This is a genomic window from Pseudomonas schmalbachii, assembly GCF_017589465.1.
GTDB lineage: Bacteria > Pseudomonadota > Gammaproteobacteria > Pseudomonadales > Pseudomonadaceae > Pseudomonas > Pseudomonas schmalbachii.
Map to the genome: position 1 here is coordinate 111,509 of NZ_JAELYA010000010.1, position 111,250 is coordinate 222,758.

Sequence of the window (111,250 nt, forward strand, 5' to 3'; positions counted from 1 at the left end):
TGTAGTCGTTGATCGCGAAGTAGCTGACGTTGCTGAAGTCCTGGCCGTAGATCGGGTTGACGATGTTGCTGGTCGGCGCGGCGCCGAACAGCCAGTTGAAGTTGGTGTTGGCGCGCTGGTGGTCGAGGCCGAGCAGCAGGGTGTGCTTGACCGCGCCGGTGGCGAAGTCGGCCTGGAAGTTGTTGTCCACGGCGAACTGGCTGATGTCCTCGTTGACCACGTTGGCGCCGCGGTCGAGGGTGCCGTCGTCGGCCACCGCGAAGGCGTTGCCGCCGGCGGTGATGCCCTGGAACGACAGGTCGCTCTTGGTGTAGCGCAGGTTCTGGCGGAACTGCCAGACATCGTTGATGCGATGCTCGAAGGCGTAACCCAGGGCGTAGTAGGTCTTGTCGTAGAACTCCCAGTCCGGGTCGCCCAGGTTCTCGTGGAATTTCACTTCGCCGGCCGGGGTCGGCAGCTTGGTGCCCTGCAGCGGCAGGAACTGGCTGGTGATGCCGGTGTCGTCGCGGTTGTACTGCGAGAGGAAGGTCAGGCGGGTGTCTTCGTCGAAGTTCCAGGTGACGCTCGGCGCGATGTTGTAGCGCTTGTTGTCGATGTGGTCGATCTGGGTGTTGCTGTCGCGCACCAGGCCGCTGACGCGATAGAGCATCTTGCCGTTGTCGTCGATCTTGCCGGTGCTGTCGAAGGCGATCTGCTTGTGCTCGTAGCTGCCGACCTGGCCCAGCACTTCATGGCTGCTCTCTTCCTGCGGACGGCGGCTGACCATGTCCAGCATGCCGCCGGGCGGGGTCTGGCCGTAGATCGAGGAAGCCGGGCCGCGCAGCAGGGCGACTCGCTCCAGGTCCCAGGTTTCCAGCTTGGGCATGGTGTAGGCGCCCTTCGGCAGCGGCAGGCCGTCGAGGAACTGGGTCGGCTCGAAGCCGCGCACCTTCAGCCACTCGGCGCGGGTGTCGCTGCCGTAGCTGCTGGCGATCACGCCGGGCATGTAGCGCACGGCGTCGTCGAGGTTCTGCACGTTGCGGTCCTGCATCTGCTCGCGGGTGGCGATGGAGACCGAGCGCGGGGTTTCCAGCAACGGGGTGTCGGTCTTGGTGCCGACCATGGTGCGGTTGGCGAGATAGCCCTGCACCGGGCCTTGCGGGTCTTCCTGGGCGCCGCTGACGGTGGTGGCCGACATCGACAGGGTGTCCTGCGGAACGGGGCGCAGGCTGAAGCTGCCCGAGTCGCTCTGTACCAGTTCCAGGCCGCTGCCCTGCAGCGCCTGTTGCAGCGCGCCGACGGCATCGTAGCGGCCTTCCACGGCGCGCGCGCTGCGGCCGGCGGCGAGGGCCGGGTCGAGGCTCAGGCTCAGGCCACCTTCGGCGGCGATGCGGTTCAGCGTGCTGGCCAGCGGGCCGGCGGGTACGTGGTATTCGCGGATGCTGTCATCGGCGAAGGCGCCGCTCAGCGGCGTGGCGAGGAGGATGGCGGCGGCCAGCAGATGCGGACGGAAGGCCAGGGCAGGGCGGGGCATTGGTAACTACTCCTGAATGGAAACGAATCTCAATGCCTCCTTGCCGGATGAGATTGGAAAAGTGATAGGGGGGAGTGAAAAAAAGTTTTCGCGACTCCCGAGTAGGTTGGCGCTGAGCCTGCGAAGCCCAACATCGCCATCGTTGGGCTTCACTGCGTTCAGCGCCAACCTACGGATGTCAACCGCGCGGCACCACCTCGACCCACCAGTCGTTATGGCGCTCGATGCGCACCGGCAGCGTCGGCTCCAGCGACTTCAGCGCGAGGTCGATATTGCGCAGCGGGAAGCTACCGGTGATGCGCAGGTCGGCCACCGCCGGGGCGACGCCCAGGTAGCCGGGTTGGTATTCGCCGAGCCGCTCGATCAGCTCGCCCAGGCGCACGTTCTCCACCACCAGCATGCCGTGGGTCCAGGCGTCGGCGGTGGCGCTGTTGGCTTCCAGCGGGCCCAGCCCGTCGCGGCGCACCAGCACGTGCTGGCCCTGCTTGATCACCTGCTCGTCGGGTCGCAGTTCCGGGCGCGCGGCGACGGCCGACTGCAACACGCTGAGCAGCGTGCCGTGGTCCTCGCGCTCCACCAGGAAGCGCGTGCCGAGGGCGCGCAGGTGGCCGTCGCGGGTTTCGACGATGAATGGGCGGGCGTCGCCGTGGGCGGTCTGCACCATGATCTCGCCGCTGAGCAGGACGACCCGCCGCTGCCCGGCGTCGAAGCGGATGTCCACGGCGGTGCGGCTGTTCAACTGCAGCAGGGTGTTGTCCGGCAGGCGCATTTCGCGCAGCTCGCCGGTATGCGTGACGACATCGGCCAGCGCATAGCGCACCGGCAGATAGCGGTTGCCGAGGGTCAGCGCCAGCGCGCCGGCGACCAGCAGCGACAGCCCGGTGCCGGCCAGCCGGCGCAGCTTGCGCCGCGATTCGCCGGGCGAGCGCAGCAGGGCACTGCGCGCCGCCGGTGTGCTGGCGGCCGACAGGTTGCGGTCGAGCATGCCGAGCTGGCTCCAGGCGCGCGCGTGTTCGCTGTGCGCGGCGTGCCAGCGGGCGAAGGCGGCCTCGTCTTCGGCCTGCGCCTCGCCCGAGCCCAGGCGCAGTTGCCAGGCGATGGCCTCGTCGAGGACGCGCAGCGGGACCGGGCCGTTCATGTCGGCTCTCCGTACAGCGCGCAGTAGCACTGGCGCAGGCCCTGGGCGATGTACTGGCGCACGCGCGGCACCGAGACGCCGAGGCGTTCGGCGATTTCCGCATGGCCGAGGCCGTCCAGGCGGTTGAGCAGGAAGGCGCTGCGCGCGCGGACGGAAAGCTTGCCGAGCAGACGGTCGATCTCGCGCAGGTCGGCGAGGATCAGGTATTGCTCTTCCGCCGACGGCTGGGCGTGTTCGGGGAGTTGTTGCAGTTCTTCCAGATAGGCCTGTTCCAGGGCGGTGCGACGCCAGTGGTCGACCAGCAGGCCCTTGGCGATGGTGAGGAGGAAGGCGCGCGGCTCCTTCAGCGACGGCAGTTCGCGACGGCCGAGGACGCGGACGAAGGTGTCCTGGCCGAGGTCTTCGGCGCGTTGCCGACAGCCGGTGCTGCGATTGAGCCAGCCGACCAGCCATTCGCGGTGGTCGCGGTACAGAGCGCCGACGAGTTCGCCATTGCCAGTCTGGACTGCCAACGCCTCTTGCTCCCCCATCCCAAACGGGACGAATCAACAAACGATAATGATTCGCAAATGATCGCAAAGTGCGATTGCGACTGCAATCGGCGCCTGTCGGTTTTTTGTACGGTTGTCCCGCTTGCTCGGGGGCCGCTTCCTGATTTATTGAAAATGCCCCTGTGCCGTGATCGATGATGGTGCGCTTTTGTATACAGCCCTGCAGGTGGTTTGTTGCACACCTCCGTAGGTTGGCGCTGAACGCAGTGAAGCCCAACGTCTGGCACCTGTCGGGCTTCGCAAGCTCAGCGCCAACCTACGTGCATAAAAAAACCGCCCCGAAGGGCGGTTTTTCGTGTCGCAGGTGCGAATCAGAGGCCGTTCTTCGCCTTGAACTCGCGGCGGCGACGGTGCAGGACCGGTTCGGTGTAGCCGTTCGGCTGCCTGGTGCCTTCGACTACCAGTTCCAGCGCGGCCTGGAATGCCACGTTGTCGTCGAAGTTCGGCGCCAGCGGGCGGTACAGCGGGTCGCTGGCGTTCTGGCGGTCAACCACCACAGCCATGCGCTTCAGGCTTTCGACTACCTGCTCCTGGGTGACCACGCCGTGGCGCAGCCAGTTGGCCAGCAGTTGGCTGGAGATGCGCAGGGTGGCGCGGTCTTCCATCAGGCCGACGTCGTTGATGTCCGGCACCTTGGAGCAGCCGACGCCCTGGTCGATCCAGCGCACGACGTAGCCGAGGATGCCCTGGCTGTTGTTGTCCAGCTCGTTGGCGATCTCTTCCGCGGTCCAGTTGGTGTTCGGCGCCAGCGGAATGGTCAGGATGTCGTCCACCGACGCCGGGGCGCGCTTGGCCAGTTCGGCCTGGCGGGCGAATACGTCGACCTTGTGGTAGTGCATGGCGTGCAGGGTGGCGGCGGTCGGCGACGGAACCCAGGCGGTGTTGGCGCCGGCCAGCGGGTGGGCGATCTTCTGCTCGACCATTGCGGCCATCAGGTCCGGCATCGCCCACATGCCCTTGCCGATCTGCGCGCGGCCCTGCAGGCCGGTCGCCAGGCCGATGTCGACGTTGCTGTTCTCGTAGGCGCCGATCCACTTCTCGGTCTTCATGGCGCCCTTGCGTACCATGGCGCCGGCTTCCATGGAGGTGTGGATCTCGTCACCGGTGCGGTCGAGGAAGCCGGTATTGATGAACACCACGCGCTCGGCGGCGGCCTTGATGCAGGCCTTGAGGTTGACGGTGGTGCGGCGTTCCTCGTCCATGATGCCGACCTTCAGGGTGTTGCGCGGCAGGCCGAGGACGTCCTCGACGCGGCCGAACAGTTCGCAGGCGAAGGCGACTTCTTCCGGGCCGTGCATCTTCGGCTTGACGATGTACATGCTGCCGGTGCGGCTGTTCTTGCGGCTGCTGCTGCCGTTCAGGTTGTGGATGGCGATCAGGCCGGTGAACAGGCCGTCCTGGATGCCTTCCGGTACTTCGTTGCCGGCGGCGTCGAGGATCGCCGGGTTGGTCATCAGGTGGCCGACGTTGCGCACGAACAGCAGGGAGCGGCCGTGCAGGGTCAGCGCGGAGCCGTCGGCTTTGGTGTACTCGCGGTCCGGGTTCATGGTGCGGGTGAAGGTGCTGCCGCCCTTACTCACTTCCTCGGCGAGGTCGCCTTTCATCAGGCCCAGCCAGTTGCGGTAGACCACGACCTTGTCGTCGGCATCGACGGCGGCGACCGAGTCTTCGCAGTCCATGATGGTGGTCAGCGCGGACTCCATCAGCACGTCCTTCACGCCGGCGGCGTCGGTCTTGCCGATGTTGTGGTTCGGGTCGATCTGGATTTCGAAGTGCAGGCCGTTGTTCTTCAGCAGCACGGCGCTCGGCTTGGCCGCGTCACCCTGGAAGGCGACGAACTGGGCGGTGTTCTTCAGGCCGGTCTCGGAACCGTTGGCCAGGCGCACTACAAGATTTCCGCCAGCCACTACATAACCGGTGGCATCGGCGTGGGAGCCGCTTTCCAGCGGGGCGGCCTGGTCGAGGAAGGCGCGCGCGTAGGCGATGACCTTGTCGCCGCGGACCTTGTTGTAGCCCTTGCCCTTCTCGGCGCCCCCTTCTTCGCTGATCACGTCGGTGCCGTAGAGCGCGTCGTACAGCGAGCCCCAGCGGGCGTTGGAGGCGTTCAGGGCGAAGCGGGCGTTCATCACCGGCACCACCAACTGCGGGCCGGCCACGCGGGCGATCTCGTCGTCGACGTTCTCGGTGACGGCCTGGAAGTCGGCGGCTTCCGGCAGCAGGTAGCCGATTTCCTGGAGGAATGCCTTGTAGGCCACGGCATCGTGGGCCTGGCCGGCGCGGGCCTGGTGCCAGGCATCGATTTTCGCCTGGAGCTCATCGCGCTTGGCGAGCAGGGTTTTGTTCTTCGGCGCCAGGTCGTTGATCACGGCTTCCACACCGGCCCAGAACGTGTCGGCGGCAACGCCGGTCCCGGGGATGGCTTCGTTGTTCACGAAGTCGAACAGCACTTTGGCGACCTGCAGGCCACCGACTTGAACGCGCTCAGTCATTGCTTGCCTCACTCTGCTCAGAACCAGCTTTGGACTGCGGCAAAATCGCCTTGTAGTCCGAGTTGCGGGATACTACATGAAGCGACGGGAAAAACCAGTGGGCTAAGGTCGAGGACCGACCGGGAAGCGCGCGACAGTCATGCAGTGGCAGTAATGTTCGCAAAAAATAGATAGATTGTTCCAGATAAATCTTTAAACAGTACACGATTGGTTTGTCGGAGTACCTGTGGCGGCCCGTCGCAGCCGGGGGCGGAAGTCGCACCTATACTTTTGGCTTCAGCCCGGGATTCCCGCCACCCCGCTGTCCGGGCCAGCTTCGTCGCCCAGGAGTCTGCCTTATGGATCATCTCGTTCTAACGGTCATCGCCCCCGACCAGCCGGGGCTGGTGGAGCGGATCGCCCAGTGCATCGCCGCCCACGGCGGCAACTGGCTGGAGAGCCGCATGTCGCGGATGGCCGGGCAGTTCGCCGGCATCCTGCGCGTCGCGGTTCCGGCGGAGGGTTACGACGAACTGGTAGAGGGCCTGCAGGGGCTGGCGGACCACGGCATCCGTGTGCTGCTGGCGGAAAGCGGCATCGAGCCCTCGTGCGACTGGAAACCCATCCATCTCGATCTGGTGGGCAACGACCGGCCGGGGATCGTCCGCGATATCACGCGGTTGCTGGCCGAGCAGGGGGTGAACCTGGAGCGCCTGACCACCGAAGTGCGCCCGGCGCCGATGAGCAGCGAGCCGCTGTTCCATGCCGAGGCGTTGCTGGCCGTGCCGTTGACCCTTTCCCTGGACGATCTGAAGCAGCACCTGGAACAACTGGCCGACGATCTGATGGTGGAGCTGAGTTTCAACAGCGAAGAATGACTGAGGGGGGTTATCCACGCATTCTGTGGATAACCCTGTGGGCAGACTGTTCCCAGATTCCTCCATGGCGCGCCGGCTGCGGGCTTCATTCCCTTCTCCGGCGCGCCCTCGGCTTTGCACAGCTGACGTGGAAGGCCTTGTGCGCCGCCTGTTGATAAGTTCTTGCAGGCCACGCCTGGCAATGGTTTCGAAAGACTGATCGAAATCTGTACAGGTTCGCTCCAATGGTTTGGGGCGGAGAGGGAGAAATCTGTGTCTGGGGATAATTGCCGGCCATTCGCGGCGTTATCCACGGCGGGGCTGGATGAGTCTGTGGACAAGGTGCGGGCATTCCTCTGCAGGCCTTGGCAGCTCTGGCCTGCAGAGGATCGATCAATTTCTGCTCAGGCGCGGGACAGCCTGTACCAGGCGTCCGCGCTGTATACGATCAGCCCCGCCCAGATGAAGGCGAAGGACAGCAGGCGCGTGCTGTCGAGGTGCTCGCCGAACAGCAGGGTGGCCTGCAGCAGCACCAGGGTCGGCGCCAGGTACTGCAGGAAGCCCAGGGTGGCGTAGGGCAGGTGGCGCGCGGCGGCGTTGAAGCACACCAGCGGCACCAGGGTGATCGGGCCGGCGGCGGCGAGCCAGAGCGCTTCGCGGGTACTCCAGAAGTCGGCATGGGCGCTCGGACCGTCGCTGAATGCCAGCAGCCAGACCAGCGCCAGCGGCAGCAGCATCCAGGTTTCCACCACCAGCCCCGGCAGCGCGGCCACCGGCGCCTGCTTGCGGATCAGCCCGTAGAAACCGAAGGTCAGCGCCAGCGTCAGCGATACCCAGGGCAGGCTGCCCAGCTGCCAGACCTGCTGCGCCACGCCGATCGCCGCCAGGCCGACGGCTATCCATTGCAACGGCAGCAGGCGCTCGCGCAGCACCAGCATGCCGAGCAGCACGTTGATCAGCGGGTTGATGTAGTAGCCGAGGCTGGCTTCCAGCATGTGCCCGTTGTTCACCGCCCACACGTATATCATCCAGTTGCTGGCGATCAGCATCCCGCTGGCGCCGAGCACGGCGAAGCGCTTCGGGTTTTCCCGCAGTTCGCGCCACCAGCCGGGATGCTTCCAGACCCGCAGCAGGAGCGCGCCGAAGATCGCCGACCAGATGGCCCGGTGGGTGATGATCTCCAGCGCCGGAATGCGTTCGAGCAGTTTGAAGTAGAGCGGAAAGAGTCCCCAGATCACGTAGGCAGTGAGACCGAGGGCATAACCCCGGCGGGGATTGGCGGTGGCCATGGAACATCCTTGATTAGGCGGCTAATGATTGTCCGGCCATTCTAGGATGCCGTTCGAGGCTTGTCTGTGCGCTCAGGTTTTTAGTGGGCGGTAGCCGCAACGTTGCCCGTAACGGAGGGTTTACAGGCGCGTGACGGGGGCCTTGCAGGAGCGCCCCATGGGCGCGAATCGCGGGCATGGCTCTACGGTTCGCTCATGCAGAACGTAGGGTGGAAAACGGCGAAGCCTTTTCCACCATCAGGCGCGGTGCGACGGGGCGGTGGACAAGTTTTTTGAGTTGCCGGCATTCGCGAGCAGAGCTCGCTCCGGGGGTTACGCAGCCCAACGTCCGGAGTGGTGATGTTGGGCTTCACTGCGTTCAGCGCCAACCTACGAGAACAGTCGCAGCGGCTCTTCGTCCAGCGCGGCAAGCTGTTCGCGCAGTATCAGCACTTGCTCGCCCCAGTAACGCTCGCTGCCGAACCAGGGGAAGCTCGGCGGGAACGCGGGGTCGTCCCAGCGTCGTGCCAGCCAGGCGCTGTAGTGCATCAGGCGCAGCGAGCGCAGGCCTTCGATCAGCGGCAGTTCGCGCGGATCGAAGTCGTGGAATTCCTGGTAGCCGTCCATCAGCTCGGACAGTTGCGACATCCGTTCGTGACGCTCGCCGGCGAGCATCATCCACAGGTCCTGCACCGCCGGGCCCATGCGGCAGTCGTCGAGGTCGACGACGTGGAAGGTGTCGTCGCGGCACAGCAGGTTGCCCGGATGGCAGTCGCCGTGCATGCGGATCGGGTTGTAGGTGACGCGCTCGAACAGGTTGTCGAGCCGCTTGAGCAGGTCGCGCGCCACCGACTCGTAGGCGGGCAGCAGGCTGGCCGGGATGAAGTTGCTTTCCAGCAGGGTCGCCAGCGATTCGTGGCCGAAGTTGTTCACCGCGAGGGTTTCGCGGTGCACGAACGGCCGGTTGGCGCCGACCGCGTGCAGGCGGCCGAGCAGCTGGCCGAGGCGGTAGAGCTGGTCGAGGTTGCCCGGCTCCGGCGCGCGGCCGCCACGGCGGGGGAAGAGGGTGAAGCGGAAGCCGGCGTACTCGAACAGGGTCTCGCCGTCATGCACCAGCGGCGCCACCACCGGTACCTCGCATTCCGCCAGTTCGGCGGAGAAGGTATGTTCCTCGCGGATCGCCGCGTCGCTCCAGCGTCCGGGGCGGTAGAACTTGGCGATCAGCGGTTCGCTTTCGTCGATGCCCACCTGGTAGACGCGGTTCTCGTAGCTGTTCAGCGCAAGAACGCGCGCATCGCTGCGGAAGCCGATGCTTTCCACCGCGTCGAGGACCAGGTCTGGCGTGAGGGCGGAAAAGGGATGGGTCATGGCGGCGGACCGAGGCAGGAGGAATCCGCCTAGTTTACGCATGCCGCCATGGGAATGGTTGCCGCCGTCGCGATCACTCGCCGGGCAGGCGGTAGCCGGCCTTGCGCAGCAGCTCGCGGTGGGCGTCGAAGTACGTGATGAAACGCTCGGCCAGCTCATGTCGCGGACCTTCCACCAGCACCACGTATTGCTGCTCGTGCTTGCCGTGGGCATAGGTCTTCGGCGCTTCACCACGGCCGAGGGCGTGCAGTTTCCGCGGGCCGACGCTGTCGTCGGCGAAGTACATGTCGTACGGCGCGCCCTTTTCGATCTCCGCCGCCATTTCGTCGCTGGGGCCGTCGATCAGCAGCACCTTGTTGCCGGTTTCCATCTGGTACTGGTCGACCAGCGGTTCGAGGGTTTTCATGAACTGGCTGCCGCAGGCGACGCGCAGGACATCCGGGGTGGCCTGGCCGATAGCGGGGAACAGGGGCAGGCAGGCGAGCAGCAAAAGGGCAAGCAGACGGCGCATGGAAATGGCTCCGAGAGGGGCTGGAGATTTCCGCAATTGGAGCGCGATTTAGCCGAAACCCGTTTGATATATGGCAGCCGATCCTCAGAGCCTGTTCATGATCTCGCGAGCTAGAGCAGAACAAGGCGAAAACGGGGGAGGGAGCGGAGTTTACACGCAGTAAATGAGCATGACTCGCTTCGCTCTCCCCTTCGGGGCCGCACTGAAGTGCGTTAGCTACAAGTAGCTTCCGAGCCCGTTTTCAACGCAGTTATGCCGACGCGCAGCAGATCATGGGCAGGCTCTCAGAGGGGCGTGCCGAGAATCACTTGTGCCGGGGAAAACTGCGCGCGCACATAGTCGCCAACCCGCAGGCGCAGCATCCCGACGCGCTCCGGGTCGGTCAGTGCGCAGAGGGTCTGGCCGCTGGGCAGCTGGATGCGCACCTCGCAGGGCCCGTCGCCGGCCTCGCGAATTTCCTCGATGTTGCCCTCCAGCGCGTTGAGGCCTTCCGGGCAGGGGATCTGCGGCAGGTCGACGTAGAGCCAGCCGGCCTTCATCAGCGCGATCACCGGCTGGCCGACGCCCAGTTCGAGTTTTTCCGTGCTTTCGCGGGTGATCCGCGCCTGGATGCGCGCGCCGCCCGGCAGTTCTATGTGCACCAGGTCGTTGAGTCCGACCGTCTGGATCTCGCCGATCCGTCCGTGCAGTTGGTTGCGCGCGCTGGTGCGCATCATCAGGCGGCCGATCAGTTCGAGGTCGGACTGCTGCTCGACGTGTTCGACGATGTGCTCGCGCAACGCCTCCAGCCGCTGGTAGAGCGCCAGCAGGCGCTCGCCCTCGGGCGTCAGGCGCGCGCCGCCGCCGCCCTTGCCGCCGACGCTGCGTTCCACCAGCGGACGTTCCGCCAGGTTGTTGAGTTCGTCGATGGCGTCCCAGGCGGTCTTGTAGCTCATCCCCGCGGCCTTGGCGGCCTGGGTGATGGAGCCGAGCTGGGCGATCTGCGCCAGCAGGGCGATGCGCTGCGGGCGGCGGGTGACGTGCTGGGTAAGGAGGCTGAGGGTGGTCATGGCGTTCGCTGTGGAAATTCGTCTACGGCGAGACTCGATCAAACCGGAGGCGAAGGCAAGCCGTGGCGTTCAATCCGGCTTCGGCGTGCGCGCCAGGCAGTAGACATCCACCCGCGCCGCGCCGGCCTTGCGCAGCAGTTGGGCGATGCGCGCGGCGGTGGCGCCGGTGGTCAGCACGTCGTCCACCAGCGCCAGGTGCAGGCCGCGCAGATCGGTACCGACATCCAGGGCGAAGGCATCGCGCAGATTGCGCTTGCGGGTGGCGGCGTCGAGGCCCTGTTGCGTCGGGGTTTCGCGGATGCGCTGGACGATGCGCCCAGCAACCTGCAACTGCAGGCTGCTGCCCAGCCAGTCGGCCAGCATCGCCGCCTGGTTGAAGCCGCGCTGCCGTTGCCGGCGCGGCGCCAGCGGCACCGGCAGGAGCAGGTCGGGACGTGGCAGTCCGTCATGAAAGGCATGCTGCAGATGGCGCGCCAGCAGCAGGCCGAGCAGCCGTCCCAGCGGCCACTGTCCATGATGCTTGAAGCGGGTGACCAGGCTGTCCATCGGGAAGGCATAGCGCCACGGCGTTTCCACCCGGCTGAACGGCGGTGGTTTCTTCAGGCATTCACCGCAGGCCAGGCCCTGGCTCGGCAGGGGCAGGGCGCAGATCGCGCATTGGCCGCCGAGCCAGGGCAGGTCGGCATCGCAGCCGGGGCACAGCGGCAATTCGGCGTTATCCGCCGGCGCGCCGCAGAGCAGGCAGTGCGGACGATTCTCCAGCCAGACGGGGCGTAACCGCCGCAGCAACGGAACGAGTGATGGCATGGCCCCTCCATGGGCGATGCGGCGCTGCTCAGCGGATCAGCCAGCTCATCACGATCAGGCCGAACAGGGTCCAGAGCAGGCCGCCGAAGATCGAGCGGCGCGCGAAGGCGCGGACGCCACTGTAGATCAGCAGCAGGCCGAGGAAGAGCAGGACGAAGCTGAAGAACGAGACGTCCATTCCGATGGCGCGCGCCAGGCCGTGGAGGAAGTCGTCCATGGCGCCCCAGATGCCGCCGAGCACGCCGGAGAGCAGGTCGACGAGGAAGCGGATGGCCTTGCCGAGCGTTTCGCCGAGCCAGTCGAAGAAGCTTTCTGTGCCCATGAGTCCCATGGTTCCTTGGGGTCTGTTGGATTGGAGCGAAGATTAGCCGTTCGGTTCAGCGGCGCGAGCTGCTCAACTGCGGGGCGAGGAAGGACTGATGGAAGTATTCGCGGAACGCCTTCATCGCCGGGGTGAATTCGCGGTCGCGCAGCCAGGCCAGGCCGACGCTCATCGACGGCACCGGATCGATCAACGAAAGCGTCTCGATGCGTTTGCCTTCCAGCGACCACGGTCGGTAGACGAGGTCGGAGAGGATAGCCACGCCGGAGCCGTTGGCCACCATGCTGCGCACCGCCTCCACCGAACTGGTATTCAGGATCACCTTCGGCTGCTGCCCGCTGGCCGCCCAGTAGCGCATCGAGCTTTGCCCGGCCTCGTCGACCGTGAGCATGATGTACGGCTCGCTGGCGACATCCGCCAGCCCCACGGCGGTGCGCTCGCTGAGCGGATGGCGCACCGGCAGCCAGAGGCGGCGAGTGGAGCTGAACAGGGTTTCCGCGGCGATCTGCGGTTCGGTGAGATTGCCGGTCAGCACCACGGCCATGTCGTAGCGACCGTCGAGCAGGCCCAGTTCGATATCCACCCGCTCCTGTTCGTGCAGATGCACCTGCAGATCCGGATAGGCCTGCGCCAGGCGCTGCAGATGGTGGGGCAGGAAGTAACCCATCACGGTGTAGCTGGCGGCGACGTTCATGCTGCCGCTGATGTGGGTGTCCGGCAGAGGGCTGTTCAGCGCGTCCTCCACGCTGCGCAGGATCGAATAGGCGTGGTTGAGAAAGTGCCGGCCATTGTCTGTGAGGATCATGCCCTGTGCAGTACGTGTGAACAGCGTCGCGCCGAGCAGGCTCTCCAGTTCCTGGATGGCACTGGTCACCGCCGACTGGGAAATGTGCAGGTTGATCGCCGCCTGGGAGATCTGCCCGATCTCGGCGGTGGCGACGAAGTAGCGGACCTGGCGCAGGGTGAAAGCCATGGAAGTGCTCCCGCAGGTATCGATTTTTCAGAAACTGATCTATCGGATAATAAATCTACCCAATACCGACATGCGGATTTAACGTCTTCCCAACGACCTCTACAACAAGCACAAGCGAGGCCTGCGGGCGATGAAAGCAGTCGATCTCAATTCCGACATGGGCGAAGGTTTCGGCCCATGGACCATCGGTGACGGTGTGGACGAGGCGATCATGCCGCTGATCAGCAGCGCCAACATCGCCACCGGCTTCCATGCCGGCGATCCCAACATCATGCGCCGCACCGTCGAGCTGGCTATCCAGCACGGCGTCGGCATTGGCGCCCATCCTGGTTTCCGCGACCTGGTCGGCTTCGGCCGCCGCCACATCAATGCACCGGCCACCGAACAGATCAACGACATGCTCTACCAGCTCGGCGCGTTGCGTGAATTCGCCCGCCTGAACGGTGTGTGTCTGCAGCACATCAAGCCCCACGGCGCGCTGTACATGCATCTGGCGCGCGACGAGCAGGCCGCCCACGAATTCGTCGAAACCCTGCACCGTCTCGATCCCGAACTGCTGCTGTTCTGCATGGACGGCTCCGCCACCTGGCGCGCTGCCCAGGAACTGGGCCATCCGGTGGTGCGCGAGTTCTATGCCGATCGCGACTACGACAACAGTGGCTCCATCGTCTTCATCCGCCGCGTAAAAGCCCTCGACTCGCAGGAAGTGGCGGCCAAGGTGCTGCGTGCCTGCCGCGAGGGCAAGGTACGCACGGTGGAAGGCGACGATATCGATATCGCCTTCGATTCGATCTGCATCCATAGCGACACGCCCGGCGCACTGGCGCTGGTCGAGGCTACCCGCGCCGCTCTGGACGCCGCCGGTATTGCCATCCGGGCGCCACGCTGAGCGCCTGCCCGCCGCCGTGCGGACCTTTCCCACTGCCAACCTGCCATCCATAGACAATTCGAACAATGAGGACCAGTCATGGCCAAACATAATGTGCAGTCGCCCCTGCCGGGCACTTTCTATCGCAAACCGAGCCCGGACACTCCGGCCTACGCCGAGGTCGGCCAGCGGGTCGAAGCCGATAGCGTGATCGGTCTGGTGGAAGTGATGAAACAGTTCTCCGAGGTACGCGCGGAATGCGCCGGAACGCTGCAGGCGTTCCTGGTCGAGGACGGCGACCCGATCGAACCGGGACAGGATCTGGCGACCATCGCCACCGAAGCGTGAGGGCTGGGTCATGCTGAAGAAATTGCTGATCGCCAACCGTGGCGAGATCGCCGTGCGCATCATCCGGGCGGCGCGCAGCCTGGGCATTCCGACCGTGGCGGCATGCAGCGAGGCGGACGCCGACTCGCTGGCCGCGCGCCAGGCAGACGAGGTGTATATCATCGGGCCGGCGCGAGCCGACCGCAGTTACCTGAACGCCGAAGCGCTGCTGCAGGCGGCGCGTGACAGCGGGGCGGACTCGATCCACCCCGGCTATGGCTTCCTTTCCGAGAACGCCGCATTCGCCGAAGCGGTGGCAGATGCAGGGCTGATCTTCGTCGGTCCGGATGCACAGACCATCCGCCGCATGGGCGACAAGGCCGAAGCACGGCGCACGGCGATGGCCGCTGGCGTGCCGGTGGTACCGGGTTCGCCGGGAGAGTTGGAGAATCTGGATGCGGCGCTGCGTTGTGCCGAAGACGTAGGTTATCCGCTGCTGATCAAAGCCTCGGCCGGTGGCGGCGGGCGCGGTATCCGCATCGCCCACGATGCCGACGAACTTCGCCGGGAGTTTCCCATCGCCCAGCGCGAAGCGCAGGCAGCGTTCGGTTCGGATGCGGTCTATCTGGAGCGCTTCATCCGTCAGGCTCGGCATATCGAAGTGCAGATTCTGGGGGACGGCGAACGCGCGGTGCACCTGTTCGAGCGCGAATGCTCGCTGCAGCGGCGCCGGCAGAAGGTCTTCGAGGAAGCGCCTTCTGCCGCGCTGAATGGCGCTCAACGCGAAGCGCTCTGCACCAGCGCCGTACGCCTGGCTGAGAGCCTTGGCTATCGCGGCGCCGGTACGCTGGAATATCTGTTCGATTCGCACAGCGGCGAGTTCTTCTTCATCGAGATGAACACCCGCATCCAGGTCGAGCACCCGGTCAGCGAGATGGTCACCGGCATCGATCTGGTGCAGTCCATGCTGCGCATTGCTGCCGGCGAGAAACTCGAATGGAGCCAGGAGGACATCCGCCTGGAAGGCGCCGCGCTGGAAATGCGCATCAACGCCGAAGACCCCGAGCGCAACTTCTTCCCCAGCCCCGGCGTGGTGGAAAGCCTCGGCTGGCCGCAGGGCGAGGGCGTGCGCGTGGACAGTCACCTGTATCCGGGCTATCGCGTGCCTGCCTACTACGACTCCCTGCTGGCGAAGATCATCGTCCACGGCAAGGACCGCGCCGAGGCGTTCGCCCGCGCACAACAGGCTCTGGAAGACACCACGCTGACTGGCATGGCGACCACGCTGCCGCTGCACAGCTGGTTGCTGGCCGACCCCCGAGTGCAGTCGGCGCAGTTCGATACCGGAACCCTGGAAACCTGGCTGGCCGAACGCGCGGCCGTCGCGGAGGTGTGAGATGCACGAAGAGATCCGCTACAGCTTCGGCGGCGACGAGCACCTGTTCGCCGAAGTCGCCGAATCCATGTCGCTGGAAGCCTTCTTCCGCGGCATGGCCGTCACCCGTGCGATCGAGCAACAGGCGATCCCCGGCGTGCTGGACATCTGCCTGGCCAATGCATCGTTCCAGGTGCGTTTCAATCCCGACCTGATCGAGCCGCAGGCGCTGCTCGAACGCGTCCGCCAACTGGAGTCGCGGGCTACTACCGCGCGGCAAATCCAGACGCGGATCATCGAGATCCCGGTGCTCTACAACGACCCCTGGACCCACGAGACGCTGATGCGTTTCCGTGATCGTCACCAGGACCCGGAGTCCACCGACCTGGAGTACGCAGCGCGGATCAACGGCTATCAGAACGTGCAGGCGTTCATCGAGGCGCACAGCGGTACGCCGTGGTTCGTCTCGATGGTCGGCTTCGTCGCCGGCCTGCCGTTCATGTACCAGATGGTCGAGCACGAGCGGCAGTTGCAGGTGCCCAAGTACCTGCGCCCGCGCACCGATACGCCGAAACTGACCCTCGGCCACGGCGGCTGTTTCGGCTGCATCTACTCGGTACGCGGCGCCGGCGGCTACCAGATGTTCGGCGTCACCCCGGCGCCGATCTACGACTCGCAGCAGCGCCTCGGTTACCTGAAGGACTCCATGGTGTTCTTCCGCGCCGGTGACATCGTCCAGTTCAAGCCCATCGACCGCGAGGAATACGACCGGGCTGTGGAGGCGGTGGATGCCGGAACCTTCGAGCTGCGCATCCGTCCGGTCGATTTCGACCTCGACGCTTTCCTCAACGATCCGCAAGGCTGCAAGCAGCGCCTGCAGGAGGTGCTCCATGTCGATTAAGGTGCTCAAGCCCGGCCTCGCCACCTCGGTGCAGGATTCCGGTCGCGAAGGCTATTACCACCTCGGAATCCCGCCGTCCGGGGCGCTCGACCAGTACTCCCTGCGCGCGGCCAACCTGCTGGTCGGCAACTCGGCTACAGCGGCGGTGCTGGAGTGCACCCTGCTCGGGCCGCAGCTGGAGTTCCAGCGTGACGCTTTGGTGGCCGTCTGCGGTGCTGCCATGACTCCTCGCGTCGATGGCGCCGAAATGCCGCTGGATACCGCATTCCGCGTGCGTGCCGGGCAGGTGCTCGGCTTCGATTTCATCAAGGGCGGTGCCCGCGGTTATGTCGCCATCGAGGGTGGCATAGACGTGCCCGAAGTGCTGGGCAGCCGTTCCACCTATGGCCTGGGGGCTATCGGCGGATACAACGGTCGACGCCTGGAAGCCGGCGACGTGCTGCCGCTGGGCCAGCCGAGTGGGCGTGGTCAGGAAGGGCTGGCGCTGCCGCGTTCGCTGCATGTCGAGGTGGGGGGCGAGATCAGCCTGCGAGTGGTTCCAGGCCTGTATTACCACCGCCTGACGGCGCAGGCTGCCGAGCAGTTCTTCGCCGACACCTGGACGGTCGGTTCGGAGGCGGACCGTACCGGCTATCGCTTCAAGGGCGGCACGCCGCTGCAGTTCGAGCCGCGCGAGCAGCCGTTCGGCGCGGGTTCCGACCCGTCGAATATCGTCGACGCCTGCTATCCGATCGGCTCGATCCAGGTTCCCGGCGGGCTGGAGCCCATCGTCCTGCATCGCGACGCGGTATCCGGTGGCGGCTACGCGATGATCGGTACGGTGATCAGCCCGGACCTCAATCGAATCGCTCAGTTGCAGCCGAACCAGAAGGTCCGTTTCGTCCCGATCTCCCTTGAGGAAGGGCTGGAGGCGCGGCGCAAGTACAACCAGCAACTGGAAAACCTCAACCGTTTCTTTCTTGCCTGAACCGTTCGTAGAAAACCGATAACAAAAAACGCCGCGGCGGCGTTCCCGGTGGTCCCCGATCCTGAGGGACCGCCGCGGCGTCCTGCTGCCGCGAATCGAGCACTCACGTTCTCCGCGCCGCTGACTTTCGTGATCTCTGCCGGTGTCTACGCCGCGTTTCGACGTCGTCTGTCGGTGCAGTTGGCTAGCGAGATGAATTGATCAATAAGTGATCAGATGTCAACCTGTGTCTTTTCACGGGTTGACAGCATCCAACGGGTTCTTGAATCATTCAGCAAGCCTGATTACCCGGTGGCGCGCCGCCGGGCACCCCTGACAAGAGGCGCCCCGAAGCGTCGAAGGAAGCCGATCCATGAGTGCCACCGCAACCCAGACCACCCGCCACGACTGGACTCTCGCCGAGGTCCGTGCCCTGTTCGAACAGCCTTTCAACGACCTGCTGTTCCAGGCCCAGACCATGCACCGCGCGCATTTCGACCCGAACCGCGTGCAGGTTTCCACCCTGCTGTCGATCAAGACTGGCGCCTGCCCGGAAGACTGCAAGTATTGCCCGCAGTCCGGCCACTACAACACCGGCCTGGACAAGGAAAAACTGATGGAAGTGCAGAAGGTGCTGGAAGCCGCGGCGGAAGCCAAGGCCATCGGCTCCACCCGCTTCTGCATGGGCGCGGCGTGGAAGCACCCGTCGGCCAAGGACATGCCCTACGTGCTGGAGATGGTCAAGGGCGTGAAAAAGCTCGGCCTGGAAACCTGCATGACCCTCGGCCGCCTGACCCAGGAGCAGACCCAGTCGCTGGCCGAAGCGGGCCTGGACTACTACAACCACAACCTCGATACCTCGCCGGAGTTCTACGGCAACATCATCACCACCCGCACCTACAGCGAGCGCCTGCAGACCCTGGCCTACGTGCGCGAAGCGGGGATGAAGATCTGCTCCGGCGGCATCCTCGGCATGGGTGAGTCGGTGGACGACCGCGCCGGCCTGCTGATCCAGCTGGCGAATCTGCCGGAACACCCGGAATCCGTGCCGATCAACATGCTGGTGAAGGTGAAGGGCACCCCGCTGGCCGAGGAGAAGGACGTCGATCCGTTCGACTTCATCCGCACCCTGGCCGTTGCCCGCATCATGATGCCGAAGTCCCACGTGCGCCTGTCCGCCGGCCGCGAGCAGATGAACGAGCAGATGCAGGCCCTGGCCTTCATGGCCGGCGCCAACTCGATCTTCTACGGCGAGAAGCTGCTGACCACCACCAACCCGCAGGCGGAGAAGGACATGCAGCTGTTCGCCCGCCTCGGCATCAAGCCGGAAGAGCGCGAAGAGCACGCCGACGAGGTGCACCAGGCCGCCATCGAGCAGGCACTGGTCGAACAGCGCGATTCGCAGCTGTTCTACAACGCCGCCTCGGCCTGACCATACTGTGGTGGATGAAAAAACGTCATCCACCCTACGCAGGCGCTGACTTCAGCGTAGGGTGGATAACCCGCTTGCGGTTATCCACCATCACGAGCGACTTGCCATGTCCTTCGATCTCCCCGCCCGCCTTGCCGAACGCAGGGCGCAAGACCTCTACCGTCAGCGTCCGCTGCTGGAAAGCCCGCAGGGGCCGGAAGTGGTTATCGACGGCCAGCCCCTGCTGGCCTTCTGTTCCAACGACTATCTCGGCCTCGCCAACCATCCCGAAGTGATCGCTGCTATGCGTGCCGGTGCCGAGCGCTGGGGCGTGGGCGGCGGCTCCTCGCATCTGGTCAACGGCCATTGCGGCCCGCACCACGAGCTGGAACTGGCCCTCGCCGAGTTCACCGGCCGTCCGCGCGCGCTGCTGTTCTCCACCGGCTACATGGCCAATATCGGCGCGGTCACCGCGCTGGTCGGCAAGGGCGACACGGTGCTGGAAGACCGCCTCAACCACGCCTCTCTGCTGGATGCCGGGCTGCTTTCCGGCGCGCGTTTCTCGCGCTACCTGCACAACGACGCGGCCAGCCTCGCCTCGCGCCTCGATAAAGCCGAAGGCAACACGCTGGTCGTGACCGACGGCGTGTTCAGCATGGACGGCGATCTCGCCGACCTGCCGGCCATCTGCGCCGCCGCGAAGAAGAAGGGCGCCTGGGTGATGGTCGACGACGCCCACGGCTTTGGTCCGCTGGGCGCCAATGGCGGCGGCATCGTCGAGCATTTCGGCCTGGGCATGGATGACGTGCCGGTGCTGGTCGGCACCCTTGGCAAGGCCTTCGGCACCGCCGGGGCCTTCGTCGCCGGCAGCGAAGAACTGATCGAGACGCTGATCCAGTTCGCCCGCCCGTACATCTATACCACCAGCCAGCCGCCGGCCGTCGCCTGCGCGACGCTGAAGAGCCTGGAACTGCTGCGTCGGGAAAGCTGGCGCCGCGAGCATCTGGCCGCGCTGATCGCTCGCTTCCGCAAGGGCGCCGAAGCCATCGGCCTGACCCTGATGGACAGCCCGACGCCGATCCAGCCGATCCTCATCGGCGGCAGCCGCCAGGCCGTGGAACTCTCCGCCGAGCTGCGCCAGCACGGCATCATGGTCGGCGCGATCCGTCCGCCGACCGTGCCGGCCGGCAGCGCGCGCCTGCGTGTGACACTTTCCGCCGCCCACAGCGAGGCCCAGGTCGACCGTCTGCTCGACGCCCTGGCCGACAGCTGGCAGCGGGTGTCATCTACCCTTCTCGCGGAGATCGAAGGCGAGGAGGGCGACGATGCGTGACCAACTGATCCTGCTGCCGGGCTGGGGCCTGGGCAGCGCACCGCTGGAGCCGCTGCGCGAGGCGCTGCTGGAGCAGGCGCCACACCTGAACGTGCAGATCGAACCGCTGCCCGGCGATGCGGATGCCGCGACCTGGCTGGATGAGCTGGACGACAACATTCCCCACGATGCCTGGCTTGCCGGCTGGTCGCTGGGCGGCATGCTCGCCGCCGAACTGGCCGCGCGCCGGGGCGAAGCCTGCCGCGGGCTGATCACCATTGCCGCCAATGCCTGCTTCCGCCAGCGCGAGGACTGGTCAGCGGCGATGGCGAACGAGGTGTTCGAGGACTTCTTCGAAGCCTTCCTGCTCGACCCGGTGATGACCCGCAAACGCTTCACCCTGCTGGTCAGCCAGGGCGCCCGTGATGCCCGCACTCTGGCGCGTCAGCTGCAGGTGGCGTTGCCGCAACTGGACAGCGAAGCGCTGTCCGCCGGCCTGCAGTTGCTCGGTCAGTTGGATACCCGCGAGGCGCTGCACAACTATCCCGGTCCGCAGTTGCACGTGTTCGCCGGCAGCGATGCGCTGGTTCCGGCGAGTGCCGCCGACGCGCTGCTGGAGTGGCTGCCGGATATCGAGGTGAGCGTGTTCGCCGACGCCAGCCACGGCCTGCCGCTGGAGCGCCCGGATGAGGTAGCCAAAGCGGTGCTGCGTTTCATGCAAGAGGGCGAAGATGCCTGAGTTTTGTGTAGAGGGCGTGCTGCCGGACAAGCGCCAGGTCGCCGCCTCGTTTTCCCGTGCGGCGGAAACCTACGACGCCGTCGCCGAATTGCAGCGCGCGGTGGGCGAAGGCCTGCTGGCGCGCCTGTCGGATGATTTCGTCCCGCAGCGCTGGGTCGATCTCGGCTGCGGTACCGGCTATTTCAGCCGCGCGCTCGGTCGGCGTTTTCCTGATAGCGAAGGGATCGCCGTGGATATCGCCGAGGGCATGCTGCGGCATGCTGGCGCCCTTGGCGGCGCCCGGCATTTCGTTGGTGGCGACGCCGAATGCCTGCCGCTGCGCGATGCCAGTTGCGACCTGATCTTCTCCAGCCTGGCGATCCAGTGGTGCGCGAATCTGCCGGCGGTACTCGCCGAAGCATCGCGGGTGCTGCGTCCGGGCGGCGTGCTGGCCTTCAGCAGCCTGTGCATCGGCACCCTCGGCGAACTGCGCGAGAGCTGGCAGGCGGTGGATGGCTTCGTCCACGTCAATCGCTTCCGCCCGTTCGACGAATACCAGCACCGTTGCGACGAAAGCGGGCTGGAGGTGCTGGAGCTATCCACCGAGGACCGCGTCCTGCACTTCCCCGACCTGCGCAGCCTGACCCATGAACTCAAGGCCCTCGGCGCGCACAACCTCAATCCCGGCCGCCCCGGCGGGCTCACCGGCCGCGAGCGGGTGCGCGCGCTGATCGCTGCCTACGAGCGCTTCCGTCAGCCGGAAGGACTGCCGGCGACCTACCGGGTGGTCAACGCGATCCTGCGCAAGTCGTCGTAGGGCGGGTGAAACCCGCCGGAACGGCACCAGATGTCATGGCGGGTTTCACCCGCCCTACGCTTTGAGAACTGCAATGATCCACGCCTACTTCATCGCCGGCACCGACACCGAAATCGGCAAGACCACCATCGCTTGCGGCCTGCTGCATGCTGCGCGACTGGCCGGGATGTCCACCGCGGCGGCGAAGCCGGTGGCCTCGGGTTGCGAGAAGACCGCCGCCGGCCTGCGCAATTCCGATGCGCTTGGCCTGCTCGGCGAATGTACGTTGTCGCTGCGCTATGAGCAGGTGAACCCCTTCGCCTTCGCGCCCGCCATCGCCCCGCACCTGGCCGCCCGCGAGGTCGGCATCAAGCTGGACGTGGCGAGCCTGGTCCCGCCGGTACGCGAGGTGCTGGCGCTGGGTGCCGACTTCACCGTGGTGGAAGGCGCCGGCGGCTGGCGTGTGCCTCTGGCGGGGGAGGAGAGTCTTTCCGACCTGGCCATCGAACTCGGGCTGCCGGTGATCCTGGTGGTCGGCGTGCGGCTGGGCTGCATCAACCACGCCGTGCTGAGCGCCGAAGCCATCCTGCACGACGGCCTGCCGCTGGCCGGCTGGGTGGCGAATATCGTCGACCCTGCAACATCGCGTATCGAAGAAAACCTCGCCACCCTCGCCGAGCGCCTGCCGGCCCCCTGCATCGGCCGCGTGCCGCGCCTGCCGAACGCCACTCCCGCCGCTGTCGCCAGTCATCTCGATCTCGGCATCCTCGATCTACCGGCCTGATACCCCACTATTTTCGCCAGCCCGCCCTGCGGGCTTCCGGCGCTGCGCTTTACTTGATCTAGACGCTTCCGTTCATTCCGGGCGGACCGGCTCGCCGGCGGCTGACCGGCCGGTCGGTCTTCGTGCTTGACAAGGTATTGTGGTGATACGTATGTTTCAAACGACTGTTTGACTGTCGGGGTGCCTGCGTGCGCCGACAGGGCGGCCGGACGACCTGGCCGACCGTTCCCAGAACCCTTCGTAGAGGTTTACTGCTATGCCCGAATACAAGGCCCCATTGCGTGACATCCGTTTCGTTCGTGACGAGCTGCTGGGCTACGAAGCGCACTACCAGAACCTGCCGGGCGCCCAGGATGCGACCCCGGACATGGTCAACGCCATCCTCGAAGAGGGTGCGAAGTTCTGTGAACAGGTGATCGGGCCGCTGAACCGCGTCGGTGACCTGGAAGGCTGCACCTGGTCTGCCGAAGGCGTGAAAACCCCGACCGGCTTCAAGGAAGCCTACCAGCAGTTCGTCGAAGGCGGCTGGCCGAGCCTGGCGCATGACGTCGAGCACGGCGGCCAGGGCCTGCCGGAATCCCTCGGCATGGCGATCAGCGAAATGATCGGCGGCGCCAACTGGTCCTGGGGCATGTACCCGGGCCTGTCCCACGGCGCGATGAACACCCTGAGCGCCCACGGCACTCCGGAACAGCAGCACACCTACCTGACCAAGCTGGTTTCCGGCGAGTGGACCGGCACCATGTGCCTGACCGAGCCGCACTGCGGCACCGACCTCGGCATGCTGCGCACCAAGGCCGAACCGCAGGCCGACGGCAGCTACAAGGTCACCGGCACCAAGATCTTCATTTCCGCTGGCGAGCACGACATGGCCGATAACATCGTGCACATCGTGCTGGCCCGCCTGCCCGACGCCCCGCAAGGCACCAAGGGCATCTCCCTGTTCATCGTGCCGAAGTTCCTGCCGAATGCCGAAGGCGGCGTGGGCGAGCGCAATGGCGTTTCCTGCGGCTCCATCGAACACAAGATGGGCATCCACGGCAACGCCACCTGCGTGATGAACTTCGACGGCGCCACCGGCTTCCTGATCGGCCCGGCGAACAAGGGCCTGAACTGCATGTTCACCTTCATGAACACCGCTCGCCTGGGGACCGCGCTGCAAGGCCTGGCCCACGCCGAAGTCGGCTTCCAGGGCGGCATCGCCTACGCTCGCGAGCGTCTGCAGATGCGTTCCCTGACCGGCCCGAAAGCTCCGGACAAGGCTGCCGACCCGATCATCGTGCATCCGGACGTGCGCCGCATGCTGCTGACCATGAAGGCCTTCGCCGAAGGCAACCGCGCGATGCTGTACTACGCCGCCAAGCAGGTCGACATCGTCCAGCGCAGCCAGGATGAAGAACAGAAGAAAGCCGCCGACGCGATGCTGGCCTTCCTCACTCCGATCGCCAAGGCGTTCATGACCGAAGTTGGCTTCGAAGCCGCCAACCACGGCGTACAGATCTACGGTGGCCACGGCTTCATCGCCGAGCACGGCATGGAGCAGAACGTCCGCGACAGCCGCATCTCCTGCCTGTACGAAGGCACCACCGGCGTCCAGGCCCTCGACCTGCTCGGCCGCAAGATCCTCATGACCCAGGGCGAAGCGCTGAAGGGCTTTACCAGGATCGTCCACAAGTTCTGCCAGGCCAACGAAGCCAACGACGCGGTGAAGGAATTCGTCGCTCCGCTGGCACAGCTGAACAAGGAATGGGGCGAACTGACCATGAAGGTCGGCATGGCTGCCATGAAGGATCGCGAGGAAGTCGGCGCCGCTTCGGTGGACTACCTGATGTACTCCGGCTACGCGGTACTGGCCTACTTCTGGGCCGACATGGCCCGCCTGGCCGCCGAAAAACTGGCTGCCGGAACCAACGAGGAAGCCTTCTACAAGGCCAAGCTGCAGACCGCGCGCTTCTACTTCCAGCGCATCCTGCCGCGTACCCGCGCTCATGTGGGCTCCATGCTGTCGGGCGCCAGCAACCTGATGGATATGGCCGAGGAAGATTTCGCCCTCGGTTACTGATTTGCTCCGTACTTGGAGAAAGGGCCCGCCATCTGGCGGGCTTTTTTTTCGCGCGTAGGGCGGGTGCAACCCGCCAGTTTTTTTGCTTCGAAAATGGCGGGTTGCACCCGCCCTACGACCACGACTGATCTATGAATGATCGGTCATGCAGTGACGCTACGTTTCACAATGGTTGTGGATGTAAGCTCCGCAACATCGCTCGTTCGCGTCCTATCCTGATTGCCATCCGTCGTTGTCTGTTCGAGGAATTCCCATGGCCGACTACAAAGCCCCCCTGCGTGACATGCAATTCGTCCTCAATGAAGTGTTCGAGGTCGCCAAGCTCTGGGCGGAGCTGCCGGCCCTGGCCGAAACCGTCGATGCGGACACCGCCGCGGCGATCCTCGAAGAGGCCGGCAAGGTCACCGCGGGCAGCATCGCGCCGCTGAACCGCTCCGGCGACGAAGAGGGTTGCCAGTGGACGGACGGCGCGGTCAGCACGCCGGCCGGCTTCCCCGAGGCCTACCGCACCTATGCCGAAGGCGGCTGGGTTGGCGTCGGCGGCGATCCGGAATTCGGCGGCATGGGCATGCCCAAGGCGATCTCGGCGCAGGTCGAGGAAATGGTGCACTCGGCCAACATGTCCTTCGGCCTCTACCCCATGCTGACCGCCGGCGCCTGCCTGTCGCTCAACGCCCACGCCAGCGAGGAGCTGAAGCAGAAGTACCTGCCGAACATGTACGCCGGAGTCTGGGCCGGCTCCATGTGCCTGACCGAGCCGCACGCCGGCACCGACCTCGGCATCATCCGCACCAAGGCCGAGCCGCAAGCGGATGGCAGCTACAGGATCAGCGGCACCAAGATTTTCATCACCGGCGGCGAGCACGACCTCACCGAGAACATCATTCACCTGGTGCTGGCCAAGCTGCCGGATGCGCCGGCCGGTCCGAAAGGCATCTCACTGTTCGTCGTGCCGAAGGTGCTGGTCAACGCCGACGGCTCGCTGGGCGAAAGGAACGCCGTGTCCTGCGGCTCCATCGAGCACAAGATGGGCATCAAGGGCTCGGCTACCTGTGTGATGAACTTCGATGGCGCCACCGGCTGGATCGTCGACGCGCCGAACAAGGGCCTGGCGGCGATGTTCACCATGATGAACTACGAGCGCCTGGGCGTCGGCATCCAGGGGCTGGCGGCTGGCGAGCGCTCCTACCAGAGTGCCGTGGAGTATGCCCGCGAGCGTATCCAGAGCCGCGCGCCGACCGGTCCGGTAGCGAAAGACAAGGCTGCCGACCCGATCATCGTGCACCCCGATGTGCGCCGCATGCTGCTCACCATGAAGGCCCTCAACGAGGGTGGCCGTGCCTTCTCCAGCTACGTCGCCATGCAGCTGGACACCGCCAAGTTCAGCGAGGACGCCACTACCCGCAAGCGCGCCGAGGAACTGGTGGCGCTGCTGACCCCGGTGGCCAAGGCCTTCCTCACCGATGTCGGCCTGGAAGCCTGCGTCCACGGCCAGCAGATCTTCGGCGGCCATGGTTACATCCGCGAATGGGGCCAGGAACAACTGGTGCGCGACGTGCGCATCGCGCAGATCTACGAAGGCACCAACGGCATCCAGGCCCTCGACCTGGCCGGGCGCAAGATCGTCGCCAGCGGCGGCGCGTTCTACAAGCACTTCGCCGACGAGGTGAAAGCCTTCGCCAACGGTGCCGGTGCGGAACTGGCCGAGTTCGTCGAGCCGCTGAAGGCCGCCATCGCCAACCTCGACGAGCTGACCGCCTGGCTGCTCGAACAGGGCAAGGCCAACCCGAACGAAATCGGCGCCGCCTCGGTGGAGTACCTGCACGTGTTCGGCTACACCGCCTACGCCTACATGTGGGCGTTGATGGCACGGGCCGCGCAGGGCAAGGAAGGGCAGGACGAGTTCTACGCCAGCAAGCTGGGCATCGCGCGCTTCTTCTTCGCCCGCCTGCTGCCGCGCATCCACTCGCTGACCGCGTCGGTGAAGGCGGGTAGCGAGTCGCTGTATCTGCTGGATGCGGCGCAGTTCTGATCGGCGGCCTGTCTAGCCCGGAAGCCCGGCATGTGCTGGGTTGTTGGGCTTCGCTGCGCTCAGCGCCAACCTACGCAATCGGTGAAAGCCCGCTCTATCCGAGCGGGCTTTTTCTATTCAATGCGATGTGCCTTCGACAAAGCCGATCTTGTTGCCGACGTTGTATTTGCCGGACGGCTTGTTCATCGGTATGCGCTTCACTTCTCGCAGGCTGTGCGCATCGTAGATCACCAACGCACCGTCCTTGTCCCAGACGCTGAGCAGCGCATAGCGGCCATCGCGGGTGAACTCGACATGGCCCGCGGTTTTTCCCGGCATGGGTTGCAGGCGGTGGGCGATTTCCAGGCTCTGCTTGTCGATCAGCAGGATCTCGTCGTTCTTCTTGCCGAGGAAGGTATCCGTCCAGGCATAGGGCGAGTCGGCGTGGCTGCGCATGAAGAAACCGGGGCCGTCGGTGGTTATTTCCTTGATCGGCTTCCAGTCCTGAAGATCGACGACCGAGATCACGCCGCGCCTGATATTGGGCGTGGCAAATACCCAGCGGCCATCGCGCCGCCAGTAGATGCCCGAGCCCAGGTGGGGCATGCCCGACATTGGAATCTCGGCGATCTTCCTGCCGTTGTCGAGATCGATGACCTCACCGCCGCTGGACTGCCGTGAACTGCCCAGCAGATACCGGTAGTCCGGGGTGAAGGAGAAGTCGTCGAGGTAGTCCTGAACCTGCAGGCGCCGAGGCGTGACCGGTTGCTGCCCGGCGTATGGCAATTCCCATAGCTCGTGAACATCCTTCAGGGCGACCACGAAGCTGTGACGAGGCGGTGCGGTGTACACCGCGCTGACCCGCGATGGCTTTCCGGCCAGGTCCTGCGCGGGGATCACCTGTACCAGCGAGAGATCCCGCGCATCCAGCAGCACGAGATTGCCCGGCAGGTAATTGCCTGCCAGAGCCCAGCGGCCGTCATCGCTGACCGCGAGGTTGCGGGTATTCAGCCCGACACGGATCTCGGCGATGGTCTTCAGGTTGTGGAGGTCGTAGAGCGTGATCCAGCCATCGCGGGAGGCGAAGTAGACGAAGCGGCCATCGGGCGAGAACTTCGGCCCGCCGTGCAGCGCGTAGCGGGAAGCGAAGCGGGTGAGCGGTTCGAAGCGCTCGCCATCGAGGATGGTGACATGGTGATCGCCGGACTCGACCACCACAAACAGGTTCAGCGGATCGCTCTTGTGTTGCGGCTGTGCGGGGAGGCTGTCCGGCCGGTTGACGATGATATGGCTGGCACGTATGTCGGCAGCTTCCCAGACCGGTCGCACGGCAGGTGGCTGGAAAAGGTAGTCGACCAGCCGCTCGATCTGGCTGTCGTCGAGTTGACTGGCGAAACCGGCCATCTGCGTTGCTGGACGGCCGTTGCGAATTACCGCGCACGCCTGCTCCGGCTTCAGTCGGTCGAGGCTTTCCGGCAGCAGTGCCGGACCGCTGCCTCCGAGCCGTGAGCTGCCGTGGCAGGATTGGCAATGCTGGCGATAGAGCTGCTCGGCGTCATCGCCAGCGGCCAGGGCGGCAGTGCTGATCAGCAGGGTGGCGAACAGGGCTATCAGGCGCATAACTCGGCCTTGGCGATTGTCTGAAGCGCGATCGGCTGGCTGAAATTGGCAAGCATCGCTTCGTCGAACAGAGTCACCACCTTGCCGATCACGATCAGCGTGGGGGGATCGAAGCGTTGTTGCGTGGCTAGTTGCGCAAGCGTGCACAGCTCGCCGCGAAGCACCTGCTGGCTTTGCTGTGTGCCGTGGCTGATCAATGCGGCCGGTGTGCTGGCGCACAGACCGTTTTCCATCAACCTTCGGGTGATTTCGCCGAGATTGCCCAGGCCCATGTAGAACACCAGGGTGTGCCGGTCACTGGCCAGGGCTGCCCAGTCCAGGTCGAGGCGGCCGTCGTTCTGCAGGTGGCCGGTGACGAATACGCAGGCCTGGGCCAGGTCCCGGTGAGTAAGAGGAATGCCGGCGTAGGTCGTGCAGCCGGACGCGGCGGTGATGCCCGGGACTACCTGGCAGGGGATGCCATGGCGCAGCAGCAGATCCAGCTCTTCCGCGCCGCGTCCGAAGATGAATGGATCTCCGCCCTTGAGTCGAACCACACGCCGTCCCCGATGCGCCAGGCCAAGCAACAGCAGGTTGATCTGATCCTGGGGCAGGCTGTGATGGCCACTGCGCTTGCCGACATAGTGCCGCTCGCAATCCGGCGGCAGCATTCCGATTATTTCGTCGGCCACCAGGCGGTCGTAGACAACTGCGTCGGCCTGTTGCAACAGGCTCCATCCGCGCAGGGTGAGCAGGCCGGGATCGCCGGGGCCGGCGCCGACCAGCGCCACGCTGCCAGGCTGCAGTGCGGTGCCGAATAGCTGGGTGGGTAATGCGGGAATGTCCATATCGACGGTCTCACACTGCTTCAAGAGGTATTCGTTGTGGCTCGCTCATCCCGATCTCCGCATCGGTCAGGTGGCATCCGGGGTCCTCGCCCCAGAGATCGCCACCGGCCCAGGCGCGGGTTCGCGTGTTGCCATTGCAGATGTCCAGCCAGCGGCAGGTAGAACAGCGTCCGCCGACAGGGCGTGGATGCTGGCGCAGTTGCAGGAGCAGTGGGTCGGGCTGTTCGAACCAGAGTTCGGCGAAGCGCCGATGGCGCACGTTGCCGACGCTGTGGTGCCACCAGTAAGTGTCCGGATGCACCTCGCCGGTGTTGTCGATGTTGGCGATGCCCGCGCCGGAAGCGTTGCCGCCCCATTGCCGCAGCATTCGCTCCAGACCGGCCCGCTGCCAGGGACGGTGGCGCTCCACCCAGCCAAGCAGCAGAACGGCATCCGCGTCGTTGTTGCCCGTGACGAAGTCGCTGTCCCGCCCCGCGCGGATATCTTCGTCGGCCCGGGCGAATAGCAGTTCCACCGCTTCGCGGGCGCGCTGGTGATGGGCGTCGAGCTTGCGGCTGCGGCGTCCGCGACCGCTGTAGTTGAGGTGGGACAGATAGAACTTCTGCACATCCAGTTCGCGCATCATGTCCAGCAGCGCAGGGAGCTGCGAGGCATTCTCCTCCGTCAGCGTGGTGCGCATTCCCACGCGGATGCCGGCTTCGCGGCACAGGCGCATGGCTCCCAGCGCGCTGTCGAAGCTGCCTGCCAGTTGGCGGAAGCGGTCATGGGTTTCCCGCAGGCCGTCGAGGCTGATGCCGACATAGTCGAACCGGGCATCGACGATGCGCTGGATGTTTTGCGGGCCGATCAGGGTGCCGTTGCTGGACAGCGCGACAAGCATTCCAGACGCACGGGCGTGGGCGGCGATCTCGAACAGGTCGGGATGCAGCAGCGGTTCGCCGCCGGAAAGGATCATCACGCGCACACCGGCTGTGTGCAGGTCGTCGATGACGCGGAGGATTTCTGCCGTGGGCAGCTCGTCCCTGAATGCGCTGTCGGCGGACGTCGAGTAGCAGTGCTTGCAGGTCAGGTTGCAGCGGCGCAGCAGGTTCCAGATCACCACGGGCGGACGCGGTGTACCGGCGGCGGGAGAGCGGGAGGGCTCTTCCGGTTTGTCCAGGCTGCGCAGGTAATGGCTGATTCTCAGCATGTCGGGCTCTCCGGCAGGCGCAGCCCGGTCTTCTTCAGGATGCGGCGGCTGACCAGCATCTCGTCGGCGCGACAGCTGTCGCCCAGTAGCACGCGAATCTGTCGGCGGTAGCCGTCGATTTCTTCGCTGCTGCGCCCATGTACCATGGCGAACAGGTTGTAGGGCCAGTCGGGCAGGTGACGCGGACGTCGATAGCAATGGCTGACGAAGGGCAGGATGCCGACGATGCGGCCGAACCGGTCGACGAGCTGGTCGTCCACGTCCCAGACGGTCATGCCGTTGTGCCGGTAGCCCAGGCGATAGTGGTTCGGCACGGCGGCGATCCTGCGGATGACACCGGCTTGCTGGAGCCGCCGGAGCAGGGCGAGGGTTTCCGCTGATGTCAGCTCCAGCCGTTCGGCCAGCCAGTCCCAGGGTTCGTTCACCAGCGGCAGGCCGGCCTGGGTCAGTGCGATCAGGCGGCGGGCCAGCAACTGGTCAGAGGGAGAAATGCAGGCCGACATGGTAGGTCCTCTCCTTGGGCAGGGAAATCACCGGCAGCCCGGTCTCTTTCTCGATGCGCTCGAGGGTGGCGGAAACCTGTTCCGGGCTTTCGCAGGCCAGCACGAACCACATGTTCAGGCGGTGCTCGCGCTGATAGTTGTGCGCCACCTCCGGCATGGCCCGCAGCTGTGCCGCAACCTCCTTGAAGCGATTTTGCGGGACGCTCATGGCGGCCAGGGTGAAGGCACCCCCAAGGGGTTCGATATCGAACATGGGGCCGAAGCGGGTGAGGGTGCCGTCGTCGAGCAGGTACTGCAGGCGTGCGAGCAATACTTCCTCGGTGCAATTCAATTCCGCTGCCAGCAGGGCGTAGGGATGGGGTTCCAGGGGCAGGCCGTGTTGAAGACGGTTGAGCAGGCGCCGGTCGAATTCATCCATGGCCCGCGTCCTGTTTTCCCGGTGCTGGCGTATAGCGGGCGCCGCATTGCTTGAAGGCGCGCAGGCTGAACAACATCTGGTGTGGCCGGTCGTGCAGGCCTTGGCGTTCGAGCAGGGCGCGTACCTGTCGCTCCACCTGTGCACGTTCGCGACCGTGAATCATGCAGAACAGGTTGAATCGCCAGTGCGGAAGTCGTCGTGGCCGGCGGTAGCAGAGGGATATCGCCGGCTCCTGCCCAAGGCGCTGTCCGATGGCGTCGACCTGGTCGTCGTCGATGTCCAGCACCAGCATGGCATTGGCCGTGAAGCCCAGCGCGCGATGGTTGACCACCAGGCCGAGGCGGCGGAACAGCCCGTTGTCGCTCCAGTGTTGTACCTGCTGCAGCACCTGTACCTCGTTGGCGCCAATGCGCTCGGCAAGCTCCCGATATGGGCGGCTCGTCAGCGGCAAGCCCTTTTCGAGCAGATGGCGCAGATGCCGGCACTGCTCTTCATTGAGCGGTACGAATGCAGTCATCAGTGGTTCCGAATGGCGGGAACGCCAGGTCGATGTGATAGGCCTGCAGCATCGGCAGGTCGAGGGGCGGCAGTCCGGTATCGGCAGCGATCTCATCCAGCACCGCATCGATGTGGTCACGGTTGTCTGCTGTCAGGACGAACCACAGGTTGTAGAAGTGCTCGCGCTGGTAGTTGTGATTGACTTCGGGATAGCTGCTGATGCGTTGCGCGACGGCCTCCAGTCGTTCGGGAGGAACCGCCAGGGCGGCCAGGGTGCTGGCGCCGGCCAGCCGATGTTCGAATACCGGGCCGACGCGGGAGAGCGCGCCACCTTCATGCAATTGTTCGAGGCAGCGCAGGACCTCCTGCTCTTCGCAGCCAAGCACCTCGGCGATCATGCGATACGGTTCCGCGCAGATAGGCAGTCCCTTCTGGAACCGGTCGAGGAGCTGGCGGCTGAGGGTGTCGAGTTCCATGCATATTCTCCCTACAGGCCTATGCGCTGGGCGCGTTTGCTGAAGAAGATGCCGCTCGGACTCTGTGCGGGCAGGCTGGTGATCGGCTCTAGGCGATAAGGGTCCCAGACCTGCACCTGCTCTCCATCACGCACGGATATCCACACCTGCTCGCCGCGCCCGCTGAACTCCATGTGCAGCACGGCGGGGCCAGGCGTCAGGGTCTTGATGATCCGGTGGGTCTCGCTATCGATGACCTGCACCTTGTCGTTGTCCGGGTAGGCGAAGTTCACCCAGATCTGGCGCTCGTCGGGACTGTTCATGACGAACACCGGCTGCCCGGCGACGTCGATGGCGTCGGTCTGACGCCAGTCGTGGCTATCCAGCACCAGTACCTGGTGATGCCCCACGGCGGGGACGAACGCCTGGTCGCTGGCGATGGTCCAGCCCTCCAGATGCGGCATCTTGTAGACCGGCAGCTTTCGCGAGCCGCGCCCATAGTCGGCGAGCACACGTTTGATTCCGCGTTCGGGATGCCAGAGATCGAGCTGGGCCATGCCGTCTTCACCGAACAGTCCGGCCATGTAGTAGCGGCCGCCAGGGCTGATCAGTGCGTCGTAGGGCTGCTTGCCGATATCGCGGTAGCGGGTGATTTGCGGGGACTCGCCCTGGCTGAAGTCGGCGACCCAGATTTCCCCGGTGTCGAACAGGCTGAACACGAAACGTTGGCCCGGCGCATCCACCAGGCCGACCACGCGGGAGTTCTTCTGTTGGCCGGGAATCGGGGTGGCCGGGATGTCCGCCACCAGACGCAGCGTCTGGGCATCGAATACCTTGACCCCACCGGGCTCGTAGTTGGAAACCGCTATCAGCCGGCCGTCCTGGCTGATGGCTCCGCCGATGCTGTTGCCGCCCTGGATGATGCGTCGGCCGATCTTCATGGCCAGCAGGTCGACCTTGCTCAACCCGCCATCGCGACCGAACACGTAGGCAAAGCGCTGGTCGCGCGAGAACACCACCGAGGCATGGGACAGATCTCCCAGGCCGTCGATTCGCCCCAGGGCAACCAGGTTGCTGGTATCCACGACCTGCACGCTGCCGTTGGCCCGCTCGATGACCACGCCCAGATCGCCGGTGCCGCGCAAGACGGGAGTTTGACTACAACCACAGAGTAATCCGGCGAACAGGCAGAGCGACAGCAGAAGGCGGGTCATGGGGCCGGATTTCCTTGCAACAGGTTGTCGACCAGCCAGGCGGCTTCGCGTTCGTCGAGCAGGCCGGTCCAGGGCGGCATGGCGGTGCCGGGGCGGCCGTGGAGGACGGTGGCGATCAGCGAATCGCGGGGTTTGCCGTGCAGGGCTGTCGGAGTGAGGGCGGGGCCGAGGCCGCCGGTCAGGCGCAGGCCGTGGCAGGAGCCGCAGTCCTGCAAAAGCAGGTGGCGTAGTTGGGTCTGGCGTTGCGTGTCGATTCCGTTCTCCGCCTGGGTGGCTGGAGGAAGGGCGGCGAGCGTCATCCCGAATACCAGGCCTAGGAGGTAAAGTTCGGGATGCCGCTCGCCGTGTCTGGTCATTTCTGCGAAAGCACCCATTTGGCCAGGGTCGAGGCCTCCTCGGCGGTCACGGAGTTTGGCGGCATGGGGATCGGTCCCCAGACACCCTGGCTGCCTTCCTTGATCTTCTTGGCAAGCTCCTCTTCGGCACCCGCCTGGCCGGCGAACTTGGCGGCCACATCCTTGTAGGCGGGGCCGACCATCTTCATATCGATGGCGTGGCAGGCGGCGCAGCCTTTGGCCTTGAACAGGGCTTCTCCAGCCTCGTCGGCGATGACGGCCTGGCTGGCCAGCATGCCTCCGGCGATGGCTAGTGGGAGAAGCAGTCGAATATTCATGGGGTTCCCTCAATCAGGTAGTTATCGGTGCGAGTTCCCACTGCAGCGGGTTATTGCTTTGCGGCATTGATCTGGGCTTCGGCGTTGTCGATGCCCAGCTTGTAGCCCAGGGAAACATGGTGGAAACGGCCGGCGGCGCTGTCGTCGTGGATGGCGAAGCCGAAGTTGTAGGTCTTGCCGGACTCCAGGGCGACGTCTCCTTCGCCGCCAACAAGCTTGCGGGTGAACACCACTTCCCAGGTGTCGCCATTGAGCTTGCCTTCGGCACCGAGCAGGGCCTGTCCGCCTTCCATGACGCGCTGGTCGGCGACATAGCCGTCGAAAGCCTTGTTCTCGCCGCTGCGCCACTGGTTGAGGTCGTAGAACACGCCGTCCGCCAGCGAGCCGCCCTTGACGTATTTCGTCTTGTCGTTGGCGGCGCCCGGCATGGTGCGTGCATCGTTGTGGCAGGTGGCCCAGCAGCCGCTCTGGCCAGCCAGTTCGATCTTGTCGCTGGCTTCCAGCATGTAGGCGATCTTGACCGGGTTCTTCTCGTCCATGCCGGCAGCGCCGGAGGCCTTGGGTTGCTTCCAGGTGAAGCGCAGGTAGAGGTTTTCGCCATCGTGCGCGGCCTGAACCCTGGTCTCGATATAGGGCGCCTTGCCAGGGATCGGGCTGGGTTCGATCTTCTCCCCGCTGACGATCTTCTGGCCCATTTCGACGGCCTCTTCCGAGTGGCAGTCGATGCAGCTCTCGCCTTTCTTCAGCGCGCGCGCACCGCCATGCTCGGTACCCTTGGTGATCCACTCCAGCGGTGATACGCCGGGGTAGAACAAGGTGATTTCGGTAGCCGGGACGGCATCCCAGGTGGCGGGTGGCGCGGCGATGACGTTGCCTGCCAGCAGGGCGAGCGCCATGCCCACGGCGCTGGCTATCCTGTTCCTTTCCATGTCGGGTCCTCGTTGTTGAAGCTTGGCAGGCACGGCTTACTCTTCGTCTTCTTCGGTCATGCCATCGGGTTTGTGGTGTGCAATACCCTTGTGGCAATCGATGCACGTCATGTTGTCTTCGCGCGCCATTTCGTGCTGCTTGTACGCCCGTTGTTTTTGCGCCGTGGTCTTCATGCTTTCGAAGCTGTGGCAGTTGCGGCATTCGCGGGAGTCGGATGCTTTCATCCGCTGCCACTCGTGGCGCGCCAGCTCCAGACGCTTGGCCTGGAATTTCTCGCGGGTATCGATGCTGCCGACCAGCTTGCCCCAGAGCTCCTTGGAGGCCTGGGCCTTGCGGACCATCTTGTACGTCCAGTCCTTCGGCACATGGCAATCGGGGCACGTCGCGCGCACTCCGGTGCGGTTGCTGTAATGGATCGTCTGCTGGTACTCGGGATAAACGTTGTCGCGCATCTCATGACACGAGATGCAGAATCTTTCGGTGTTGGTGGCTTCCACGACGGTGTTGAAACCGCCCCAGAAAATCACCCCGCCGATGATGCCCATCGCCAGGATGGCGCCGAGCGAATAGCGTGAACTTGGACGACGTAGAAAACCGAGGAGACCAGCACTTCTCTTCTGACCTGTCATGGCACTTTTCCTTGCCCCGCTGTCCTTCTGCTCCGCCTATCCCGTGGGGTGAGCACGGGATAGGACGGGGCGCCGGTCAATACACGTCGTGCATGGTGTTGAAGACGTTGAACTTGCCGGTCGGGGTGACGATCTCCGGACTGGTGATGACCTGCTTCAGCTTGAGGGTCTTGTCGTCGTAGACGACGATCGCCGACTGGTCAGCCTTGCCGCCCCACAGTGAAATCCACACCTCGTCGCCAGCCACGTTGTACTCGGGCTGCACGGCGCGGCGGATTGCCTTGGTTTCCGGCAGGCCGGAGTCCTTGGCCACGTCGAGGCGAACCGGGTCCTTGCTCAGGTTGTCCTTGTCGAACACGTAGACGCCTTCGGCGATTTCGCGCTCGGGGTTCATCGGGGCGTCGGCCCAGAAGTGCTTCGACTTGGGATGCGTCTTGACGAACAGGTTGCCCGCGCCCGGCATCTTCAGTTCCTGGACCACCTTCCAGTTGTACTGCTTGAAGCGTGCGTTCTTCGGGTCGTCCGAGGCGGTGGAGATCAGCGAGACCACGGCAGCGCCGAGGTGGCCGGTAGCCCAGACCGGGCCGAACTCCGGATGGAACAGGTTGGCGCCGCGGCCAGGGTGCGGGATCTTCGCGGTATCGATGATGGCCGCCAGTTTGCCTTCCTTGGTATCGACCGCAGCCACCTGGTTGGAGGCGTTGGCGGCAACCATGAAGTACCGTTTGGAAGCATCCCAGCCACCGTCGTGGAGGAACTTGGACGACTCGATGGTGGTGGTCTTGAGGTTCTTCAGGTCGGTGTAGTCGACCAGCATGATCTGCCCGGTCTCCTTCACGTTGACCACCCACTCCGGTTTTTCCGACGAGGCAACGATCGAGGCGACGCGGGGTTCCGGGTGGTATTCGCCGTCAATGGTCTGGCCGCGGGTGGAAACGATCTTGATCGGCTCCAGCGTCTCGCCATCCATGATCGAGTACTGCGGTGGCCAGTAGGTGCCGCCGATCAGGTATTTGTCCTCGTACCCCTTGAACTTGGACACGTCCACCGAGCGGGCATCCGAACCGAGGCGTACGGTGGCGACCGTGGTGGGTTCGGCGTACCACATGTCGATGATGGTGGTCAGGCCGTCGCGGCCGACGGTGTACACATAGCGGCCGGATGCCGAGAGACGCGAGATGTGCACCGCGTAGCCGGTATCGAGAATCTTCCAGACCTTGTGCGTGTCGCCGTCGATGAGGGCCAGCTTGCCGGCATCGCGCAGGGTGATGGCGAAGACGTTCTTGAGATTGACCTTGTTCATCTGCTTCTTCGGCCGTTCGGCCACTGGAACGATGAGCTTCCAGCTGTCCTTCATGTCCTTGAGGGAGAACTCTGGCGGAACATCCGGAGGATTCTGGATGTAGCGCGCCATCAGGTTGATTTCTTCCTTGGTGAGGATGTCGTCGTAGTTGACCATGCCACCTTCGGTTCCGTAGGTGATGATCTTCTCCAGACGTTTGGTCCCCAGGCTGAGCGTGCCGCCTTCGAGTTTGTTGCCGTCTTCCTGGGTCTTTTCCCAGTGCGGCTCCAGGTTCTTGCCGGTGGCGCCCTTGCGCAGCACGCCGTGACAGCCGGCGCATCTCTCGAAATAGATTTTCTTGGCGACTTCCTTTTCCGCGGCGGTCATCGCCGGGGCGCCCGCATTTCCCGATGTGTCGTTGCTCGCATGGGCTACCGCCAGCCCCATCAGAGTCAGCGAGGCAATCAGTGTCCCTGCGAATTGCTTGCCGAATGGCATGGTGTTTCTCCTTAGGGGTCTCACGAGTAGCTCCCCGTGCAGTAGAGGTTTGGCTGCGACGGAACTCCCGGGATTCCAGGCGCGAAATGATCATAAGAACGGCTGACGGATATGCCGCTTGATCGCAATCAAGTTTGCATCCCGTAGGGCTTGTTCCCCTGCTGGGGCGCGGATAGCTTGCCGACGGAAAATTCAGGCAGAGCAGGGGCTATGCATGAGTCGGATATCGAGTGAGGAAGCAGTCGCAGCGCCGTTCTACGTACCCGTGGGAAACGAGGTGGAGCTCTTCGAACAGGCCTGGAAGCACGGCTTGCCGGTGCTGCTCAAGGGGCCGACCGGTTGTGGCAAGACGCGCTTCGTGCAGTACATGGCGGACCGCCTGGAACTGCCGCTGTACAGCGTGGCCTGCCATGACGACCTGAGCGCCACGGACCTGGTCGGGCGCCACCTGATCGGCGCAGACGGCACCTGGTGGCAGGACGGGCCGCTGACCCGTGCGGTGCGTGAAGGCGGCATCTGCTATCTCGACGAAGTGGTCGAAGCGCGCCAGGACACCACGGTTGTGGTCCATCCGCTGGCCGACGACCGTCGCGAACTTTATCTGGAACGCACCGGCGAACGGCTGCAGGCGCCGCCGTCGTTCATGCTGGTCGTGTCCTACAACCCGGGTTATCAGAATCTGTTGAAAGGGATGAAGCCGAGTACCCGGCAACGCTTCGTTGCCCTGCGCTTCGATTACCCGGGCGAGGCTGTGGAAACCGACATTCTGATCGGCGAGGCGGGGCTCGACGAACCGTTGGCGCGCCGCCTCGTTTCTCTCGGGCAGGCCCTGCGCCGCCTGGAGCAGCATGATCTCGAGGAAGTCGCTTCGACGCGTTTGCTGATCTTCGCCGGCCGCCTGATTCGCTCAGGGCTCGATCCGCGCCAAGCCTGCCTGGCGAGTCTGGCCGAGCCGCTATCGGACGATCCGGCAACCGTGGCCGCGCTGATGGATATCGTGGATGTCCATTTCGGCTGACCGACCGCGGGCCCAGTCCGTGCGGTTGCCGGGCGACCTTGCCATGTGGTTCTTCATCCTGGCCGAGCTGACGGTGTTCGGCCTGCTGCTGCTGACTTTTGCTGGCGCCCAGGTCATGCAGCCGGAGTTGTTCCAGAAGGGGCGGGCGGAACTGGACAGCCGCTGGGGCATGTTGCTGACCGCATCGCTGCTGACCTCCGGGCTTTTTGCCGCTCTGGCGGTACACGGAGTGCGCCGTGCACAGGTGCGGCTGGGAACGTTCAGTCTGCTAGCGGCGTTGCTGACGGCGGGCGGTTATGTCGGCTTGAAGCTGCATGAGTATGCCCATCTCGCCGGGAAGGGACTGGATATCGAGCACGACACCTTCTTCACCCTCTACTGGAGTCTTACCGGATTCCATTTCCTGCATGTGCTGCTGGGCATGCTGATCCTTGCCGCCATGGCGCTGCGCTGTTGGCGCGGTCGCTATGGACCTGGAAGCTGCGCGGAACTGGAGGCGGGCACCCTGTACTGGCACATGGTGGATCTGGTCTGGGTGCTTCTGTTTCCGCTGGTCTACGTCCTGTCGTGAGAAGAGGCGATGCGGGCATTGTTTAGCTGCTGGATCGTCCTCTTGCTGCTGACGCTGGTCAGCGTGAGCTGCGGTTCCCACGGGGAGCGCTGGGCGATGGGGCTGGTTCTGGGATGCGGCGTGGCCAAGGGCTGGCTGATCAGCGAGCGCTTCATGGAGCTGCACAGTGCACCACGACTCTGGCGCATTCTCCTGCTGGCCTGGCCTCTGTTGCTGGCCCTGCTGGTCGGCATGACGCTCTGGCCGGGGCTTCGAGAATAGCCGACTAAATCGTTTGGGGATTCTTGATTGCCATCAAGCGAGGTATTTCGGACGGTTTCCTATGATGGCGCCGCATTCGTCATTCAGGAGGCTCCATGTCCGAGACTTTTACCAAAGGCATGGCCAGGAACATCTACTTCGGGGGAAGCCTGTTCTTCATCCTGTTGTTCCTGGCCCTGACTTTCCATACCGAAGGAACCCTGCCCAAGCGGACCAACCAGGATGCGATGAGCGAGGCCGTGGTGCGCGGCAAGCTGGTCTGGGAGCAGAACAACTGCATCGGCTGCCATACCCTGCTCGGCGAGGGTGCTTACTTCGCTCCGGAACTGGGCAATGTCGCCACGCGCCGTGGGGGTGACGAAGGCTTCAATACCTTCCTGCATGCCTGGATGAAGATCCAGCCGATCAATTCTCCAGGTCGACGCAAGATGCCGCAGTTCAACCTGAGCGAACGCCAGGTGGATGACCTGGCCGAGTTCCTCAAGTGGACCTCGAAGATCGATACCAACAACTGGCCGCCGAACAAGGAAGGTTGATATGTCGCCCAATCCATCGCTCAAGTTCGCCTCCCAGGCGGTCGCCAAACCCTACTTCGTTTTCGCGTTGATGCTGTTCGTCGGGCAGATCCTGTTCGGCCTGATCATGGGCCTGCAGTACGTGATCGGAGACTTCCTGTTCCCGGCGATACCGTTCAACGTCGCGCGCATGGTGCATACCAACCTGCTGATCGTCTGGCTGCTGTTCGGCTTCATGGGCGCGGCCTACTACCTGATCCCGGAGGAAAGCGACTGCGAGCTGTACAGCCCGAAGCTGGCCTTGGTGCTGTTCTGGGTATTCGCCGGGGCCGGCGTGCTGACCATTCTCGGCTACCTGCTGGTGCCCTATGCCGGGCTGGCGGAACTGACCGGTAACGAACTTTTGCCGACGATGGGACGAGAGTTTCTCGAACAGCCGACCATTACCAAGGTAGGTATCGTCGTGGTGGCCCTCGGCTTTCTGTTCAACGTCGGCATGACCGTGCTGCGTGGGCGCAAGACGGCGATCAGCATGGTGCTGATGACCGGCCTGATCGGTCTCGCCGTGCTGTTCCTGTTCTCCTTCTACAACCCGGAAAACCTCGTCCGCGACAAACTCTACTGGTGGTGGGTGGTGCACCTGTGGGTGGAAGGCGTATGGGAACTGATCATGGGCGCCATTCTCGCTTTCGTGCTGGTGAAGATCACCGGCGTCGACCGCGAGGTGATCGAGAAGTGGCTCTACGTGATCATCGCCATGGCTCTGATCACCGGGATCATCGGGACCGGCCACCACTACTTCTGGATCGGCCTGCCAAGCTACTGGCTGTGGCTCGGTTCGGTGTTCTCGGCGCTGGAGCCGCTGCCGTTCTTCGCCATGGTCCTGTTCGCCTTCAACATGATCAAACGCCGCCGTCGCGAGCACCCGAACCGTGCCACCGCGCTATGGGCGATGGGTACCACGGTAATGGCTTTCCTCGGTGCGGGTGTGTGGGGCTTCATGCATACCCTGGCCCCGGTCAACTACTACACCCATGGCAGTCAGTTGACCGCCGCCCACGGCCACATGGCCTTCTACGGCGCCTACGCGATGATCGTGATGACCATCATCTCCTACGCCATGCCGCGTCTGCGCGGGATTGGCGAGGCGATGGGGAATCGTTCGCAGGTGCTGGAGATGTGGGGCTTCTGGCTGATGACCATCGCCATGGTGTGCATCACCCTGTTCCTCACCGCCGCGGGCGTACTGCAGGTCTGGCTGCAACGTCTGCCGGCCGACGGGGCTGCCATGACCTTCATGTCCACCCAGGACCAGTTGGCGATCTTCTACTGGATGCGTGAAGCCGCGGGCGTGATCTTCCTGATCGGGCTGCTGGTCTACCTGCTCAGCTTCCGCCGCAGAGCTGCCCTGGCCTGAGTCGCGCATGGGCATCCCGCTGGAGCTGGAGGAATGGGTCGGCGGGCACTGGCATCGCTTCATCACCCGCCGTAGCGACAGCGGCTTTCCGCAGGCGGAGGTCACCCTGGAGAGCATGGCCCGTTCGCTGGCCATGCTCTTCCATGCCTTCGGCGGCGAATCGGGCATGGCACTGGAGGGCGCTCCCGCTCGCCAGTTGCTGTTGCGCCGGGGCTGGTTGCAGCGGATCGCCGGCACCTGCGGGCAGGTGACCGTGGCCTGGCGCAGCCAGGACTGTCTGCGTCTGCCGGAGCGCCTGGCGGTGTATCCGGAGGCCGGATTGAATCGCGAACTCTATCGCTGGCTGGCCCTGCTGGCGGCCGGCGCAGACGGGATTGCCCACTGGGGGCGGGACAACCAGCGCTGGACGTCCCGCCTGCTTGTCGAATATCCAGCGCTGCGTGAGCGCTATCGGCAGTTGGCGGAAGCGCACATTGCCCTGCGTCCCGAGCCCGATAGCCTGCCGCGCGCAGAAGCGGCGCTGGAGGATTGCATTCGGCAGGCCCTGCTGGAGCCGGGCAGCGTCGAACACTTCCCACGCGCCGACCGGGCGCCCTGGCCAGTACCATTGTGGCTGTATCCCGAAGGCCGGTTGCAGGAGCCGCAGTCGACCCATCTGGTCGAGGAGGAACCGGGCAGCGGCGTGCGTCATGCCGACCAGACGCGTGGGTCGAGCAAGCGCGCCCAGCGGGTCGCCGACAGCCAGGGCAAGGATGGCTTGCTGCTGTTCCGTCTGGAAAACCTGTTCAGTTGGTCGGAGTACCTGGACCTGGATCGTTGCGGCGACGATGAGGAGGATCAGGATGCCGCCCGCGTTGCCGAGGATCTGGATCAGTTGGCGCTATCCCGGCAGCGCTCGCACAAGGGCGGTGGCTTGCGTCTGGATCTCGATCTGCCTGCGGCCGAACTGGACGACATACCCCTGGGGCCGGGCTGCCGGTTGCCGGAGTGGGACTATCGCCAGCAGCGCCTGCTGGATGATCACGTGTCGCTGCAGCAGATGCTGCCCCGCGACGCCCTTCCTTCAGCGTTGCCGGAACGCTTGCGGCCTTTCGCGCTGCGCCTGCGCCGACAGTTCGAGCAGTTGCGCGACGGCCGCCAGCGTCGGCGGCAGAGGCCGCAGGGCGAGGAGCTGGACCTGGATGCGTGGCTCGACTTCCAGGTCGAGCGAAAGCACGGCACCTGCGCCGAGCGCGGCTTCTTCGTCGAGCGCCTGCCCGTGCGCCGGGATCTGGCCTGCCTGCTGCTGGCCGATCTGTCGATGTCCACCGACGCCGCTCTGGACAACGAGCGGCGGGTGATCGATGCCATCATCGACAGCTTGCTGCTGTTCGGCGAAGCGCTCGACGCGCTGGGCGATCCGTTCGCCTTGTACGGTTTTTCCTCGTTGCGCCGGCAGCAGGTGCGCATGCAGGTGCTCAAGCCGTTCACGGAGCCCTATGGGGATGCCGTGCGTGGCCGCGTCCTGGCGCTCAGGCCGGGCTACTACACGCGCATGGGGGCGGCGATTCGCCAGGCCACGCGGCTGCTCGGTGCCTGTCCGCAGAAGCGGCGCCTGTTGCTGCTGGTCAGCGACGGCAAGCCCAACGACCTGGACCGCTACGAGGGACGCTATGGCGTGGAGGACACCCGCCAGGCCGTGCTGGAAGCGCGCCGGCAGAATCTGCTGCCGTTCTGCATCACCATCGACCGCGAGGCCGGCCAATACCTGCCCTACATGTTCGGTGCCAACGGTTATGCAGTGGTTGCCCGCCCCGAGCATCTGGCGGCGCGCCTGCTGCATCTTTACCGGCAGTTACGTCGCTGAGCCGCGTCTCAACCAAGGATGGTACGGGGCAGCCAGAGCATCATCACCAGGCAGAACAGCGCCAGTCCCACGCAGAACCAGAAGAATCGCCGCTGCCGCTGGCGGAGCTGCGCATTCATGGTGGCGTCGGGCAGGGGCATCCCGCATTGCGGGCAGTCGCGAAGGTCGGTGGGACTGTTGTGCTGGCAGTACAGGCAGTGGCGCATGATCCGGCTCCCGCGGTAATCGGCACAGCATGCGATTGCCGCCGGGAAATATCCCTTGATGGCAATCAAGGGATGGCGGGCATCACTCGAAGTTCTCCAGGCGGGAGCGGTCGAGGATTTCGATCTCGCGACCGTCGAGGCAGATGATGCACTCGTCGTGCAGCCGGTGGAGGACGCGCGAGAGGGTTTCCGGCTGGATCGACAGGTGTCCGGCGATCAGTTGCTTGCTCACCGGGATGGCGAAACGCTGCCGGTCCACCGGCAGGCGCGAGGCTTGCGTCAACAGGTAGCGGACCACGCGATGCGTGGCGTTCTTCAGCGACAGCGTCTCGATCTCGTGGATGCGCTGGTGCAGGCGGATGCACAGCTTGGCCATCAGTGCCAGCGCCAGCGAAGGCTGGTTCTGCAGCAGGTGCAGATAGGTCCTGTTGGACAGGCGGAAGAGCTGGGTCGGCGCCACTGCCTGGGCGGTGGCGACGTAGTTGGGGGTGTCCATGAGCGTCATGGCTTCGGCGAAGGTGTTGCGGTCGCCGACCACCTCGAGGATTTTCTCCTGCCCCTCGGGCGTAAGCCGGTAGATCTTCACGCAGCCGGAAATCACGAAATAGAACGCGTGGGCCGGCTCGCCCTGGCGGAACACGTAGTCGCCCTTGTGGAGGTTGAGCAGATCGCTGTTGGTGAGCAAGTCCCGCAGATGGTCGGTGCTCATGGATTCGAAGAGGGGATGGGATAACAACAGTTGCTGGTGGATCAGTTGCGGTTCCATTGCATTGATTTCGCGGCCCAGGGCGGCCTTGGACTATGCCTGTGGCAGGTCTGGCCACATTGATTCAGGGCAAGGCGGGAGGAATGGCCGGATCGGGCGCCGTGTAAGCCAAGGCTTACACGGCGCGGTGGCAATCACGCCTATCGACCCCTCATGCCGGCGAGTAATCTCTTTTCCTGTCAGGACATTGCGCAGGAAGCGCCAAAGACAAAATGGAAACAACGGGATTCCGCCACGGATGGTGGCTAGCAAGGACGTCAGGATATCGGTCTGCAAAGCCCCGCTTCGGCGGGGTTTTTTATTGCCCGCGATTTTTCCGGGCGAGCTAGAGCACATCCGCCAGCAGCGAGCGCAGCAGCTCCACCGTACTGCGCTGGCGCTGGGCGTCGCGGTAGACCAGGCCGACGCTGAGCGGAATGCGCGGCTCGCTCAGCGGTTTCCACAGCAGGTCCGGATGGCTGTGCAACTGGCGGGCGCGTCCCGGCAGGACGGTGGTGAACTGGCTGTGCGGCAGGCTGTCGAGGATGCCGCTCATGTGGTTCAGCTCGGCCTGCACTCGCGGGCGCCGGCCGATCGCGGCGAGCTGTTCCTGCCAGATCTGCCGGGCGCGGAATTCCTCGCCGAGCAGCAGCATCGGCAGGTCGGCGGCCTGGGCCAGCGATACCTTGCGGAACTCGCGCAACGGGTGCTCCGCGGGGATCACCAGTTGCAGCTCGTCGTTGTACAGCTCCACGCCGTGCAGCGCCGGTTGGCGTGGCGGCAGGAAGCCGATGCCGATGTCCAGTTGGCCGGCGAGCAGACGTTTCTCGATCTCCACCCCGGACAGTTCGTAGATGCGCACCTGCAGGTGCGGCTGGGTGTTGTGCAGGCGCTCGACGATATGCGGCACCAGGCTGGCGTTCACTGTCTGCAGCACGCCAATCGCCAGGGTGCCCGGCGTGTGGCCGCGGAACGCGCGCAAGGCTTCGTGGGCGCGTTCCAGGCCTTCCAGCAGGGGCACGGCGTGGTGGTACAGGGTGTGCGCCGCCGCGGTCGGCACCAGGCGCTTGCCGCTGCGCTGGAACAACGCCACTTCCAGGTTCTGTTCGAGCTGGCGGATCTGCTGCGAAAGCGCCGGCTGGGACAATGCCAGGCGTTCGGCGGCGCGACCCACATGGCCTTCCTCATAGACGGCGACGAAATAGCGGAGCTGGCGAAAATCCATAAGCAATGCTTATCAACGAAGCTGGAAAATCGAAATGGATGGAAACCTCTCGGTGCCGCTAGTCTAGCGCCTGTCCGCTGTCTGTAGTGGAGTTCGGAAGGTGGAGTCGATCGTTATCCAGGGCGTTTTCATAGGAAAAGTCGAAGAAGTCTGGGGTGGTTTGCTCAGCGGAATCGACAAGCTGAGGATGGACCAGGAGTGCTGGCTGGGCAGCGACGGATTGCCCGGCGACGAACAGGCCGACCTGCGTCATCACGGCGGCCTGGACCGTGCGCTGCACCATTATCCGGCCGAGCACTACCGCCACTGGTGCAAGCAGTACCCGCAGCAGCGCTGGCAGCAGCCGGCGTTCGGCGAGAACCTGTCGACCTTCGGCATCCGCGAGGCGGATGTCTGCATCGGCGACCTGTTCCGCTGGGGCGATGCGCTGCTGGAAGTCAGCCAGCCGCGTTCGCCGTGCTACCGCCTGGGCGTGCGCTGGAACCTCGCGGAGCTGCCCCGGCAGGTGCAGGAGCAGGGGCGCTGCGGCTGGTTCTACCGGGTGCGGCGCAGCGGCATGGTTTCCGCGAACGAGCCGCTGGAGCTGGTACAGCGTCACTACCCCGAACTGAGCGTGGCGCGCCTGCTCGACTGGTACTTCGGCACGCCGCTGGATCGCACCGGCCTGCGCCTGATGCTGGCCTGCGAAGCGCTCTCGCTGCGCTGGCGCAAGACCGCTGCCAAGCGCCTGGCCAGCGGCGAAGTGGAAGACTGGACGGCCCGTCTGGCCGGTCCGCAAGAGTTTCTCCGGAACGGCGGAGCGGCCTCCGCCTGACCTTTCCTCGCGCCCGCCCCCGGATTTCGTCTTGGTCCTGTGGGGCGGCTTTTATTCGGTTCTTCGCTGGCGCTCCCCGCCCACTTCGGCTGAGGACGCGTCTGTAGGAGCGCCCCATGGGCGCGAATCGCGGGCATGGCCCTACTACAGGTATGGCAAGATCGTAGGGTGGAAATCGCGAAGCATTTCCACCTTGTCGTGGGGCCGGGGCGGTGGACAAGCGGAGCGTTGTCCACCCTACGCCTAGGGGCACCTCGCGACGATGCGGAGACAGTTGCTCCTAAGGTCAGCCGTGGCGCGAGGTCCTGTGGGAGCGAGCTTTGCTCGCGAACGCCGGCACCACAAAAGCTTCGCGAGCAGAGCTCGCTCACATCTAGCGCAAAGACAGTTGCTCCTGCACTTTGATGCCGCCTTTCGGGCAGGACGAGCGGAGCTCGTCGCCTCTATCTTCCCCGATAATCCGCGATGAACCTTTTATTCCCGTCGAACGCTGTCATTTCCCGGTAATCTGCCCTGCATAACCTCCCGCTGCCGATGCCTGGCGTCGGTGCGCGCGGTTCCGAGGAGATGCGATGAGCGACGACTTCCACGAGCGCCTGGCTGCGCTCGACGACCAGCCGGTCAATCCCACTGCCAACACGCCGCTGGACGAACTGGTGGACCAGCGCCGGCGCAGCCTGCTCAAGGGCGGCCTGGCGTTGTGCGCGCTCGGCTTCCTCGGCGGCGGCCTGATTTCTCCCCGCGTGCTCAGGGCGGAGCCAGCGGCGCTGCTCGGCTTCAAGGGCGTGGCGGTGCAGCAGGACCCGCAGTTCGACCGCGTGGTCGTCGCCGAAGGCTACAGCGCGCGGCCGTTCTTCTCCTGGGGCGACCCGGTGCTCCCTGGCGCGCCGGCCTGGCGTGCGGACGCATCGGACGACTGGCGCGCCCAGGAACTGCAGGCCGGCGACAACCACGACGGCATGCACTACTTCCCTTTCCCGGACGACCCCAACGACCACGGCCTGCTGGTGATCAACCACGAATCCATCAACCAGACCCTGCATCCGCGCGGCCTGACCTTTGAGAAGCGCGCCGACGGCAGTCGCGGCCGACCCGAAGGTGAGGTGCGCAAGGAAATCGCCGCCCACGGCCTCAGCGTGATCGAGGTGCGCAAGGACGGCGCCGGCCAGTGGCGGCGCGTCGCCGGCTCGCCCTACAACCGGCGCATCACCGGCAGCACGCCGATGCAGCTGAGCGGTCCGCTGGCCGGGCACGAGTCGATGAAGACCACCAGCGACCCGGGCGGCCGGACGGTGCTCGGCACCCTCAACAACTGCTCGATGGGCGTTACGCCGTGGGGCACCTACCTGATCTGCGAGGAGAACTGGCACCAGTACTTCGTCAACCGCGACAGGGACGACTACGCCGCACGGGTATCCCACAGGCGTTACGGAATTTCCAACCGCGGCTCCAGCAACTACTACGCCTGGGAAGCGGTCGACCCGCGCTTCGACGCCACGCCATACCCCGACCAGCCCCACGCCGGACACGTCAACGAGCCGCATCGTTTCGGCTGGGTGGTGGAGGTCGATCCCTTCGACCCGCAGAGCACGCCGAAGAAGCGCACCGCGGTCGGCCGCTTCTGCCGCGAATGCTCGACCCTGTCCCTCGGCGCCGACAACCGCATGGCCTTCTACTATGGCGACGACACCAAGGGCGAATACGTCTACAAGTTCGTTCCCGCAGGCCGCTACCAGCCCGGCGACTCCGCCGCCAACCGCGACCTGCTGGACGAGGGCACGCTGTATGTCGCGCGCTTCGACGCCAATGGCGGCGGGCGTTGGCTGCCGCTGGTGTTCGGCGAGAACGGGCTGAACGCTGGCAACGGTTTCGCCAGCCAGGCCGAGGTGCTGCTCAACGCCCGCGCCGCCGCCGACCTCCTCGGTGCCACGCCGATGGACCGGCCGGAGTGGGTGGCCGTGCATCCCCGGACCCGCGAGGTCTACGTCAGCCTGACCAACAACAGCGACCGCGGGCGCAAGGACAACCAGCCGCTGGACGCCGCCAATCCGCGCAAGCGGAATCTGCACGGACAGATCCTGCGCTGGAACGAGGCCGGCGGCGACCCGACCGCCACCAGCTTCCGCTGGGAAGTGTTCCTGCTGGCGGGGGAGGGCGAGGACTCCGCTGCCGACGAGAACCTGCGCGGCACCATCAACGGCGACATCTTCTCCTCGCCGGACAGCCTGTACTTCGACCGCGCCGGCCGCCTGTGGATCGAGACCGACTACGAGGACGGCGAAGCGGAAATGCATGCCATGGGCTGCAACCAGCTGCTCTGCGCCGATCCGCAGAGCCGCGAGGTGCGCCGCTTCATGGTCGGCCCGCGCGGCTGCGAGATGACCGGCATCACCCAGACGCCGGACGGCCGGACCATGTGGGTGAACATCCAGCATCCGGGCATCAGCTACCCGGCGAGCGACGGCAAGTCGATCCCGCGCTCGACCACGGTGGTGATCACCAGGGATGACGGTGGAGTGATCGGCAGCTGACGAATGCGCTCTTGGTAGGAGCCAGCTTGCTGGCGATCCTGGTGTTCGTCCTGCACCGACGTCACCTGCTGATACCGATGATCGCCAGCAAGCTGGCTCCTACAGTTCTGGTCCAACCGCATCCACCCCGTAGGATGGGTTGAGCGCAGCGATACCCGTCAAGCGATACCCATCAATTATTGGTCCCAGCGCTCAGAGCTCCACCTCGCCCCCCGCCAGCGCGCACAGCTCGGTGAAATCGAGGATCTCGGTTTCCCGCCCGTCGGCCTTGATCAGGCCGTGCTTCTGCAGGCGGGTGAAGCTGCGCGACACGGTTTCCACCGCCAGCCCCAGGTAGTCGCCGATCTCGTGGCGCGACATGCTCAGGCGGAAGCGCAGGGCGGAGAAGCCGCGCTCGCGGAAGTGCGCCGAGATGTTGAGCAGGAAGGCGGCGATGCGCGAGTCGGAATTGAGCCGGGACAGCAGCAGCTTCATCTGCTGATCCTCGCGGATCTTGCGGCTCATCATCAGCATAATCTGGTGCGACAGGCCGGGAATCCGGGTGGACAGTTCCTCCAGTTGATCGAAGGGGATTTCGCTGCAGAGGGTGCTTTCCAGTACCTGCGCGGAAACCGGATAGGTGCCTTCGCTTATGCCGGAGAAGCCGAAGATCTCGGTGGAGAAATAGAAGCCGGTGATCTTCTCCAGGCCCTGCTCGTTGGTGGTGAAGGTCTTTACCGAACCGGAGCGCACCAGGTAGACGTTCTCGAACGGGTCGCCCTGGCGGAACACGAACTCGCCCTTGTGCAGCAGATGCCCCGGCTTGATCAGGGCTTCGAGCTGCTCGACCTTGTCGTCGCTGAGTGTGGGCGGCGCGAGGCGGCAGTTCTTGCAGTACGGTTGCGGTTTGAGCATTTGATTCATCCATTTCCCCTGAGCGCCGCCTGCCGGGCGCACTGCCAAACCAGCCCACGGGCGACGAAGCCGGATTCCGGGGCCATTTCCCCTATATGACCATAGCAACTGGTAGGCATCTGTCACTGCGCGCGCCGTCGTCGGCAGGGGCGATGCCGGCAGGATGAAGTTTCAAATCATATTTTTCATGAAAGGCATAAATTGATTTTTCATGGGGCCGTCATGTTCCTGCGCTCGACCGAACCCGTAGCCACCTGTTACGCCGCGCCACTGGAAGCGACCGGCAAGGCGTATTACCGTCTGCGCGACTTCTTTTGAGATGCGATGACATGAGCGAAGCAAGCACCAGCGAAGATCTCGCCGCCATCGCGGCCCAGGTGCGCGACCTGCGCAAGCGCAAGGGCGTGACCCTGCAGGCGCTGGCCGACGGCATCGGCCGTTCGGTGGGCTTCGTCTCCCAGGTCGAGCGCGGTTTGTCGCGCCCGGCGGTGGACGACCTGGTAGCGATCAGCCAGGTGCTCGGGGTTTCCGCCACCTACTTCTTCGGCAGCGGCCAGACCCCGGTCACACCGTGGATCACCCGCCCCGACGAGCGCCGCACCCTGACCTACGCCCGCGGCGCGGAAGACAGCCTCGTCTCGCCGCGCCTTGGCGGCGCCTTCTTCATGCTGGAAACCCGCCTGGAGCCGGGCGCCGACAGTGGCGAGCGCAACCTGGTGGACAGCTCCGAGCAGGGCGGCTACGTGCTGGAGGGCGAGCTGAGCCTGTGGCTGGACGACGAGCTCCACGTGCTGCAGGCCGGCGACGGCTTCCAGATCCCCAGCCATATGCGCAGCCGCTACGCCAATCGGGGCAAGACGCGGCTGCGGGTGTTGTGGATCTACGCCTGAGGTCCAGTTGTTGGGCTTCGCAAGCTCAACCCAACCTACGGCACTGAACCGCGTAGGTTGGCGCTGAACGCAGTGAAGCCCAACATCAGGTGGGTATGGGATCGTTGGGCTTCGCAAGCTCAGCACCAACCTACGTTCTGGCAGGATGGGTTGAGCGAAGCGCACCGCCCATCCGATGCTCGCAGGTATCAATACCCGGCGTCCGCCGCGAGGATCGCTCCGGCCAGTTGCATGTCGCTGTTCCGCTGCAGATCGGGATTTTCGCTGCGCAGTCGCTGCAGCGCGGCTTCCAGATACGGACCGCGAATCTCGCCGTCGCTGGCGATGAAGGCGCTGGCGTCGTCCTGCACCGGGCCGACCAGCTTGTGGTCGCTGCCGCTGGTCAGGTAGGTCGAGGCGGTGGTGGCGCCGGTGGAGAGGAGGCCGCGCAGGAGGTCGTCGTTGTCGTGGTGGCGGTGATCGGCCAGGGCGGGAGCGAACGGGATGGCGGCCAGGATGAGGGCGGCGGCTGAGGTACGGATACGCATGGCTACTCCTTGATGTCTGCGTCCCCCTCAGATTGTTGGTCCGTAGGTGAGTTCCGAACGGCCGAAGCGAAATTTCCTGCGCTTTTTGTAGGAGCGAGCTCTGCTCGCGAAGCTTTTGAGTCGCCGGTGTTCGCGAGCAGAGCTCGCTCCTACAGGAATTTGCCTTAGCACCGGGCCATCCGTAGGAGCGGACCATGTCCGCGAAAAAAAGCATCGCGCGCATGGCGCGCTCCTACGGGAGCGGCGCTCACTCCCTCCGCAATGCCGGATCGTCCGGATTCTGCTGCTCCAGCTCCGCCATCAGCATCTGCACCTTCTGCATCTGCCCGCTCTCGCGCAGGTAGTCCGCCAGGGTCAGGCGTGCGCTGCGGTTGGTCGGGTTGCGCTTGAGCAGTTGTTCCAGCTGCTTGCTGGCCTCTTCCTGCTGGCCGCTGTCGTGCAGGGCGATGGCGAGGACGAAGCGGAACTGGTCGTCGTCCGGGCTCAGGCGCACGGCTTCCTTGAACGCCGCCAGCGCCTGCGGGCGTTCGCCCTTGCGCACCAGGGCGAGGCCGCGTGCGTGCTGCAGCAGGCCGGACTTCGGATGCTGGCGGATCGCCTCGTCGAGCAACTGCCGCGCCTCGTCGGTGCGGTAGTTGTTCTCCAGCCACTGCGACAGGCTGACCAGCGCCGGCAGGAAGCCTGGGTTGCGCTTCAGCGCGGCGCGCAGGGCGGGTTCCACTTCGTTCGCGCGGTTGGTGGCCTGGTACAGCAGGGCGCGGTTGAGGTTGGCCTCGGCGCGTTCGGCCAGGCTCAGCTGCACCGACTCGTACTCTTCCAGCCCCTTGGCGAGCATGCTCTCGAAGCCGGCGCGCAGCTGCGGCGGCAGTTGCGCCAGTTGCCAGGCGGTGGCGATGCGCACGGCGCGCACCGGGTCGCTCAGGCGCGGCAGCAGCAGGCTGGCCTGTTGCTGCGGCGGGGCGAGCTGGCCGACGGCTTCGACGGCGGCGTGGCGGACCTGCGGCTCCTTGTTGTTCAGGGCGATGGCCGCCAGCTCCATGGAGCGCTGGCTGGGATAGCGCGGCAGTTCGGCGAGCAGCGTGGCGCGGCGGATCGCCGGCAGGTCGGCGGACTCCAGCAGCAGGTGCAGCGCCCGCGAGGCGCCCGGCAGGCCGTCGCGCGCCTTGGCCACGGTGTCGTCATAGCGCGGCGCCGGGTTGCTCGACGGCGCCGGCTTGTCCGCCGCCGGGCTGGCGTACCACAGGCGGAACTGCTCGGCGACCTTGCTGCTGGCCTTGTCGGCATGGCAGCTCAGGCAGGCGTCGGGCGTGCCGAGTTTCTGCGCATGGAGCGGGTTGGGGATGGTGAAGCCATGGTCGTGGCGGTAGTCGTTGACCATGTAGAACTTGCCCGGCATGTGGCAGGAGGTGCACTGCGCGCCAGGGGTGCCGGGCTGGTGATGGTGGTGTTCCGGCGAGTCGTAGTTCTTCGCCTGCAGACCGCTGCCGTCGATTTCCGGGCGCGTCGGCTTGCCGGCGGTGTTGTGGCACTGCAGGCAGACGCCGTTGCCCGGCGCCTTCAGCTCGCCGCTGTGCGGGTTGTGGCAGTCGGTGCACTTCACGCCCTTGGCGAACATCTTGCTCTGCACGAAGGAGCCGTATTCGAACACCTCGTCCTTGATCTTGCCGTCGAGCTGGTACAGCTCGCGGGTCAGGTTGCTCGGCAGGTAGTCGTCCATCAGCCGGTGCTTCTGCTCGAAGCCGTCGGCCAGCGGCGCACGGCGGGCGTGGCAGCGTCCGCAGGTTTCCACCAGGGTGACCTTGTCGCTGCCCTTGAGCGGCATGTCGAAGCCCTTGGCGCTGTCGCGGTCGGGGCGGGCCGCCCATTCCAGGTGCTTCGAGGCCGGGCCGTGGCAGGACTGGCAGCCGACGCCGAGGGCGTCCCAGCGGCTGGCGAAGCTGTCCGTCTGCGCGTCGAAATTGCGCTTGAAGCCGGTGGTGTGGCACTCGACGCACATGAAGTTGGCGTTCTGCGCCGGGCGGGTCCAGTGCAGCTCGTCCTTGTGGTCGATGCGTTCCCCCGGCATCAGTTCGAACCAGCGCTTCTTCTGCGTATCCCAGGCCACGCCGAGGGCCTGCAGGCGGCCGCCGGGGTATTCCAGCAGGTACTGCTGCAGCGGTTCGATGCCGAAGGTGTAGGCGACCTTGAAGTCGGCCGGCTTGCCGTCGGCACCCGGCGTATTGACCCAGAATGCGCCATCCTTCTGGAAGAAGCGGGTGGTCTCCGTCGTTCCCTTGAAGGTCACGCCGCTGAAGTTGCCGAGAACGGTCTCGGCGGTCGGCTCCTGCATGGCGCGCTGGTGATGCGAGCGCTGCCAGTCCTGGAACTGCCCCTGGTGGCAACCCTGGCATTGCTGCTCGGCGACCATGGTGGCCGGTTTATCGACCTTGATCGGCGCGACGGGCTTGATCGCGGTGGGCGGCGGAGTCTGCGGTAGTGCCGGCGGCAGCGTCGGCGTGCTGTTCTGCACGTACCACCAGGCGCCGCCGCTGGCGAGCAGCAGGAGGCAGGCGACGCCCAGGTAGATGCGCCGGGCGAGCGGGCCGGGGGCCGCGTTGGGGGATTTCTTCTTATCAGGCTTGGACATGCGGGTCGCCGTCTGGACGGGCTGGTTTCACGGTGGGGTGCAGCTTCTGTGACTGCCGGGGGGATGTCAAACCGTGTGGCGGGGAGGGGCTGCCGTTGCCCCCCGGAGAGGAGTGTTAGGTGCCAGGCGAAACGCCGTGCACACCTGCAACGGCGTACCGCCCCCCTATCCCTCGCGGGACAGGGGGTGGTGGATCAGTGCTGCTGTTGCTGGGCCTGCTGTTTCATCTTCTCGGCGATCTTCGCGTTCACCGCGGCCTGTACCTGGTCGATGGTGAAGCTGGCCGGACGCTGGCTCGGCGGCCACTCGACGAAGGTCTGCAGGAACTGCGAGGTCTTCATGATGCCGATGCCGAGCAGGTAGCCGTTCCTGATGACCCAGTCGTTGTACTGGTCGGAGACGATGTCGGCGGTCTCGTACGGGTCCATGCGCAGGTTGTACAGCTTGGGTATGCGCAGGCAGACGAAGGGTTCGCTCCACACTTCGAAGCCGCCCGGTTTGCGCTGCTCGCAGAACACGTACTTCCAGTTGCCGATGCGGGCGGAAACCAGTTGGCCGTCGTCGTTGAAGTAGTAGAACTCGTTACGCGAGCTGTTCTTCGCCTTGCCGGTCAGGTAGTCGAGCTGGTTGTAGCCGTCCAGGTGCACCTTGTAGTTCTTGCCGCCGGATACCGGCGTCCAGCCCTTGAGCAGCTTCTCCTTCACGTCCGGCACGCCGGCGGCGGCCATCAGGGTTGGGAACCAGTCGAGGCCGGAGAACATCTCGTTGGAGACTTCGCCCGCCTTGATGTGGCCCGGCCAGCGGATCATCGCCGGCACGCGGAAGGCGCCTTCCCAGTTGGAGTTCTTCTCGTTGCGGAACGGCGAGGTCGCCGCGTCCGGCCAGGTGAAGCGGTTCGGGCCGTTGTCGGTGGTGTAGACGACGATGGTGTTGTCGGCGACCTTGAGGTCATCCAGCGTCTTCAGCAGCTTGCCGACGTCGCCGTCGTGCTCGAGCATGCCGTCGGCATATTCGTTGCCCGGCATGCCGCTCTGGCCCTGGTGCTCCTTGCGCACGTGGGTGAACAGGTGCATGCGGGTGGTGTTCATCCAGACGAAGAACGGCTTGTCGGCCTTGACCTGCTTCTCGATGAAGGCCTGGGCGGCAGCGGTGGTCTCGTCGTCGATGGTTTCCATGCGCTTCTTGGTAAGCGCACCGGTGTCCTCGATCTTGCCGTCGGCGTAGGAGTGGATCACCCCGCGCGGCGAGAAGTGCTTGACGAAGGGATCGTTGGGGTCCTTCGGCCAGTAGGGCGCTTCCGGCTCTTCCTCGGCGTTCAGGTGGTACAGGTTGCCGAAGAACTCGTCGAAACCGTGGTTGGTCGGCAGGAACTCGTCGCGGTCGCCCAGGTGGTTCTTGCCGAACTGGCCGGTGGAATAGCCCTGGCCCTTCAGCGCGGTGGCCAGGGTGACGTCGCGCGGCTGGATGCCGACCGGCGCGCCGGGGATGCCGACCTTGGTCAGGCCGGTGCGCAGCGAAGCCTGGCCGGTGATGAAGGTGGAGCGGCCGGCGGTGCAGCTGTTCTCGCCGTAGTAGTCGGTGAACAGCATGCCTTCCTTGGCGATGCGGTCGATGTTCGGTGTCTTGTAGCCGACCACACCCAGCGCGTAGGCGCTGATGTTGGTCTGGCCGATATCGTCGCCGTAGATCACCAGGATGTTCGGCTTGTCGGCCGCGCTGGCGATGCTGGCGCCGAGCAGCGCGGCCGCACCGAGTGCGAACCTCGCCAGGCGGCGGTTGAACGTAGGCATGGGGATAGCTCCTGTCACATCGTTGTTCTTATTCGCGGAGCGAGGGCTCGCGGACGTGGCGAGGATATCCGTGCGGGCGGCGGACCGGACCCAACCAATCGGGTAGGTGGGCGCAGACGCTTCTTCATGCACCGTTGCAGGCCGCGTATTTACTGGGCTGCGGGTGTGGTGCGGGGATCATTCAGGCAGGGAATGATGCTCGGTTTGCCTGCTCCGCCCGTTTCAGGAGCGCTTTTCGGCGGTGGGATTGAGCGCGGCCAGGGCGCCTTTCCCGTTGCGCCGGACCTGCCGCCGCGCCTGCCGGCGCAGCACGGGGAGTTCCCGGCGCAGGGCGGCGAGCGCATCGCGGACCTTGCCGTCGCGGCCATAGCAGGCGCGCAGCAGGTCCTGCAGGCGTGCACGCAGGCCGTTGGGCAGGTGGGGGCCGAGCAGGCGCGGGTCGCTTCCGGGAAAGGCGCGGCGGGCCCACAGGTAGAGCGCATCCAGCCGTGCCGGCGACGCACGCAGTTGCGCCGGAATGCGCCGCCAGGCATGGCCCGCCGAGCGCCGCCAGGCTTCGCGGCGGGCCCGCCAGAAGCGCCGTGCGGCGCGCCACAGGCTGCGCCAGTAGAGCTGCCCCCAGTAGAACAGCGCAGTGCCGGCGAACAGCGCCGCCAGCAGCGCCGTGCCGTGGCGGGAGATGCTGATTCGCGCGTCGTGGCCGAGCTGGCGCAGTTCCTCGTCAATGGAGAACGGCCCGCTGGCCCGCGTGCTGGCGCTGGCCTCGAACTCCAGCGCGGGCAGGCTGGCGGTCCGCGCCTGTCCGCTGTGGATATCCCACCAGCGCAGCTCGATGGCCGGCAGGCGGTAGCGGCCGGGCTTCTCGATCACGTAGCTGGCGCTGTCGATGCGCTGGCCGCCGGCGACGCCGCCACGTCCGCCGGGGCTGGGGATGTCGCTGACCTGCGGGCTCTTCGGGTAGCGGCGCAGGCCATCGACCTCGGCCAGCGGCAGCGCTTCGAGAAGCATCGCCTGGGCGCCGTCGGCCTGCAGGGTGATGCGCCGGGTGATGCTGTCGCCAACCTGCAGGGACTTGCTCGACTGTCCCAGGGTCTGGCTCAGGCGCAGTCCTTCCGCCACCAGCAGGTTCTCGCCGCCGGCCGGCAGGCTGGCGCTGAAGCGCAGCGGCTGGCTGCGCACGCTGACCGGCGCGCTGGCCTCGCCGGCCGTCACCGTCACCTGCAGGGCGGGGATGGCGAAGCCCTGGGGGCGGGTCGGGGTGATGCGGTAGATGTAGCGCAGGCCGAACAGGGTGGCGCCGTCGCGCTGCAGGGTCAGGTGCTGGCTGGAGCCGGCCGGCGGGGTGACCAGCGCGCCGGGCAGTTCCAGCGTCGGCAACTGCGGCGCGGCGGTGAACCAGGTGTCCACCAGCACGTCGACTTCCAGGTCCAGGGTACGCCCGACCACCACTTCGCCACCGGGCTGCAGGCGGCTTTCCACCAGCACCTTCGGTTCGGCGAAGGCCAGCAGCGGGCATAGGCAGCAGAGGATCAGCAGCAGGCGCCTCATGGCCGGGCCTCCCGCGCGTCCTGCAGCATGAACTTGCGCTTGAGGAACTGTGCCGGCGAGGTGCTGAGGTTCTGCAGCCAGATGTCTTCCGAGGTCGCCTTCTGCTTGTCCATGACGACGTCCTTGCCCTTGCCTTTCTGCTTGTCGAACTCGATCTTGTCCGGCTCGTCGCCCGGCGTCACTTCGCGCTGCTCGTCGGCGATCTTCTCCAGGGCGAGAGCCAGCTCCAGGTTGGCCTGCGCCTCGGCCATTCCCGGCTGGCGCTGCAGTGCCTGGCGATAGGCAGCGGCGGCGTCGGCGAACTTCGACAGATGCATGTAGGTGTTGCCCAGGTAGAACCAGCTTTCGGCGCTGTCGAGGCGGGCGAAGGCGGCCAGCGCTGCCTGGTAGTCGGAGGCCTGGTAGGCGGCGCGGCCCTTCCAGTACGGATCGTCGAACAGCTCCGCCGCCTGTGGATAACGCCCCTGCTCGAAGGCCCAGCGGCCCTGCTGGTCGCGGGTCAGGAAGGCGTCGGCGAGCGCGCCGGCATTGGCCTCCTGCGCCGGCATCGCCTGCAGGAACAGGCCAAGCAGCAGCGCCGCCAGCCAGTTCACGCTCCAGCCGCGGCGCACGGCGAGGAAGGCCAGCGCCAGCAGCGGCCAGCACAGCCAGTAGCCGGCGTCCTTCCAGTGGATTTCCTCGTCGTCGCCCTGGGCGGCCTGGAAATGGCGCTGGGCATGCAGTTCGATCCAGTCGAGGTCGTCGTCGTTCAGCGTCAGGCTGCCCAGCGGCGCATCGGCCGCGTCGGCCAGCTGCTTCAGTCCGTCGCCGTCGAAGCGGCCGAGCACCGGCTTGCCGCTGGCGTCCAGGCGCGGCTGGCCGTGGGCGTCGCGCAGCATGCCGCCGTCCTGGTTGCCGACGGCGAGGACCAGCACCTGCAGGTCGCTGCCTTTCAACGCCTGTTCGACGGCGTCCAGCTGGCTGGCGTCGGCGCCGTCGGTGGCCAGCACCAGGGTACCGGGCGTGTGTTCGGCGGCGAGCAGGCGCTTGGCCTGTTCGATGGCGGCGAGGGCGTTCTTGCCGGGGCGCGGGATCATGTCGCTGCCGAGCACCTGCAGGAAGCTGTCGAGCAGCGCCGGATCGTCGGTGGGCGGCAGCACCAGATGGGCGCTGCCGGCGTAGGCGAGCAGGGCGATGCGGCTGCCCTTGCGGCGCTCGATCAACTGGTGGAACTTGTTGCGCGCCGCCTCCAGCCGGCTCGGCGGCACGTCGGCGGCATCCATCGACGGTGACAGGTCGAGGGCGAGGATCAGTGGTGCGCGGTCGTCGAGGAAGGCCGGGCGGTCCTGCTCCCAGGTCGGCCCGGCGGCGGCGATGGCGCCGAGGGCGAGCAGCGCGGCGAGCAGGTGCACCGGGCGCAGGCGCGCGGAGTCCTGCGGCTCCACCAGCAGGTGGCGCAGCAGCGCCGGGGGGATGGAGATATTGCGCGCCGGGTCCTGTGCGCGCAGCCAGAGCGCCGGCAGGGCGGCGGCGAGCAGGATCAGCAGCAGCCAGGCCGGACGCAGGAAGTGGAAGGCGGCGAGATCGATCTGCATCAGGCCTCCTCCACCCGGCGCATGCGCAGCCGCGCCAGCAGCAGGCTGAACAGGTGGTACAGCGCCAGCAGCCCGAGTGCGCCGCCCAGCGGCAGCCAGAACAGCTCGCGGCGCGGCTGGTGGCTGAGGGTCTGCACTTCGTGGGCGGTCAGTTCGTCGAGGGCGGCGTAGACCTGTTCCAGGGTGCGCCGGTCTTCCGCGCGGAAGAAGCGTCCGCCAGTGTTCAGGGCGATTTCGCGCAGGACGTCGAGATCGACCTTGGCTTCGCCGCTGGCCTGCACGTCGCCGATGCCGATGGTGTGGACGGTCACGCCGTGGCGGTGCGCCAGCTCGGCGGCGTGCTGCGGCGGGATGGCGCTGCCGGTGTCGTTGCCGTCGGTGAGCAGGATCACCAGCTTGTCCTTTTCCTTCGCCTGGTCGAGCAGCTTCACGGCGAGGCCGATGGCGTCGCCGATGGCGGTGTTCGGTCCGGCCATGCCGATGCCGACTTCGTCGAGCAGCAGGCCGAGGCTGGCGTGGTCGAGGGTCAGCGGCGCCTGCGGGAAGGCGTTGCTGCCGAAGACGATCAGGCCGAGGCGGTCGTCCTTGCGGCGGACGATGAAGTCGTGCACCACTTCCTTCACCGCCCTCAGGCGGTCGACCCGCTGGCCGGCGGAGTTGGCGAAGTCCGGCGTCTCCATGGATTGAGAGATGTCGATGGCGAGCATGATGTCGCGCACCGGCTGGCGCTTCTCGATGGGTTTCTCGATCCACACCGGGCGCGCACAGGCGATCAGCACCAGACCCCAGACCAGCATGTTCAGCAGCAATTGCGCGCGGCTGCCGCGCAGGCCGTCGCGCTCCGGCTTGCCGCCGATGGCGCGGCTGATGCCGGTGAAGAACGGTACGCGGATGGCGCTGCGCGCCTCGCGATAGGCCGGCAGCCAGCGATAGCCGAGCAGCGGCAACGGCAGCAGCAGGAGCAGCCAGGGGTAATCAAGCTGCCACATGGTGCGTCTCCAGCCAGCGGCGGGCGATGGCGAACAGCTCGCCGGCATCGAGCTGGCGCAATTGCGCGTCGGGCGCATAGGCCAGCCGCGCCAGGCGTTCGGCGAAGTCCGCCGGCAGCGGCGTCGGGCAGCGGTTCTGCAGGAAGGTCTGCCACTCGGCGCCGCTCAGACCGGCGACTTCCGTGCGCGGGCCGATCGACAGGGCGACGCGCTTGAGCAGGCCGGGCAGTTCGCGCAGGGCTTGTGGATCGTCGTCGAAGGCGATCTGCAGGGCGGCCAGCTGCGCCAGCGCTTCGCGGCGATAGCGATTGCGCCGCCAGCGCCGCAGGGCGAGGCCGCCCCACACCAGCAGCGCCAGCAGGACCAGCCCGCCGAGCGCCAGCCAGCCCCAGGTCTGCGGCATCCAGCCTGGCGGCATCGGCAGCGGCAGTTCGCGCATCTGGTCGAGAGACGGTTCCGGCTTGCTCATCGGCGCATCTCGCCCAGCTTGCCGAGTTCGCGGCGCAATTGCTGCAGCGCCGGCTCGGCGGTTTCGAAGAGCATCAGCGGCACCTGGCTGCGGCGCAGCAGTTCGCCCACTTCGCGCAGGCGACCGCCGATGAACTCGGTGAGCGGCTCATGCACCCGGCGGCGCTCCACCGCCAGTTCCAGCTGCAGGTCGCCCTGGGTCACCCGTGGCCGGCCGCGCTTGGGCAGGTTGAGTGCCAGCGGGTCGTAGATCTGCATGGCGATCACGTCGTTGTGCACGGCGAGCTGGCGCAGCAGTTGCTGGGTGCGCGCGCCGGCGCCGGCGAAGTCGCTGACGATGACGATGGTCTGGCCGTGGCAGCCCAGCGACAGGCAGTGCAGCAGGGCCTTGTCGAGTTGCCCGTGGGCGTCCTCGACCTGCGGGGCGTTGGCCGCCAGCGCGTTGTTCTGCCGGACGATGGCCGCCAGCAGCGCTTCCACCCGCGTGCGGCTGCGCAGCGGGGCGATGCGTTCTATGCGGCGGTCGTCGAACACCAGGCCGCCGACGCGGTCGCCGCCGTGGTAGGCGATCCACGCGGCCAGAGCGGCCAGCTCGGCGGCGCAGGTGGATTTGAAGGCGCGCCGGGAGCCGAAGAACATGTCCATGCGCTGGTCGACGAGGATCTGCGTCGGGCGGTCGCGTTCCTCGCTGAAGGAACGCACGAAGGGCTTGCCGTAGCGCATCGAGGCGCGCCAGTCGAGATGGCGCAGATCGTCGCCGGGCTGGTAGCGGCGCAGCTCCTCGAAGTTCAGCCCGCGTCCACGCAGCAGCGAGGCGTGGCGGCCGGCGAGGATGCTCGCACGCGGCTTGCGCACGGCGAAACTCAGGCCGCGGCTGTGCGCTTCCAGCGCCATCAGTTGGGCGAGGCTGGCATAGACGAGGCCGTCGGCTTCCACGGACATGGACCGGACCTCAGGCAGGAATGGCGACGCTGTCGAGCAGGCGGTCGAGCAACTGGTCGGCAGCGATCCCGTCGGCCACCGCGTCGTAGGACAGCTGCAGGCGGTGGCGCAGAACCGGGTGCAGCACGGCGCGCACGTCGTCGGGGCTGACGTAGTCCTGCCCGGCCAGCCAGGCGTGGGCGCGGGCGGCACGGTCGAGGCCGATCACCCCGCGCGGGCTGGCGCCGACCAGAATCCAGCGCGCCAGGTCGGCGTCGTAGGCAGCGGGCTTGCGGGTGGCATTGACCAGGTCGACCAGATAGCGGTCGATGGCCGGGGACACGTGGATCGCGCTGACCTCGCGGCGGGCGGCGAAGATCGCCTGCTGCGGGATCGGCGTGGGGGCCGGTGCCGGCTGGGTCTCCAGCGCGCCCTGTTCCTCGGCGCGCAGCAGGCGCAGGACTTCGGCCTCGTGCTCGGGCTGCGGGTAGTCGATCAGCACCTTCATCAGGAAACGGTCCATCTGCGCTTCGGGCAGCGGGTAGGTGCCTTCCTGCTCGATGGGGTTCTGCGTGGCCAGCACGAGGAACAGATCGGGCATCCGGTAGCTGTGCCCGGCCACGGTGATCTGGCGCTCCTCCATGGCCTCCAGCAGTGCCGCCTGGACCTTGGCCGGGGCGCGGTTGATCTCGTCGGCGAGGATCAGGTTGCCGAACAGCGGGCCGGGCTGGAAATGGATCTGCTGGTGGCCGTCGACCTGCTGGAGGATCTCGGCGCCGGTGATGTCCGAGGGCAGCAGGTCGGGGGTGAACTGGATGCGGCTCATGTCGGCGTCCAGATGGCGCGACAGGGCCTTCACGGTGCGGGTCTTGGCCAGCCCCGGCAGGCCTTCGAGCAGCAGGTGACCGTTGGCCAGCAGGCCGAGGATGATCTGCCGCACCACGTCGCGCTGGCCGAGCACGGCGGCATCGACGCTGCGCTCAAGTTCGAGGATCTGCTCGCGACTGCTCATCGGCGGCTCCTGGTTCGCTGTTCGGTTGTTGTTATCGGGATGGCAAGCCTGCCATGCAGGGACGGCAAACTCTAGCGATGTGCAGGGCGGCAAGACACTCCCTTATCCGGGTAGTGGCGGTCTGCCGGTGGTTGAGGGCTGCATGGTGCGGGCGCCCGGCGGATTCATTCAGGTGCTGAATGATCGGGCCGGCGAACCGCTCGGTCGGCCAGGGTGGCGGCGCCGGGCGGCGGCCCGTAGTATTGCCGCTTGTTCTGATTCGGGCAGGATGCCCTTCGACACGGGTTTTCGATGAAACAGTACCTCGACCTCATGCGCCACGTGCGCGACCACGGCACCTTCAAGAGCGACCGCACCGGCACCGGCACCTACAGCGTTTTCGGCCACCAGATGCGCTTCGACCTGGCTGAGGGATTCCCGCTGGTCACCACCAAGAAGTGCCACCTGAAGTCGATCGTTCACGAGCTGCTGTGGTTCCTCCAGGGTTCGACCAACATCGCCTACCTGAAGGAAAACGGCGTCTCCATCTGGGACGAGTGGGCCGACGAGAACGGCGACCTCGGCCCGGTGTACGGCTACCAGTGGCGCTCCTGGCCGGCGCCGGACGGCCGCCATATCGACCAGATCGCCAACCTGATGACGATGCTGAAGAACAACCCGGACTCGCGCCGGCTGATCGTCTCCGCCTGGAACCCGGCGCTGATCGACGAAATGGCCCTGCCGCCGTGCCACGCGCTGTTCCAGTTCTACGTTGCCGACGGCCGCCTGAGCTGCCAGCTCTACCAGCGCTCGGCGGACATCTTCCTCGGCGTACCCTTCAATATCGCCAGCTACGCCCTGCTGACCCTGATGGTCGCCCAGGTCGCCGGCCTGCAGCCGGGCGAGTTCATCTGGACCGGCGGCGACTGCCACCTGTACGCCAACCACCTGGAACAGACCGACCTGCAGCTGACCCGCGAGCCGCTGCCGCTGCCGACCATGAAGCTCAACCCGGAAGTGAAGGACCTGTTCGACTTCCGCTTCGACGACTTCGAGCTGGTCGGCTACCAGTCGCATCCGCATATCAAGGCGCCCGTGGCGGTGTAAGCACAGGATCGCGGGCATGGCCCGCTCCTACGGGGACATTCCGTGTAGGAGCAACTGTCTTGCCGCCGATGATGCTTTTGTAGGAGCGAGCTCTGCTCGCGAACATCCGCCCCGCAAAAGCTTCGCGAGCAGAGCTCGCTCCTACAGGAATTCGACCCGTTGCTGACCGTAGCGTAGGAGCGGGCCATGCCCGCGACAAAAAGAAAGCCCGTCGATTCGACGGGCTTTCTGTATCTACAGCCGCATCAATCGTCGCGATGCTTGTGCTTATGCTTGCGCTTGTAATTGGCCTTGCGGTTGTCGCTGTGATGGTCGTCGTCCTTGGCCAGGTTGTTGCCGATCGCGCTGCCCGCGGCACCGCCAACGCCTGCGCCGATCAGGCCGCCGGTGGAGCCGCCGACCTTGTTGCCGATCACCTGGCCGCCGGCTGCGCCCAGGCCGCCGCCAAGGGCCGCTTCGGTTTTCTTGCCGTCCTTCGCGGTCATCGCGCCGCCGGCCGCGCCGCCTACACCTGCGCCGATGGCCGCGCCGGTGTTGCCGCCGATGGCCTGGCCGACCACGCTACCAAGGGCGCCGCCCACACCGCCACCGATGGCGGTGGTAGTGGTTTCGCCGGCAATCGCGTACTGCGACGCCAGGATGGTGAAGGCAAGAGCTGAAAGGGGTTTACGCATGTGGCGTATCTCCAGTGGGAAAAAGATTCGGAAAATTCTGTCGCATACGAAACAGCCGGACAATGCGAGTCCGGCTGTTCGTAGACATGGGTCAAGCTTTAGCCATCAATCCCAATGACGGTGCTTGTGACGCCAGTGCTTCTTCTTGTAATGGCCACGGTGGTAGCCATTGTCGCGCCAGCCGTTGCGGCGGCCATCGCGATAGCCTTCGCGGTAACCGGCACGGCGATAGTCGCGGCCGTCATAGTCGTCGTCGCGGTTGTTGTCGGCGTAATGGTTGCCCAGCGCGCCGCCGGCGCCGCCACCCAGGGCTGCACCAATCAGGCCGCCGGTGCTGCCGCCGACCTTGTTGCCGATGACATTGCCGCCAGCTGCGCCGAGACCGCCGCCAATGGCCGCTTCGGTCTTGTTGCCACGGCGAGCACCAACTGCACCGCCGGCTGCGCCGCCGAGACCGCTACCGATTGCGGCACCGGTGCTGCCGCCGACCGCTTGGCCGACGACCGAACCCAATACCCCACCCAGCGCGCCACCGACACCCGCACGGGTATCGCCATCCGCGAAAGCATTGCCGCCGGCCAGAGCCAGGGTAAGCAGGAGCATCGAGGAGTACTTCATAGAGAGTGTCTCTCTGTGGTTGTGTTGGCGCCGATGCTGGGGTCGCGCGAGCGGCCAGACAAGCGTCTCCCGACGAGTAGCACGACTTTAGCTAAAAAATGCAAGTCATTGATTTTCTGGTGGAACTTCTTTGGATTTGGCTTGTCTGAGCCTTATTCCGAACCCCCGATCAAGGGGCTTTTCGGCCTTCGGATGATTGCGATCTGATGGCTCGCAACGATGGAAGATCCCCCTGCCTGCAGCGCGCTCCTTTCCGCTTTCGACGGATTGAGCGCAACCCCGCTTCGCACTCCCCCCGACCCATGTAAACTCCCGTGACCGACGAATCCCAAGGAGCATGCATGGACTTTGCGCTCGACCTGATCGCCACCGCCTCCCGCTGGAGCCGCAACCACCTGTCCGAGATCGCCATGGCGCTCATGGCCACCCTGCTGGTGCTGTTCGGCCCGGCGATCAACGCCTGGGTGCAGCAGCGCATCGGCAGCCTCAACTTCATCTTCCGCACCCTGCTGTTCGTGCTGATCTGCGCGGTCGGCTACGGCCTGGCGATGGTCTTCGTCACGCCATGGGTCGCCAAGGGGCTCGGCTACTTCAACAACTACACCCTCGCGCCGGTGCTGCTGCTAGTGTTCTTCGTGATAGGCATGATCGCCGACCGCAGCTGAGCCTGCCGGTATCCTCGGCGGTCGACCAACAGACCCTGGTGCCGCGGAGGGAACATGAAAGCGATCAAGCATCTCTACGTCCACTTCAACGATGGCCAGCGCATGGCGCTGCGCTTTCCCCAGCAGAGCGACGATCCTGCCGAGATCGCCCGCGGCATCCGCAAGCAGATGGAATCCACCTCGATCAGCATCGAGGTGGATGGCGACCTGCTGATCATTCCGCGCAACAGCATCAAATACCTGCAGATCAGCCCGGCGCCGATGCGCTTGCCGGAAACGACGGTGCTGGGGGCGGAGGTGATCGATTAGCGGGCTTGTTTTGCCCTCACCCTAACCCTCTCCCGGAGGGAGAGGGGACTGATCGGCGCCCGGCGAAACTCCGTGTCTGCCCACAACTCCGTACGGCCCCCTCTCCCTCCGGGAGAGGGCAGGGGTGAGGGGCTCCCAGAATGAAAAGGCCTGCAATGCAGGCCTTCGATGACTCATTCGACGCGCTGGAACTTCAGGTCCCACACCCCATGCCCGAGGCGCTCGCCGCGGCGTTCGAACTTGGTCGACGGGCGCTCTTCCGGGCGCGGTACGTAGGTGTTGTCGGCGGACAGGTTGCGGTAGCCCGGCGCGGCGTTCATCACCTCCAGCATGTGCTCGGCGTATTGCTGCCAGTCGGTGGCCATGTGCAGCACGCCGCCGATCTTCAGCTTCTGCCGCACCAGTTCTGCCCACTCCGGCTGCACGATGCGGCGCTTGTGGTGGCGGGACTTGTGCCACGGGTCGGGGAAGAACAGCAGCAGGCGGTCGAGGCTGGCGTCGGCTACGCAGTTCTTCAGCACTTCGATGGCATCGCAGCTGTAGACGCGGATGTTGCTCAGGTCCTGCGTCAGCATGCCGTTGAGCAGCGCGCCGACGCCCGGGCGGTGCACTTCCACCCCGATGAAGTCCTGATCCGGCGCCGCGGCGGCCATCTCCAGGGTGGCGTGGCCCATGCCGAAACCGATCTCGAAGGTACGCGGCGCCTGGCGGCCGAAGACCTTGTCGAAGTCCTGCAGGCCGTCGGCCAGTTCCAGGCCGAAGCGCGGCCAGCCCTGGTCGAGGCCGCGCTGCTGGCCTTCGGTCATGCGTCCGGCGCGCATCACGAAGCTCTTGATGGTGCGCATGGGGCGCGCATCGGCAACGGCTGCCTGGGTTTCCTGGATATCGCTCATGTCTGGAACCTTGGAACTGTAAATGAGACGGGCCGGACACCTCAGGCATCCGGCCCGTCGTCAGGAGATAGAAAAGGGTATCAGAGCCTGTTCAGGATCTCGCGAGCTAGAGCAGAACAAGGCGAAAACGGGTGAGGGAGCGGAGTTTACACGCAGTAAATGAGCATGACTCGCTTCGCTCGCCCCTTCGGGGCCGCACTGAAGTGCGTTAGCTACAAGTAGCTTCCGAGCCCGTTTTCAACGCAGTTATGCCGACGCGCAGCAGATCATGGACAGGCTCTTAGCCGATCAGGCCTTCCAGCGGCGAAGACGCACTGGCATACAGCTTGCGCGGCATGCGTCCGGCCAGGTAGGCCAGGCGGCCGGCGACGATGGCGTGCTTCATCGCCTCGGCCATCATCACCGGGTTCTGCGCGTGGGCGATGGCGGTGTTCATCAGCACGGCCTCGCAGCCCAGCTCCATGGCGATGGTGGCATCGGAGGCGGTGCCCACGCCGGCATCCACCAGCACCGGGACGGTGGCTTCCTCGAGGATGATGCGCAGGTTCCACGGGTTGCAGATGCCCATGCCGGAGCCGATCAGGCCGGCCAGCGGCATCACCGCGATGCAGCCGATCTCGGCCAGTTGGCGGGCGATGATCGGGTCGTCGCTGGTGTACACCATGACGTCGAAGCCGTCCTTGACCAGCACTTCGGCGGCCTTGAGGGTCTCGACCACGTTGGGGAACAGGGTCTTCTGGTCGGCCAGCACTTCCAGCTTGACCAGGTTGTGGCCGTCCAGCAGTTCGCGGGCCAGGCGGCAGGTGCGCACGGCCTCGATGGCGTCGTAGCAGCCGGCGGTATTCGGCAGGATGGTGTAGCGATCCGGCGGGATCACGTCGAGCAGGTTCGGCTCGTCGGGGTTCTGGCCGATATTGGTACGGCGCACCGCCACGGTGACGATTTCCGCGCCGGACGCCTCGATGGCGCGGCGGGTCTCGTCGAGATCCTTGTACTTGCCGGTGCCGACCAGCAGGCGCGACTCGTAGGTGCGGCCGGCCAGGGTGAAGGGCTTGTCGACAGGCAGGGTGGATGGAGCTTGGCTCATCGGATCACTCCTCGGGAGATAAGGCTGGGCGGGGCCTGATTCTGCAGCGGCGGGCTGGTTCTAGCCGCCGCCGATAGCGTGCACAACTTCAACCTGGTCACCTTCGCGCAGGGCGATGGCGGCGTGCTGGCTACGTGGCACGATGTCCAGGTTCAGTTCGACCGCGACGCGGCGGCCGGTCAGTTCGAGACGCTCGAGCAGGTTCGCGACGGTCTGGCCATCGGGCAGCTCGAAAGGTTCGCCATTCAACTGGATACGCATGGGCGGACAGGTCGTAACTGGAGGGGGACGGCATTCTAGCCCGATATCCCCCCGGGACCAAGGCGAACGGCTTCCATTCGCCGGGTTTTCTGACGCTCGGGTCAGGCCAGCTTGAAGGCGACCAGGAACAGCAGCAGCCAGCCGCCAAGGAAGGCCACGCCGCCGATCGGCGTGATCATGCCCAGCATCGGAGTGCCGGTCACTGTCAGCAGGTAGAGGCTGCCGGAGAACAGCAGGATGCCGGCGGTGAACAGCCAGCCGGCGACCTCGACCAGTCGCCCGCCGATGTGCGCCGAGAGCAGCGCCACGCCGATCAGGGCCAGTGCGTGGATCTGCTGGTAATGCACGCCGGTCTGGAACACCGTCAGGTACTCGGCGCTCAGGCGGGCCTTGAGGCCGTGGGCGGCGAAGGCACCGAGGGCAACGCCGGTGAAGCCGAAGAATGCGGCCAGCATGAGGAAGGTGCGCAGCATATGAAGAATCCATTCAGTCGGGACAGTCCCGTTATAATGACCCGTCCAATTTCCCAGGCATAGCCTCATGCGCAACCTGCCCCGCCGCCTGCTCAAGTACCTGCTCTGGTTCCTCGCCGGCAGCGCCGCGCTGGTGCTGGTGCTGCGCTGGGTGCCGCCGCCCGGAACCATGCTGATGGTCGAACGCAAGGTGGAGTCCTGGTTCGACGGCGAGCCGATCGACCTGCAGCGCAGCTGGCGTTCCTGGGATGAGCTGCCGGATACGCTGAAAATGGCGGTGATCGCTGGCGAAGACCAGAAGTTCGCCGAGCATCACGGCTTCGACCTGCCGGCGATCCAGCAGGCCATGGCGTACAACCAGCGGGGCAGGAGCGTGCGCGGCGCCAGCACGATCAGCCAGCAGGTGGCCAAGAACCTGTTCCTCTGGCCGGGCCGCAGCTGGCTGCGCAAGGGCTTCGAGGCCTGGTTCACCCTGCTGATCGAGACCTTCTGGTCGAAGGAGCGGATTCTCGAGGTCTACCTGAACAGCGTGGAATGGGACAGCGGTGTGTTCGGCGCCCAGGCTGCCGCGCGTCATCACTTCGGTGTGGATGCCGGTCGCCTGTCGCGCCAGCAGGCCAGCCTGCTCGCCGCGGTGCTGCCGAATCCGCGCGAGTGGAGCGCCAGCCGCCCCGGTCCGCATGTGCGTCAGCGTGCGGCGTGGATTCGCCAGCAGATGGTCCAGCTAGGCAGCGCCGACTATCTGCGCCGCCTGCACTGAGCGGGGGCTGTCAGCCGCCGGTTTGTTCCGGCTTCGTGAACGCCTTGCGCGGCACCACGCGCAGCCATTGCAGGGCGCCGTCCTTGTGCAGCAGGGTCAGGCCGCGGTCGGGGTAGACCCAGGCTTCGCCGTCGTCGGTCTGCAGGGTCACCCGCGGCTGGCCGAACGCCGCGGCGAGGTGGCCGATGGCGAGGTCTTCCGTCGGCGCCAGGGCGATGGAAGCGACCGGTTTGCCGGACAGCTGCTCCAGCATCTGCTTGCTCAATGCCTGGGCAGGGCTACCCGGCGCGATACCGGTGGCCTGCTGCAGGCTGTTGCGCTCTTCGGCGCTCAGCGCCAGCTCGGCTTCCATGCGCCAGGCGCCTTCGTCCGTATCCAGTTCGCCGCGGTAGCTGAGTTCGGCGCCTTCGGCGTCGGTGGTCAGCCACAGCTCGCCGGGCTGGCGGGCGTGCAACTGGCCTAGGGTCAGGCTGTCGTCCGCCAGTGGCGCCAGAACTTCGCGCTGCCAGTCGGCCAGCCAGGCCGGCGGCTTGAGCGGCGCGGAGGAGCGGGCGAACCACAGGCCGATGGCGAACGCCAGCACGGCGATGACGAGGAAGAACAGGCCGTGGCTCGGGCGTAGGCGTGGCATGTGGATCTCCGATGCATATGAAAAAGCCGCGCCTTGATGGGGCGCGGCTTTCAATCGTAGCGGGTTCGCCGTGGCCAGTCAGGCCTCGATGCGCCCCTTCAGTTTGTTCATCGCGTTCTTTTCCAGCTGGCGGATACGCTCGGCGGAAACGTTGTACTTGGCCGCCAGGTCGTGCAGCGTGGCTTTCTCCTCGGCCAGCCAACGCTGGTAGAGGATGTCGCGGCTGCGCTCGTCCAGGCCTTCCAGCGCCTCGTGCAGGCTGGCGGTAGAGCTGTCGCTCCAGTCCGCGTCCTCCAGTTGGCGCGCCGGGTCGTAGCGATGGTCTTCCAGGTAGTGCGCCGGCGACTGGTAGGCGCTTTCGTCGTCGGCATCGGCTGCCGGGTCGAAGGCCATGTCCTGGCCGCTCAGGCGGCTTTCCATTTCCAGCACTTCGCGCGGCTCGACGCCAAGGGTTTCGGCGACGCGGTGCACTTCGTCGTTGCTCAGCCAGGCCAGACGCTTCTTCTGGCTGCGCAGGTTGAAGAACAGCTTGCGCTGCGCCTTGGTGGTGGCGACCTTGACGATGCGCCAGTTGCGCAGGATGAACTCGTGGATTTCCGCCTTGATCCAGTGCACGGCGAAGGAAACCAGGCGTACGCCCATTTCCGGGTTGAAGCGCTTCACGGCCTTCATCAGGCCGACGTTGCCTTCCTGGATCAGGTCGGCCTGGGCCAGGCCATAGCCGGAATAACTGCGGGCGATGTGCACGACGAAGCGCAGGTGCGCCAGCACCATCTGCCGGGCCGCTTCCAGATCCTGTTGGTAGAAGAGGCGTTCGGCCAGCTCGCGCTCCTGCTCCGGCGACAACAGCGGGATGCTGTTCACCGAATGCACATAGGACTCCAGGTTTGCACCGGGAACCAAGGCATAGACAGGTTGCAGGGAAGTGGTCATTCGAAACCTCCGACTTACGAAACTCGCGCAATATAGCACTGCGGCATCTGACTGCAAGTGGGTGTAAAAGTTCTTTTACACTTCACTGAACAACCCGAAAAAAACTGACCTGAATCAACGCGGTGCCAGCTCCCGCAGGTGCCGCGCCACCGCCAGCCAGGCGCCGATCCAGCCCAGCAGCACGGCGCCGATGGTCAGCGACAGGCCGTCTTCCAGCGGCACGCCGGCGAGGGCGAAATCGCTGCCGTAGAGCCCGGCGAGATTGACCACGGAGGCATTCAGCCAGTCCAGGCCGAAGGCCAGCAGCGCCCAGGACAGCAACCCGGCGCCGAGGCCGTAGAGCGCGCCCATATAGAGGAAGGGCCGGCGTACGTAGCCGTCGGTCCCGCCGACCAGCTTGATCACCTCGATTTCGTTACGACGATTTTCGATGTGCAGACGAATGGTATTGCCGATCACCAGCAGCAGGGTCAGCACCAGCACGATGGTCAGGCCGAAGACGAAGCGGTCGCCGAGCTTGAGGATCGCCGACAGGCGCTCCACCCATACCAGGTCGAGCTGCGCCTGCTGTACGCCGGGCAGCTCGGAGAGTTGCTGGCGCAGGGTGTCCAGCTGGGCCTTGTCGATCTGTTTGGGCGTGACCGAGATTACCGCCGGCAGCGGGTTGTCCGGCAGCTCCTTGAGCGCCTCGCCGAGGCCGGACTGCTGCTGCAGGTCCCGCAGCGCCTCGTCGCGGCCGATCAGCTGGGCTTCGATCACGTCGGGCATGCGTTCGATTTGCTCGCGCAGTTCCTGGCCCTGCATCTCGTCGGTCTTCAGGTCGAGGAACAGGGAAATCTGCGCCGCGCGCTGCCAGGAGCCGCCAAGGCGCTCGACGTTGTTCAGCAGCAGCGACAGGCCCATCGGCAGGCTGAGGGTGATGCCCATCACCAGACAGGTGAAGAAGCTGCCGAACGGATGGCCGAACAGCCGCTTGAGGCTGTCCGTCAGGCTGGCACGGTGGCTCTCGGCGTAGGCGCTCAGCGAGCCGCTGTAATCCAGGCTGTCCTGTTCGGGCTCCGCACGGGCGTTGCGTTGCGGTGCGCCCTCTTCCGGGCCGTGGGGCAGTTCGTTGGCGCCCATCAGGCGTCCTCCTCGCGGTCGGCGATGATGCGCCCGCGTTGCAGGGTGATCATCCGGTGGCGCATGCGCGCGATCAGTGCCAGGTCGTGGCTGGCGATCAGAACGGTGGTGCCGAGACGGTTGATGTCCTCGAACACCGACATGATTTCCGAGGCCAGGCGCGGGTCGAGGTTGCCGGTCGGTTCGTCGGCGAGCAGCAGGGCGGGGCGGTGCACCACCGCGCGGGCGATGCCGACCCGCTGCTGCTGGCCGGTGGAAAGGTCGGACGGCAGGTCCTCGGCCTTTTCCTTGAGGTTTACCCGGTCCAGCGCGGCTTCCACGCGATAGGCGATGTCCGCCTTGGGCAGGCCGAGGATCTGCAGCGGCAGGGCGACGTTGTCGAACACGCTGCGGTCGCCGAGCAACTGGTGGTTCTGGAACACCACGCCGATCTGCCGGCGCAGGAAGGGAATCTGCGGCGTGCTGATGCGGCCGAGATCCTGGCCGCCGAGCAGCAGCTTGCCGGAGGTCGGCCGTTCCATCGCCAGGATCAGGCGCAGCAGGGTGCTCTTGCCGGCGCCGGAGTGACCGGTGACGAAAAGGATTTCTCCGCGGTGGATGTCGAACGAAATCTCGTGCAGGCCGACATGGCCATTGGGATAGCGTTTGCCTACCTGCTCGAAGCGAATCATGCGTTCTCCCGCTCTGCGAAGAGTGCCTGGACGAAGGCGTCGGCCTCGAAGGTGCGCAGATCGTCGATCCCTTCGCCGACGCCGATGTAGCGGATGGGCAGGCCGAACTGCTTGGCCAGGGCGAAGATCACCCCGCCCTTGGCGGTGCCATCCAGTTTGGTCAGGGCCAGGCCGGTGAGTTCCACTGCGTTGTTGAACTGCTTGGCCTGGTTGATCGCGTTCTGTCCGGTGCCGGCGTCCAGCACCAGCAGGACTTCGTGGGGAGCCGTCTCGTCCAGCTTGCCGATCACCCGGCGCACCTTCTTCAGCTCTTCCATCAGGTTGTCCTTGGTGTGCAGGCGGCCGGCGGTGTCGGCGATCAGCACGTCGGCGCCACGGGCCTTGGCGGCCTGCACCGCGTCGAAGATCACCGAGGCCGAGTCGGCGCCGGTGTGCTGGGCGATCACCGCGATGTTGTTGCGCTCGCCCCACACCTGCAACTGCTCGACAGCGGCGGCGCGGAAGGTGTCGCCGGCGGCGAGCATGACCTTCTTGCCGTCCTGCTGCAGCTTCTTCGCCAGCTTGCCGATGGTGGTGGTCTTGCCCACGCCGTTCACGCCGACCACGAGGATCACGTAGGGCTCGCGCTTGTCGATCTGCAGCGGTTTTTCCACCGGGCGGAGCAGGCTGGCCAGTTCTTCCTGCAGCGCCTTGTACAGCGCGCCGCTGTCGGCGAGCTGCTTGCGCGCGACCTTCTGGGTCAGGTTCTGGATGATCACGCTGGTCGCCTCGACGCCGACGTCGGCGGTCAGCAGGCGCGTCTCGATCTCGTCGAACAGGTCGTCGTCGATCGCCTTGCGGCCGAGGAACAGGCTGGCCATGCCTTCGCCGATGCTGGCGCTGGTCTTCGACAGGCCCTGCTTGAGGCGGGTGAAGAAGCCGACCTTGGCCGGTTCGGCGGGAGCCGGGGCCGGTTGCTCCGCTGCCTGGGGTGCGGGAGCTGCTTCGGGCTGGACGACCTCGGCGACGGGGGCAGCCGGTTCCACGGCCTGCGGTGCGACTTCGACCGCTGGTTGCGGTGTGGGAGCGGTCTCAGGCTGAGGCGCCGGCTGCGCGGGCTTGTTCTCGGCGCCGGAGAAGCCCTGCTTGAAGCGGGTGAAGAAGCCGGGTTTATCGGCTTCGGCGACTGCCGGGGCGGGAGCGGGTTCGGGTTGCGCCGGGGCGACCGGTTCGCTGCTGGCGATCGGCGCGGGCGCGGGGGTCGCTTCCACGACCGGGGCGACAGGCTCCGGCGGCGTCGTCGGCTCGGGTGCGATCTGCGGAGCTACGGCCGGCTCGGCGGCCTGCGCGGCGGGCTCTGCTGCCGGCGCTTCGCTCGCCACCGGGGTGGCTTCCGGCTGCGCGGCTGCGGGCTGGGTCTCGGCCGGCTTCTTCTTGAACCAGCCGAAAAGACCTTTCTTTTCCCCGTCCTGCGGGGCCTTCTTGTCGTCGTTGGAACCAAACATGAATGGATCGAATCTCTTGATGACACCGAGGGACGTGGCCGCCCGGAAAACGGATGGGTATCCTAGCATCTCCTCGCCCGCCGGGGTTAAGAGGCTGCCCGACGCCTCTTGAGACCATACGGATAGCCCGAAAGGTTCACGATCACGATGAAGATCCCCGCACGCCGTTATGCCGGCCTGCTGCTCGGCAGCCTTTGCCTGCCGCTGCTCGCCAGCGCCGCCGAACCACAGCCCACCCACGAATTCACCCTGGACAACGGCCTCAAGGTCGTCGTCCGCGAAGACCACCGCGCCCCGGTGGTGGTGTCCCAGCTCTGGTACAAGGTCGGCTCCAGCTACGAGACGCCCGGGCTGACCGGCCTGTCCCACGCGCTCGAACACATGATGTTCAAAGGCAGCCGCAAGCTTGGCCCCGGCGAGGCCTCGCGCGTGCTGCGCGATCTCGGCGCGGAGGAGAACGCCTTCACCACCGACGACTACACCGCCTATTACCAGGTGCTCGCCCGCGACCGCCTGCCGGTGGCGTTCGAGCTGGAGGCGGACCGCATGGCCCACCTGAACCTGCCGGCCGACCAGTTCGCCAGCGAGATCGAGGTGATAAAGGAAGAGCGCCGTCTGCGCACCGACGACAAGCCCAGCTCGCTGGCCTTCGAGCGCTTCCGCGCCGCCGCCTTCCCGGCCAGCGGCTACCACACCCCGACCATCGGCTGGATGGCCGACCTGGAGCGCATGACCATCGACGACCTGCGCCGCTGGTACCAGGCCTGGTACGCGCCGAACAACGCCACCCTGGTGGTGGTCGGCGACGTGCAGCCGGAGGACGTGAAGAACCTCGCCCAGCGCTGGTTCGGCGATATTCCCAAGCGCGAGCTGCCGTCCGCGCGCAAGCCGCTGGAACTGCCCGAGCCCGGCGAGCGCCGCCTGATCCTGCATGTGCGCACCCAGCTGCCGAGCCTGATCATGGGCTTCAACGTGCCCAGCCTGGGCAGCAGCAAGAACCCGCGCGAGGTGCACGCCCTGCGGCTGATCTCCGCGCTGCTCGACGGCGGCTACAGCGCGCGCCTGGCGGTGCATCTGGAACGTGGCGAGGAACTGGTCGCCGGTGCATCCGCTTCCTACGACCCCCTCAACCGCGGCGACAGCCTGTTCATCCTCAGCGCCACGCCGAACGTGCAGAAGGGCAAGACCCTGCAGCAGGTCGAGACCGCGCTGTGGCAGCAGCTCAACGAACTGAAGAGCAACCCGCCCAGCCAGGAGGAACTGGAACGCGTGCGCGCCCAGGTGATCGCCGGGCTGGTCTACGAGCGCGACTCCATTGCCGCCCAGGCCAGCAGCATCGGCGAGCTGGAAAGCGTCGGCCTGCCCTGGAAGCTGGCCGACGAAGACCTCAAGTCGCTGCAGGAAGTCACCGCCGAGGACATCCAGAAAGCCGCGCGCACCTACTTCACCCGCTCGCGCATGACCCTCGCCCACGTACTGCCGCAAGCCACCGCCGACAAGGAGCCGAATCATGAGTGAGCGCAACGGCCTGCGTTTTGGCCTGCTCGGCCTGGCCGTCATCGTCCTGGTGACTGGCCTGGTCTTCTTCATCGGTCGTCCCGCCGCCGTCGGCGAAGGTGCACCGCCTGCCGTGCAGACTTCGGGCGAATCGACCCCGCCGGTCCTGCAATCCCTGGCGGAAGTCGCCGACAAGGCGGTCAGCCACCGCAAGCTGGATATCCAGCAATGGAAGACCGCCGAAGGTGCCCGTGTGCTGTTCGTCGAAGCCCATGAGCTGCCGATGTTCGACCTGCGCCTGACCTTCGCAGCCGGCAGCAGCCAGGATGGCGACAACCCCGGGCTGGCCATGCTGACCAACGCCATGCTCAACGAGGGCGTGCCGGGCAAGGACTCCACCGCCATCGCCAGCGGCTTCGAAGGCCTCGGCGCCGATTTCGGCAACGGTTCCTACCGCGACATGGCGGTCGCCAGCCTGCGCAGCCTGAGCGACGCGGACAAGCGCGCAGCGGCATTGCAGCTGTTCGAGCAGGTGGTCGGCCAGCCGAGCTTCCCCGAGGAGGCCCTGGAGCGCATCCGCAACCAGGCGCTGTCGGCCTTCGAGTACCAGAAGCAGAACCCCGGCAAGCTGGCCGGCATCGAGCTGTTCGAGCGTCTCTACGGCAAGCATCCCTACGCCCACTCCAGCGACGGCGACGAGCATTCCGTGCCGAAGATCGGCGTCGCCCAGCTGCGCGCCTTCCACCAGAAGGCCTACGCCGCCGGCAACACGGTCATCGCGCTGGTCGGCGACCTCAGCCGCAGCGAGGCGGAAGCCATCGCCGCGCAGGTCTCCGGGGCCCTGCCGAAAGGTCCGGCATTGCCGGCGCCGGCTGCGCCCGAAGTGCCGAAGCCCGGTGTGCACCACATCGAGTTCCCGTCCAAGCAGACCCATCTGATGCTGGCCCAGCTCGGCATCGTGCGTAACGATCCGGACTGGCCGGCGCTGTACCTGGGCAACCAGATCCTCGGCGGCGGCGGCTTCGGCACCCGCCTGATGGAGCAGGTGCGCGAGAAGCGCGGGCTGACCTACGGCGTCTACTCCGGCTTCACCGGCATGCAGACCCGCGGCCCGTTCACCATCGGCCTGCAGACCCGCGCGGAAGTCAGCGAAGGCACCCTCAAGCTGGTGCAGGACATCGTCCGCGACTTCCTCGCCAGCGGTCCGACGCAGAAGGAGCTGGACGACGCCAAGCGCGAACTGGCCGGCAGCTTCCCGCTGAGCACCGCGAGCAACGCCGACATCGTCGGCCAGCTCGGCGCCATCGGCTTCTACAACCTGCCGCTGGATTACCTGGAGAACTTCCTCGCCCAGGTGCAGAGCCTGACCGTCGAGCAGGTCAAGGCGGCGATGAACCGCCATCTCGATGCGGATGCCTTCGTCGTCGTCACCGCCGGCCCGACCGTGGAACAGAAACCGCTGCCGGCGCCGAGCGACAAGCCTGTCGAGCAACCCGTCGGCATTCCGGAGCATTGATGAACAAGCGAACCAACGGCGCTTCCCGCGCACCGCAGCGTCAGCACGGCGGACAGGGCCAGTTGCGCATCATCGGCGGCGAGTGGCGCAGCCGGAAGTTCAGCTTCCCGGACGGCCCGGGCCTGCGCCCGACGCCGGATCGCGTGCGCGAGACGCTGTTCAACTGGCTGGCGGCGTACGTGCCCGGCGCCCGCGTGCTCGACCCGTTCGCCGGCAGCGGCGCGCTGTTCCTCGAAGCGCTGTCGCGCGGAGCCAGCGAGGGCCTGGCGCTGGACCTCAACAGCGAAGCGGTGGCTGCCCTGCGCGGCCATCTGGCTACGCTCAAGTGCGAAAGCGGGCAGCTCCTGCAGACCGACGCCCTGCGCTATCTGGAATCCCAGCCGGCCAGGGCGTTCGATCTGGTCTTCCTCGACCCGCCATTCCACCAGGACCTGCTGCAGAACGCCTGCCGCCTGCTCGAAGAGCGCGGCTGGCTGGCGGCGAACGCCTGGATTTACACCGAAAGCGAAGCCGTCCCCTCCAGCCTCGGCCTGCCACCCAACTGGCGCCTGCATCGGGAGAAGCAGGCCGGGGCGGTACATTACGCGCTGTGGCAACGCAACTCGTAGGTTGGCGCTGAGCCTGCGAAGCCCAACGATTCCACGCCCACCAGATGTTGGGCTTCACTGCGTCCAGCGCCAACCTACGCATACGGCCCTGTTTCGCGGGCATGGCCCGCTCCTACGGTTTAGCCCTGCGTGGCTTCTGTAGGAGCGGGCCATGCCCGCGAATCTTTACGCAGCGCTGCGGCGCCAGACCAGCCGGGCGGTGCGGGCTTCGCTGGTGCCTTCCTCCAGGCGGGCGGTGAGGGCCAGTACGTTGCCGTCCAGTTGCGCGACGCGGCGCTGGGTGCCGCCTTCCCAGTTGGGGAACAGGCTGTGGCGCACATGGTGCAGCACGGTGTCGCCCTGCACCTCGTAGCCGCCCGCGTAGGTCAGGTAGCTGCCATAGGCGGCGGCCTTCTCCGCGTCGTTGGCAGACCACTGCCCGCCGCTGTTGAATTGCGCGCGGCCCTTCTTCGCGATCACGCAGAACATGCCTTGCGGCCCGTACTCGATGAAGCCTTCCAGCTCCACGCCCATCGGATGGACGACGCGGCCGTCGTCGTAGAGTTGTTCCCAGGCCAGGATGTCCCAGCGGCCCTGGATATCTGCTGCGTTCATCGTGCTACTCCGGAGTTGTCGTGAGGAAGTCGACCAGCAGGCGGGTGAAGGCCTGGGCGCGTTCGATCTGTACCCAGTGGCCGCACTCGCCGAACACGTGCATCTGCGCGTGGGGAATCAGGCGCAGCAAGCGTTCCGACACTTCCAGCGGTATCACCTGGTCGTCGCGGCCGTGGATGATCAGGGTGTCGTGGGGCAGGGCGCGCAGTGCCGCCTCGGGCAGCGCGAGCATTTCCACGCCCTGCTGGCGCGGCGCGGGGAACAGCTGGGTGAAGCGCGTCTGCACGTCGTCGCGGATGCTCGCCTCGTAGCGCATGCGCACCAGGTCGTCGTTGATCAGCGACTGGTCGTAGGCGAACACGCCCATCAGCTCGCGCATGGCTGCCAGCGACGGCTGGTAGCCCCAGACCTTCTCCAGCCCTTCGCTGATCGGGAAGGACACCCCCACCGCGCCCATCAGCACCAGCCGTCGCACGCGCTGCGGATGCCGATGCGCCAGCGCGAGGGCGATGGCGCCGCCGAAGGAGTTGCCGACCACTGACACCGACGGGATATCCAGCGCATCGAGCAGGCCGATCAGTTGGCCGACCCAGGCGTCGGGATCGAGCTTGCGCCCGGCCGGGCACTGGGTGTAGCCGAATCCGAGCATGTCCGGGGCGATCACCCGGGCGCGGCGCGACAGTTCGGGAATCACCCCGCGCCAGTTGGCCCAGGCGGTGACGCCCGGGCCGGAACCGTGGATCAGCAGGATCGGCTCGCCCGACCCCTGGTCGTGGTAGTTGATCTGGCAGTCGCCGACCTGCAGGCGGTTGGCGATTTCCGGCAGGGCCGGAGCGATGGTGGCGGTCATTGGTTGGCCTTTGCGGTCTGGGTGGTGGTCACGACGGGGGCGCGCATGCCCTGGTCGGCGAGTCGCTTGAGGATCTGCCGGGCTTCCTCGCGCTTGTCGTCCGGCAGCCAGGTGCGGTCATGGCCCCACAGGCTCATGCCCTGCAGTTCCTCGACCTGCCAGTCGGGGCCGATGGTGCGGCCGGCCCAGCCCAGCTCGAACATCCAGCCGTCCGGGTTCTTCAGGTAGAAGGAGGTGACGTGGTCGTTGATGTGCCGGCCGAGGGTGACGCCGATGCACTCCGGGTTCTCCAGGGCCATGTCGTAGGCGCGGCCGAGGTCGTCGAAGTCGTTGTATTCCAGCATCAGGTGGTAGACCTTCGCCGGCCCGCCGGTGTGGGCGATGCCGAGGGTGTGGTGGCGCGGGTTGACGTGCAGGAACTCGACGCGGAACGGCGCGCTGGCACGGTCGCTGACGCGGAAGCCGAGCACGTCCTTGTACAGCCGGCACATCTCGTCGAAATGCGCGGTGATCAGCGCGACATGGCCGATGCCCAGCTCGCCGGTGCGGAAGCCGCCGAGCGGGCGGCCGGGCGCGAAGGGCGTAGCGGCGTCGGCCAGCCCATGGGCCACCTCGATGCGCATGCCGTCCGGATCGCGGAAATGGAACATGCCGGCGACGCCGCGCAGGGTGATCTCCTCCGCCGTGCCGCCGATGGTCGGGTAGCCGGCCTGCTGCAGCGCCCGCCGCACTTCCTCCAGCTCCTCGGCAGAACCCACCTCGAAGCCCATCGCCATCGACGCCTCGCCTTCGCAGGCCTGCAGCAGCAGGCGCTGCACCTTGCCGTCCATGCGCAGCCGCGCGCAGACGCCGGGCTCGACCACCTCCACCTGCAGGCCAATATGGCTGCCGGCCATCTCCAGCCACTCCGGCAGCCGTGGCGTATTCGCCACCACATAGCTCAATGCGTTGATCATTACCGAGGTTCTCCTTATTCCGCCGACATCCCGCCGTCCACCGAGAGGGTGGTCCCGGTGACGTAGGAAGACTGTGCGGAAAGCAGCCAGAGCAGCGCCGCGCTGACTTCGTGGGGGCGGCCGATGCGGTGCATGGGCACGCCGTCGTCGTACATGTGCTCGTCGCCGCCGGTGACGCGGTCGAAGCTCGGCGTCTTGATCGGTCCGGGGCAGATGGCGTTGATGCGGATGCCGCGCGTCGCGTAGTCCAGCGCCGCGGCGCGGGTGGCGCCGACGATGCCGTGCTTGGCGGCGACGTAGTAGGCGGTCTTCGGCATCGCCTTGAGGCCGAAGATCGAGGCGTTGTTGACGATGGAGCCGCCGCCGCTGCGCAGCATCGCGGCAGCCTCGTACTTCATCATGTACAGCACGCCCTTGAGGTTGATGTCGATGACGTCGGAGAAGTCCGCGTCCGGCGTCTCGTGCACGTCGTTGAATTCGCGCTGCAGGCCGGCGTTGTTGAAGGCGCCATCGACCCGCCCGTAGCGCTCCATCGCCAGCGCCACCAGCGCCTCGCAATCGGCCGGGCGGGAAACGTCCGTCACCCGGAACAGCGCCTTGCCGCCGGCCGCGACGATCTCCTCGACCACATCGGCGCCGGCCTGCGCGTTGCGATTGCCCAGCACCACGCGGGCGCCTGCCCGAGCCAGCGCCAGGCAGGCGTCGCGGCCCATGCCGCTGCCGCCGCCGGTAACGACGATCACCTTGTTTTCCAGACTCATTGTTCTTTTCTCCGGGACAGGGAAACGGGCGCCGGCATCAGGCCGGCGGGATGCGGCCGAGCAGCGCTTCGAGGGCGATGCCGATGGCCAGCAGGCGGCGGTCGGAACCGAACGGCGCGTCCAGCTCCAGCCCGACCGGCAGGCCGCTGCGGCTGCCGATGCCGATGGGCAACTGGATGCCTGGCAGGCCGGCGCTGGCGGCTGGCTCGGTGTTCTGGATCAGGCGCTCGAAGCACTCCGGCAGGTTGACCTCGTCGTTGGCCGGCGGTGCGACGATCGGCGTGGTGGGGAACACCAGGGCGTCCAGGCGGTGCTGTTCGAACAGGTCCTGGTAGTGCTCCTTCAGCGCCGGGCGGCCGCTGTTCTGCGCCGCCTCGTAGATCGGTGCGACGTCGACCAGACCATCGGTGCCGGGCACCTTGCGTGGCAGCACCCATTGCTCGTAGATCGCGCGCACGTCCGGGCTGTGGATATCGCGGGCCAGTTCCCCGATGGAGATGCCCGGCCCTTCGTCGCGCAGGTAGGCGACCATCGCGTCATGGGCCTCGTGGATCACCACCGGGAAGCCGACCGGCTGGTTCAGCTCGTGCAGGCGTGCGTCGGGCACTTCGACCAGCGTCACGCCGTGGCGGGAGAGTTTCGCCAGCGCGGCTTCGGCTACCTCGCGGGTGTCGGCGTCGAGATTACTCCAGAAGTCCTGGGCGATGCCCAGGCGCAGCCCTTCGAGAGTTACCGGCGGCAGCCCGTGTTCGTCGGTGATGAGGGCGTCGAGCAGGGTGACGTCGGCCATGCACAGTGCCATCGGCCCGACCGTGTCGCGGCTGGGCGCAATGGGCACCACGCCCTTGCTGGAGTAGCGGCCGGCGCTCGGGCGCAGCGAGGAGCAGCCGTTCAGCGCGCAGGGAATGCGCATCGAACCGCCGGTGTCGGTGCCCAGCGCTGCCAGCGCCATGCGCGCACCGAGCGCCACCGCGCTGCCGGACGAGGAGCCGCCGGCGATGCGCTCGCTGTCGTAGGCATTGCGCACGCCGGGGCGGCTGCCGGTGTTGAAGGCGCCGTTGTAGCCGGTGGCGCCGAAGGCCAGCTCGTGCATGTTGGTCTTGCCCAGCAGGATCGCCCCGGCATCGCGCAGCTTCTGCAGGGTCGGCGCGTCCTGCCGCGGGACGAAGCCGGCCAGCGCCGGCGTGCCGGCGGTACAGGGCAGACCGGCGGCGTGGATGTTGTCCTTGACCACGATGGGGATGCCGGCCAGCGGCTTCAGCGGCCGTCCGGCGCGCCGCGCGGCATCGGCGGCCTTCGCCTCGGCCAGCGCGCCGTCGCCGTTGAGGGTGACGAAGGCATTCAGCTCGCGGCCTTCCTCGGCACGGTCCAGGCAGGCGCAGACCAGTTCGGTGCTGGTCAGGACGCCGTCGCGGAAAGCGGCCTGGGCCTCGGCAATGGTCAGGTCGGAAGTGATCGGGATGGATTGGAAGAATTTCATGCAATGGCTCCGTTCAGCGGATGAACGCCTCGTCCTTGAACTGTTCCGGACCGGGATAGGCGAGCTTGCTGTGGGAAAGTCCGAGGTCGAGAAGCACTTCGCACAGCTTGTAGGCGATCACTCCGGGGTTGAGCACCGGTACCGGCAACTGCCCGGCGAGGTAGGCGTGGGACTGGTGCATGGTGGTCGAGCCGAGCACGATCACATCGGCGCCGTCCTCCTCGATGGCCAGTCGCGCGGCTTCCAGCAACTTGCCGAACACCACTTCTTCCTTGCCCTGCAGAAGGGCCGCGGTGTCCGGGCGTACATCGATCGAGCGGATCGACGCCAGCCGCGATTCCAGGCCGTACTCCTTCAGCGTCTTGCGATACAGCGGATACCAGCGCGGCCACATGGTCAGCACGCTGAATTTCTGCCCCAGCGCGCAGGCCATGAGGAACGAACTCTGCCCCGGCGCCAGCACCGGAATGCTCAGCCGCGAGCGCAGCGCGGCGAGGCCGGAGTCGCTGACGGTGTTGATGCACACGGCATCGAAGCCTTCCGCCTCGGCTGTGAGACCGGCCTCGATCACCGCCATCTCCATGATCGCCATGTCGTAGTAGCTGTCGGCGAGGGTCGACACCTGGCCGGCGCCGACGAAGCACACCTCGATGTCCGGGCGCAGCAGTTCGGGTGGCAGTTGCGACTCCACCAGCGGACGGGTCGCCTCGCTCATCGGCACCGGGAAAATCATCTTCACGCGTTTGCGCATGTCCGTTCTCCCCGGCCTAGAGGCCCAGTTCGTGGCGTGGACGGGTCAGGGTGTCGATCAGCGCGTACATGATCTTCTTCGCGCAGGGGATCAGGTCGGGGATGTAGGTCGCGCCCATCCCGCCCAGCCCTTCGGCCACCGGCAGCGGCGCACCCGTTGCCGGCCACGGCCAGCCGATGCGCGCGGTGGGGATGCCGTAGCGGCGCAGGGCGGCGCCGTCGGTCTGGCCGCCGAGCAGGTCGGGCATGCCGTGCGGACGCTGTTCGATGTGCTCCCAGCCGCGCTTGGCCGACTGGATGATCCAGTTCTGCGGATCGGTGGTGCCGCCGGGCACCGAGCCGTACATCTCCCACTCCAGTTCCAGCTCGGGGCGCTGCGCCTGCAGCTCGCGGACGAAGGCGGCGAACTGCGCCTTGACCTCGGCCGGGCTGGTGCGCGGATTGACCCGCACGTCGAAGAAGATTTCCGTCACCGCCGAGGGGAAGGCCGGGCGCTCCGGGTCGCCGCCGCGCACGCCGGCGATCCAGCCGTGGGGATGGATCACGCCGGACTTGTTGCGCTCGGCGTAGTCGATGATCCACTGCTCCAGTTCCTGGATCACCGTCGCCGCCGGCACCACCGAGCTGCGGAAGCCCGGCGTGCCGCGCGGGACGCCGGCGTAGCCAAGGCTGCCGTAGACGCGCAGCTTGAACCAGGCCATGCCCGGCTCCTCGTGGTAGACCCAGTTCCACGGCTTCATGATGATCGCGAAGTCCGGCGCGGCGCCGCGGTTGAGCAGATGCAGCACGCCGTTGGACATGCCCGAGTGCTGGCGCGCGGAGATATCCACCGGCATGCCGCCGTCGGCCAGACCCAGCAGCAGGTCGCCCACCAGCGGCACCTCGGCCTCGATCAGCGCGGTGGCGACTTCGGTGAGGGTGGCGATCATCCCCTTGGGATTCGACGCGCCGAGGCCGAACACCCAGTCGTCGACCATCTGCGCCATCGGCAGCATGTCGGCCTGGCCGGCATCGCCGGTGAGGATCTTCTCCGCCTCGTCGCATTCCAGATGGGTGTCGATCGGCGCGTACAGCATCACGCTGGCGCCGCCGCCACTGCCGCGCACTTCACCGAGGACGTTGCCGCTGGTGAAACTCATCGGCATGTAGCGCGCCGACATGCCGATGCGGTTCAGGTGACCGGCCATGAATTCGCTGGCGGCGCGGGCAGAGCCGGTCGGGCTGTGGATATCGGTGAGGGCGAACAGCAGGTCCTGCAGGCGCTTCGGATCGATCTTCGCGCAGGCCTGTTCGTACCACTTCATCTGGTCTTCGGAGAACGGGGCGGGAGTGGTGGGTTGCATGCTGGAGTCCTTATTTGGAGGCAACGAACTGTTCGGCAAAGATGTTCGCGGGATCGACGCCCAGCTCGATCAGGCGCGCGGTGGCGGCGTCGATCATCGGCTGCGGGCCGCACAGGTAGGCGACGGTGTCGGGGCTGACCACGTCGCCTTCGCGCAGGGCGCTGACCGGGCTGCCGTGGTGCAGTCCGTCGCGCGGCTCGCGGTCGACGCAGATGCGCGCTTCCAGGGTCGGCAGCCACTGCTGGCGCAGCTCGATGTCGTCGAGGCAGAACAGCACTTCCGGGGTGGCGCAGCCGAAGCTGAGGAGCATCGGCGGCTTGCGTCCGCCACCCTGGCGCAGGGTGTCGATCATCGACAGGATCGGCGCCAGGCCAGTGCCGCCGGCGACGAAGATGTGCGGCGCGCGCTTCTTCTCCTCGCGCAGGAAGAAGGCGCCGTAGGGGCCGCTGAGGGTCAGCACCTGGTCGGGCTTGACCTGTTCTTCCAGATAGCTGGACATCGCACCGCCCGGCAGCAGGCGAATGAGGAACTCCAGCTTGGGTAGGCTGGCGGCGGTGCTGGAGGGCGAGTAGCTACGCAGCACCTCGAAGCCCGGCACCTGGATCTGCATGAACTGGCCGGGGCGGAAGTCCAGAGCGTCGCCTTCGGCCAGTTCCAGGGTCAGGCGCACCACGTTGCTGGCGATGCGCTCGGCCGAGTCGACGAAGGCGTGCACTTCAGTGGCCGTGCTGGAGCCGACTTCGCTGCTGTAGGGCAGTTCGAAGGTGCAATCCGTCTGCGCCTGGCACAGGCACAGCAGGCGCTGGCCGGCGGCATATTCGCTGGCCAGCAGGGTCGAGCTGGCGCCGGGCCGGGTATGCGCCTCGCCCTCGGCGAGCTGGGCGATGCAACTGGAGCAACTGCCGGAGCGGCACTGGTAGAGCAGGGGGACTTCCGCCTCGATGGCGGCATCGAGAATGCTGGACTCGGCGGCGACGCTGAAACTGCGGCTGACGCCGTCGGAGAAGTTCACGGTGACCTGGTGGCTGAGATCGTTCATGAGCGGGCGGTTCCTGTGATCGGTTACCAGCGGCTGGGCTGGGGTCATGGCCCGATCTTAGGAACGGCATTCGCGACCGGCGCTCCCGTGGGTTACGGGGTTATCCCGAGAGTGCAGGATCTTGCGTTGGGTCAATTGGCTTCGCGGGCATGGCCCGCTCCTACAGAGGGCGCATCCGGTCCATGTCCGTTTTTTCACGCGAGGGAAGGATCGTTGTAGGAGCGGGCCATGCCCGCGATATCAGCCCGTCCTACGCCACAATCCGCCAATTCCTCTAGCCCAGCCCGCGCAGCACTCATGACAGTCGGTTTTCCTGTTTCCGGAGACCATCCATGAGTCAACCTCCCCGCAAGCCTGGACATTCCGCATTGAGGAAAGGCCGTGCATCTCTGGCCGGCGGCATCTACCTGATCACGGCAGGCACAATAGGCCGGGCGCGTGTGTTCGATGATTTCCCGGTTGCATGCATCGCTGCCCGTTGCTTTGAAGATTCAACGGTGCTGGGCAGCAACCGCATGTTGGCCTGGGTGTTGATGCCGGATCACGTGCATTGGGTGCTTCGGCTGGGGATCGGAGAGCAGCTTGCTGCGAGCGTCGGCAGGTTGAAGTCAGCCAGTTCCCGCCGGGTGAATTTCTGTCTGGGACGACAAGGAGCCTTGTGGACTCCTGCATTCCATGACCATGCCTTGCGGCGAGAGGATGATTTGCGGGCGATTGCGCGGTATGTCGTGGCGAATCCGTTGCGCGCGGTGGTGCGGAGGGTTGGCGATTATCCGTTCTGGAATGCGATCTGGTTGTGATGCGATTTTTTCGCGGGCATGGCCCGCTCCTACAGGGGACATCCGGTCCATGGCCGTTTTTTCGCGCGTGGGAACGAACGTCGTAGGAGCGCCCGCCCCCGTGGGAACGGGTTCCACCGTAGGAGCGGGCCATGCCCGCGATATCTTCACAGCCCCTGCGGGCGGGCCTTGTGCCAGTCGGTCACTTTCTGCAGCGCCATGCCGGCGCGGCAGAGGATGCCTTCGGCGCCCTTGCCGGCGATGAACTGGCAGCCGATCGGCAGGCCGCCGTCGGTGAAGCCGCAGGGCAGGCTCAGGCAGGGGTGGCCGCTGACGTTGAAGGGTGAGGTGAACTGGATCAGCCGGCGGTTGGCCTCCGGGTCGAGGGCGAGGTTGGCCAGTTGTTCGTGGGTCGGCGCGGCATAGGGTTGTACCGGGGCGAGCAGCAGGTCGACGTCTTTCAGCAGCGCTTCCAGCTCGCCGTTGAAGCGCTGCGCATCGAGTAGCACACGCTGGTAGTCCATGCCGGAAAGCTGGCGTCCACCATCGATCAGCCGGCTCAGTGCCGGGCCGTATTCCGCCGCGCGGGCCGGATAGGTATTGGCATGCGCTACGGCGGTCTGCACGCCGCAGTGGGCTTCCCAGTTGGCGCTTACCGCACGGGTATCCGGCATGCGCACGCGCTGCAGCATGCCGCCGCCGTCGCGGATGATCGTCATCACCTGCCGCAGCGCCTGCTGGATCACCGGGTCGACGCCATCGCTCAGCCAGGCTTCGTCGATGCCGACGCGCAGGCCACGGAAGGAATCCTCGATGCCGGGAATCTCCAGGCACACGCTGGGCAGCGAAGTCGGGTCCTTCGGGTCATGGCCGGCGATGGTCGACAGCATGAACAGTGCGTCGCGCGCGCTGCGGGTGATCGGGCCGATATGGTCGAGGCTGGCGGCGAGTTCGAAGGCGCCGTAGCGGCTGACCCGGCCCCAGGTGGGCTTGAGCCCGGTGAGTCCGTTGGCAGCGCAGGGGAAGCGGATCGAGCCGCCGGTATCGCTGCCCAGCGATGCATAGCAGAGGCCGGCAGCGGTAGCCACGCCGCAACCGCTGGAGGACGCGCCAGCCCAGTGCCCGGCGTTCCACGGGTTGTTCGGCGGGGTGTAGTCGGGATGGTGGATGGCGAAGGCGCCTTCGGTCATCTGCAGCTTGCCAAGCATCACCGCGCCGGCCTCGCGCAGGCGCGCGACCACGGTGGCGTCCTCCGGCGGGATGAAGTCGCGGTGAATTGGCATACCGGCGGTGGTCGGCACGCCGGCGGTCCACAGCAGGTCCTTGTAGGCGATGGGAATGCCATGCAGCGGACTGCGGCATTCGCCGCGCATCAGCTCGCGTTCGGCCTGGCGGGCCTGTTCCAGGGCCAGTTCCGGGGTGACGCGGGCGTAGCTGTGCAGGTCGCGGTCGATGCGGTCGATGCGCGCCAGTTGCGCCTCGGTGACCTCGACCGGCGACAGCTTGCGGGTGCGGATCAGCAGCGACAGCTCGTGCATCTCCAGATAGTGCAGGTCGGTCATGCGTAACCCCCGATGAAGCTCAGTGCGAGCGCGTTGAATTCGTCCGGGCATTCGCTCTGCAGATGGTGCGCGGCGTTGCCCATCACATGCAGGTGGGCGTCGGCGAACTGGTTGAGCATCAGCATCGGCACGTCGACGCCGCCGAACCAGTCGTGCAGGCCCCAGAGGATCAGGGTCGGCGCCTGCACGCGGGAAAACACCGGCAGCAGGTTTTCCCACTCGCCGAAGGCGCCGGGCGTCTGCATCAGCCTGATGAAGTCCGGGTTGTCGCTGGCCTGGAAGCGCAGGCGCAGGTTTTCCTCGTCGAGGCGATTATCGTCGTGCAGCTCGTAGCGGCGGATCAGCGCGGCCATCTTCTCCAGGCTCGGCCCGCCGTCGGTGAGGAAGTAGTCGGACATCAGGCTGGCGGCGTGCTTGCTGAACAGCGGCAGCGGTTGCGAGATGCCGCGCTCCACCGGCTGCGAGCCGATCAGTAGCAGGCGTTCGACACGCTCCGGATGATCGGCGGCGAAGCGGATCGCCACGCAGCCGCCGAAGGACTGGTTGACCAGATGCGCACGCGGAATGTCCAGCGCATCCATGAAACCGAGCAGCTTGCGCGCATGCCAGCTGAACACCGGGCCATCCACCGGGACCATGTCTGACTGGCCGAATTGCGGGAAGTCGAGGAAGTAGCAGCGCTGGCGTGCGGCGAAGGCCGGGGCGCTCAGGCGGAAGTTGCTCCAGGCGGTGCTGCCGGGACCGCCGCCGTGGGTGAAGATCACCGGGGGACTGTCATCCGGCCCGGCGACCTCGTGGTAGTGCAGGCGCACGCCATCGACCGATACGAACCGGCTTTCGCCGGGAGGGATAGGCGACATACAGGCTCCAGAAAATGGGAAGGCCAGCGCTCGCGGGGAGCGCTGGCTCGGTGGGCATCACTCTTCGATCTTGCGAACCTTGTAGCCCGGGCGATGCCCGTCGGCGGTGTCCTTGAAGATCAGGCTGGTGTCCTTCAGGGCGCCCGCCACTCCGCGACCCGGCTTGGCGATGCCGCGGTTCCAGCGCGAGGCCATCTTGCGCCAGGTGATCGGCGACACGTCGGTGGCCACCAGTTGCTCGTTGTCCCAGCCGGTGCCGTCGGAGTAGAAGTTCTGCATGGCTTCGCGGGCGTACAGGTCGCAGTCGTTGAAGCCGTGCAGGCACAGCGGCTTGTACATGTAGTCGTAGCGGTACTTGAACTTCGCGCGCTCGTCGTCGGTGTTGCACACGCGCACGAGGATTTCCCAGTACTCGTGGGTGTCGTCGGTGATCGGCACGTACCATTCGTATTGCACTACGTGCTCTTCCGGCCAGTTTTCCACCATCAGCACGCCCGGCAGCACCACTGAGGTGCGGTAGTGGCGGCCGTTGAGGCCATCCACCTTCAGGCCGAGTTCCTTGTTCTCCAGGATCGGCGCCCACTTGTCGGTGAACAGCCACTGCATCAGGCCCTTCGGACCGTTCTCGTCCTCGATCACGCTGATGCAGTCGTCGGCGGTCGGCAGGATGCCCAGCGGCAGTACCCAGTCCTTGGCATGGACGATGGCGTTGTCCTTGTGCACCAGGATGTGGGCGTTGTCGAAGCCGTTCTCGCAGGCGATCCGCCAGTTGCCGTAGCCGGTGCGGTGCATGCCGTGAACCACGGCGTTGTCATCGGCGACGCTCGGCGAGGCCGGCCACAGCGGATGCGGGAAGCGCTCGCTGTTTTCCGGGAAGCGGAACGGCAGGTCATGGGTCAGCGGCGGCACGTCTTCGTCCGGGAAGTCGTCCTCGCGGACGAAGACGAAGATCATGCCGTTGATCTCATGCACCGGGTAGGTGGTGAGGCCGGTGGTGCCGATCAGCTTGTCGTCCGGGTTGGCGACGATGGTCACCAGGTCGCCCTTTTCCAAGTCGAAGGTGAAGCCGTGGTACCAGCAGGAAATGGTGCTCTTGGTGAAGCACATCGGCTTCTCGGACAGGCGCACACCACGGTGCAGGCACTGATCCTTGAGTGCGTAGACCTTGCCGTTGACGCGACGCAGGACGATCGGCACGCCGCAGATCTGGATACCTTCGACCTGATCCTCGGCCAGCTCGTGGGTGAACAGCGCCGGATACCAGTGGTTGATGAAGCCCCAGGCGGCGTCCTTGTAGGGCTGGTACTGGCTCTGGGTCTTGGCGTTGTTGGCGCGGGCATCGCTGATGCCGGTCTTCACCTGGCGGCGACGGATGATCGGTTGGTCTGCGGACATGAGGGCTCTCCCGATTGGCTGACGGTTCAGGCACCGCTCTGTGTGGTGCGCTTGAGGGTCATCCTAGGAAGCTGCGTCCGGGCTGACGCTCCCGAGACCGAGGGGCTTATCCCGGCAGTGCAGAAAATGCGCGAGCGATGTTTGAGGGGGCCGTCAAAGCCGCAGTCGGCGCGCAGTCGAAGCATCGCGGGCATGGCCCGCTCCTACAGGGGATGCCTGGCGTTGGGGTGAGGGGAATAAGACAGTTGCGCCTACATATGGAATGAGGTGGCGCTTTTCGTAGGAGCGGGCCATGCCCGCGATTGGTGCAGAGAGGGTGGACATCCCTGTCCTGAAGATCAGCGCGCCAGCGTCTCCGACGGGCTCTCGCCGAAGCGGCGCTTGTAATCGGTGGTGAAGTGGCCGAGGTGGCTGAAGCCCCAGCGGAAGGCCACCGCCGTGACGGTGGTGGTGGAAACGCTCTGCTGCTGAAGTTCCTCGTGAACACGGCGCAGGCGCACTTCCTTCAGGTAGAGCATCGGCGAAGTATTGCGGTAGCGGCGGAAACCGCTGAACAGCGAGCGGCTGCTGACGCCGGCGTACTCGGCCATGTCGACGATGGTGATCGGCTCGTGGGCGTGCTCCTCGATGTAGCGCTCCACCTTCTTCACGAACGACGGCGCGATGGTGGGGCCGGAGTCGGCCAGCATCTCGGCGGTGTAGTTATGTGGCTGACAGGCCAGCAGCATGGTCACCAGCGCGTTCTCGAACTGCCCTGCGAGCATCGGCGGCAGCTCGCCGTCATCGGCGGAAATGCTGTCGTAGACCCAGCCGACGGTGCGCATCCAGTTGCGCCCCTGCGGCGTATCCAGCGGCATCGCCGGCTGGAACTCCACGGCCTTGCGCAGGGTGCGCCCCAGGTATTGCTGGCAATGGCGTTCGAGCAGGCTGCTGTCGACGCGGATGATCAGCTTCTCGGTGCCGGAGCGGTGCTGAATCCGCGACGGCCCGTGGATGTTGAGGATGGAGCCCATGCCGGGTCTGGAATCGACGCGCTGGTTGCGCCACTCGATCAGCTCCTGGCCGCAGATGGGCATCTGGATCAGGGCGAAGGAATCGAGGTCGCCGGGTTCGATGGTGACGTCGCCGCCATAGCTCATGCGGCCGACGCCGACACTGCCCAGGCGCTTGTAGTAGATGCGGGTATTTACCGAACCCTTGGCGTCCACGCTGCGCAGACGGTTCTCGCAGAAGATCCGTTCGCCCCATTGGCGCGCTTCTTCGAGGTCATGCGTACGGCACAGCTCGTACCGGGACAGCACCACGTCGGGGGGCACTGCGGGGGAAAAGTTCAAGCGGTCCATGTAGCACCCTCCACTACCCGGGCATACAACCGGGCAGGCAATCTCACGGTTTATGCGGTCCTCGGCGACGAGCGCCGGGCCCCTTCGTTGTTTTTCGCGAGCAAGGTCAGTGAGGTGCCGTTACCCGGTGTGCTTTCGGCTGGAGCGGGCGCACTGCGAGGAGGCGGGGTGCTTCAGCATGGAGCGGGGGAGCGGCGTGTCGACCTGCGCAAGGCATCGGAACTGCAGCAATTTCTTGTTAGATGTTGGGATTTTTCTGACAGTTTGAGAGAAGGCAAGAAGCATGCCCGGCGCCCTCCGCCATCCGCGGAAAAATGCCGGACGGCGAAGCGCGCCGGGCGGGCTGTCGCGCACCGCTCTGGAATGCCGGTTCCAGCCCGGCGGCGGATGGCGATCATTTCCGCCTCCCGGCGCTAGCCACGTGACGCGCCGACCATGACGAACAGCATCCGCGCCGGAGTGTTACCGGTGTTACGCCAGGCGTGACGCGTACCCATCTGCACCACCACATCGCCACGGCGCAAATGAGTGCTGCGGCCTTCGTCCAGTTCCAGGCAAAGCTCGCCTTCCAGCACCACGCCGTAGTCGATGGTGTCGGTGCGGTGGAAGCCGGGGTTGTCCGCTTCGAAGAGTTCGCCGAGGCCCGGAAGGCGGGCGCAGATTTCCGCAGCGGCGGCCGCCGGATCGAAGTCCGCCGGCAGGGGCTGGTCCTGCGGCGGGAAGGTCACCAGCATGGCGCTGGTGCCGCCGACGCCGGGCAGTACCGAACGCAGCGGCCGCTGCGATTCGACATCGGCAAGCACCGGCTCGGCGCTGGTCTGCCAGACCAGTGCGGCGGAGAAGCCCGGCGAGTGGGTGAATTCCTCGTTGCCGGGAATCGGGCCGGCGCTGACGATCTGCGAGAGTCCGCGATCGTCGTGGCCGGTGATGATTCGTTGTGCAGTCATGTCAGGTCACCTGCAGGGCTGGACGGCACGGCGCCACGGCCAGGCGTGGCGCCGTGCGGCGGTCACTGGTGGAGGATGTGGAAGTTGCTGAAGCCGCTGGCCTGGGTCTGGATGTCCTCCAGCGCCTCGTTCAACCGGTCGAGCGGATAGGCGCGCTCTTCCAGCAGGGACAGGTCGAGGAGGCCCGACTCGATCATGCTGGCCATCTCGTCGCCCTCGGTAGTGGTGAACCACAGCGAGCCGATGTACTGCAGCTGCGCGCACATGAACGGGTGCGGGTCGATCGGGATCGGCCCGGCGACGCCGCCGATCTGCACGATGCGTCCGCCACGGGTGACCGCCTGCATCGCATCCACCGAGAGCTGCGCCGGCGCTTTTGCACCCAGCGTATCTAGCATCGCATCGACGCCGCCGGGCACCTTCTCCAGCACCTGCTCGGCGATGGAGCGGGAGCCGATCTGCACCGTTTCGATTCGCTGCGGCGCCAGTTCCTTGAGGCGATCCAGCGCATTCTGGTCACGCGCGACGACCACCACTTTCGCGGCGCCGAAGGCCAATGCCAGCAGCGCCGCACCGACGCCAAGGGTGCCCGAGGCGCCGAGGATCAGGATGCTCTGCCCCGGCCGCAGCGCAGCCTTGCGGATCGCCGAATAGGCCGTGCCGAGATAACCGAAGCGGGTCGCCTGGGCGAAACCCAGACGCTGCGGCAGACGCACCAGGTTGGTGGCCGGCGCGGTCATGTACTCGCCGTAGCCGGCGTAGGGATACTTCTCGAAGATCGCCTGCGAGCCCGGTCCGAAGCCGAAGTAGCCCATGAAGGTGTAGGCGTCGCAGCGGGTGTTCTCGCCCTGCTTGCAGAAGCGGCACTCGCCGCAGCCGACACCGGGGTTCACGTAGACGCGGTCGCCGGGCTTGAACGAGGTGACCGCCGAACCGACTGCCTCGACGGTGCCGGCGGAGTCCAGGCCGAAGATCGCCGGCAGCGCCGGCAGCGGCAGGAACGGATACCACTCGGGGAAATGCGTGGTGACGTTCTTCAGGTTGGGGATCACCCCGCTGGCCGCGACCTTGACCAGCACATCGTGCGGGCCGGGTTCGGGGCGCGGTACTTCGTCGAGGGTGAATTTCCCGCCGATTTCGTGCAGGCGCGCGGCTTTCATCATTGCCATTGTTCTTGTCCTTCGCTTGCGGCCGCCAAAAAGGGACCGTGCTGGCTGGCGGCAACCGCAGGGGTTGCCGCCGGGGAGGTTGTCGTCAGGAAATCAGCGGCCGGCCGCCTGCAGGGTCTGCAGGGAGAAGTTGCTGGCCTTGGCATCGAAGTTGGTCTTCCACGAGGCGGTGTCGATCAGCGACAGCGTGGCGTGGTTGCGCTGGAAGTCGATGACCGCGCCGGCCGTGGTGCGCACGTCGCCGTCGGCGATGTTGGAGTAGGAGTGGAACTCCATGAACTTCCAGAACTCGCCCTTGCGGTCATAGGCTTCGGCGTAGTGGAAGCGCGGGTACTTCACGTCCATGTACAGGACCTTCTTGCTGTACGGGTGCACGGACGGGGTGATCGCCTCGATCACATAGACCTCGCGCGGTTCGAAGCTGTTGTTGTTCAGGTTCCAGTACGGCGGCTGGTCGTCCAGCACCGGGTACTTCTCGGCGAAGCTCTTGCCATCCGGGTTCCACAGGCCGGTCTTGCTGTTCGCCGCGGCGAGCACCCAGCGCTTGCCGACCAGCTTGTATTCCGGGTACCAGCAGGGGCGCGCGTTGAACACGTCGAGGTCGTCCTGCAACTGGTCGGAGGAACCCACCGGGTCCATCCACGCTCCGCCGGACAGGCGACGGACGCGGCGCACCGCCGGGATATAGGCCCACACGTCGTTGACCTTCTCCGAGTCGTACATCTGGGTGTAGGTGCCGAGGCCCTTCATGTCGGAAGGCGCCTTGAAGTACAGGAGCTGACGACCGCGCTCGCTGCCATCGCCCTCGACGGCGTTGCCGTTCAGGCGGCCCTTCATGGTGTAGCGGCTGAACTCCGCCACCGGATCGGCGTGGATGCCCTTCTTGCCGTCGATCAGCAGCTGGGTGAATTTCGGCACCTGGGACACATCGCCGACCAGTTGCCCGAGGTGCCAGTTCCACACCAGCTTCTCGGCGGCCTGCGGGTCCTTCATGTCGATATTGGGGAAGGGCTCGCCGGCGCTCCAGCCGTCCACCCGGCAGGCTTCCTTGTTGATCGAGGTCTTGCCGGCGTTGGCCTGCGAAGCCGCGACCCAGCGCGGGTCGAGTTTCACTTCCTGGGACTTGGCCAGCGGCAGCTTCCAGCCGCTGTTGCGGATGCGCCATTCCATCTTCTCGGTGAGCAGGCTGGCGATGCTGTGGCCTTCGAAGGTGTCGTTCTTCACCTGGTCGATGTTGGCGGCGGAAATCACGGTGCCGGCCGGCAGCTCGGCGGCGGTGGCGGTCATGCTGCCGGCGGCGATGAGGCCGGCGGCCAGGGCATGGCGGAGGGCGAAGCGGGATACGTTCATGGCGAAGTCTCCGGTGCGGCTCAGAAGAGGTAGGTCAGGCTGGTGTAGAGCTGGTCGCGGTTGTGGAAGTAACCGAACAGGGTGGTGCTGTCGCAGGTGGCGGCGTTGCCCGGGGTGCACTTGTCGCCGTCGCGCCATTCGTCATCCCAGAAGGCGTCGTACTCGACCTTCCAGCGCAGCTTGCTGGAGAGCTCGAAGGTCACGGACGGCACGGCGAAGCCGCCCTTGTTGGTCAGGTCGGCGCCCAGCACCAGTTGCGGGTGGATGCGGCCGCTGTTGTAGCTGAGGTCGAAGATGGTGGTTGCCAGGGTGGTGTGTTCCTTGACCTTGCCGCCCCAGCCGACGCTGTAGAGCAACTGGTCGTCGTCGTCGAAGTTCTGCACCCATTTGTCGAAGATCTGCACGGAGAAGAACATCGGCTTCTCGGTACCCAGCAGGGACTGGGTGAAGGCGAAGTTCTTGTCCATGCGCAGCATCGAGGCGAGCACGTCCTTGCGGGTGAAGCCGTCGAAGCCCGGCGCGACGAGCTGGCTGATCAGGGTCGGCACCTGCGCCTGGAACTGGTACGGCGCGTCCTTGATGTAGGCGATCTCGGTGCTGAACACCGCGTCGGCCCAGTCGGAGTAGCGGCTGCCGGTGAAGCCGAAGATGTCGACGATCGGGTAGATGACCTCGCCGGCCACGCCGCGGGTCTTGCTGGTGCCCTGGGTTTCCGCGCCGGACGGCAGGTCCGGCCGGCCGATCAGGCGCAGGTCGTCGGAGGCGTTGAGGATCGGCGAGTTGTAGAAGGTGCGCAGGTACGACAGCGAGTAGTTGTTGTCGCCCCACATGCCGCTCCAGCGGATGCCGCCGGTAACGTCGCGGTAGTCGCCCTCGTCGTTCTCGAAGTTGTAGGGATCGATGTTGCGGAAGTCGACGCCGGCATAGGGCTGGCTGGACCAGCGTCCGCCGTAGATGTCCAGTTCGGTGCCGATGTCCTTCTTCGCATCCAGGCCGGGACGCAGGAAGACTTCCAGGCCGCCCTGCGCCTCCGGCACGTCGATGTTCATCTTGATGATGTTGTTGGTCTTGCGCAGTTCCTCGTTGGCCGGCTGCAGGAAGCTGCGCCAGGTGTAGTCGAAGCCATGCACCAGGTCGTTGGCGGCGAAGAAGTCGGTCTCGCCCCAGGCGATCTGCTGCTTGCCGATACGGAACGAGGTGCGCTCGCCCACCGGGAAGTCGACGTACAGCTCGCGGATCTCGGCGCGGTCGTAGAGATCCATGATGTCGCCGCGGCCGTCCGACTCGTGGTAGTTGTTGGCGCCCATCTTCTCCAGGTGGTCGAGGAAGTTGGTCTTGATCTCCTTCACGCCACGCAGCTTGGCCACCACCGAGACGCTGTCGGTGGCCTTCCAGTCAAAGTTGAGCTGCGCGGTGGTGCGCGCCATGGAGAGCTTGCCGCGGTCGTCGTAGTCCTTGGTGTCTTGCCAGTTCTCGGTGTTCCAGGACAGCTCTTCACGCAGGTAGCCGTCGAACTTGAAGGTGTCGTCCGCCAGCAGCGGCGTGGCGAGGGTGGCGAGTCCGATCGCCAGGGCGATCCTGTGGTATGGAGCACGCGGGCGTGCGGCGGCAATGCATGGCTTGTTCACGTTGTTTCCCCTGAAGGTGATGGCAGCGAGGGACCGGTTGGCGGTTTTGTTGTTGTTTTCCATCGCTCACCTCAGGCCGCGTGCAGCGGTGCAGACGGGGCCGGCTCCGTTGCGCGCTCACCGAAGATGAAGCGCGGGCGGAACACGTAGATCAGCGAAGGCATTACGAACAGCGCGGAGAAGGCCGAGACGCTCAGCCAGATGGCCATCAGCAGTCCCATTTCGGCCTGGAAGCGCAGCGACGACAGCCACCACAGCAGGGTGGCGAGGATCAGTACGCTGGCGGTGACGATCACGCCCATCCCGGCGGAGTGCAGCGCCTGGTACACGGCGCGTTCGGGGCTGCTGCCGGCGGCGATTTCTTCCTTGATGCGGTCGGCGATGTAGAAGGCGTAATCCACGCCGAGACCGATGCCGAGGGCGGCCACCGGCACGGTGTTGATGTTCATGCCGATGCCTTTCCAGGTCATGAAGGCGAAGGTCAGCATGTTGGAGATGATCACCGGGACCATGAACAGCATGCCGGCGACGGCGGAGCGGTAGACCATGGTGCAGAGCACGGCGAGCACCAGCAGGGCGAGGGCGATGGCCTCGATCTGGCTGGAGAGGATGATCTCGTTGACCGCCGCCATTACCCCGATGACCCCGCCGGCCAGTTGCCAGTGCCCGGTGGACAGCGGGTTGGCGGCGATGAACTCCTTGATGCGGGCGACGGCGGTGCGGATGGTCTCGCCCTGGCGGTCGCGGAACATCAGGGTCACCGAGCCGTTGGCGTACTTGGTGTCGGTGAAGCGGTCCATATCGCCCGGCTCGGAAACCGAATCGAGCATGGCGGCGAGGCTGCCGTTGATCGCGTCGCTGTCGCTCAGCTCCAGGTAGCGCGGGTTGCCTTCGCGCAGGCTGCTGTTCACCTGCGGCAGCACGTCGGCCAGCGACAGCGAGCCGCCGATCTCCGGCTGTGCCTCGATGAAGCGCTGGAAGCGGTTCATCGCGTGCAGCGCCTCGTTGCTCTTCACCAGGTTCGGCTGGTTGTCGTCGCCGAGCACGATGAACATGCGGTCGACGCCTTCGAAGCGCTTGTTGATGGCGGCGGAGTCGCGGTTGTACTCGGCGTCCGGCCAGAGGATCGGCGAGCCCGGATTGGCGTCGCCGATCTTCAGGTTCAGCGAGTACCAGCCAGCGCCCAGCACCACCAGCAGGCTGCAGCCGAGCACGGCATAGCGGCCGCGGGAGAGGGTGACCCGGACGCTCAGGTCGAGCACCTTGCGCAGCGCCGGCAGACAGTTGATGGGGTGCGCGGTGCCGTGCGGACGGCGGATGAAGGACAGCATGACCGGGGTGAGGATCACCGCGCTGATGGTCAGCGTGGACACCCAGACCACCGACAGCACAGTGAGCTTCTGCAGCATCGGGATCGGGCTGAGGGCGACTACCGCCATGCACGCGGCGTCGGCGATCACCCCGAGCATGCCGGGGCGGAACAGGTCGGCCAGGGCGATGCGTGCGGCAATGCGCGGCACGTCGCTGTTGGCCGGCAGCAACTCCAGTTCGTCGTCGAAGCGGTTGACGATCTGCACCGAGTGCGACACCGCCCGCGAGGTGATCAGCATCGCCACCACGATCACCAGCGGCTCGAAGTTGATCCCCAGCAGCCGGCAGATGCCCAGCGCCCAGATGGCGCTGACCGCGCCGGCCAGCAGCGGCAGGAACACCCCGCGCCAGGTGCGCAGCAGAAGGAACAGCAGCACCAGCGTCACCGCGATGGCGGCCAGCACCAGGTGCATGGTTTCCGGCAGGTGATGGTTGACCCAGCCGTACAGGATCGGATCGCCGACCACGCGGATCTTCGCGCTGCCGTCGTCGACCCTGGCGATCAGCCCGCGAACCTGCTCGAACACCTTGCCGTAGTCGACCTGGCTATCGATGAAGTCGACGGTGATCAGGGTCGACTGCAGGTCCTTGGATACGTACGGTCCGTAGACCAGCGGGTTGCGCAGCACGGCCTGCTTCAGCTCGTCCATGGCCTGCGCATTGGCCGGCACGTCCGGCCACATCAGCGGGCGGCTCTCGATGCCGTCGGTGGAAGCGCGCACTTCCTTGAGCTTCTTCGAGGCCAGCGAAGTGATCTGGTACTGGTTGACCGCCGAGACCTCGCGCAGGCCCAGGGTCACCTGGCGCACCTTGTCCAGCAGGCTGGTCTGGAAGATGTCGCCCTGGTCCACCTCGAACATGATGGTGACCATGTTCGAGCCACCGAAGGTGTCCTTGAACTTCTCGTGGGTCTGCACGTACTCGTGGCGCGAGGGCAGCATGTCCTCGAATACCGTACGGACTTCGATGTGCAGGGCGAACCAGCTGAGGATCAGGGTCAGCGTCGCCAGGATGCCGACGACCCAGGCGCGCTGGCGGATGCAGAAAGCGGCTATGCGTTCGATCATGCTGTTGTCTCGAATGAAGGGGGCCAGGGCAGGCTCAGGGTTTCAGCGGCGACCAGTGCTGGCCGTCCCAGCGGCCGATGCCGTCGCCGGCCAGCCAGACTTGCGTGGCGCTTGCCAGCGCACCGGTGTGCCAGCCCATGTCGCGCGGGTCGACGGTGCCGGTCTGCCAGTCGATGCCATCGGCCGTGGGCGTGCCGGTCACCCAGCGGCCCAGCGCGCCGACCGCCAGCCACTGCTTCTTGCCGGCGTTCCACAGCACGTTGAACAGGTGGTCGCCGGTCTCCAGCTGGACGGGGCTCCATTGCCGGCCGCCATCGCTGGTGACCAGCACGGTGCCTTCCACACCGACCGCGACGCCGTTGGCGGCGTCGCGGAAGCTCACCGACATCAGCGAAACCGGGACCGGCGCGGGGATTTCCTCCCACTGCTGGCCGAGGTCGTCGCTGAGCAGGATGCGGCCGAACTCGCCGACCACCAGCAGGCGGCCGTCGTCGAGCAGGGCGGCGTCGTTCCAGGCGACGTCCTCTTCCTCGCGCAGGCGCTGCCAGTGCTTGCCGTAGTCATGGCTGGCCAGCAGGGCGCCCATTTCGCCGGTGGCAATCGCCAGTCCGTCCTTGCCGAGGCGCACGCGGTTGAGCTTGTTGGCGACGTCCGAGCGCGGCACGTCGGTGACCGCGCTCCAGTGCTGGCCGCCGTCCTCGCTGCGGAGGATCACGCCGTCGTTGCCGACCGCCACGGCGTGGCTGGAGTCCCATGTGGCGATGTCCTGCAGGGTCCTGTCGGTGGGCGTGGGCAGGCGACGGATCTTTCCGTCCGCGCCGATCGAGAGGATCTTGCCGTAGGAGCCGGCGGCCAGGACCGCGCCGTCCGCAGCCTGCGCCAGGCCGTAGAACTGGTCGCGACGCTCCAGGGCCGGCGGCGTCACACTGCTGCCGACCGGTTGTGGCTTGATGAACAGGCCGGCCCAGAGCAGGCCGCCGATGATCGTCCAGGGCAGCACCACCGTCAGCCCGTTGAGCGCCCGCCGGGCGACACCCGGCTGCGTGGCGATCCGGGAGGATGGGGATGCTTCGATATTCATGAGTTTTGTCATGGCGTTGAGTCCGCACGCTGGGGCCGTCCGGGGACTGACGACCAAGGCAGCTCCACTGTAGGAAGGCGGCGCCCGGCGGGACTATCCCGCCACTGCAGGGGTTATCCGCTGTGCGCAGATTAATGACAGGGGTCAAGTGGGGGGCATGCGCGAGCGGCCGATGGCCGCGAATCGCGGGCATGGCCCGCTCCTACGGGTGGGTTTGCGTGCGGAATTGTAGGAGCGGACCATGTCCGCGAAAGGGGCGGAGATCGCGGTCATGGACTCCTACGAAGATGCTCTCGCGTTGCCGGTTCCCTCACCCTAACCCTCTCCCGGAGGGAGAGGGGACTGTCTGGCGTCGCCGGGTGGCGCGGTGTGTCGGCACGCTCCGAATAGCCCCCTCTCCCTCCGGGAGAGGGCAGGGGTGAGGGCAAGGGGATTCGGCACGGAGGGTATGGCGGAAGTAGGTTGGTGCTGAGCTTGCGAAGCCCAACGGCGCCATGGCTCGGCAGGTGTTGGGCTTCACTGCGTTCAGCGCCAACCTACGAAGAGGCTTTCGAGGCCAGCAGGTCGAGGGCGACGTCGACGATCATGTCTTCCTGGCCGCCGACCATCCGCCGCTTGCCCAGCTCGACGAGGATGTCCACCGCCTTGATGCCGTACTTTGCGGCCGCCACTTCCGAATGGCGCAGGAAGCTCGAATAGACACCCGCATAGCCCAGCGCCAAGGTTTCGCGATCCACGCGCACAGGGCGGTCCTGCAGCGGCCGCACCAGGTCGTCGGCGGCGTCCATCAGCGCGTAGAGGTCGGTGCCATGGTTCCAGCCGAGCTTGTCGGCGGCGGCGATGAACACCTCCAGCGGCGCGTTGCCGGCACCCGCGCCCATGCCGGCGAGGCTGGCGTCGATGCGGTCGCAGCCTTCCTCCACGGCGGCGATGGAGTTGGCCACGCCGAGGCTGAGGTTGTGGTGGGCGTGGATGCCGGTCTCGGTCGCGGGATTCAGCACCGCCTTCACCGCCCGGAAGCGCGCACGGATATCGTCCATGTTCATCGCCCCGCCGGAATCCACCACGTAGATGCAGGTGGCGCCGTAGCTCTCCATCAGCTTCGCCTGCTGCGCCAGTCCCTCCGGCGTCTGCATATGGCTCATCATCAGGAAGCCGACGGTATCCATGCCCAGCTCGCGGGCGTACTCGATGTGCTGCTTCGAGACATCCGCCTCGGTGCAGTGGGTTGCCACCCGCACCACGCGAGCGCCCGCGTTATAGGCGTTCTTCAGGTCATGGATGGTGCCGATGCCGGGCAGCAGCAGGGTGGCGATCTTCGCGTGCCGCACCACATCGGCGGCGGCTTCGATCCACTCCAGATCGGTATGCGCACCGAAGCCGTAGTTGAAGGACGAGCCTTGCAAACCATCGCCGTGAGCCACTTCGATGGAGTCGACTTTCGCCAGGTCGAGGGCTGTGGCGATGGCTCGCACGTCATCCAGCGAATACTGGTGGCGGATCGCATGCATGCCGTCGCGCAGGGTGACGTCGGAGATATAGAGTTTCTTGCCGTTCATGCCGAGGCTCCCATGGACTGGGCCATGCGCTCGGCGGTGGCCAGCGCGGCGGAGGTCATGATGTCGAGGTTGCCGGCATAGGCCGGCAGGTAATGGGCGGCGCCTTCCACTTCGAGGAAGATCGAGGTCTTCAGGCCGCTGAAGCGACCGTGGCCGGGGATATTCAGGTCGCGGACCTCGTCGAACTGCACCTTCTGCTTTAGCCGATAGCCCGGCACGTAGGCCTGCACGGCGGCGGCCATTTCCTCGATGCTCGCCTCGACCTTGGCCTGGTCCACCGATTCGGACAGCACATAGACGGTGTCGCGCATGATCAGCGGCGGCTCAGCCGGGTTCATGACGATGATCGCCTTGCCCTTGCTGGCGCCGCCGATCACTTCGATGGCCTTCGAGGTGGTCTCGGTGAATTCGTCGATATTGGCGCGGGTACCCGGGCCGGCGGATTTCGAAGCGATGGAAGCGATGATCTCCGCGTAGTGCACCTTCGCCACCCGCGATACCGCCGCCACCATCGGAATGGTTGCCTGGCCGCCGCAGGTGACCATGTTGACGTTGAGCGCCTGCAGGTGCTGCTCCAGGTTGACCACCGGCACGCAATAGGGACCTATCGCGGCCGGGGTCAGGTCGATCATGCGAAGAGCGGGCTTGTGGCCCCGCAGGAACGCGTCGTTCTTCACATGCGCCGAGGCACTGGTGGCGTCGAAGACGAAGTCGATCTCGTCAAAGATCGGCAGGCGGGTCAGGCCCTCCACGCCTTCGTGGGTAGTGGCCACGCCCAGTCGTGCTGCGCGGGCCAGACCGTCGGACGCCGGGTCGATACCGACCATGGCGGCCATTTCCAGATGCTGCGCGTGGCGCATCACCTTGATCATCAGGTCGGTGCCGATGTTGCCGGAACCGATGATGGCGACTTTTTTCTTGCTCATAGGGATTCTCTCTGCTGTCAGTCGGCGCTGAAGGTCGTGGCGACCCGGCCTATGCCGTCGATCTCGGCTTCGAAGCGGTCGCCGGCGGCCACCGCGACCATCGGCCCGAGCGCGCCGGTGAGGATGAGGTCGCCGGCCCGCAGCGGCTCGCCGAGGCCGGCCATGGTGCGGGCCAGCCACACTGCGGCGTTCAGTGGGTGGCCGAGGCACTCGGCTCCGCTGCCGGTGGAAACTTCCTCGCCGTTGCGGGTCATGCGCATGGCCGCGCCGCGCAGGTCGAGGCCGTCGATGCGGCGCGCCGGACCGCCGAGCACGTAGCAGCCGCTGGAGGCGTTGTCGGCCACGGTGTCGACAAAGCGGATGTTCCAGCCTGCGACGCGACTGCCGACGATCTCCAGCGCCGGCAGCACCCAGCCGGTGGCGGCCAGCACGTCGGCGAAGCTGGTGTCGGCGCGCGGCAGGTCGCGTTCGAGGATCAGCGCGATCTCCGCCTCGATCTTCGGCTGCAGCACGTGCGAGACCGGCACCACCTCGTTGTCGCCGTAGGCCATGTCGGCGAACAGGGTGCCGAAGTCCGGCTGGCCGACGCCGAGTTGCGCCTGCACCTTGGGATTGGTCAAACCGATCTTGCGTCCGACCACGCGACGGCCGGCGGCCACGCCGTGGGCAACGTTGAGGCGCTGGATGGCATAGGCGGCGGTGCCGTTGTCTTCACCGATCCGTTCGCGCAGCGGGGCGATCGACTCGCCGCTGGTTTCAGCCTGGCGGAGGGTGGCGGCCAGCTGTTCGAGAGTCTGTTGGGTAACGCTCATGCTTCACCTCAGTGGCGCAGGAAATCGAGGACCATGCGGTTGAACTTGTCGGCGTGCTCCCACTGCGCCCAGTGGCCGCAGCGGTTGAATACGTGCAGTTCGGCGTTGGGGATGCCGGCGAGCAGGCGCAGGCCGGTATCCAGCGGTACGAAGCGATCCTCGCGACCCCAGATCACCAGGGTCGGCGCGGCGATCTCGCCGAGGCGCGGGCCGAAGTCGGGGAACTGTTTCGGATTGGCGGCCAGGCTGGCGACGAAATTGTCCAGGTGGTCCTGGCGCGCGAGGATGTTGTCCAGGCGGGTCTGGAACAGTTCCTCGGTCAGGTTGCTGGTGTCGTGGACGAAGATGTTCATCATCTTCTTCAGGTTGTCGATGGTCGGCTCGCGGTACACCGCCTGCAGCAGCTTGATGCCCTCGGTGGGCATCGGCACGAACGGACTGGCGCCGCCGGTGCCGCCGCCCATCAGCACCAGCTTGCCGACGCGCTGCGGGTTGGCCAGGGCGAAGGCGACCGCGCTGTGCGCACCCATGGAGTTGCCGATCAGGTGCACGCGCTCGATACCGAGCCCGTCGAGCAGCCCGCGCAGGGCGGTGGCGTTCAGCTCGGAGCGCGAGCCGCGGCAGACCACCGGATCGCTCTTGCTCCAGCCCGGGCAGTCCATGAGGATCACCCGGTAGCCGGCCGCCACCAGCGGTTCGACGTTGCGGTTGAAATTCGCCCAGCCGCTGGCGCCCGGGCCGGAGCCGTGCAGCATGACCACCGTCTCGCGGCCTTCGCCGGCATCGTTGTAATGCAGGCGCAGGTCGAGTTCGCCGGTGCGGATGTGGGCGAAGCGGCTGGTGGATGACTCGCTCGGTTCCACGGTGTGTGCCGTCATCGGTTGCTTCCTTCAGTTGTGTTCGGGGGTGGCGGCGAGCGCGCCGAAGCCGGCGATCCATTCGGGAATCGGCCGGTAGTAGCGGTCGTGGGCACGGTAGGGGCCGAAGGCGGAGAGGGCGGCGAAGGCGGCCATCCAGGTCTTCACCTCATGGGTGGAGCGGCCGGCGATGGCGGACAGCTCGTCGTTGCCCAGCGCGTCCAGTTCGGCCAGCCGGCCTTCGCCGAGGGTGTCGAGGAACTGCCGGTCCCACTCGGGGTTGAGCGGGTGCAGCGAGTTCTGGTCGTGCACGAAGCGCTCGGCGGCGGAGATCACCCGTTGCTGGCGCGCCTGGCGTTCATCGGCCGGCAGGTTGCGGCCGCTGCCCATCAGGCGGTCGGCCATGCGTGCATCGACCTTGGCCAGCTCCGGCACCGGCGGCTGGTGCGACAGGCCGCCGGAGCCGAGGAACAGCACCCGTTTGTCCAGCATGCGGGCGAAACGCCCGATGGCCTCGCCGAGCAGGCGGGCACGCTGGAAGCCCGGCAGCGGAGGCGCCACCGCGTTGATGAAGACCGGCAGCACCGGCCTGCGGTCGAGGCCGCCAAGCAGGAATTCCAGCGGCTGGGCGAAACCGTGGTCCACCTGCATGCTGTAGGACACGGCGACATCCACGCCGGCGTCGAGCACTGCCGTGGCGCAGTCTTCGGCCAGCTCGCGGGGCACCGCCAGCGGCCCGGCGGCGCTGCCGAAGTCGCCGATGGCATGGGCCGCCATGCCGATGCAGAAGGGCGGCATGACGTCGTAGAAGAAACCGTTGAAATGGTCGGGGGAGAACAGGATCACCAGCTCCGGATCGAAGCGGGCAATCCGCTCGCGGGCCTGGGCGACGACATCGTCGACTTCGGCCAGCACATCCGGCGCCGGGTCCACGTGGCCGACCAGCGGGGTGTGCGAAAGGCATTGCAGATAGGCAGTCATCTCGAACCTCTTTGGCCCGCCAGGGGCGGGGACAGGGCAGGTTCGACTTTAGGGAGGCGGCGAAAGCAGGGGCTATCCCGCCGCTGCAGGGCTTATCCGCTGTGCGCAGATTAGTAGGGCGGACACTGTGCAGGCAGGATGGACTGCCTTGTAGGATGGGTTGAGCGCAGCGATACCCATCGGCGTTGCGGGGAATGATGGGTATCGCAAGCTCAACCCATCCTACGGTTTCCTCCGCACGTCGATACAGCCGTAGGAGCGGGCCATGCCCGCGATTCGCACCCATGGGGCGCGGCATTGCCGCAAAAGAAAAGGGACCTGCCGGTCCCTTCGATTGCTCCAGTGGCGCTTCAGTCGTCGCCTTCGTCGTCCGGGCCTTCGACTTTCATGCCCAGTTCCTTGATCTTGCGCGTCAAGGTATTCCTTCCCCAGCCCAGCAGCACGGCGGCGTCGCGGCGGCGGCCGGCGGTGTGCTTGAGGGCGGTTTCGATCATGATCCGCTCGAACGCCGGTACGGCGGTATCCAGCAGGTTCGACTGGCCGCGGCCGAGGGCCTGGTCGGCCCAGTGGCGCAGGGCCTGTTCCCAGTTGGCGGCCGGCGCGCTTTCCTGCGGTTGGGCGAGCAGTTCCGGCGGCAGGTCGTCGATCAGCACCTCGCGTCCGGAGGCCATCACGGTGATCCAGCGGCAGGTGTTCTCCAACTGGCGCACATTGCCGGGCCAGCCGAGGTTCTGCATGTACTCTTCGGTTTCCGGCTTGAGCAGCTTCGGCTCCACCGCCAGTTCCTGGGCGGCGCGGGCGAGGAAGTGGCGGGCCAGCGCGGGGATGTCTTCGCGGCGGTCGGCCAGGCGCGGGATGTGGATGCGGATGACGTTCAGGCGGTGGAACAGGTCCTCGCGGAACTTGCCTTCGCGCACCAGGGTTTCCAGGTTCTGGTGGGTGGCGGCGATGATCCGCACGTCCACCTTCACCGGCGTGTGGCCGCCGACGCGATAGAACTCGCCGTCGGCCAGCACGCGCAGCAGGCGGGTCTGGGTGTCGGCGGGCATGTCGCCGATCTCGTCGAGGAACAGGGTGCCGCCGTCGGCCTGTTCGAAGCGGCCGCGACGCTGTGCGGCGGCGCCGGTGAAGGCGCCCTTTTCATGGCCGAACAGTTCGGATTCCATCAGGTCCTTGGGGATCGCCGCCATGTTCAGCGCGATGAACGGCGCCGCCGCGCGCGGGCTGTGGCGGTGCAGGGCGTGGGCGACCAGTTCCTTGCCGGTGCCGGATTCGCCGTTGATCAGCACGGTGATGTTGGAGTGGCTGAGGCGGCCGATGGCGCGGAACACCTCCTGCATGGCCGGCGCCTCGCCGATGATCTCCGGGGTGCGGGTCAGGCTGGCCGGGGCTTCCAGGCCCTGCTGCTCCTGCGCGTGCTGGTTGGCGCGCTTGACCAGCGAGACGGCTTCGTCGACGTCGAACGGCTTGGGCAGGTATTCGAAGGCGCCGCCCTGGTAGGAGGCCACCGCGCTGTCCAGGTCGGAATGCGCGGTCATGATGATCACCGGCAGGCGCGGGTGCAGTTCGCGGATCTGCGCCAGCAGGTCGAGGCCGCTGGTGCCGGGCATGCGGATGTCGGAAATGATCACGTCCGGCTGTTGCCGGCCGAGGCGGCTGAGCACGCTGTCGGCGCTGTCGAAGCACAACGTGTCCATGCCTTCCTGTTGCAGGGCTTTCTCCAGTACCCAGCGGATGGAGCGGTCGTCGTCGACGATCCAGACAGTCTCTGAACGGCTCATTGGTTAATGCACTCCTTGTTCCAGGGGCAGGAACAGACTGAATACGGTGTGCCCGGGATGGCTCTCGCATTCGATCAGACCCTGGTGCTGGCTGATGATGTTCTGGGCGATGGCCAGGCCGAGCCCGGTGCCGTCCGGGCGGCCGCTGACCATGGGATAGAAGATGGTTTCCTGAAGTTCCGGGGGGATGCCCGGACCGTTGTCGATGATTTCCACCTTGCACACCAGGCGGTGGCGGGTGTGGCCGATGGTGAACTGGCGAACGGTGCGCGAACGCAGGCTGATGCGGCCGAGGCGCAGGTCGTTCTGCGAGGCGACGGCCTGCATGGCGTTGCGCACGATGTTGAGCACGGCCTGGATCATCTGCTCGCGGTCGAGCAGCAGGTCGGGGATGCTCGGATCGTAGTCGCGGACGATGGTGATGCTGCCCTGGGTTTCCGCTTCCACCAGGCTGCAGACGCGCTCCAGCACTTCGTGGATGTTGGTCACCGCCAGTTGCGGCAGCTTGTTCGAGCCGAGCATGCGGTCCACCAGGTTCCGCAGGCGGTCGGCCTCTTCGATGATGACGTTGGTGTAGTCCTTCAGCGCCTCGTCCGGCAGTTCGCGGGAGAGCAACTGCGCCGCGCCGCGGATGCCGCCGAGCGGGTTCTTGATCTCGTGGGCGAGGCCGCGCACCAGCAGCTTGGTGGTTTCCTGCTTGGACAACTGCGCCTCTTCCTTGGTGATCCGCATCAGCCGGTCGCGCGGATGCACTTCGAGCAGCAGCAGGGTTTCGCGGCGGCTGAGGATCGGCGTCACTGCATAGTCGACGGTGATCGACTGGCCGGTGAGGGAGGTCAGCGTCGCCTCGCGCTTGGTGAAGGGGTGCGCCTCTTCCACCGCCTGACGCAGGGACTGCAGGGCTTCCGGCGATTCGGTGAACAGCTCGCTGATGAACTGCCCGTGGCTGCGCTGGCCGCTGACGGCGAGGAGCATCTCCGCCGCCGGGTTCATGTATTCCAGGCGCAGATCGGCATTGAGCAGGATTACTGCCGTGGTGAGGTTGTCGAGCAGGAGTCTGAGCTGGGTTTCTGTAGGCATGGCGCGGAAATGTCCCAAGGTTGGGCAGGAAAATGCAAAAAACAAACCAGGCCCTGAAAAGGCGCGTCATTCGGCGCTTGGCGCGGGATGGCGGTGCACCGGGAGGAGGATGCGCCGCTCAAAGTGCCCTGAAACAGGGAGAGTATAGAAAGTGGTGCATTTAAATGCACCGAAATGGTGCGTAGGCTGGCGCTGAACGCAGTGAAGCCCAACATTGGCCGGCATTGGCACCGTTGGGCTTCGCAAGCTCAGCGCCAACCTACGGGATCGTTGCCAACCCGGGTTGCGCGGGGTTCGGGTTGCCGGCGATCGATACGCGCTTCATGTGGAACGGCTGGTTGGGCGTCTGCTCCAGGGTGCGGCCCTGGCCATCGAGGATTTCCACCGACAACTGGTGGGTGCCGCGATCGACGTTGTGCAGCGGGAATACCGGACTGCGGCCGGGCTCGCCGACGCTCTTGCCGTCGAGCAGCAGGCGGTAGGAGTGGCCGGGCAGCAGGGTGGGGTCGCTGCTGACGCTGACGATCATCTCGCCGTTGTTGGCGCGGATGGTGGCATCGGGCTCGGGCACGAGGATGCGCAGCAGCTGGTACTGCGGCGGGCTCGGCGGCGGCGACGGGGCGTAGGGGTTGTACTGGTCGGCCGGCGCCGGGGGCATGGCGTTGGACGGCGCCAGTTCGATGCGCTGGGCATTGCTGCGCTTTGGCTGGTCGGTGAAGACGCGATTGCCGTCCTGGTCGATGTAGGTGTAGACCCCGGCGAAGGCGGGCAGGGCGGCCAGCAGCAGCGAGCAGAGCAGCAGTCGGCGCATGGGTCAGCGGTTCACATGCACGCGCTGCACGGTGAACGACACCGGCGAGCTGGATTGCAGGACCCGGTCGCCGCTCAGCACCTGGACGGCCAACGTGTGGTCGCCGCGGTCGATGTTCTCCAGGGTGAAGGTGGTTTCGCGGCTGGGTGGGCCGTAGGGCTGGCCGTCCAGCAGCAGGCGCAGCTGATGGTTGCCGGCCAGTCGTGGCTGCTGGATCACGTCGACGCTGAAAGTGCCGTTGTTGGCGCGCAACGCCTCGGCGGAGGGCAGGTTGCCCAGCGCCAGGATGCTGTAGGGCGTGCCTGCGCCGGGATTGTCGGCTGCCTTCGGCGGCGCGCTGGCCGGGGGCTGCATCTGCACCGTCGGCGCCGGCGGCAGGTCCACCGGCTTGGTGTCGACGCCGGTCGGTGGTTTGTTGGTGAACACCGTCTTGCCGTTGGCATCGGTGTATTTGTAGATCTCCGCGCTGGCTGGCAGCACGACGGCAAGCAGCGCGATGGCAATCGACAGGCGCATGGGACGGTCTCCGCTGGTTCCTGCAAGCCTTGCACCTCCGTGGGCGCCGGGCAAGCGGGTTATTGTCGGCGAGTGTTGCGGCGAATGCTGTGCGCCATTGCTCGCAAGCAGCCGTTGGCGCCGGGCTTGCGCATCCCAACGTTGCTACGCCTGACAGATGTTGGGCTTCGCTCTTGTAGGTTGGGCTGAGGTACGAAGCCCAACGGCGTGGCTGCCGGCAATTGTTGGGCTTCGCTGCGCTCAGCGCCAACCTACGGACATAAAAAAGGCCTCCCGAAGGAGGCCTCAATGTTGACGCTACTTATAGTAGGTATTCGTCGAAATCAGACGCTGTAGTACAGGTCGTATTCCAGCGGGTGCACGAAGGTGCGGACCTTGATTTCTTCTTCCGACTTCAGCTCGATGTAGGCATCGATGAACTCGTCGGTGAACACGCCGCCCTTGGTCAGGAACGCACGGCCCTTGTCCAGTTCTTCCAGCGCTTCCTTCAGGCTGCCGCAAACCTGCGGGATTTCCTTCGCCTCTTCCGGCGGCAGGTCGTACAGGTTCTTGTCGGCGGCATCGCCGGGGTGGATCTTGTTCTGGATGCCGTCCAGACCGGCCATCAGCAGAGCTGCGAAGCACAGGTACGGGTTGGCAGCCGGGTCCGGGAAGCGCGCTTCGATGCGGCGGGCTTTCGGGCTGGATACGTACGGAATACGGATCGAGGCGGAACGGTTGCGGGCGGAGTAGGCCAGCATTACCGGGGCTTCGAAGCCCGGAACCAGACGCTTGTAGGAGTTGGTGGCCGGGTTGGTGAAGCCGTTCAGCGCCTTGCCGTGCTTGATGATGCCGCCGATGAAGTACAGGGCGGTATCGGACAGGCCGGCATAGCCTTCGCCAGCGAAGGTGTTCTTGCCATCTTTGGAGATGGACATGTGAACGTGCATGCCCGAGCCGTTGTCGCCGTACAGCGGTTTCGGCATGAAGGTCACGGTCTTGCCGTAGGCGTCGGCAACGTTGTGGATGCAGTACTTCAGGGTCTGAACTTCGTCAGCCTTGGCAACCAGGGTGTTGAACTTGACGCCGATTTCGTTCTGGCCGGCAGTCGCCACTTCGTGGTGGTGAACTTCGACGACCAGGCCCATTTCTTCCATGGCGTTGCACATGGCGGTACGGATTTCGTGGTCGTGGTCGACCGGCGGTACCGGGAAGTAGCCGCCTTTCACGCCCGGACGGTGGCCCTTGTTGCCCGACTCGATGTCAGCGTCGGTGTTCCAGGAAGCCTGCTCGGAGAAGATCTTGAACATCGAGCCGGAGATGTCGGACTTGAACTTCACTTCGTCGAAGATGAAGAACTCCGGCTCCGGGCCGACGAATACGGTGTCGCCGATACCGGTGGACTTCAGGTATTCCTCGGCGCGCTTGGCGATGTTGCGCGGGTCGCGCTCGTAGCCTTGCATGGTGCTCGGCTCGATGATGTCGCAGACGATGATCAGGGTCGGCTCTTCGGTGAACGGGTCGAGCACGGCGGTGCTGTCGTCCGGCAGCAGGATCATGTCGGAGGCTTCGATGCCTTTCCAGCCTTCGATGGAGGAGCCATCGAACATCTTGCCGGCTTCGAAGAACTCATCATCCAGCGCGTCGCGAGCCGGCATGGTGACGTGTTGCTGCTTGCCTTTGGTATCGGTGAAGCGCAGGTCTACCCACTTCACGTCATGGTCTTTGATCAGTTGCTGCGACTTGTACGACATGCTGTCCTCCAGGAGGGATCTAAAGCGTGGAGCTCGTGCTCCGTAACGGTTGACGCCGGGCGGGAATACTCCGCCAGGGCGACCTGCATCACAAGAGAGCAAGTAGCGTGCCAGTGCCCGCATTTGGGCAAGGGGCCGCAGAATAAGGCTTTCAGCGCCTGTCGCGCGGGAAATTCCGTCAATTGGCGCACCATTGTGGTGCCTGCATGTGGTGCGTCAGTCCATTTTGGTGCATCGAAAAGAAAGTCATCCTCTTCTGCTCAAGTCTTGAGCAATTTCGGATATAATCTCGCCCCTTTTTTTAGCGACTTGGCCGCCATCGGTCCTTCTGCATGAAACTCATCGTCAAGGTCTTCCAGGAAATCACCATCAAGAGCCGGCCGGTGCGCAAGCGCTTCATCCGGCAACTGGCGAAGAACATTCGCACGGTGCTGCGCGACCTCGACCCCGAACTGCTGGTAGAAGGCGAGTGGGACAATCTGGAGGTCGAGACCAGGGTCAGCGACGCCAAGGTCCTGCGCGAGATGATCGAGCGCCTGACCTGCACCCCGGGCATCGGCCACTTCCTCGAAGTGCACGAATACCCGCTGGGCGACTTCGACGACATCCTCGCCAGGTGCAAGGCGCACTTCGGCGACAAGCTGCAAGGCAAGATCTTCTCCGTACGCTGCAAGCGCGCCGGCAAGCACCCGTTCACCTCTATAGATGTGGAGCGTTACGTCGGCGGCGGCCTGCGCCAGCAGTGCGGCGCGGCGGGCGTTTCGCTGAAGGACCCGGAAGTCGAAGTGCGCATGGAAATCCGCCATGACCGCCTGTACGTCATCCATGAAAAGCACATGGGCCTCGGCGGCTATCCGCTGGGCGCGCTGGAGCAGGTGCTGGTGCTGATGTCCGGCGGCTTCGACTCCACCGTCGCGGCCTACCAGATGATGCGCCGCGGGATGATCAGCCACTTCGTGTTCTTCAACCTCGGCGGTCGTGCCCACGAACTGGGCGTGATGGAAGTCGCCCACTATCTATGGGAGAAGTTCGGTCGCTCGCAGCGCGTGCTGTTCGTCAGCGTGCCGTTCGAGGAAGTGGTCGGCGAGATTCTCACCAAGGTCGACGACAGCTACATGGGC

Annotated in this window: 107 protein-coding genes (2 of these 107 cut by a window edge); 31 read left to right on the forward strand and 76 right to left on the reverse strand. The window is 65.9% G+C overall.

Annotated elements, in window-relative coordinates; genetic code table 11:
• From JFY56_RS22010 to JFY56_RS22025, 4 genes are all read right to left on the reverse strand, one after another.
• Positions 1–1,513, reverse strand: the 5' portion of a protein-coding gene (locus JFY56_RS22010; RefSeq protein WP_208316288.1) for a TonB-dependent siderophore receptor. The gene continues 899 nt to the left of window position 1, outside the view; the window shows 1,513 of its 2,412 coding nt (coding positions 1–1,513); the start codon lies at positions 1,511–1,513; its stop codon lies off the left edge, out of view.
• A gap of 178 nt (positions 1,514–1,691) precedes the next feature.
• Entirely contained in the window at positions 1,692–2,651 is a 960-nt protein-coding gene (locus tag JFY56_RS22015) for a FecR domain-containing protein (protein WP_208316289.1), read from the reverse strand.
• Complete coding sequence (locus JFY56_RS22020; RefSeq protein WP_236033005.1) at positions 2,648–3,163, reverse strand: RNA polymerase sigma factor; 516 nt, start codon at positions 3,161–3,163, stop codon at positions 2,648–2,650. The genes JFY56_RS22015 and JFY56_RS22020 overlap by 4 nt, the downstream gene beginning before the upstream one ends.
• 350 nt (positions 3,164–3,513) lie before the next feature.
• Positions 3,514–5,691 carry a malate synthase G gene (locus JFY56_RS22025; protein ID WP_208316291.1) on the reverse strand — a complete coding sequence of 726 codons (2,178 nt, stop codon included), beginning with the start codon at positions 5,689–5,691 and terminating at the stop codon, positions 3,514–3,516.
• 338 nt (positions 5,692–6,029) lie between these two features.
• On the opposite strand from JFY56_RS22025, the gene JFY56_RS22030 reads away from it, so the two are divergent.
• Positions 6,030–6,548: a glycine cleavage system protein R gene (locus JFY56_RS22030; RefSeq protein WP_208316292.1), complete on the forward strand. Its 519-nt coding sequence runs from the start codon at positions 6,030–6,032 to the stop codon at positions 6,546–6,548.
• A 383-nt stretch (positions 6,549–6,931) separates the two neighbouring features.
• On the opposite strand, the gene rarD is transcribed toward JFY56_RS22030, so the two are convergent.
• The 7 genes from rarD to JFY56_RS22065 all read right to left on the reverse strand — a co-directional run bounded on the left by rarD (position 6,932) and on the right by JFY56_RS22065 (position 12,825).
• The gene (rarD, locus tag JFY56_RS22035) at positions 6,932–7,816 is read right to left on the reverse strand and encodes an EamA family transporter RarD (protein ID WP_208316293.1); all 885 of its coding nucleotides are present in this window, start codon (positions 7,814–7,816) and stop codon (positions 6,932–6,934) included.
• A gap of 369 nt (positions 7,817–8,185) precedes the next feature.
• Positions 8,186–9,163 carry a serine/threonine protein kinase gene (locus JFY56_RS22040; RefSeq protein ID WP_208316294.1) on the reverse strand — a complete coding sequence of 326 codons (978 nt, stop codon included), beginning with the start codon at positions 9,161–9,163 and terminating at the stop codon, positions 8,186–8,188.
• A gap of 73 nt (positions 9,164–9,236) precedes the next feature.
• Complete coding sequence (locus JFY56_RS22045) at positions 9,237–9,674, reverse strand: substrate-binding domain-containing protein (protein ID WP_208316295.1); 438 nt, start codon at positions 9,672–9,674, stop codon at positions 9,237–9,239.
• 284 nt (positions 9,675–9,958) lie between these two features.
• Positions 9,959–10,723 (reverse strand): TOBE domain-containing protein, encoded by a 765-nt coding sequence (locus JFY56_RS22050; protein WP_208316296.1) that lies wholly within the window; start codon positions 10,721–10,723, stop codon positions 9,959–9,961.
• A 69-nt stretch (positions 10,724–10,792) separates the two neighbouring features.
• Entirely contained in the window at positions 10,793–11,530 is a 738-nt protein-coding gene (locus JFY56_RS22055) for a ComF family protein (RefSeq protein ID WP_208316297.1), read from the reverse strand.
• A 28-nt stretch (positions 11,531–11,558) separates the two neighbouring features.
• On the reverse strand, positions 11,559–11,852 hold the full coding sequence (locus JFY56_RS22060; RefSeq protein ID WP_208316298.1) for a hypothetical protein: 294 nt from the start codon (positions 11,850–11,852) through the stop codon (positions 11,559–11,561).
• Positions 11,853–11,907: 55 nt separating this feature from the next.
• Positions 11,908–12,825 carry a LysR family transcriptional regulator gene (locus JFY56_RS22065; RefSeq protein ID WP_208316299.1) on the reverse strand — a complete coding sequence of 306 codons (918 nt, stop codon included), beginning with the start codon at positions 12,823–12,825 and terminating at the stop codon, positions 11,908–11,910.
• A 130-nt stretch (positions 12,826–12,955) separates the two neighbouring features.
• Here JFY56_RS22065 and JFY56_RS22070 point away from each other — a divergent pair, with 130 nt between their 5' ends.
• From JFY56_RS22070 to JFY56_RS22125, 12 genes are all read left to right on the forward strand, one after another.
• Positions 12,956–13,714: a 5-oxoprolinase subunit PxpA gene (locus JFY56_RS22070; RefSeq protein ID WP_208316300.1), complete on the forward strand. Its 759-nt coding sequence runs from the start codon at positions 12,956–12,958 to the stop codon at positions 13,712–13,714.
• Between the two features lie 78 nt (positions 13,715–13,792).
• Entirely contained in the window at positions 13,793–14,041 is a 249-nt protein-coding gene (locus JFY56_RS22075; RefSeq protein WP_208316301.1) for an acetyl-CoA carboxylase, read from the forward strand.
• A gap of 10 nt (positions 14,042–14,051) precedes the next feature.
• Positions 14,052–15,416: an acetyl-CoA carboxylase biotin carboxylase subunit gene (locus JFY56_RS22080; RefSeq protein ID WP_208316302.1), complete on the forward strand. Its 1,365-nt coding sequence runs from the start codon at positions 14,052–14,054 to the stop codon at positions 15,414–15,416.
• Between the two features lies 1 nt (position 15,417).
• Complete coding sequence (locus JFY56_RS22085; protein WP_208316303.1) at positions 15,418–16,296, forward strand: 5-oxoprolinase subunit B family protein; 879 nt, start codon at positions 15,418–15,420, stop codon at positions 16,294–16,296.
• Positions 16,286–17,263 carry a 5-oxoprolinase subunit C family protein gene (locus JFY56_RS22090; RefSeq protein ID WP_208316304.1) on the forward strand — a complete coding sequence of 326 codons (978 nt, stop codon included), beginning with the start codon at positions 16,286–16,288 and terminating at the stop codon, positions 17,261–17,263. The genes JFY56_RS22085 and JFY56_RS22090 overlap by 11 nt, the downstream gene beginning before the upstream one ends.
• 352 nt (positions 17,264–17,615) lie before the next feature.
• Positions 17,616–18,674 (forward strand): biotin synthase BioB, encoded by a 1,059-nt coding sequence (gene bioB / locus JFY56_RS22095; RefSeq protein WP_208316305.1) that lies wholly within the window; start codon positions 17,616–17,618, stop codon positions 18,672–18,674.
• 106 nt (positions 18,675–18,780) lie between these two features.
• Positions 18,781–19,986: an 8-amino-7-oxononanoate synthase gene (gene bioF / locus JFY56_RS22100; protein ID WP_208316306.1), complete on the forward strand. Its 1,206-nt coding sequence runs from the start codon at positions 18,781–18,783 to the stop codon at positions 19,984–19,986.
• On the forward strand, positions 19,979–20,704 hold the full coding sequence (locus JFY56_RS22105; RefSeq protein WP_208316307.1) for an alpha/beta fold hydrolase: 726 nt from the start codon (positions 19,979–19,981) through the stop codon (positions 20,702–20,704). The genes bioF and JFY56_RS22105 overlap by 8 nt, the downstream gene beginning before the upstream one ends.
• Entirely contained in the window at positions 20,697–21,500 is an 804-nt protein-coding gene (gene bioC, locus JFY56_RS22110; RefSeq protein WP_208316308.1) for a malonyl-ACP O-methyltransferase BioC, read from the forward strand. The genes JFY56_RS22105 and bioC overlap by 8 nt, the downstream gene beginning before the upstream one ends.
• Before the next feature lie 73 nt (positions 21,501–21,573).
• Entirely contained in the window at positions 21,574–22,263 is a 690-nt protein-coding gene (gene bioD / locus JFY56_RS22115; RefSeq protein ID WP_236033007.1) for a dethiobiotin synthase, read from the forward strand.
• Between the two features lie 256 nt (positions 22,264–22,519).
• Positions 22,520–24,325, forward strand: a complete 1,806-nt coding sequence (locus tag JFY56_RS22120) for a phenylacyl-CoA dehydrogenase (protein WP_208316309.1) — start codon at positions 22,520–22,522, stop codon at positions 24,323–24,325.
• Between the two features lie 253 nt (positions 24,326–24,578).
• A complete protein-coding gene (locus tag JFY56_RS22125; protein ID WP_208316310.1) occupies positions 24,579–26,357 on the forward strand; it encodes an acyl-CoA dehydrogenase C-terminal domain-containing protein in 1,779 nt (592 codons plus the stop codon).
• A 117-nt stretch (positions 26,358–26,474) separates the two neighbouring features.
• Here the strand turns inward: JFY56_RS22125 and JFY56_RS22130 are convergent, their stop codons facing one another.
• From JFY56_RS22130 to JFY56_RS22190, 13 genes are all read right to left on the reverse strand, one after another.
• Positions 26,475–27,956 carry a nitrite reductase gene (locus JFY56_RS22130; protein WP_208316311.1) on the reverse strand — a complete coding sequence of 494 codons (1,482 nt, stop codon included), beginning with the start codon at positions 27,954–27,956 and terminating at the stop codon, positions 26,475–26,477.
• Complete coding sequence (gene cobA, locus JFY56_RS22135) at positions 27,947–28,783, reverse strand: uroporphyrinogen-III C-methyltransferase (protein ID WP_208316312.1); 837 nt, start codon at positions 28,781–28,783, stop codon at positions 27,947–27,949. Before cobA ends, JFY56_RS22130 begins: the two co-directional genes overlap by 10 nt.
• 10 nt (positions 28,784–28,793) lie before the next feature.
• On the reverse strand, positions 28,794–29,972 hold the full coding sequence (nirJ, locus tag JFY56_RS22140; RefSeq protein WP_208316313.1) for a heme d1 biosynthesis radical SAM protein NirJ: 1,179 nt from the start codon (positions 29,970–29,972) through the stop codon (positions 28,794–28,796).
• Entirely contained in the window at positions 29,966–30,475 is a 510-nt protein-coding gene (gene ahbB / locus JFY56_RS22145) for a siroheme decarboxylase subunit beta (RefSeq protein ID WP_208316314.1), read from the reverse strand. Before ahbB (JFY56_RS22145) ends, nirJ begins: the two co-directional genes overlap by 7 nt.
• Complete coding sequence (locus JFY56_RS22150; RefSeq protein ID WP_208316315.1) at positions 30,450–30,893, reverse strand: Lrp/AsnC family transcriptional regulator; 444 nt, start codon at positions 30,891–30,893, stop codon at positions 30,450–30,452. Before JFY56_RS22150 ends, ahbB (JFY56_RS22145) begins: the two co-directional genes overlap by 26 nt.
• A complete protein-coding gene (ahbB, locus tag JFY56_RS22155; protein ID WP_208316316.1) occupies positions 30,886–31,410 on the reverse strand; it encodes a siroheme decarboxylase subunit beta in 525 nt (174 codons plus the stop codon). Before ahbB (JFY56_RS22155) ends, JFY56_RS22150 begins: the two co-directional genes overlap by 8 nt.
• On the reverse strand, positions 31,385–31,867 hold the full coding sequence (locus tag JFY56_RS22160; RefSeq protein ID WP_208316317.1) for an Lrp/AsnC family transcriptional regulator: 483 nt from the start codon (positions 31,865–31,867) through the stop codon (positions 31,385–31,387). Before JFY56_RS22160 ends, ahbB (JFY56_RS22155) begins: the two co-directional genes overlap by 26 nt.
• Positions 31,868–31,878: 11 nt before the next feature.
• Complete coding sequence (locus tag JFY56_RS22165) at positions 31,879–33,060, reverse strand: cytochrome D1 domain-containing protein (RefSeq protein ID WP_208316318.1); 1,182 nt, start codon at positions 33,058–33,060, stop codon at positions 31,879–31,881.
• Positions 33,057–33,359 carry a c-type cytochrome gene (locus JFY56_RS22170; protein WP_236033008.1) on the reverse strand — a complete coding sequence of 101 codons (303 nt, stop codon included), beginning with the start codon at positions 33,357–33,359 and terminating at the stop codon, positions 33,057–33,059. The genes JFY56_RS22165 and JFY56_RS22170 overlap by 4 nt, the downstream gene beginning before the upstream one ends.
• 53 nt (positions 33,360–33,412) lie before the next feature.
• Positions 33,413–33,733 carry a c-type cytochrome gene (locus JFY56_RS22175; protein ID WP_408004452.1) on the reverse strand — a complete coding sequence of 107 codons (321 nt, stop codon included), beginning with the start codon at positions 33,731–33,733 and terminating at the stop codon, positions 33,413–33,415.
• 50 nt (positions 33,734–33,783) lie between these two features.
• Positions 33,784–34,662 (reverse strand): ethylbenzene dehydrogenase-related protein, encoded by an 879-nt coding sequence (locus tag JFY56_RS22180; protein WP_208316320.1) that lies wholly within the window; start codon positions 34,660–34,662, stop codon positions 33,784–33,786.
• A 36-nt stretch (positions 34,663–34,698) separates the two neighbouring features.
• Positions 34,699–35,292, reverse strand: coding sequence for a NapC/NirT family cytochrome c (locus tag JFY56_RS22185; RefSeq protein WP_208316321.1), 594 nt, complete (start codon positions 35,290–35,292; stop codon positions 34,699–34,701).
• 76 nt (positions 35,293–35,368) lie between these two features.
• Positions 35,369–37,072: a cytochrome D1 domain-containing protein gene (locus tag JFY56_RS22190; RefSeq protein ID WP_208316322.1), complete on the reverse strand. Its 1,704-nt coding sequence runs from the start codon at positions 37,070–37,072 to the stop codon at positions 35,369–35,371.
• Positions 37,073–37,286: 214 nt separating this feature from the next.
• Here JFY56_RS22190 and JFY56_RS22195 point away from each other — a divergent pair, with 214 nt between their 5' ends.
• The 6 genes from JFY56_RS22195 (at position 37,287) to JFY56_RS22220 (ending at position 42,700) form a co-directional block, all read left to right on the forward strand.
• Complete coding sequence (locus JFY56_RS22195) at positions 37,287–38,090, forward strand: CbbQ/NirQ/NorQ/GpvN family protein (protein ID WP_208316323.1); 804 nt, start codon at positions 37,287–37,289, stop codon at positions 38,088–38,090.
• Positions 38,074–38,661, forward strand: a complete 588-nt coding sequence (locus JFY56_RS22200; RefSeq protein ID WP_236033009.1) for a cytochrome c oxidase subunit 3 family protein — start codon at positions 38,074–38,076, stop codon at positions 38,659–38,661. The genes JFY56_RS22195 and JFY56_RS22200 overlap by 17 nt, the downstream gene beginning before the upstream one ends.
• 9 nt (positions 38,662–38,670) lie before the next feature.
• Entirely contained in the window at positions 38,671–38,922 is a 252-nt protein-coding gene (locus tag JFY56_RS22205) for a cytochrome C oxidase subunit IV family protein (RefSeq protein ID WP_208316325.1), read from the forward strand.
• A gap of 95 nt (positions 38,923–39,017) precedes the next feature.
• Positions 39,018–39,458, forward strand: a complete 441-nt coding sequence (locus JFY56_RS22210) for a c-type cytochrome (RefSeq protein WP_208316326.1) — start codon at positions 39,018–39,020, stop codon at positions 39,456–39,458.
• Between the two features lies 1 nt (position 39,459).
• Positions 39,460–40,854, forward strand: a complete 1,395-nt coding sequence (locus JFY56_RS22215; protein WP_208316327.1) for a cbb3-type cytochrome c oxidase subunit I — start codon at positions 39,460–39,462, stop codon at positions 40,852–40,854.
• A 7-nt stretch (positions 40,855–40,861) separates the two neighbouring features.
• On the forward strand, positions 40,862–42,700 hold the full coding sequence (locus JFY56_RS22220) for a nitric oxide reductase activation protein NorD (protein ID WP_208316328.1): 1,839 nt from the start codon (positions 40,862–40,864) through the stop codon (positions 42,698–42,700).
• An 8-nt stretch (positions 42,701–42,708) separates the two neighbouring features.
• Here JFY56_RS22220 and JFY56_RS22225 read toward each other — a convergent pair whose 3' ends face one another.
• From JFY56_RS22225 to JFY56_RS22235, 3 genes are all read right to left on the reverse strand, one after another.
• A complete protein-coding gene (locus JFY56_RS22225; protein ID WP_208316329.1) occupies positions 42,709–42,906 on the reverse strand; it encodes a protein DnrP in 198 nt (65 codons plus the stop codon).
• Between the two features lie 82 nt (positions 42,907–42,988).
• Positions 42,989–43,672: a Crp/Fnr family transcriptional regulator gene (locus tag JFY56_RS22230; RefSeq protein WP_208316330.1), complete on the reverse strand. Its 684-nt coding sequence runs from the start codon at positions 43,670–43,672 to the stop codon at positions 42,989–42,991.
• 325 nt (positions 43,673–43,997) lie between these two features.
• Positions 43,998–44,876: a LysR family transcriptional regulator gene (locus tag JFY56_RS22235; RefSeq protein WP_208316331.1), complete on the reverse strand. Its 879-nt coding sequence runs from the start codon at positions 44,874–44,876 to the stop codon at positions 43,998–44,000.
• Between the two features lie 100 nt (positions 44,877–44,976).
• On the opposite strand from JFY56_RS22235, the gene JFY56_RS22240 reads away from it, so the two are divergent.
• Together JFY56_RS22240 and JFY56_RS22245 are read left to right on the forward strand one after the other, a co-directional pair.
• Positions 44,977–45,690: an MOSC domain-containing protein gene (locus JFY56_RS22240; RefSeq protein WP_208316332.1), complete on the forward strand. Its 714-nt coding sequence runs from the start codon at positions 44,977–44,979 to the stop codon at positions 45,688–45,690.
• Positions 45,691–46,262: 572 nt separating this feature from the next.
• Positions 46,263–48,221, forward strand: coding sequence for a PhoX family protein (locus tag JFY56_RS22245; protein ID WP_208316333.1), 1,959 nt, complete (start codon positions 46,263–46,265; stop codon positions 48,219–48,221).
• Positions 48,222–48,413: 192 nt separating this feature from the next.
• On the opposite strand, the gene fnr is transcribed toward JFY56_RS22245, so the two are convergent.
• Positions 48,414–49,115 (reverse strand): fumarate/nitrate reduction transcriptional regulator Fnr, encoded by a 702-nt coding sequence (fnr, locus tag JFY56_RS22250; protein WP_408004453.1) that lies wholly within the window; start codon positions 49,113–49,115, stop codon positions 48,414–48,416.
• Between the two features lie 329 nt (positions 49,116–49,444).
• Here fnr and JFY56_RS22255 point away from each other — a divergent pair, with 329 nt between their 5' ends.
• Positions 49,445–50,005, forward strand: coding sequence for a helix-turn-helix domain-containing protein (locus JFY56_RS22255; protein ID WP_208316335.1), 561 nt, complete (start codon positions 49,445–49,447; stop codon positions 50,003–50,005).
• A gap of 188 nt (positions 50,006–50,193) precedes the next feature.
• Here JFY56_RS22255 and JFY56_RS22260 read toward each other — a convergent pair whose 3' ends face one another.
• The 9 genes from JFY56_RS22260 to JFY56_RS22300 form a co-directional block, all read right to left on the reverse strand.
• Positions 50,194–50,532 carry a DUF2388 domain-containing protein gene (locus tag JFY56_RS22260; protein ID WP_208316336.1) on the reverse strand — a complete coding sequence of 113 codons (339 nt, stop codon included), beginning with the start codon at positions 50,530–50,532 and terminating at the stop codon, positions 50,194–50,196.
• Positions 50,533–50,779: 247 nt separating this feature from the next.
• Positions 50,780–53,158, reverse strand: coding sequence for a tetratricopeptide repeat protein (locus tag JFY56_RS22265; protein WP_208316337.1), 2,379 nt, complete (start codon positions 53,156–53,158; stop codon positions 50,780–50,782).
• 194 nt (positions 53,159–53,352) lie between these two features.
• Positions 53,353–54,948: an arylsulfatase gene (locus JFY56_RS22270; protein ID WP_208316338.1), complete on the reverse strand. Its 1,596-nt coding sequence runs from the start codon at positions 54,946–54,948 to the stop codon at positions 53,353–53,355.
• Between the two features lie 222 nt (positions 54,949–55,170).
• On the reverse strand, positions 55,171–56,496 hold the full coding sequence (locus tag JFY56_RS22275) for a BatD family protein (RefSeq protein WP_208316339.1): 1,326 nt from the start codon (positions 56,494–56,496) through the stop codon (positions 55,171–55,173).
• Positions 56,493–58,070: a VWA domain-containing protein gene (locus JFY56_RS22280; protein ID WP_208316340.1), complete on the reverse strand. Its 1,578-nt coding sequence runs from the start codon at positions 58,068–58,070 to the stop codon at positions 56,493–56,495. The genes JFY56_RS22275 and JFY56_RS22280 overlap by 4 nt, the downstream gene beginning before the upstream one ends.
• Positions 58,070–59,059 (reverse strand): vWA domain-containing protein, encoded by a 990-nt coding sequence (locus tag JFY56_RS22285; protein WP_208316341.1) that lies wholly within the window; start codon positions 59,057–59,059, stop codon positions 58,070–58,072. The genes JFY56_RS22280 and JFY56_RS22285 overlap by 1 nt, the downstream gene beginning before the upstream one ends.
• On the reverse strand, positions 59,046–59,528 hold the full coding sequence (locus JFY56_RS22290; protein ID WP_208316342.1) for a DUF4381 domain-containing protein: 483 nt from the start codon (positions 59,526–59,528) through the stop codon (positions 59,046–59,048). Before JFY56_RS22290 ends, JFY56_RS22285 begins: the two co-directional genes overlap by 14 nt.
• Positions 59,525–60,463, reverse strand: coding sequence for a DUF58 domain-containing protein (locus JFY56_RS22295; protein WP_408004455.1), 939 nt, complete (start codon positions 60,461–60,463; stop codon positions 59,525–59,527). The genes JFY56_RS22290 and JFY56_RS22295 overlap by 4 nt, the downstream gene beginning before the upstream one ends.
• Positions 60,464–60,479: 16 nt before the next feature.
• Positions 60,480–61,460, reverse strand: coding sequence for an AAA family ATPase (locus JFY56_RS22300; RefSeq protein ID WP_208316344.1), 981 nt, complete (start codon positions 61,458–61,460; stop codon positions 60,480–60,482).
• A 291-nt stretch (positions 61,461–61,751) separates the two neighbouring features.
• Here JFY56_RS22300 and JFY56_RS22305 point away from each other — a divergent pair, with 291 nt between their 5' ends.
• A complete protein-coding gene (locus JFY56_RS22305) occupies positions 61,752–62,546 on the forward strand; it encodes a thymidylate synthase (protein ID WP_208316345.1) in 795 nt (264 codons plus the stop codon).
• A gap of 245 nt (positions 62,547–62,791) precedes the next feature.
• Here JFY56_RS22305 and JFY56_RS22310 read toward each other — a convergent pair whose 3' ends face one another.
• Together JFY56_RS22310 and JFY56_RS22315 are read right to left on the reverse strand one after the other, a co-directional pair.
• On the reverse strand, positions 62,792–63,220 hold the full coding sequence (locus tag JFY56_RS22310; protein WP_208316346.1) for a YMGG-like glycine zipper-containing protein: 429 nt from the start codon (positions 63,218–63,220) through the stop codon (positions 62,792–62,794).
• A 105-nt stretch (positions 63,221–63,325) separates the two neighbouring features.
• Positions 63,326–63,838 carry a hypothetical protein gene (locus tag JFY56_RS22315; protein ID WP_208316347.1) on the reverse strand — a complete coding sequence of 171 codons (513 nt, stop codon included), beginning with the start codon at positions 63,836–63,838 and terminating at the stop codon, positions 63,326–63,328.
• A 341-nt stretch (positions 63,839–64,179) separates the two neighbouring features.
• Between JFY56_RS22315 and JFY56_RS22320 the strand changes: the two genes are divergently transcribed.
• Both JFY56_RS22320 and JFY56_RS22325 read left to right on the forward strand, forming a co-directional pair.
• Positions 64,180–64,503, forward strand: coding sequence for a DUF3392 domain-containing protein (locus JFY56_RS22320; RefSeq protein WP_208316348.1), 324 nt, complete (start codon positions 64,180–64,182; stop codon positions 64,501–64,503).
• A gap of 54 nt (positions 64,504–64,557) precedes the next feature.
• Positions 64,558–64,812, forward strand: coding sequence for a hypothetical protein (locus JFY56_RS22325; RefSeq protein ID WP_208316349.1), 255 nt, complete (start codon positions 64,558–64,560; stop codon positions 64,810–64,812).
• Positions 64,813–64,985: 173 nt separating this feature from the next.
• On the opposite strand, the gene trmB is transcribed toward JFY56_RS22325, so the two are convergent.
• From trmB to JFY56_RS22345, 4 genes are all read right to left on the reverse strand, one after another.
• Positions 64,986–65,657, reverse strand: a complete 672-nt coding sequence (gene trmB, locus JFY56_RS22330; RefSeq protein ID WP_236033030.1) for a tRNA (guanosine(46)-N7)-methyltransferase TrmB — start codon at positions 65,655–65,657, stop codon at positions 64,986–64,988.
• 328 nt (positions 65,658–65,985) lie between these two features.
• Positions 65,986–66,792, reverse strand: a complete 807-nt coding sequence (locus JFY56_RS22335) for a thiazole synthase (RefSeq protein WP_208316351.1) — start codon at positions 66,790–66,792, stop codon at positions 65,986–65,988.
• A 60-nt stretch (positions 66,793–66,852) separates the two neighbouring features.
• On the reverse strand, positions 66,853–67,053 hold the full coding sequence (gene thiS / locus JFY56_RS22340; RefSeq protein ID WP_208316352.1) for a sulfur carrier protein ThiS: 201 nt from the start codon (positions 67,051–67,053) through the stop codon (positions 66,853–66,855).
• Between the two features lie 101 nt (positions 67,054–67,154).
• On the reverse strand, positions 67,155–67,526 hold the full coding sequence (locus JFY56_RS22345) for a DUF423 domain-containing protein (RefSeq protein WP_208316353.1): 372 nt from the start codon (positions 67,524–67,526) through the stop codon (positions 67,155–67,157).
• A gap of 67 nt (positions 67,527–67,593) precedes the next feature.
• On the opposite strand from JFY56_RS22345, the gene mtgA reads away from it, so the two are divergent.
• Positions 67,594–68,286, forward strand: coding sequence for a monofunctional biosynthetic peptidoglycan transglycosylase (mtgA, locus tag JFY56_RS22350; RefSeq protein ID WP_208316354.1), 693 nt, complete (start codon positions 67,594–67,596; stop codon positions 68,284–68,286).
• Between the two features lie 10 nt (positions 68,287–68,296).
• Here the strand turns inward: mtgA and JFY56_RS22355 are convergent, their stop codons facing one another.
• The 5 genes from JFY56_RS22355 to ftsY all read right to left on the reverse strand — a co-directional run bounded on the left by JFY56_RS22355 (position 68,297) and on the right by ftsY (position 73,127).
• Positions 68,297–68,917 (reverse strand): hypothetical protein, encoded by a 621-nt coding sequence (locus JFY56_RS22355; protein ID WP_208316355.1) that lies wholly within the window; start codon positions 68,915–68,917, stop codon positions 68,297–68,299.
• Between the two features lie 78 nt (positions 68,918–68,995).
• Positions 68,996–69,850 carry an RNA polymerase sigma factor RpoH gene (gene rpoH, locus JFY56_RS22360; RefSeq protein ID WP_208316356.1) on the reverse strand — a complete coding sequence of 285 codons (855 nt, stop codon included), beginning with the start codon at positions 69,848–69,850 and terminating at the stop codon, positions 68,996–68,998.
• A gap of 114 nt (positions 69,851–69,964) precedes the next feature.
• Entirely contained in the window at positions 69,965–70,972 is a 1,008-nt protein-coding gene (gene ftsX, locus JFY56_RS22365) for a permease-like cell division protein FtsX (RefSeq protein WP_208316357.1), read from the reverse strand.
• Positions 70,972–71,643, reverse strand: coding sequence for a cell division ATP-binding protein FtsE (gene ftsE / locus JFY56_RS22370; protein WP_208316358.1), 672 nt, complete (start codon positions 71,641–71,643; stop codon positions 70,972–70,974). The genes ftsX and ftsE overlap by 1 nt, the downstream gene beginning before the upstream one ends.
• Complete coding sequence (ftsY, locus tag JFY56_RS22375; protein ID WP_208316359.1) at positions 71,640–73,127, reverse strand: signal recognition particle-docking protein FtsY; 1,488 nt, start codon at positions 73,125–73,127, stop codon at positions 71,640–71,642. Before ftsY ends, ftsE begins: the two co-directional genes overlap by 4 nt.
• A 147-nt stretch (positions 73,128–73,274) precedes the next feature.
• Here ftsY and JFY56_RS22380 point away from each other — a divergent pair, with 147 nt between their 5' ends.
• From JFY56_RS22380 to rsmD, 3 genes are read left to right on the forward strand one after another with little or no spacing between them, the layout of a single operon-like run.
• Positions 73,275–74,645, forward strand: coding sequence for a M16 family metallopeptidase (locus JFY56_RS22380; RefSeq protein WP_208316360.1), 1,371 nt, complete (start codon positions 73,275–73,277; stop codon positions 74,643–74,645).
• Positions 74,638–76,140, forward strand: coding sequence for a M16 family metallopeptidase (locus JFY56_RS22385; protein ID WP_208316361.1), 1,503 nt, complete (start codon positions 74,638–74,640; stop codon positions 76,138–76,140). Before JFY56_RS22380 ends, JFY56_RS22385 begins: the two co-directional genes overlap by 8 nt.
• Positions 76,140–76,748 (forward strand): 16S rRNA (guanine(966)-N(2))-methyltransferase RsmD, encoded by a 609-nt coding sequence (gene rsmD, locus JFY56_RS22390; protein WP_208316362.1) that lies wholly within the window; start codon positions 76,140–76,142, stop codon positions 76,746–76,748. The genes JFY56_RS22385 and rsmD overlap by 1 nt, the downstream gene beginning before the upstream one ends.
• Positions 76,749–76,913: 165 nt before the next feature.
• Here rsmD and JFY56_RS22395 read toward each other — a convergent pair whose 3' ends face one another.
• Genes JFY56_RS22395 through JFY56_RS22430 form a run of 8 tightly spaced genes read right to left on the reverse strand, consistent with a single transcriptional unit; the run spans position 76,914 to position 84,521 of the window.
• Positions 76,914–77,342, reverse strand: coding sequence for a lipocalin-like domain-containing protein (locus tag JFY56_RS22395; protein WP_208316363.1), 429 nt, complete (start codon positions 77,340–77,342; stop codon positions 76,914–76,916).
• 4 nt (positions 77,343–77,346) lie between these two features.
• Positions 77,347–78,192: an alpha/beta fold hydrolase gene (locus JFY56_RS22400; RefSeq protein WP_208316364.1), complete on the reverse strand. Its 846-nt coding sequence runs from the start codon at positions 78,190–78,192 to the stop codon at positions 77,347–77,349.
• Entirely contained in the window at positions 78,189–79,148 is a 960-nt protein-coding gene (locus JFY56_RS22405) for a VOC family protein (protein WP_208316365.1), read from the reverse strand. Before JFY56_RS22405 ends, JFY56_RS22400 begins: the two co-directional genes overlap by 4 nt.
• Positions 79,149–79,162: 14 nt before the next feature.
• On the reverse strand, positions 79,163–79,909 hold the full coding sequence (locus tag JFY56_RS22410; protein ID WP_208316366.1) for an SDR family NAD(P)-dependent oxidoreductase: 747 nt from the start codon (positions 79,907–79,909) through the stop codon (positions 79,163–79,165).
• 37 nt (positions 79,910–79,946) lie between these two features.
• Positions 79,947–81,389: an indoleacetamide hydrolase gene (iaaH, locus tag JFY56_RS22415; protein ID WP_208316367.1), complete on the reverse strand. Its 1,443-nt coding sequence runs from the start codon at positions 81,387–81,389 to the stop codon at positions 79,947–79,949.
• Positions 81,390–81,402: 13 nt separating this feature from the next.
• On the reverse strand, positions 81,403–82,140 hold the full coding sequence (locus tag JFY56_RS22420) for an aspartate/glutamate racemase family protein (protein ID WP_208316368.1): 738 nt from the start codon (positions 82,138–82,140) through the stop codon (positions 81,403–81,405).
• Between the two features lie 16 nt (positions 82,141–82,156).
• Positions 82,157–83,482, reverse strand: coding sequence for a M20 family metallopeptidase (locus JFY56_RS22425; protein WP_208316369.1), 1,326 nt, complete (start codon positions 83,480–83,482; stop codon positions 82,157–82,159).
• 10 nt (positions 83,483–83,492) lie between these two features.
• On the reverse strand, positions 83,493–84,521 hold the full coding sequence (locus JFY56_RS22430; RefSeq protein ID WP_208316370.1) for a ring-hydroxylating dioxygenase ferredoxin reductase family protein: 1,029 nt from the start codon (positions 84,519–84,521) through the stop codon (positions 83,493–83,495).
• A gap of 332 nt (positions 84,522–84,853) precedes the next feature.
• On the opposite strand from JFY56_RS22430, the gene JFY56_RS22435 reads away from it, so the two are divergent.
• Complete coding sequence (locus JFY56_RS22435; RefSeq protein ID WP_208316371.1) at positions 84,854–85,321, forward strand: REP-associated tyrosine transposase; 468 nt, start codon at positions 84,854–84,856, stop codon at positions 85,319–85,321.
• A 146-nt stretch (positions 85,322–85,467) separates the two neighbouring features.
• Here the strand turns inward: JFY56_RS22435 and JFY56_RS22440 are convergent, their stop codons facing one another.
• The 20 genes from JFY56_RS22440 to glnA all read right to left on the reverse strand — a co-directional run bounded on the left by JFY56_RS22440 (position 85,468) and on the right by glnA (position 110,129).
• A complete protein-coding gene (locus tag JFY56_RS22440; protein ID WP_208316372.1) occupies positions 85,468–86,862 on the reverse strand; it encodes an amidase in 1,395 nt (464 codons plus the stop codon).
• A complete protein-coding gene (locus tag JFY56_RS22445) occupies positions 86,859–87,722 on the reverse strand; it encodes an alpha/beta fold hydrolase (protein WP_208316373.1) in 864 nt (287 codons plus the stop codon). Before JFY56_RS22445 ends, JFY56_RS22440 begins: the two co-directional genes overlap by 4 nt.
• A 57-nt stretch (positions 87,723–87,779) precedes the next feature.
• Positions 87,780–89,117, reverse strand: a complete 1,338-nt coding sequence (locus tag JFY56_RS22450) for a Rieske 2Fe-2S domain-containing protein (RefSeq protein WP_208316374.1) — start codon at positions 89,115–89,117, stop codon at positions 87,780–87,782.
• Positions 89,118–89,455: 338 nt separating this feature from the next.
• Complete coding sequence (locus JFY56_RS22455) at positions 89,456–90,460, reverse strand: AraC family transcriptional regulator (protein ID WP_208316375.1); 1,005 nt, start codon at positions 90,458–90,460, stop codon at positions 89,456–89,458.
• Between the two features lie 413 nt (positions 90,461–90,873).
• Positions 90,874–91,407 (reverse strand): cupin domain-containing protein, encoded by a 534-nt coding sequence (locus JFY56_RS22460; protein WP_208316376.1) that lies wholly within the window; start codon positions 91,405–91,407, stop codon positions 90,874–90,876.
• Between the two features lie 62 nt (positions 91,408–91,469).
• Complete coding sequence (locus JFY56_RS22465; RefSeq protein ID WP_208316378.1) at positions 91,470–92,576, reverse strand: alcohol dehydrogenase catalytic domain-containing protein; 1,107 nt, start codon at positions 92,574–92,576, stop codon at positions 91,470–91,472.
• Between the two features lie 93 nt (positions 92,577–92,669).
• Positions 92,670–93,926 carry a DUF1329 domain-containing protein gene (locus JFY56_RS22470; protein WP_208316380.1) on the reverse strand — a complete coding sequence of 419 codons (1,257 nt, stop codon included), beginning with the start codon at positions 93,924–93,926 and terminating at the stop codon, positions 92,670–92,672.
• A gap of 20 nt (positions 93,927–93,946) precedes the next feature.
• Positions 93,947–95,554 carry a DUF1302 family protein gene (locus JFY56_RS22475; protein ID WP_208316382.1) on the reverse strand — a complete coding sequence of 536 codons (1,608 nt, stop codon included), beginning with the start codon at positions 95,552–95,554 and terminating at the stop codon, positions 93,947–93,949.
• A 71-nt stretch (positions 95,555–95,625) separates the two neighbouring features.
• The gene (locus tag JFY56_RS22480; protein ID WP_208316384.1) at positions 95,626–97,992 is read right to left on the reverse strand and encodes an efflux RND transporter permease subunit; all 2,367 of its coding nucleotides are present in this window, start codon (positions 97,990–97,992) and stop codon (positions 95,626–95,628) included.
• Between the two features lie 34 nt (positions 97,993–98,026).
• On the reverse strand, positions 98,027–99,073 hold the full coding sequence (locus JFY56_RS22485; protein WP_236033011.1) for a WD40/YVTN/BNR-like repeat-containing protein: 1,047 nt from the start codon (positions 99,071–99,073) through the stop codon (positions 98,027–98,029).
• 536 nt (positions 99,074–99,609) lie between these two features.
• Positions 99,610–100,632 carry a 4-hydroxy-2-oxovalerate aldolase gene (gene mhpE, locus JFY56_RS22490; RefSeq protein ID WP_208316388.1) on the reverse strand — a complete coding sequence of 341 codons (1,023 nt, stop codon included), beginning with the start codon at positions 100,630–100,632 and terminating at the stop codon, positions 99,610–99,612.
• A complete protein-coding gene (locus JFY56_RS22495) occupies positions 100,629–101,558 on the reverse strand; it encodes an acetaldehyde dehydrogenase (acetylating) (RefSeq protein ID WP_208316390.1) in 930 nt (309 codons plus the stop codon). Before JFY56_RS22495 ends, mhpE begins: the two co-directional genes overlap by 4 nt.
• Before the next feature lie 17 nt (positions 101,559–101,575).
• On the reverse strand, positions 101,576–102,370 hold the full coding sequence (mhpD, locus tag JFY56_RS22500) for a 2-keto-4-pentenoate hydratase (protein WP_208316392.1): 795 nt from the start codon (positions 102,368–102,370) through the stop codon (positions 101,576–101,578).
• A gap of 8 nt (positions 102,371–102,378) precedes the next feature.
• Positions 102,379–103,248 (reverse strand): alpha/beta fold hydrolase, encoded by an 870-nt coding sequence (locus tag JFY56_RS22505; RefSeq protein WP_208316394.1) that lies wholly within the window; start codon positions 103,246–103,248, stop codon positions 102,379–102,381.
• A 12-nt stretch (positions 103,249–103,260) separates the two neighbouring features.
• Complete coding sequence (gene mhpB / locus JFY56_RS22510) at positions 103,261–104,208, reverse strand: 3-carboxyethylcatechol 2,3-dioxygenase (protein ID WP_208316397.1); 948 nt, start codon at positions 104,206–104,208, stop codon at positions 103,261–103,263.
• Between the two features lie 350 nt (positions 104,209–104,558).
• On the reverse strand, positions 104,559–105,989 hold the full coding sequence (gene ntrC, locus JFY56_RS22515) for a two-component system response regulator NtrC (RefSeq protein WP_208316400.1): 1,431 nt from the start codon (positions 105,987–105,989) through the stop codon (positions 104,559–104,561).
• A 3-nt stretch (positions 105,990–105,992) separates the two neighbouring features.
• The gene (glnL, locus tag JFY56_RS22520) at positions 105,993–107,069 is read right to left on the reverse strand and encodes a nitrogen regulation protein NR(II) (protein ID WP_208316402.1); all 1,077 of its coding nucleotides are present in this window, start codon (positions 107,067–107,069) and stop codon (positions 105,993–105,995) included.
• A 259-nt stretch (positions 107,070–107,328) separates the two neighbouring features.
• On the reverse strand, positions 107,329–107,880 hold the full coding sequence (locus JFY56_RS22525; protein WP_208316404.1) for a DUF4124 domain-containing protein: 552 nt from the start codon (positions 107,878–107,880) through the stop codon (positions 107,329–107,331).
• Between the two features lie 3 nt (positions 107,881–107,883).
• Positions 107,884–108,396 (reverse strand): DUF4124 domain-containing protein, encoded by a 513-nt coding sequence (locus tag JFY56_RS22530; RefSeq protein ID WP_208316406.1) that lies wholly within the window; start codon positions 108,394–108,396, stop codon positions 107,884–107,886.
• Positions 108,397–108,719: 323 nt separating this feature from the next.
• Positions 108,720–110,129 carry a glutamate--ammonia ligase gene (gene glnA, locus JFY56_RS22535; RefSeq protein WP_208316408.1) on the reverse strand — a complete coding sequence of 470 codons (1,410 nt, stop codon included), beginning with the start codon at positions 110,127–110,129 and terminating at the stop codon, positions 108,720–108,722.
• Positions 110,130–110,461: 332 nt separating this feature from the next.
• Between glnA and thiI the strand changes: the two genes are divergently transcribed.
• On the forward strand, positions 110,462–111,250 hold the 5' portion of the coding sequence (thiI, locus tag JFY56_RS22540) for a tRNA uracil 4-sulfurtransferase ThiI (RefSeq protein ID WP_208316410.1). It continues 666 nt past the right edge of the window; 789 of the gene's 1,455 nt are visible here — the first part of the coding sequence; the start codon lies at positions 110,462–110,464; its stop codon lies off the right edge, out of view.

Bases quoted from the DNA above. Each gene is read 5' to 3' on its own strand.
- JFY56_RS22015 (WP_208316289.1), bottom strand. From the start codon at position 2,651: ATGAACGGCCCGGTCCCGCTGCGCGTCCTCGACGAGGCCATCGCCTGG.
- JFY56_RS22025 (WP_208316291.1), bottom strand. From the start codon at position 5,691: ATGACTGAGCGCGTTCAAGTCGGTGGCCTGCAGGTCGCCAAAGTGCTG.
- JFY56_RS22030 (WP_208316292.1), top strand. From the start codon at position 6,030: ATGGATCATCTCGTTCTAACGGTCATCGCCCCCGACCAGCCGGGGCTG.
- rarD (WP_208316293.1), bottom strand. From the start codon at position 7,816: ATGGCCACCGCCAATCCCCGCCGGGGTTATGCCCTCGGTCTCACTGCC.
- JFY56_RS22040 (WP_208316294.1), bottom strand. From the start codon at position 9,163: ATGACCCATCCCTTTTCCGCCCTCACGCCAGACCTGGTCCTCGACGCG.
- JFY56_RS22045 (WP_208316295.1), bottom strand. From the start codon at position 9,674: ATGCGCCGTCTGCTTGCCCTTTTGCTGCTCGCCTGCCTGCCCCTGTTC.
- JFY56_RS22050 (WP_208316296.1), bottom strand. From the start codon at position 10,723: ATGACCACCCTCAGCCTCCTTACCCAGCACGTCACCCGCCGCCCGCAG.
- JFY56_RS22055 (WP_208316297.1), bottom strand. From the start codon at position 11,530: ATGCCATCACTCGTTCCGTTGCTGCGGCGGTTACGCCCCGTCTGGCTG.
- JFY56_RS22060 (WP_208316298.1), bottom strand. From the start codon at position 11,852: ATGGGCACAGAAAGCTTCTTCGACTGGCTCGGCGAAACGCTCGGCAAG.
- JFY56_RS22065 (WP_208316299.1), bottom strand. From the start codon at position 12,825: ATGGCTTTCACCCTGCGCCAGGTCCGCTACTTCGTCGCCACCGCCGAG.
- JFY56_RS22070 (WP_208316300.1), top strand. From the start codon at position 12,956: ATGAAAGCAGTCGATCTCAATTCCGACATGGGCGAAGGTTTCGGCCCA.
- JFY56_RS22075 (WP_208316301.1), top strand. From the start codon at position 13,793: ATGGCCAAACATAATGTGCAGTCGCCCCTGCCGGGCACTTTCTATCGC.
- JFY56_RS22080 (WP_208316302.1), top strand. From the start codon at position 14,052: ATGCTGAAGAAATTGCTGATCGCCAACCGTGGCGAGATCGCCGTGCGC.
- JFY56_RS22085 (WP_208316303.1), top strand. From the start codon at position 15,418: ATGCACGAAGAGATCCGCTACAGCTTCGGCGGCGACGAGCACCTGTTC.
- JFY56_RS22090 (WP_208316304.1), top strand. From the start codon at position 16,286: ATGTCGATTAAGGTGCTCAAGCCCGGCCTCGCCACCTCGGTGCAGGAT.
- bioB (WP_208316305.1), top strand. From the start codon at position 17,616: ATGAGTGCCACCGCAACCCAGACCACCCGCCACGACTGGACTCTCGCC.
- bioF (WP_208316306.1), top strand. From the start codon at position 18,781: ATGTCCTTCGATCTCCCCGCCCGCCTTGCCGAACGCAGGGCGCAAGAC.
- JFY56_RS22105 (WP_208316307.1), top strand. From the start codon at position 19,979: ATGCGTGACCAACTGATCCTGCTGCCGGGCTGGGGCCTGGGCAGCGCA.
- bioC (WP_208316308.1), top strand. From the start codon at position 20,697: ATGCCTGAGTTTTGTGTAGAGGGCGTGCTGCCGGACAAGCGCCAGGTC.
- bioD (WP_236033007.1), top strand. From the start codon at position 21,574: ATGATCCACGCCTACTTCATCGCCGGCACCGACACCGAAATCGGCAAG.
- JFY56_RS22120 (WP_208316309.1), top strand. From the start codon at position 22,520: ATGCCCGAATACAAGGCCCCATTGCGTGACATCCGTTTCGTTCGTGAC.
- JFY56_RS22125 (WP_208316310.1), top strand. From the start codon at position 24,579: ATGGCCGACTACAAAGCCCCCCTGCGTGACATGCAATTCGTCCTCAAT.
- JFY56_RS22130 (WP_208316311.1), bottom strand. From the start codon at position 27,956: ATGCGCCTGATAGCCCTGTTCGCCACCCTGCTGATCAGCACTGCCGCC.
- cobA (WP_208316312.1), bottom strand. From the start codon at position 28,783: ATGGACATTCCCGCATTACCCACCCAGCTATTCGGCACCGCACTGCAG.
- nirJ (WP_208316313.1), bottom strand. From the start codon at position 29,972: ATGCTGAGAATCAGCCATTACCTGCGCAGCCTGGACAAACCGGAAGAG.
- ahbB (WP_208316314.1), bottom strand. From the start codon at position 30,475: ATGTCGGCCTGCATTTCTCCCTCTGACCAGTTGCTGGCCCGCCGCCTG.
- JFY56_RS22150 (WP_208316315.1), bottom strand. From the start codon at position 30,893: ATGGATGAATTCGACCGGCGCCTGCTCAACCGTCTTCAACACGGCCTG.
- ahbB (WP_208316316.1), bottom strand. From the start codon at position 31,410: ATGACTGCATTCGTACCGCTCAATGAAGAGCAGTGCCGGCATCTGCGC.
- JFY56_RS22160 (WP_208316317.1), bottom strand. From the start codon at position 31,867: ATGGAACTCGACACCCTCAGCCGCCAGCTCCTCGACCGGTTCCAGAAG.
- JFY56_RS22165 (WP_208316318.1), bottom strand. From the start codon at position 33,060: ATGACCCGCCTTCTGCTGTCGCTCTGCCTGTTCGCCGGATTACTCTGT.
- JFY56_RS22170 (WP_236033008.1), bottom strand. From the start codon at position 33,359: ATGACGCTCGCCGCCCTTCCTCCAGCCACCCAGGCGGAGAACGGAATC.
- JFY56_RS22175 (WP_408004452.1), bottom strand. From the start codon at position 33,733: ATGAATATTCGACTGCTTCTCCCACTAGCCATCGCCGGAGGCATGCTG.
- JFY56_RS22180 (WP_208316320.1), bottom strand. From the start codon at position 34,662: ATGGAAAGGAACAGGATAGCCAGCGCCGTGGGCATGGCGCTCGCCCTG.
- JFY56_RS22185 (WP_208316321.1), bottom strand. From the start codon at position 35,292: ATGACAGGTCAGAAGAGAAGTGCTGGTCTCCTCGGTTTTCTACGTCGT.
- JFY56_RS22190 (WP_208316322.1), bottom strand. From the start codon at position 37,072: ATGCCATTCGGCAAGCAATTCGCAGGGACACTGATTGCCTCGCTGACT.
- JFY56_RS22195 (WP_208316323.1), top strand. From the start codon at position 37,287: ATGAGTCGGATATCGAGTGAGGAAGCAGTCGCAGCGCCGTTCTACGTA.
- JFY56_RS22200 (WP_236033009.1), top strand. From the start codon at position 38,074: ATGTCCATTTCGGCTGACCGACCGCGGGCCCAGTCCGTGCGGTTGCCG.
- JFY56_RS22205 (WP_208316325.1), top strand. From the start codon at position 38,671: ATGCGGGCATTGTTTAGCTGCTGGATCGTCCTCTTGCTGCTGACGCTG.
- JFY56_RS22210 (WP_208316326.1), top strand. From the start codon at position 39,018: ATGTCCGAGACTTTTACCAAAGGCATGGCCAGGAACATCTACTTCGGG.
- JFY56_RS22215 (WP_208316327.1), top strand. From the start codon at position 39,460: ATGTCGCCCAATCCATCGCTCAAGTTCGCCTCCCAGGCGGTCGCCAAA.
- JFY56_RS22220 (WP_208316328.1), top strand. From the start codon at position 40,862: ATGGGCATCCCGCTGGAGCTGGAGGAATGGGTCGGCGGGCACTGGCAT.
- JFY56_RS22225 (WP_208316329.1), bottom strand. From the start codon at position 42,906: ATGCGCCACTGCCTGTACTGCCAGCACAACAGTCCCACCGACCTTCGC.
- JFY56_RS22230 (WP_208316330.1), bottom strand. From the start codon at position 43,672: ATGGAACCGCAACTGATCCACCAGCAACTGTTGTTATCCCATCCCCTC.
- JFY56_RS22235 (WP_208316331.1), bottom strand. From the start codon at position 44,876: ATGGATTTTCGCCAGCTCCGCTATTTCGTCGCCGTCTATGAGGAAGGC.
- JFY56_RS22245 (WP_208316333.1), top strand. From the start codon at position 46,263: ATGAGCGACGACTTCCACGAGCGCCTGGCTGCGCTCGACGACCAGCCG.
- fnr (WP_408004453.1), bottom strand. From the start codon at position 49,115: ATGCTCAAACCGCAACCGTACTGCAAGAACTGCCGCCTCGCGCCGCCC.
- JFY56_RS22255 (WP_208316335.1), top strand. From the start codon at position 49,445: ATGAGCGAAGCAAGCACCAGCGAAGATCTCGCCGCCATCGCGGCCCAG.
- JFY56_RS22260 (WP_208316336.1), bottom strand. From the start codon at position 50,532: ATGCGTATCCGTACCTCAGCCGCCGCCCTCATCCTGGCCGCCATCCCG.
- JFY56_RS22265 (WP_208316337.1), bottom strand. From the start codon at position 53,158: ATGTCCAAGCCTGATAAGAAGAAATCCCCCAACGCGGCCCCCGGCCCG.
- JFY56_RS22270 (WP_208316338.1), bottom strand. From the start codon at position 54,948: ATGCCTACGTTCAACCGCCGCCTGGCGAGGTTCGCACTCGGTGCGGCC.
- JFY56_RS22275 (WP_208316339.1), bottom strand. From the start codon at position 56,496: ATGAGGCGCCTGCTGCTGATCCTCTGCTGCCTATGCCCGCTGCTGGCC.
- JFY56_RS22280 (WP_208316340.1), bottom strand. From the start codon at position 58,070: ATGCAGATCGATCTCGCCGCCTTCCACTTCCTGCGTCCGGCCTGGCTG.
- JFY56_RS22285 (WP_208316341.1), bottom strand. From the start codon at position 59,059: ATGTGGCAGCTTGATTACCCCTGGCTGCTCCTGCTGCTGCCGTTGCCG.
- JFY56_RS22290 (WP_208316342.1), bottom strand. From the start codon at position 59,528: ATGAGCAAGCCGGAACCGTCTCTCGACCAGATGCGCGAACTGCCGCTG.
- JFY56_RS22300 (WP_208316344.1), bottom strand. From the start codon at position 61,460: ATGAGCAGTCGCGAGCAGATCCTCGAACTTGAGCGCAGCGTCGATGCC.
- JFY56_RS22305 (WP_208316345.1), top strand. From the start codon at position 61,752: ATGAAACAGTACCTCGACCTCATGCGCCACGTGCGCGACCACGGCACC.
- JFY56_RS22310 (WP_208316346.1), bottom strand. From the start codon at position 63,220: ATGCGTAAACCCCTTTCAGCTCTTGCCTTCACCATCCTGGCGTCGCAG.
- JFY56_RS22315 (WP_208316347.1), bottom strand. From the start codon at position 63,838: ATGAAGTACTCCTCGATGCTCCTGCTTACCCTGGCTCTGGCCGGCGGC.
- JFY56_RS22320 (WP_208316348.1), top strand. From the start codon at position 64,180: ATGGACTTTGCGCTCGACCTGATCGCCACCGCCTCCCGCTGGAGCCGC.
- JFY56_RS22325 (WP_208316349.1), top strand. From the start codon at position 64,558: ATGAAAGCGATCAAGCATCTCTACGTCCACTTCAACGATGGCCAGCGC.
- trmB (WP_236033030.1), bottom strand. From the start codon at position 65,657: ATGCGCACCATCAAGAGCTTCGTGATGCGCGCCGGACGCATGACCGAA.
- JFY56_RS22335 (WP_208316351.1), bottom strand. From the start codon at position 66,792: ATGAGCCAAGCTCCATCCACCCTGCCTGTCGACAAGCCCTTCACCCTG.
- thiS (WP_208316352.1), bottom strand. From the start codon at position 67,053: ATGCGTATCCAGTTGAATGGCGAACCTTTCGAGCTGCCCGATGGCCAG.
- JFY56_RS22345 (WP_208316353.1), bottom strand. From the start codon at position 67,526: ATGCTGCGCACCTTCCTCATGCTGGCCGCATTCTTCGGCTTCACCGGC.
- mtgA (WP_208316354.1), top strand. From the start codon at position 67,594: ATGCGCAACCTGCCCCGCCGCCTGCTCAAGTACCTGCTCTGGTTCCTC.
- JFY56_RS22355 (WP_208316355.1), bottom strand. From the start codon at position 68,917: ATGCCACGCCTACGCCCGAGCCACGGCCTGTTCTTCCTCGTCATCGCC.
- rpoH (WP_208316356.1), bottom strand. From the start codon at position 69,850: ATGACCACTTCCCTGCAACCTGTCTATGCCTTGGTTCCCGGTGCAAAC.
- ftsX (WP_208316357.1), bottom strand. From the start codon at position 70,972: ATGGGCGCCAACGAACTGCCCCACGGCCCGGAAGAGGGCGCACCGCAA.
- ftsE (WP_208316358.1), bottom strand. From the start codon at position 71,643: ATGATTCGCTTCGAGCAGGTAGGCAAACGCTATCCCAATGGCCATGTC.
- ftsY (WP_208316359.1), bottom strand. From the start codon at position 73,127: ATGTTTGGTTCCAACGACGACAAGAAGGCCCCGCAGGACGGGGAAAAG.
- JFY56_RS22380 (WP_208316360.1), top strand. From the start codon at position 73,275: ATGAAGATCCCCGCACGCCGTTATGCCGGCCTGCTGCTCGGCAGCCTT.
- JFY56_RS22385 (WP_208316361.1), top strand. From the start codon at position 74,638: ATGAGTGAGCGCAACGGCCTGCGTTTTGGCCTGCTCGGCCTGGCCGTC.
- rsmD (WP_208316362.1), top strand. From the start codon at position 76,140: ATGAACAAGCGAACCAACGGCGCTTCCCGCGCACCGCAGCGTCAGCAC.
- JFY56_RS22395 (WP_208316363.1), bottom strand. From the start codon at position 77,342: ATGAACGCAGCAGATATCCAGGGCCGCTGGGACATCCTGGCCTGGGAA.
- JFY56_RS22400 (WP_208316364.1), bottom strand. From the start codon at position 78,192: ATGACCGCCACCATCGCTCCGGCCCTGCCGGAAATCGCCAACCGCCTG.
- JFY56_RS22405 (WP_208316365.1), bottom strand. From the start codon at position 79,148: ATGATCAACGCATTGAGCTATGTGGTGGCGAATACGCCACGGCTGCCG.
- JFY56_RS22410 (WP_208316366.1), bottom strand. From the start codon at position 79,909: ATGAGTCTGGAAAACAAGGTGATCGTCGTTACCGGCGGCGGCAGCGGC.
- iaaH (WP_208316367.1), bottom strand. From the start codon at position 81,389: ATGAAATTCTTCCAATCCATCCCGATCACTTCCGACCTGACCATTGCC.
- JFY56_RS22420 (WP_208316368.1), bottom strand. From the start codon at position 82,140: ATGCGCAAACGCGTGAAGATGATTTTCCCGGTGCCGATGAGCGAGGCG.
- JFY56_RS22425 (WP_208316369.1), bottom strand. From the start codon at position 83,482: ATGCAACCCACCACTCCCGCCCCGTTCTCCGAAGACCAGATGAAGTGG.
- JFY56_RS22430 (WP_208316370.1), bottom strand. From the start codon at position 84,521: ATGAACGATCTCAGCCACCAGGTCACCGTGAACTTCTCCGACGGCGTC.
- JFY56_RS22435 (WP_208316371.1), top strand. From the start codon at position 84,854: ATGAGTCAACCTCCCCGCAAGCCTGGACATTCCGCATTGAGGAAAGGC.
- JFY56_RS22440 (WP_208316372.1), bottom strand. From the start codon at position 86,862: ATGACCGACCTGCACTATCTGGAGATGCACGAGCTGTCGCTGCTGATC.
- JFY56_RS22445 (WP_208316373.1), bottom strand. From the start codon at position 87,722: ATGTCGCCTATCCCTCCCGGCGAAAGCCGGTTCGTATCGGTCGATGGC.
- JFY56_RS22450 (WP_208316374.1), bottom strand. From the start codon at position 89,117: ATGTCCGCAGACCAACCGATCATCCGTCGCCGCCAGGTGAAGACCGGC.
- JFY56_RS22455 (WP_208316375.1), bottom strand. From the start codon at position 90,460: ATGGACCGCTTGAACTTTTCCCCCGCAGTGCCCCCCGACGTGGTGCTG.
- JFY56_RS22460 (WP_208316376.1), bottom strand. From the start codon at position 91,407: ATGACTGCACAACGAATCATCACCGGCCACGACGATCGCGGACTCTCG.
- JFY56_RS22465 (WP_208316378.1), bottom strand. From the start codon at position 92,576: ATGGCAATGATGAAAGCCGCGCGCCTGCACGAAATCGGCGGGAAATTC.
- JFY56_RS22470 (WP_208316380.1), bottom strand. From the start codon at position 93,926: ATGAACGTATCCCGCTTCGCCCTCCGCCATGCCCTGGCCGCCGGCCTC.
- JFY56_RS22480 (WP_208316384.1), bottom strand. From the start codon at position 97,992: ATGATCGAACGCATAGCCGCTTTCTGCATCCGCCAGCGCGCCTGGGTC.
- JFY56_RS22485 (WP_236033011.1), bottom strand. From the start codon at position 99,073: ATGAATATCGAAGCATCCCCATCCTCCCGGATCGCCACGCAGCCGGGT.
- mhpE (WP_208316388.1), bottom strand. From the start codon at position 100,632: ATGAACGGCAAGAAACTCTATATCTCCGACGTCACCCTGCGCGACGGC.
- JFY56_RS22495 (WP_208316390.1), bottom strand. From the start codon at position 101,558: ATGAGCAAGAAAAAAGTCGCCATCATCGGTTCCGGCAACATCGGCACC.
- mhpD (WP_208316392.1), bottom strand. From the start codon at position 102,370: ATGAGCGTTACCCAACAGACTCTCGAACAGCTGGCCGCCACCCTCCGC.
- JFY56_RS22505 (WP_208316394.1), bottom strand. From the start codon at position 103,248: ATGACGGCACACACCGTGGAACCGAGCGAGTCATCCACCAGCCGCTTC.
- mhpB (WP_208316397.1), bottom strand. From the start codon at position 104,208: ATGACTGCCTATCTGCAATGCCTTTCGCACACCCCGCTGGTCGGCCAC.
- ntrC (WP_208316400.1), bottom strand. From the start codon at position 105,989: ATGAGCCGTTCAGAGACTGTCTGGATCGTCGACGACGACCGCTCCATC.
- glnL (WP_208316402.1), bottom strand. From the start codon at position 107,069: ATGCCTACAGAAACCCAGCTCAGACTCCTGCTCGACAACCTCACCACG.
- JFY56_RS22525 (WP_208316404.1), bottom strand. From the start codon at position 107,880: ATGCGCCGACTGCTGCTCTGCTCGCTGCTGCTGGCCGCCCTGCCCGCC.
- JFY56_RS22530 (WP_208316406.1), bottom strand. From the start codon at position 108,396: ATGCGCCTGTCGATTGCCATCGCGCTGCTTGCCGTCGTGCTGCCAGCC.
- glnA (WP_208316408.1), bottom strand. From the start codon at position 110,129: ATGTCGTACAAGTCGCAGCAACTGATCAAAGACCATGACGTGAAGTGG.